92 protein-coding genes (1 of these 92 only partly in view) are annotated in these 94,167 nt (G+C 64.4%); 51 read left to right on the forward strand and 41 right to left on the reverse strand.

Features of this window, described 5'->3' with window-relative positions; all coding sequences use genetic code 11:
* Positions 1-1,967 carry the 3' portion of a cation-translocating P-type ATPase gene (locus tag NOM55_RS05870; protein ID WP_255907850.1) on the forward strand. It extends 298 nt beyond the left edge of the window, so only the last 1,967 of its 2,265 coding nucleotides appear in the window; its start codon lies off the left edge, out of view; the stop codon is at positions 1,965-1,967.
* Complete coding sequence (locus NOM55_RS05875) at positions 1,964-2,425, forward strand: isoprenylcysteine carboxylmethyltransferase family protein (protein ID WP_255907851.1); 462 nt, start codon at positions 1,964-1,966, stop codon at positions 2,423-2,425. The genes NOM55_RS05870 and NOM55_RS05875 overlap by 4 nt, the downstream gene beginning before the upstream one ends.
* Here NOM55_RS05875 and NOM55_RS05880 read toward each other — a convergent pair.
* Together NOM55_RS05880 and NOM55_RS05885 are read right to left on the reverse strand one after the other, a co-directional pair.
* Positions 2,409-2,984: a putative metalloprotease CJM1_0395 family protein gene (locus NOM55_RS05880; protein ID WP_255907852.1), complete on the reverse strand. Its 576-nt coding sequence runs from the start codon at positions 2,982-2,984 to the stop codon at positions 2,409-2,411. The genes NOM55_RS05875 and NOM55_RS05880 overlap by 17 nt on opposite strands.
* A gap of 114 nt (positions 2,985-3,098) precedes the next feature.
* The gene (locus NOM55_RS05885) at positions 3,099-4,871 is read right to left on the reverse strand and encodes an ABC transporter ATP-binding protein (protein ID WP_255907853.1); all 1,773 of its coding nucleotides are present in this window, start codon (positions 4,869-4,871) and stop codon (positions 3,099-3,101) included.
* A gap of 79 nt (positions 4,872-4,950) precedes the next feature.
* On the opposite strand from NOM55_RS05885, the gene NOM55_RS05890 reads away from it, so the two are divergent.
* The 3 genes from NOM55_RS05890 (at position 4,951) to NOM55_RS05900 (ending at position 6,782) form a co-directional block, all read left to right on the forward strand.
* Complete coding sequence (locus NOM55_RS05890; RefSeq protein ID WP_189354752.1) at positions 4,951-5,433, forward strand: acyl-CoA thioesterase; 483 nt, start codon at positions 4,951-4,953, stop codon at positions 5,431-5,433.
* On the forward strand, positions 5,430-5,876 hold the full coding sequence (locus tag NOM55_RS05895) for a GNAT family N-acetyltransferase (protein WP_255907854.1): 447 nt from the start codon (positions 5,430-5,432) through the stop codon (positions 5,874-5,876). The genes NOM55_RS05890 and NOM55_RS05895 overlap by 4 nt, the downstream gene beginning before the upstream one ends.
* An 81-nt stretch (positions 5,877-5,957) precedes the next feature.
* A complete protein-coding gene (locus tag NOM55_RS05900; protein ID WP_255907855.1) occupies positions 5,958-6,782 on the forward strand; it encodes a ScpA family protein in 825 nt (274 codons plus the stop codon).
* Positions 6,783-6,850: 68 nt separating this feature from the next.
* Here NOM55_RS05900 and NOM55_RS05905 read toward each other — a convergent pair whose 3' ends face one another.
* Complete coding sequence (locus NOM55_RS05905) at positions 6,851-7,753, reverse strand: hypothetical protein (protein ID WP_255907856.1); 903 nt, start codon at positions 7,751-7,753, stop codon at positions 6,851-6,853.
* 436 nt (positions 7,754-8,189) lie between these two features.
* Between NOM55_RS05905 and NOM55_RS05910 the strand changes: the two genes are divergently transcribed.
* The 4 genes from NOM55_RS05910 (at position 8,190) to greB (ending at position 11,265) form a co-directional block, all read left to right on the forward strand.
* Positions 8,190-8,510 (forward strand): YnfA family protein, encoded by a 321-nt coding sequence (locus tag NOM55_RS05910; RefSeq protein WP_255907857.1) that lies wholly within the window; start codon positions 8,190-8,192, stop codon positions 8,508-8,510.
* A 77-nt stretch (positions 8,511-8,587) separates the two neighbouring features.
* Positions 8,588-9,211, forward strand: a complete 624-nt coding sequence (gene scpB, locus NOM55_RS05915; RefSeq protein ID WP_120810590.1) for an SMC-Scp complex subunit ScpB — start codon at positions 8,588-8,590, stop codon at positions 9,209-9,211.
* A 197-nt stretch (positions 9,212-9,408) separates the two neighbouring features.
* Complete coding sequence (locus NOM55_RS05920; protein ID WP_370687865.1) at positions 9,409-10,641, forward strand: pseudouridine synthase; 1,233 nt, start codon at positions 9,409-9,411, stop codon at positions 10,639-10,641.
* Positions 10,642-10,707: 66 nt separating this feature from the next.
* Positions 10,708-11,265, forward strand: coding sequence for a transcription elongation factor GreB (greB, locus tag NOM55_RS05925; protein ID WP_255907858.1), 558 nt, complete (start codon positions 10,708-10,710; stop codon positions 11,263-11,265).
* Positions 11,266-11,311: 46 nt separating this feature from the next.
* Here greB and NOM55_RS05930 read toward each other — a convergent pair whose 3' ends face one another.
* Entirely contained in the window at positions 11,312-11,728 is a 417-nt protein-coding gene (locus NOM55_RS05930; protein ID WP_255907859.1) for a MarR family winged helix-turn-helix transcriptional regulator, read from the reverse strand.
* 118 nt (positions 11,729-11,846) lie between these two features.
* Between NOM55_RS05930 and NOM55_RS05935 the strand changes: the two genes are divergently transcribed.
* On the forward strand, positions 11,847-12,998 hold the full coding sequence (locus tag NOM55_RS05935; RefSeq protein ID WP_255907860.1) for a PLP-dependent aminotransferase family protein: 1,152 nt from the start codon (positions 11,847-11,849) through the stop codon (positions 12,996-12,998).
* 87 nt (positions 12,999-13,085) lie between these two features.
* Here NOM55_RS05935 and cysB read toward each other — a convergent pair whose 3' ends face one another.
* On the reverse strand, positions 13,086-14,024 hold the full coding sequence (gene cysB, locus NOM55_RS05940) for an HTH-type transcriptional regulator CysB (protein WP_047967321.1): 939 nt from the start codon (positions 14,022-14,024) through the stop codon (positions 13,086-13,088).
* A 114-nt stretch (positions 14,025-14,138) separates the two neighbouring features.
* Between cysB and NOM55_RS05945 the strand changes: the two genes are divergently transcribed.
* The 9 genes from NOM55_RS05945 to htpG all read left to right on the forward strand — a co-directional run bounded on the left by NOM55_RS05945 (position 14,139) and on the right by htpG (position 25,306).
* Positions 14,139-14,846 carry a phosphoadenylyl-sulfate reductase gene (locus NOM55_RS05945; RefSeq protein ID WP_255907861.1) on the forward strand — a complete coding sequence of 236 codons (708 nt, stop codon included), beginning with the start codon at positions 14,139-14,141 and terminating at the stop codon, positions 14,844-14,846.
* Positions 14,847-14,896: 50 nt separating this feature from the next.
* Positions 14,897-16,555, forward strand: coding sequence for a nitrite/sulfite reductase (locus NOM55_RS05950; RefSeq protein ID WP_255907862.1), 1,659 nt, complete (start codon positions 14,897-14,899; stop codon positions 16,553-16,555).
* Positions 16,539-17,030 (forward strand): DUF934 domain-containing protein, encoded by a 492-nt coding sequence (locus tag NOM55_RS05955; protein ID WP_255907863.1) that lies wholly within the window; start codon positions 16,539-16,541, stop codon positions 17,028-17,030. Before NOM55_RS05950 ends, NOM55_RS05955 begins: the two co-directional genes overlap by 17 nt.
* 237 nt (positions 17,031-17,267) lie before the next feature.
* Complete coding sequence (locus NOM55_RS05960; RefSeq protein ID WP_255907864.1) at positions 17,268-17,906, forward strand: OmpA family protein; 639 nt, start codon at positions 17,268-17,270, stop codon at positions 17,904-17,906.
* 122 nt (positions 17,907-18,028) lie between these two features.
* A complete protein-coding gene (locus tag NOM55_RS05965) occupies positions 18,029-18,964 on the forward strand; it encodes a bifunctional riboflavin kinase/FAD synthetase (protein WP_047967326.1) in 936 nt (311 codons plus the stop codon).
* Positions 18,961-21,741: an isoleucine--tRNA ligase gene (gene ileS / locus NOM55_RS05970; RefSeq protein WP_255907865.1), complete on the forward strand. Its 2,781-nt coding sequence runs from the start codon at positions 18,961-18,963 to the stop codon at positions 21,739-21,741. The genes NOM55_RS05965 and ileS overlap by 4 nt, the downstream gene beginning before the upstream one ends.
* On the forward strand, positions 21,710-22,249 hold the full coding sequence (lspA, locus tag NOM55_RS05975; protein ID WP_082133727.1) for a signal peptidase II: 540 nt from the start codon (positions 21,710-21,712) through the stop codon (positions 22,247-22,249). Before ileS ends, lspA begins: the two co-directional genes overlap by 32 nt.
* Before the next feature lie 55 nt (positions 22,250-22,304).
* Positions 22,305-23,255 (forward strand): 4-hydroxy-3-methylbut-2-enyl diphosphate reductase, encoded by a 951-nt coding sequence (gene ispH, locus NOM55_RS05980; RefSeq protein WP_255907866.1) that lies wholly within the window; start codon positions 22,305-22,307, stop codon positions 23,253-23,255.
* A 146-nt stretch (positions 23,256-23,401) separates the two neighbouring features.
* Positions 23,402-25,306: a molecular chaperone HtpG gene (gene htpG / locus NOM55_RS05985; protein WP_255907867.1), complete on the forward strand. Its 1,905-nt coding sequence runs from the start codon at positions 23,402-23,404 to the stop codon at positions 25,304-25,306.
* 136 nt (positions 25,307-25,442) lie between these two features.
* Here the strand turns inward: htpG and NOM55_RS05990 are convergent, their stop codons facing one another.
* The 9 genes from NOM55_RS05990 to aceB all read right to left on the reverse strand — a co-directional run bounded on the left by NOM55_RS05990 (position 25,443) and on the right by aceB (position 32,832).
* Complete coding sequence (locus tag NOM55_RS05990; RefSeq protein WP_047967330.1) at positions 25,443-25,625, reverse strand: hypothetical protein; 183 nt, start codon at positions 25,623-25,625, stop codon at positions 25,443-25,445.
* Between the two features lie 25 nt (positions 25,626-25,650).
* On the reverse strand, positions 25,651-25,908 hold the full coding sequence (gene infA / locus NOM55_RS05995; RefSeq protein ID WP_047967331.1) for a translation initiation factor IF-1: 258 nt from the start codon (positions 25,906-25,908) through the stop codon (positions 25,651-25,653).
* A gap of 321 nt (positions 25,909-26,229) precedes the next feature.
* Positions 26,230-26,421, reverse strand: a complete 192-nt coding sequence (locus tag NOM55_RS06000) for a hypothetical protein (protein ID WP_047967332.1) — start codon at positions 26,419-26,421, stop codon at positions 26,230-26,232.
* A gap of 237 nt (positions 26,422-26,658) precedes the next feature.
* Positions 26,659-27,267, reverse strand: a complete 609-nt coding sequence (locus NOM55_RS06005) for a glutathione S-transferase (protein WP_255907868.1) — start codon at positions 27,265-27,267, stop codon at positions 26,659-26,661.
* Between the two features lie 105 nt (positions 27,268-27,372).
* Positions 27,373-28,080, reverse strand: a complete 708-nt coding sequence (locus NOM55_RS06010) for an SIMPL domain-containing protein (RefSeq protein ID WP_047967334.1) — start codon at positions 28,078-28,080, stop codon at positions 27,373-27,375.
* A gap of 166 nt (positions 28,081-28,246) precedes the next feature.
* A complete protein-coding gene (locus tag NOM55_RS06015; protein WP_047967335.1) occupies positions 28,247-29,041 on the reverse strand; it encodes an ABC transporter ATP-binding protein in 795 nt (264 codons plus the stop codon).
* Positions 29,041-29,940, reverse strand: coding sequence for an ABC transporter permease (locus tag NOM55_RS06020; protein WP_255907869.1), 900 nt, complete (start codon positions 29,938-29,940; stop codon positions 29,041-29,043). The genes NOM55_RS06015 and NOM55_RS06020 overlap by 1 nt, the downstream gene beginning before the upstream one ends.
* A 108-nt stretch (positions 29,941-30,048) precedes the next feature.
* On the reverse strand, positions 30,049-31,017 hold the full coding sequence (locus NOM55_RS06025; protein ID WP_255907870.1) for an ABC transporter substrate-binding protein: 969 nt from the start codon (positions 31,015-31,017) through the stop codon (positions 30,049-30,051).
* A gap of 219 nt (positions 31,018-31,236) precedes the next feature.
* Positions 31,237-32,832, reverse strand: a complete 1,596-nt coding sequence (aceB, locus tag NOM55_RS06030; RefSeq protein ID WP_255907871.1) for a malate synthase A — start codon at positions 32,830-32,832, stop codon at positions 31,237-31,239.
* 176 nt (positions 32,833-33,008) lie between these two features.
* Between aceB and NOM55_RS06035 the strand changes: the two genes are divergently transcribed.
* Positions 33,009-33,887 carry a LysR family transcriptional regulator gene (locus NOM55_RS06035; RefSeq protein WP_255907921.1) on the forward strand — a complete coding sequence of 293 codons (879 nt, stop codon included), beginning with the start codon at positions 33,009-33,011 and terminating at the stop codon, positions 33,885-33,887.
* 132 nt (positions 33,888-34,019) lie between these two features.
* Here the strand turns inward: NOM55_RS06035 and NOM55_RS06040 are convergent, their stop codons facing one another.
* The 5 genes from NOM55_RS06040 to NOM55_RS06060 form a co-directional block, all read right to left on the reverse strand.
* On the reverse strand, positions 34,020-35,813 hold the full coding sequence (locus NOM55_RS06040; RefSeq protein ID WP_255907872.1) for a GGDEF domain-containing protein: 1,794 nt from the start codon (positions 35,811-35,813) through the stop codon (positions 34,020-34,022).
* A 75-nt stretch (positions 35,814-35,888) separates the two neighbouring features.
* Positions 35,889-36,182, reverse strand: a complete 294-nt coding sequence (ftsB, locus tag NOM55_RS06045) for a cell division protein FtsB (RefSeq protein WP_047967340.1) — start codon at positions 36,180-36,182, stop codon at positions 35,889-35,891.
* A 3-nt stretch (positions 36,183-36,185) separates the two neighbouring features.
* Entirely contained in the window at positions 36,186-37,469 is a 1,284-nt protein-coding gene (eno, locus tag NOM55_RS06050) for a phosphopyruvate hydratase (RefSeq protein WP_255907873.1), read from the reverse strand.
* Positions 37,470-37,555: 86 nt separating this feature from the next.
* A complete protein-coding gene (gene kdsA / locus NOM55_RS06055; RefSeq protein WP_047967342.1) occupies positions 37,556-38,407 on the reverse strand; it encodes a 3-deoxy-8-phosphooctulonate synthase in 852 nt (283 codons plus the stop codon).
* 62 nt (positions 38,408-38,469) lie between these two features.
* The gene (locus NOM55_RS06060) at positions 38,470-40,110 is read right to left on the reverse strand and encodes a CTP synthase (RefSeq protein ID WP_120810606.1); all 1,641 of its coding nucleotides are present in this window, start codon (positions 40,108-40,110) and stop codon (positions 38,470-38,472) included.
* A 347-nt stretch (positions 40,111-40,457) separates the two neighbouring features.
* Here NOM55_RS06060 and rpmB point away from each other — a divergent pair, with 347 nt between their 5' ends.
* On the forward strand, positions 40,458-40,691 hold the full coding sequence (rpmB, locus tag NOM55_RS06065) for a 50S ribosomal protein L28 (RefSeq protein ID WP_026107616.1): 234 nt from the start codon (positions 40,458-40,460) through the stop codon (positions 40,689-40,691).
* A gap of 36 nt (positions 40,692-40,727) precedes the next feature.
* On the forward strand, positions 40,728-40,883 hold the full coding sequence (gene rpmG, locus NOM55_RS06070; RefSeq protein ID WP_047967345.1) for a 50S ribosomal protein L33: 156 nt from the start codon (positions 40,728-40,730) through the stop codon (positions 40,881-40,883).
* 120 nt (positions 40,884-41,003) lie between these two features.
* Here rpmG and NOM55_RS06075 read toward each other — a convergent pair whose 3' ends face one another.
* Both NOM55_RS06075 and NOM55_RS06080 read right to left on the reverse strand, forming a co-directional pair.
* On the reverse strand, positions 41,004-42,224 hold the full coding sequence (locus NOM55_RS06075) for an FAD-dependent monooxygenase (RefSeq protein WP_255907875.1): 1,221 nt from the start codon (positions 42,222-42,224) through the stop codon (positions 41,004-41,006).
* Positions 42,225-42,296: 72 nt separating this feature from the next.
* The gene (locus NOM55_RS06080) at positions 42,297-43,214 is read right to left on the reverse strand and encodes a LysR family transcriptional regulator (protein WP_047967347.1); all 918 of its coding nucleotides are present in this window, start codon (positions 43,212-43,214) and stop codon (positions 42,297-42,299) included.
* 184 nt (positions 43,215-43,398) lie between these two features.
* Between NOM55_RS06080 and NOM55_RS06085 the strand changes: the two genes are divergently transcribed.
* The 3 genes from NOM55_RS06085 (at position 43,399) to NOM55_RS06095 (ending at position 46,201) form a co-directional block, all read left to right on the forward strand.
* Complete coding sequence (locus NOM55_RS06085; protein ID WP_255907876.1) at positions 43,399-44,277, forward strand: DMT family transporter; 879 nt, start codon at positions 43,399-43,401, stop codon at positions 44,275-44,277.
* A gap of 62 nt (positions 44,278-44,339) precedes the next feature.
* Positions 44,340-45,245, forward strand: a complete 906-nt coding sequence (locus tag NOM55_RS06090; RefSeq protein WP_255907877.1) for a hypothetical protein — start codon at positions 44,340-44,342, stop codon at positions 45,243-45,245.
* Between the two features lie 158 nt (positions 45,246-45,403).
* Positions 45,404-46,201, forward strand: coding sequence for a CHAD domain-containing protein (locus NOM55_RS06095; protein ID WP_255907879.1), 798 nt, complete (start codon positions 45,404-45,406; stop codon positions 46,199-46,201).
* 253 nt (positions 46,202-46,454) lie between these two features.
* Here the strand turns inward: NOM55_RS06095 and NOM55_RS06100 are convergent, their stop codons facing one another.
* Positions 46,455-47,090 (reverse strand): ATP-dependent Clp protease proteolytic subunit, encoded by a 636-nt coding sequence (locus tag NOM55_RS06100; RefSeq protein WP_047967350.1) that lies wholly within the window; start codon positions 47,088-47,090, stop codon positions 46,455-46,457.
* Positions 47,091-47,370: 280 nt separating this feature from the next.
* Here NOM55_RS06100 and NOM55_RS06105 point away from each other — a divergent pair, with 280 nt between their 5' ends.
* Positions 47,371-48,117 (forward strand): ABC transporter substrate-binding protein, encoded by a 747-nt coding sequence (locus NOM55_RS06105; protein WP_255907880.1) that lies wholly within the window; start codon positions 47,371-47,373, stop codon positions 48,115-48,117.
* 65 nt (positions 48,118-48,182) lie between these two features.
* Here NOM55_RS06105 and NOM55_RS06110 read toward each other — a convergent pair whose 3' ends face one another.
* The 4 genes from NOM55_RS06110 to mfd all read right to left on the reverse strand — a co-directional run bounded on the left by NOM55_RS06110 (position 48,183) and on the right by mfd (position 58,518).
* Complete coding sequence (locus NOM55_RS06110; RefSeq protein ID WP_255907881.1) at positions 48,183-48,959, reverse strand: EAL domain-containing protein; 777 nt, start codon at positions 48,957-48,959, stop codon at positions 48,183-48,185.
* Positions 48,960-49,275: 316 nt separating this feature from the next.
* The gene (locus NOM55_RS06115; RefSeq protein WP_047967382.1) at positions 49,276-49,872 is read right to left on the reverse strand and encodes a YSC84-related protein; all 597 of its coding nucleotides are present in this window, start codon (positions 49,870-49,872) and stop codon (positions 49,276-49,278) included.
* A 706-nt stretch (positions 49,873-50,578) separates the two neighbouring features.
* On the reverse strand, positions 50,579-55,006 hold the full coding sequence (locus NOM55_RS06120; protein WP_255907883.1) for a COR domain-containing protein: 4,428 nt from the start codon (positions 55,004-55,006) through the stop codon (positions 50,579-50,581).
* Between the two features lie 110 nt (positions 55,007-55,116).
* Positions 55,117-58,518, reverse strand: a complete 3,402-nt coding sequence (gene mfd / locus NOM55_RS06125) for a transcription-repair coupling factor (protein ID WP_255907884.1) — start codon at positions 58,516-58,518, stop codon at positions 55,117-55,119.
* Between the two features lie 191 nt (positions 58,519-58,709).
* Here mfd and NOM55_RS06130 point away from each other — a divergent pair, with 191 nt between their 5' ends.
* The 10 genes from NOM55_RS06130 (at position 58,710) to NOM55_RS06175 (ending at position 66,996) form a co-directional block, all read left to right on the forward strand.
* On the forward strand, positions 58,710-61,937 hold the full coding sequence (locus NOM55_RS06130) for an EAL domain-containing protein (RefSeq protein WP_255907885.1): 3,228 nt from the start codon (positions 58,710-58,712) through the stop codon (positions 61,935-61,937).
* Between the two features lie 216 nt (positions 61,938-62,153).
* The gene (rlmB, locus tag NOM55_RS06135; protein WP_047967355.1) at positions 62,154-62,900 is read left to right on the forward strand and encodes a 23S rRNA (guanosine(2251)-2'-O)-methyltransferase RlmB; all 747 of its coding nucleotides are present in this window, start codon (positions 62,154-62,156) and stop codon (positions 62,898-62,900) included.
* A 166-nt stretch (positions 62,901-63,066) separates the two neighbouring features.
* Positions 63,067-64,560, forward strand: a complete 1,494-nt coding sequence (locus tag NOM55_RS06140) for a multicopper oxidase family protein (RefSeq protein WP_255907886.1) — start codon at positions 63,067-63,069, stop codon at positions 64,558-64,560.
* 3 nt (positions 64,561-64,563) lie between these two features.
* The gene (locus NOM55_RS06145) at positions 64,564-64,866 is read left to right on the forward strand and encodes a metal-sensitive transcriptional regulator (protein WP_047967357.1); all 303 of its coding nucleotides are present in this window, start codon (positions 64,564-64,566) and stop codon (positions 64,864-64,866) included.
* 24 nt (positions 64,867-64,890) lie between these two features.
* Positions 64,891-65,097 carry a heavy-metal-associated domain-containing protein gene (locus NOM55_RS06150; protein ID WP_255907887.1) on the forward strand — a complete coding sequence of 69 codons (207 nt, stop codon included), beginning with the start codon at positions 64,891-64,893 and terminating at the stop codon, positions 65,095-65,097.
* A 148-nt stretch (positions 65,098-65,245) separates the two neighbouring features.
* Positions 65,246-65,623, forward strand: coding sequence for a 30S ribosomal protein S6 (gene rpsF / locus NOM55_RS06155; RefSeq protein ID WP_047967359.1), 378 nt, complete (start codon positions 65,246-65,248; stop codon positions 65,621-65,623).
* An 18-nt stretch (positions 65,624-65,641) separates the two neighbouring features.
* A complete protein-coding gene (gene priB / locus NOM55_RS06160; protein WP_082133736.1) occupies positions 65,642-65,941 on the forward strand; it encodes a primosomal replication protein N in 300 nt (99 codons plus the stop codon).
* Between the two features lie 4 nt (positions 65,942-65,945).
* Positions 65,946-66,173, forward strand: coding sequence for a 30S ribosomal protein S18 (rpsR, locus tag NOM55_RS06165; protein ID WP_047967360.1), 228 nt, complete (start codon positions 65,946-65,948; stop codon positions 66,171-66,173).
* A 21-nt stretch (positions 66,174-66,194) separates the two neighbouring features.
* Positions 66,195-66,644: a 50S ribosomal protein L9 gene (gene rplI / locus NOM55_RS06170; protein ID WP_047967361.1), complete on the forward strand. Its 450-nt coding sequence runs from the start codon at positions 66,195-66,197 to the stop codon at positions 66,642-66,644.
* On the forward strand, positions 66,628-66,996 hold the full coding sequence (locus NOM55_RS06175; protein ID WP_255907888.1) for a hypothetical protein: 369 nt from the start codon (positions 66,628-66,630) through the stop codon (positions 66,994-66,996). Before rplI ends, NOM55_RS06175 begins: the two co-directional genes overlap by 17 nt.
* Before the next feature lie 90 nt (positions 66,997-67,086).
* On the opposite strand, the gene NOM55_RS06180 is transcribed toward NOM55_RS06175, so the two are convergent.
* From NOM55_RS06180 to NOM55_RS06190, 3 genes are all read right to left on the reverse strand, one after another.
* The gene (locus NOM55_RS06180; RefSeq protein WP_255907889.1) at positions 67,087-67,479 is read right to left on the reverse strand and encodes a hypothetical protein; all 393 of its coding nucleotides are present in this window, start codon (positions 67,477-67,479) and stop codon (positions 67,087-67,089) included.
* Positions 67,480-67,481: 2 nt separating this feature from the next.
* On the reverse strand, positions 67,482-68,540 hold the full coding sequence (locus tag NOM55_RS06185) for a GNAT family N-acetyltransferase (RefSeq protein ID WP_255907890.1): 1,059 nt from the start codon (positions 68,538-68,540) through the stop codon (positions 67,482-67,484).
* Positions 68,541-68,677: 137 nt separating this feature from the next.
* A complete protein-coding gene (locus tag NOM55_RS06190; RefSeq protein WP_255907891.1) occupies positions 68,678-71,509 on the reverse strand; it encodes an FAD-binding and (Fe-S)-binding domain-containing protein in 2,832 nt (943 codons plus the stop codon).
* Positions 71,510-71,650: 141 nt separating this feature from the next.
* Between NOM55_RS06190 and NOM55_RS06195 the strand changes: the two genes are divergently transcribed.
* On the forward strand, positions 71,651-72,205 hold the full coding sequence (locus NOM55_RS06195) for a hydrolase (protein ID WP_047967364.1): 555 nt from the start codon (positions 71,651-71,653) through the stop codon (positions 72,203-72,205).
* Positions 72,206-72,751: 546 nt separating this feature from the next.
* Here NOM55_RS06195 and NOM55_RS06200 read toward each other — a convergent pair.
* From NOM55_RS06200 to NOM55_RS06235, 8 genes are all read right to left on the reverse strand, one after another.
* The gene (locus NOM55_RS06200) at positions 72,752-73,186 is read right to left on the reverse strand and encodes a hypothetical protein (RefSeq protein WP_255907892.1); all 435 of its coding nucleotides are present in this window, start codon (positions 73,184-73,186) and stop codon (positions 72,752-72,754) included.
* A complete protein-coding gene (locus NOM55_RS06205; protein ID WP_305118851.1) occupies positions 73,183-74,127 on the reverse strand; it encodes a Nudix family hydrolase in 945 nt (314 codons plus the stop codon). The genes NOM55_RS06200 and NOM55_RS06205 overlap by 4 nt, the downstream gene beginning before the upstream one ends.
* A gap of 93 nt (positions 74,128-74,220) precedes the next feature.
* Positions 74,221-75,081, reverse strand: coding sequence for a flagellar motor stator protein MotA (motA, locus tag NOM55_RS06210; RefSeq protein WP_255907893.1), 861 nt, complete (start codon positions 75,079-75,081; stop codon positions 74,221-74,223).
* Positions 75,082-75,307: 226 nt separating this feature from the next.
* The gene (locus NOM55_RS06215; RefSeq protein ID WP_255907894.1) at positions 75,308-76,177 is read right to left on the reverse strand and encodes an ATP-binding protein; all 870 of its coding nucleotides are present in this window, start codon (positions 76,175-76,177) and stop codon (positions 75,308-75,310) included.
* Between the two features lie 14 nt (positions 76,178-76,191).
* The gene (locus tag NOM55_RS06220) at positions 76,192-76,719 is read right to left on the reverse strand and encodes a GNAT family N-acetyltransferase (protein ID WP_255907895.1); all 528 of its coding nucleotides are present in this window, start codon (positions 76,717-76,719) and stop codon (positions 76,192-76,194) included.
* Positions 76,720-76,736: 17 nt separating this feature from the next.
* Entirely contained in the window at positions 76,737-77,405 is a 669-nt protein-coding gene (locus NOM55_RS06225) for an HAD family phosphatase (protein ID WP_047967370.1), read from the reverse strand.
* A 6-nt stretch (positions 77,406-77,411) separates the two neighbouring features.
* Positions 77,412-78,089, reverse strand: a complete 678-nt coding sequence (gene hda / locus NOM55_RS06230) for a DnaA regulatory inactivator Hda (RefSeq protein ID WP_082133732.1) — start codon at positions 78,087-78,089, stop codon at positions 77,412-77,414.
* 21 nt (positions 78,090-78,110) lie between these two features.
* Positions 78,111-79,190 carry an AI-2E family transporter gene (locus tag NOM55_RS06235; RefSeq protein ID WP_370687866.1) on the reverse strand — a complete coding sequence of 360 codons (1,080 nt, stop codon included), beginning with the start codon at positions 79,188-79,190 and terminating at the stop codon, positions 78,111-78,113.
* 87 nt (positions 79,191-79,277) lie between these two features.
* On the opposite strand from NOM55_RS06235, the gene purM reads away from it, so the two are divergent.
* The 8 genes from purM to NOM55_RS06275 all read left to right on the forward strand — a co-directional run bounded on the left by purM (position 79,278) and on the right by NOM55_RS06275 (position 86,745).
* Positions 79,278-80,315, forward strand: coding sequence for a phosphoribosylformylglycinamidine cyclo-ligase (gene purM / locus NOM55_RS06240; protein ID WP_255907898.1), 1,038 nt, complete (start codon positions 79,278-79,280; stop codon positions 80,313-80,315).
* A gap of 159 nt (positions 80,316-80,474) precedes the next feature.
* Positions 80,475-81,110 carry a phosphoribosylglycinamide formyltransferase gene (gene purN, locus NOM55_RS06245; RefSeq protein ID WP_047967373.1) on the forward strand — a complete coding sequence of 212 codons (636 nt, stop codon included), beginning with the start codon at positions 80,475-80,477 and terminating at the stop codon, positions 81,108-81,110.
* 38 nt (positions 81,111-81,148) lie between these two features.
* Positions 81,149-82,231, forward strand: coding sequence for a DUF3108 domain-containing protein (locus NOM55_RS06250; protein ID WP_255907900.1), 1,083 nt, complete (start codon positions 81,149-81,151; stop codon positions 82,229-82,231).
* A complete protein-coding gene (locus NOM55_RS06255) occupies positions 82,227-83,522 on the forward strand; it encodes an RsmB/NOP family class I SAM-dependent RNA methyltransferase (protein WP_370687867.1) in 1,296 nt (431 codons plus the stop codon). The genes NOM55_RS06250 and NOM55_RS06255 overlap by 5 nt, the downstream gene beginning before the upstream one ends.
* A 54-nt stretch (positions 83,523-83,576) precedes the next feature.
* Positions 83,577-83,894, forward strand: a complete 318-nt coding sequence (gene grxD / locus NOM55_RS06260; protein ID WP_255907902.1) for a Grx4 family monothiol glutaredoxin — start codon at positions 83,577-83,579, stop codon at positions 83,892-83,894.
* A 225-nt stretch (positions 83,895-84,119) separates the two neighbouring features.
* Positions 84,120-84,752 (forward strand): uracil phosphoribosyltransferase, encoded by a 633-nt coding sequence (gene upp / locus NOM55_RS06265; protein WP_189372712.1) that lies wholly within the window; start codon positions 84,120-84,122, stop codon positions 84,750-84,752.
* A gap of 48 nt (positions 84,753-84,800) precedes the next feature.
* A complete protein-coding gene (locus NOM55_RS06270) occupies positions 84,801-85,448 on the forward strand; it encodes a hypothetical protein (RefSeq protein WP_255907903.1) in 648 nt (215 codons plus the stop codon).
* 52 nt (positions 85,449-85,500) lie between these two features.
* Positions 85,501-86,745, forward strand: coding sequence for a uracil-xanthine permease family protein (locus NOM55_RS06275; protein WP_255907904.1), 1,245 nt, complete (start codon positions 85,501-85,503; stop codon positions 86,743-86,745).
* 139 nt (positions 86,746-86,884) lie between these two features.
* On the opposite strand, the gene NOM55_RS06280 is transcribed toward NOM55_RS06275, so the two are convergent.
* Positions 86,885-87,217: a DUF2322 family protein gene (locus NOM55_RS06280; RefSeq protein WP_255907905.1), complete on the reverse strand. Its 333-nt coding sequence runs from the start codon at positions 87,215-87,217 to the stop codon at positions 86,885-86,887.
* A gap of 76 nt (positions 87,218-87,293) precedes the next feature.
* Here NOM55_RS06280 and NOM55_RS06285 point away from each other — a divergent pair, with 76 nt between their 5' ends.
* The 3 genes from NOM55_RS06285 to NOM55_RS06295 are packed head-to-tail and all read left to right on the forward strand — an operon-like array spanning position 87,294 to position 90,263.
* Complete coding sequence (locus NOM55_RS06285) at positions 87,294-88,340, forward strand: efflux RND transporter periplasmic adaptor subunit (RefSeq protein WP_255907906.1); 1,047 nt, start codon at positions 87,294-87,296, stop codon at positions 88,338-88,340.
* Positions 88,337-89,551, forward strand: coding sequence for an FtsX-like permease family protein (locus NOM55_RS06290; protein WP_255907907.1), 1,215 nt, complete (start codon positions 88,337-88,339; stop codon positions 89,549-89,551). Before NOM55_RS06285 ends, NOM55_RS06290 begins: the two co-directional genes overlap by 4 nt.
* Complete coding sequence (locus tag NOM55_RS06295) at positions 89,544-90,263, forward strand: ABC transporter ATP-binding protein (RefSeq protein WP_255907908.1); 720 nt, start codon at positions 89,544-89,546, stop codon at positions 90,261-90,263. Before NOM55_RS06290 ends, NOM55_RS06295 begins: the two co-directional genes overlap by 8 nt.
* On the opposite strand, the gene NOM55_RS06300 is transcribed toward NOM55_RS06295, so the two are convergent.
* The 3 genes from NOM55_RS06300 to NOM55_RS06310 all read right to left on the reverse strand — a co-directional run bounded on the left by NOM55_RS06300 (position 90,232) and on the right by NOM55_RS06310 (position 92,148).
* On the reverse strand, positions 90,232-90,570 hold the full coding sequence (locus tag NOM55_RS06300; RefSeq protein ID WP_047968465.1) for a GrlR family regulatory protein: 339 nt from the start codon (positions 90,568-90,570) through the stop codon (positions 90,232-90,234). The genes NOM55_RS06295 and NOM55_RS06300 overlap by 32 nt on opposite strands.
* Before the next feature lie 175 nt (positions 90,571-90,745).
* A complete protein-coding gene (gene ubiA, locus NOM55_RS06305) occupies positions 90,746-91,618 on the reverse strand; it encodes a 4-hydroxybenzoate octaprenyltransferase (protein ID WP_370687862.1) in 873 nt (290 codons plus the stop codon).
* Entirely contained in the window at positions 91,618-92,148 is a 531-nt protein-coding gene (locus NOM55_RS06310; protein ID WP_255907909.1) for a chorismate lyase, read from the reverse strand. The genes ubiA and NOM55_RS06310 overlap by 1 nt, the downstream gene beginning before the upstream one ends.
* Before the next feature lie 77 nt (positions 92,149-92,225).
* Between NOM55_RS06310 and NOM55_RS06315 the strand changes: the two genes are divergently transcribed.
* From NOM55_RS06315 to NOM55_RS06325, 3 genes are read left to right on the forward strand one after another with little or no spacing between them, the layout of a single operon-like run.
* Entirely contained in the window at positions 92,226-92,585 is a 360-nt protein-coding gene (locus NOM55_RS06315; RefSeq protein WP_255907910.1) for a CidA/LrgA family protein, read from the forward strand.
* Positions 92,582-93,295 carry an LrgB family protein gene (locus tag NOM55_RS06320; protein ID WP_255907911.1) on the forward strand — a complete coding sequence of 238 codons (714 nt, stop codon included), beginning with the start codon at positions 92,582-92,584 and terminating at the stop codon, positions 93,293-93,295. The genes NOM55_RS06315 and NOM55_RS06320 overlap by 4 nt, the downstream gene beginning before the upstream one ends.
* Positions 93,296-93,344: 49 nt before the next feature.
* On the forward strand, positions 93,345-93,806 hold the full coding sequence (locus NOM55_RS06325) for a histidine phosphatase family protein (protein WP_255907912.1): 462 nt from the start codon (positions 93,345-93,347) through the stop codon (positions 93,804-93,806).
* Positions 93,807-94,167: the final 361 nt, after the last annotated feature.

Here is a 94,167-nt window from a genome sequence, read left to right on the forward strand (position 1 = left end):
TGGTGGCACTGTCGGCGATCGGCATGCCCGCCACGCTGCACGCGAGTGCCGCCCCCGCCGCCGTCGCTACGCACGGGCAAGCCGGCTGGCAGCTGTGGCTGGCCGGCGCCCTGGCGGCACTGGCCGAGGCGCTGGCCTTCGCTGGCGCCGGCGATGCCAGCGTGCCGGTGGTGGCCTGCGCCGTGCCGGCCATGCTGCTGGCCGGACGCAGCACCGCGCGCAAGGGCTGGTTCGCGCTGAAGACGGCGACGCTGAACATCTATTTCCTGATGAGCCTGGCGGTGCTCGGCGCGATGCTGCTCGGGCAGTGGCCGGAAGCGGCGATGGTGCTGTTCCTGTTCGCGCTGTCGGAAAAACTGGAGGCACGGGCGCTGGCGCGCGCCGGCGACGCGGTGAAGGCGCTGATGGCGCTGCGCCCGGAAACCGCCTGGCTGCAGCACGGTGACAGCTGGCAGGAGGTGGCGGTGGCAACGGTCAAGGTTGGCCGCATCGTGCGCGTGCGCCCCGGCGAGCGGGTGCCGCTGGACGGCGAGATCAGCGCCGGCCACAGCCAGTTCAACGAGGCGCCGATCACCGGCGAGAGCCTGCCGCTGGACAAGGGACCGGGCGACGCGGTGTTCGCCGGCGCCATCAACGGCGGCGCGCTGGTGCAGCTGCGCGTCACCGCGCCGGCCGACGGCAGCGTGCTGGCGCGCATCATCCGCAGCGTGCGCGAGGCGCAGGCCGGCAAGGCGCCGACGCAGCGCTTCATCGACCGCTTCGCCGCGCGCTACACGCCGCTGGTAGTGGTGCTGGCCGTGCTGCTGGCAGTGGCGCTGCCGATGCTGGGGCTGCTGGGCTGGCAGGCGGCGCTGTACAAGGCACTGGTGCTGCTGGTGATCGCCTGCCCCTGCGCGCTGGTGATCGCCACCCCGGTGACGCTGGTGTCGGCACTGGCCGCCGCCGCGCGCCACGGCATGCTGATCAAGGGCGGCGCCGCGCTGGAAGCCGCCGCGCGCATCCGCACCGTGGCACTGGACAAGACCGGCACCCTCACCAGCGGCACGGTGGCGGTGACGCGCGTCGAGCTGCTGGCCGACGGCCACGACGAGGCGACGGTGCTGGCGCTGGCGGCGGCGCTGGAGCAGCACTCCACCCATCCGCTGGCGCGCGCGGTGTGCCGGCGCGCGGCTGCGGCCAACGTTGCCGCCGCCGCGCTGCACGGCGCGGTGACGGAGCTGCCGGGGCTGGGCATGCTGGGTAGTGCCGGCGGCCGGCAACTGGCGCTGGGCAATCGCCGGCTGGCGCTGGCGCAGGGTGTGGCGGCGGCGCAACTGGACGCGCTGCTGGCGCCGCTGGAAGCGCAGGGCGAGGGCTATCTGCTGTTGCTGGCCGATGGTGCGCTGCTGGGGCTGCTGCACGTCAACGACACGCTGCGGCCGCAGGCAGAACCCACCATTGCCGCCTTGCAGGCGCAGGGGCTGCGCGTGCTGATGCTGTCCGGTGACCAGCCGGCGGTGGTGCGCCGCGTCGCCGCCGCGCTGCGTCTGGACGAGGCGCACGGCGGCCTGTTGCCGGACGACAAGCTGCAAAGGTTGGCCGCAGCGCAGCGCGAGGGCGCGGTGGCGATGGTCGGCGATGGCGTCAACGATGCGCCGGCGCTGGCGCAGGCGGATCTCGGCATCGCGATGGGCGCGGCCGGATCGGATACCGCGCTGGAGACGGCACAGGTGGCGCTGATGGACGACCGCCTCGACAAGCTGCCGCTGCTGTTCGCCCACGCGCGGCGCAGCATGGCGGTGCTGCGCGCCAATATCGTGATCGCGCTGGTGATCAAGCTGCTGTTCTTCGTGCTGGCGCTGGCCGGGGTCGCCACGCTGTGGATGGCGGTGTTCGCCGATGTCGGCGCCAGCCTGCTGGTGATCGGCAACGGCCTGCGCCTGGCGCGGGCACGGCTGGGCGATGAACAGGGAAAGGAGACAACATGATGCGCTGGCTGGAGTGTCGTATCCCGCCGCCGCTGGTCGGGCTTGCGTGTGCCGCGCTGATGGCGGCGCTGACGTGGTGGCGTGGTGGCTGGCCGCCGCCGGCGGCGGAGTCGTGGCCGCTCTGGCTGCTGCTGGCGCTGGCCGTGTTGCTGGAAGGCAGTGCGGTGCTGGCTTTCGTGCGCCAGCACACCACCGTCAATCCGCTAACGCCGCAAAACAGCTCGACGCTGGTGGTCAGCGGTTTCTATCGTGTCAGCCGCAATCCGATGTATCTGGGCATGCTGTGCCTGTTGCTGGCCTGGGCGTGGTGGCTGCAGCAGTGGCCGGCGCTGCTGGGGCCGCTGCTGTTCGTGCTGTGGCTGAACCGTTTCCAGATCGCGCCGGAGGAGCGGGCGCTGGCGGCGCGTTTCGGCGAGGATTATGCCGCCTATTGCCGCCGCGTCAGGCGCTGGTGCTGAGCAGCAGCCCGCTGGGCAGTGGCTCGTCGGCGCGGTAGGCGCGTTGCAGCCGGGCCTGTTGCGCACTGCCAGCGCTGGCGGATTCGCTTGCCCGCAGTTGCTGCTCGGCCTGCTGCGCCATGCGGGCGGCCTGCTGTGCGACGGCGAGATCCTGCGCCGAGGGTTGCGCCGGTGCCAGTGCCGCGTTGCGGATGGTGCGCGCCTTGTCCAGTGTCTGCTGTGGCGTGCGGCCGGGGCTGACCTCGATGCTGACTTCGCCACCGACGGCGTAGCGCTGGCCGTCCGGCCCGGTCTGGTACTGGTAGCTGGCGCCGCCGCGCGCCAGCCCGCCACTGGCGGCCAGATGTGCCTGCTCGTGGCGGCGGACCTCGTCGTCACGCTGTTGCAGCCGGCTGAGTTGCTGCTGTTCGGCACGGCTTAGCGGCTCGCCGGCGCGGTTGCGGCCAACGTTGGCCGCAACGGTCGCCGCCTGGCGCTGGCAGGCCGGGCACGGGCAACCCGCCGCATGGCGGGAGAGGCTGCTTGCCGCGTAAAGGGTGCCGGAGCCGGAGATGTCCATGAGCGCTGCCCGCCAGACGGATACCGGCTTGCAGTATAGAAAATAGCCCGGCGACATGCCGGGCTGTTGTCATGGAAATGGCTGCCGGATCAATGGCTTGCCGTGCGCGGCGGTTTACGCAACCTTGTCGGCGCTGCGCTCGCCGGTCTGCAGCCGCCACAGCGCGGCGTAGCTGCCGTCCTGCGCCAGCAGCGTGTCGTGGGTGCCGGACTCGATCAGGCGGCCGTGCTCCATCACGTGGATGCAGTGCGCGTGGCGCACGGTGGACAGGCGATGCGCGATCACCACCGTGGTGCGGCCGCGCGACACCACGTCCAGCGAGCGCTGGATGGCGGCTTCGGTCTCGTTGTCCACCGCGCTGGTGGCCTCGTCGAGGATCAGGATCTTCGGGTCTTTCAGGATCGCGCGCGCCAGCGCCAGCCGCTGGCGCTGGCCGCCGGACAGCTTCTGGCCGCGTTCGCCAATCGGGGTGTCGTAGCCCAGCGGCAGGCGCGCGATGAACTCGTGCGCCTCGGCGGCGCGCGCGGCGGCAACGATGGCGTCGCGGCCAACTTCGGGCATGCCGTAGGCGATGTTCTGCGCCACGCTGCCGTCTGTCAGGAACACGTCCTGGCTGACATAGCCGATGGCGCGGCGCAGGTCGGTCAGCGCCAGTTGGCGGATGTCCTGGCCGTCGAGGCGGATCTCGCCGTGCTGCGCGTCGTAGAAGCGCAGCAGCAGCTTGACCAGCGTGCTCTTGCCGGAGCCGGTGGCGCCGACAAAGGCCACCGTGCGCCCCGGCGGGATGGTCAGCGAGATGTCGTGCAGCACGGTGAGATCGCCATAGCCGAACGACAGGTGGCTGAAGCTGAGCTGGCCGCTGACGCTGTCGTGCGGCAGCGCACGGCCGTGGTAGTCGATGGACAGCGGCGCCTGCAGGATGTCCAGCACGCGGTCGATGGCGGTCATCGAGCGCTGGTACAGGTCGGCGATGTCGGCGAGGCCGGTCAGCGGCCACAGCAGGCGCTGGGTCAGGAACACCAGCACCGAATAGCTGCCGACGCCGATGGCGCCGGTGAGCGCCAGGTGGCCGCCGTACACCAGCGTCACCACGAAGCCGGACAGGATGGCCATGCGGATCACCGGGATGATGGCCGACGACAGGCGGATGGCGGCGGCGTTGGTGGCGCGGTAGTGCTCGCTGGCATCACGGATGTGCGCCGCCTCGAACGCCTCGGCGGTGAACGCCTTGATGGTGGCGACGCCGAGCAGGTTGTTGTTCAGCCGGCCGCTGATCACCGCCGCCGCCTCGCGCACTGCGGCGTAGCGCGGCGCGATGCGCTTCTGGAACCAGAAGGTGCCGTACAGGATCAGCGGGATCGGCGCCAGCGCGATCACCGCCAGCGTCGGCGCCAGATAGAAGAACACCGCGCTGACCATCACCGTCGAGCACAGCACCTGGATGATGCTGTTGGCGCCGCCGTTGAGGAAGCGTTCCAGCTGGTTGATGTCGTCGTTGAGCACCGACATCAGCTTGCCGGTGCTCTTGTCCTCGAAGTAGGACAGCGGCAGCTTCTGCATGTGCTGGTAGGCGTCCAGCCGCAGGTCGTGCTGCAGGTTCTGCGCCAGATTGCGCCAGCGCAGCTGGTACAGGTATTCGAACAGCGATTCGCCACCCCAGATCAGCACCGTCAGCAAGCCCAGCCACAGCAGCTGCGTGAAGGCATCGGTCACCCCCAGCGCCGCCAGGAAGGACGCGTCGCGGTTGACCACCACGTCCACCGCCACGCCGATCAGCACCTCGGGCAGGATGTCGAAGAACTTGTTGACCACGGAAAAGCAGCTGGCCAGGTAGACGTCACGGCGATATCGCCGCGCGTACTGGAACAATCGGGACAGGGATGACATGATGGCGACAGCACAAACAAGAGGGCGGGCAACGATTGTACGCTGCCGTGCCACAAAAATGCATAAAGGATAGGAAGCAATGCTTGAACACACTGTAAACCAGCGCGAACTCACCATGTCGGTGCTGATGACGCCGGATATGGCCAATTTTTCCGGCAACGTGCACGGCGGCGTGCTGCTGAAACTGCTGGACCAGGTCGCCTACGCCTGTGCCAGCCGCTACGCCGGCTGCTACGTGGTCACGCTGTCGGTCGACCAGGTGCTGTTCAAGCAGCCGATTCACGTCGGCGAGATGGTGACCTTCCTCGCCAGCGTCAACCACGTTGGCCGCACCTCGATGGAGGTCGGCATCAAGGTGATCGCCGAGGACATCCAGAAGCGCAGCGTGCGCCACACCAACAGCTGCTACTTCACCATGGTGGCGTTCGACAACGGCAAGGCGATGCCGGTGCCGGCGCTGTCGCTGGACAGCGATACCCACAAGAAGCGCTTCCGCGAGGCGGAAATCCGCAAGAAGATGCGCATGGAAGCGGAACAGCACATGCAGGCCGCCGCCGAGTGAGCCACGGCGGCGCGCTGCAACCGCTGCTGGCCGGCGAGCAGCAGGCCGCCTACGCGCTGTACCGCGACGCGATGATGGCCGGGCTGCGCCGCATCGCACGCTGGGACGAGGCACTGCAACGGCAGCGCTTCGCCGCCAGCCACCAGGCGGCGTCGCTGTTCTGGTTCCAGGATGGCGGCGCCAACCGCGCGCTGCTCAGCCTGCGCCGCGACGATGCCGGCCTGATCGTCGACCTGCTGGTGGTGCCGCCGGCGCAGCAGCGCAGCGGTTGCGGCCGGCACGCGATGCGACTGGTGCAGGCACTGTGCCGCCCCGGCGAGCAGGTGCGGCTGAGCTGCCTGCGCCGCGACCGCCGCGTGCACGCCTTCTATGCCGCGCTCGGCTACCGCATCGAGCACGCCGGCGCCGATTTCCTCGAGCTGGTGTGGCAGGCGCCGCCCTGAGTCCTTGCGGCCAACCTTGTTCCGCTCGCGCACAGCTGGCCGTACAATGCCCCCCTTGCCGCCCACCCGTTTCCCCCGACCATGACCGAACCGCTTGCCGACTTCCAGCTTTCCGCGCCCGAACTGCCGCCGGCGCTGCCGATCGCGCACGTGTTCGGCCAGCCGGTACTGGAAATCCCGCAGGACCTGTTCATCCCGCCCGACGCGCTGCAGGTGATTCTGGACAGCTTCGAAGGCCCGCTCGACCTGCTGTTGTACCTGATCCGCAAGCAGAACCTCGACGTGCTCAACATCCCGATGGCCGACGTCACCGCGCAGTACATGGGCTATGTCGAGGTGATGAAGGCCGGCCAGTTCGAGCTGGCGGCGGAATACCTGCTGATGGCGGCGCTGCTGATCGAGATCAAGTCGCGGCTGCTGCTGCCGCGGCCGCCGGTGGAAGGCGAGGACGACCCGGACGACCCGCGCGCCGAGCTGGTGCGCCGGCTGCTGGAGTACGAACAGATGAAGCTGGCGGCACTGGCGCTGGACAAGCTGCCGCAGGCCGACCGCGACTTCGCCTGGCTGGCGGTGCTGGTGGAGCAGTCCGCCGAGCAGCGGCTGCCGGAAGTCAGCGCGCTGGACCTGCGCCAGGCGTGGCTGTCCATCCTGTCGCGTGCCAAGCACAACCGCCACCACAAGGTGAAACAGGACGAGCTGTCGGTGCGCGAGCAGATGAGCTGGATCGTGCGCTACCTCGACGGCCGTGATTATGTCGCCTTCGAGGAGCTGTTCGACATCGGCAAGGGCGTCGCCCACCTGGTGGTCAACTTCATCGCCGTGCTGGAGCTGGTGAAGGAGGGCATGGTCAGGGTCAGCCAGGACGCGCCGTACCAGCCTATTTATGTGAGGTTGGCGGTGGTGTAGGGGGGGAGAGAACGCCTGAATTCACCGACCTGCGCGGTTTTTCGCGCAGGTTAGGTGGAGTGGATGCGTTAGCCAGCATGACCAGCAACCAGCCATTTAAGGCGATTCAGATAGCAGAAATGGAGGACAGTTGCGTAAGCAGCTAATGCCTCTCGTTCTTCGCCGTTCGCGAATTCGCTAGCAATTTCTTGCAGTGTTCTTGCGCCTTCAAAAAAACGTGCCTGAATATGAGTTGCCTCATCTGAAACCGATTCCATAGCAAGTTTCACTGCTTGCGATAAAAACTGAAGCTCCTCGACTGCTGTCCCAGATTCTTGGCCCCCTCGTTCGATAAGGAGACTAACTCTTTCGAGAAGAGATGGGGCATCGCTTGCAGTTGGATCGATGTTGGCGACTCCGCGCGCTCCCGGCTCAGAGAAGTTCCAAGCGGAATGGCCACTAAGTGTGGCAACGTCTGGAAAGGTAGAGTTCTCGACTATCTGGGGTTGCACCGTCCACTTGTGGAGGATCGACTCCTTGTGAAAAGCCGGACATGCGTAACAAACGATTGCTCGACTATTTAGCCGCTGTTGAAGCTTCTCAAGAGCGACTTGTTGATGGGGTGTTACCTCGAATCTCCAATATGGGGACTTAAGTCCTTTGGCTTTGAGTACCTTTGGTGCGTAACGACCATACTGTGGGCGTTTGGCTTGAATGAACACATTTAGCCGAAACGACGGGAGCTTCTTCTTTGAGCGGCGGACTGCCCAGATGTAATCCCAGTTATACCGAGACAGGACGACACCATCTAATGGCATGTTGTGGCCGTGAAGCGCGTGGAGATATGCATGAGTGGTAAAGAGTGCATGATCTATACCAATATGCTTTTCAAAGACTTGGCCAGGCTCCCACAGCAGACTAGACGTTGATAATTGATTGAATAGAGGTCCGCGATATTCGGCCTCTTCGAATTCACAGGTTTTAAGAGCCATTCAAAGAGTCCTCGTATGGTGATGGCTAACGTGAAATGTACACACAAGTGTGTGTATAGCGTGTTGGACTGTGCCCAAGTCGAGCTTGTTATTAAAATTTACTTGTAATATCAAGTGGTTTCTGAGTTTCATTTCTGAAAAGAGCACAGCAACACGAGATGCTCGATTGTGATAAATTAGTTTTAATGTCAAATAATTTTTAAATCATAATATAAAATCTCATTGGGGCAAGTTAAATTGCTTTGCTGGTTTGTTTGGCATCAATCCTTGCGGCCAACGCTTTTAGCGTTCGAGCAATCCCGACATGCCACCCATACTCTGTGGCATCATGCCAGCCCACCGCAAGCGACGTTCACCGGCAAACAAGGTTGGCCGCAAGCCCCAGCGCCATGCCGGCCATCCTCACAATCAACACGACATCAGTAAAGGAACCCCCATGCACACCTTCGGCCTGTTCGTGCTGACGGCGCTGGCCGAGATCGTCGGCTGCTATCTGCCGTGGCTGTGGCTGAAGAAAGGCGCTTCGCCGTGGCTGCTGCTGCCGGCGGCGGCGAGTCTCGCGCTGTTCGCCTGGCTGCTCACCCTGCATCCGGATGCGTCGGGGCGTATCTACGCCGCCTACGGCGGGGTGTATGTGTCGGTGGCACTGGTGTGGCTGTGGGCGGTGGACGGCGTGCGGCCAACCTTGTGGGATGTGGCCGGGGTCGGGCTGTGTCTGGCCGGCATGGCGGTGATCATGCTGGCGCCGCGCTCGTGAATAAATGCGCGGTTTGGCAAAAAATCGTGTAAAATCCGCACCTTCCGTTCTGTTGTGCCCGTTGTTCCGGGGCTGTCATGTCGACCATTACCGACCTTAATTACCTCAAGATCGTGCTGGAAACCGCGCTGTTGACGGCGCAGGAGCCGCTCACCGTCGGCCAGCTGAAAAAGCTGTTCACCGAAGACGTGAAGGCGGCGCTGATCAATGACATCCTCGACGAGATCCGGCAGAACTGGAAGGGCAGGGGCGTGGAGCTGGTCAAGCTCGCCTCCGGCTGGCGCTTTCGGGCGCGCGCCGAGTTCACCCCCTACCTTGCGCGACTGACGCCGGAAAAACCGCCGCGTTATTCGCGTGCCGTGATGGAAACACTGGCCATCATTGCCTATAAACAGCCGGTCACCCGCGGGGATATCGAATCCATCCGCGGCGTGTCGGTGTCGACCAGTGTGATGCAGACCCTGCTGGAGCGGGGCTGGATCGAAGTGATCGGGCATAAAGACGTGCCCGGCCGTCCTGGCTTGTACGCCAGCACCCACAAGTTTCTCGATGATCTGGGTTTCAACACCCTGCGTGACCTGCCGCCGCTGGCGGAGCTGGGCACGCTGGTGTTGCCGGAGCAGCTTGCGGCCAACGTGGATGAGGACGGTGAAGTGCCCCTCGCTGATGAGGCGCCCCAAAATACTGAACAGGAATCATGATGTCTAAAGGACAACGCAATCACGCGCGCCAACCCGTCGCCCGCGTCCGTGGCCAGGAATCCGGCCAATCCCGCAACCCGTCCAGCGATCGCCCGGCCTTCGGCGGCAAACCGCTGCAGCCCAAGGCCCCGGCCAGCTTCAACCCTCGCAGTACGCCTGCTGCGGCACCAAGCGGCAAGCCGCTGCCGAAAACCGTGATGAAAACCCGTCGTGACGGTAGCACTTACCCGGCTGATGCCCGCAACGTGGCACCGGCCGCGCAGAGCCGCCGTGACACAACCGCATCCAATCCCGATGGTCGCCGCGCACCGGCTACCAGCCGTCGTGACGGCAAGCCGCTGGATCCGGATACCCGTCCGGCCACCCGCCGCGATGGCCAGGCTTTCCACCAGGACGATCGTCGCAATGCCGGCCGTGGCGAAGCCGCGTTCAAGCACGAGCGTCAGTTCGGCAACAAGAATTTCGCGGTTCCGGGCGGCGCACCGTCGCCGGATGGCCGTGGCAGCAACGAATTCGGCAAGGCGCGCCGCGAGGCGCCGGCGGTAAAGGTACCGCGCGCCAAGAAACTGGCGCTGCGCGCGCCGAAGCAGGAAATCGCCGAGCGTTCCGCCCGTCTGCGCGAAACCCGCGTCGACTACAGCAATATCGAGCCGGTACGGCTGCAGAAGGCGCTGGCCGCCTCCGGCGTTGGCTCCCGTCGCGAGATGGAAGAGTGGATCGAGGCCGGCTTCATCACCGTCAACGGCAAGAAGGCGGCGCTGGGCGACAAGGTCGGCCCGCAGGACCGCGTGACCGCCAAGGGCAACCCGATCAAGCTGAAGTGGGCCGACCGCCTGCCGCGCGTGATCATGTACCACAAGCAGGAAGGCGAGATCGTGTCGCGTGACGACCCGGGTGGCCGTGTCACCGTGTTCGACCGCCTGCCGCAGGCCAAGTCCAGCCGCTGGGTGGCGATCGGCCGTCTCGACGTCAACACTTCCGGCCTGCTGCTGGTGACCACCAGCGGCGAGCTGGCCAACCGCATGATGCACCCGAGCTTCGAGTTCGACCGTGAGTACGCGGTACGGGTGCTGGGCGAGCTGACCCGCGAGCAGATGAAGGAAATGACCGCCGGCATCGAACTGGAAGACGGCACCGCCCACTTTCAGCGCATCAGCGAGCAGGGTGGTGCCGACGAGGGCGCCAACCGCTGGTACAAGGTGGTGATCCGCGAAGGCCGTAACCGCGAAGTGCGCCGCATGTTCGAGCACTTCGGCATTTCGGTCAGCCGCCTGATCCGCGTCCGTTTCGGCAATATCGGCTTGCCACCGCGCCTCAAGCGCGGTCAGTATTACGAGCTGAACGAAGCCGAAGTGGCTGCGGTGATGAAGTGGGCCGGGCTGACCTCTACCGGTCAGATCAAGGTACGCGGCGGCGACGCGGCCAAGTAAGCCTGTTGTCGACCATCAACGCCTCCTGCTCCGGCCGGGGGCGTTTTTTATTCCGGGATCTCCATCATGAGCAAAGCCTTTACCCGCGAGCAGGACGACGAGCACGACGACGAGCTGCCGGCGGAACAGCGGCTGCCGGCCGCGAGCAAGAACTACATCACGCCGGCCGGCTGGCACCGCCTGCGCGAGGAGCTGAACCAGCTGGTCAAGCACGAGCGTCCGCACATGACGCAGGTGGTGAACTGGGCGGCCAGCAACGGCGACCGCTCGGAGAACGGCGACTACCTGTACGGCAAGCGCCGTCTGCGCGAGATCGACCGCCGCATCCGTTTCCTCACCAAGCGGCTGGAAATCGCCGAGGTGGTCGATCCGGAGCTGCGCGAGGCCACCGACCAGGTGTTCTTCTCTGCCACGGTGCTGATCCAGCGCGGTGACGGCAAAGAGCAGCTGCTGCGCATCGTCGGCGTCGACGAGATTGATCTGGCGCGCGGCCACATCAGCTGGATTTCGCCGATCGCACGCACGCTGATCAAGGCGCGCGAGGGCGACACGGTGTTCTTCCGCGGGCCGGACGGCGAGGAGGAAATCGAGATTCTGGAGGTGCGCTACGAGCGCATAGCCTGAGTATCGGGGAGGGCGCCGTTGCGGCCAACGTTGGCCGCATGGCGTGTCAGTTGCGCGGAATGTCGGACTTGCTGAGCAGGCTCATCGCCTGGTTGACCTTGAGCCAGCCTTCGGTGGCGTCCTGGCCGGCCTCGGCAAACGCCTGCATCAGCAGGCGTGCCTGTTCGCGGTGCAGCGCCTCTTCCAGCTTGCGACCTTCCTCGGTCAGGCGCAGCTCCTTCACCCGCTTGTCGTGGCTGGCGGTGTCGGTGGCGATCAGCCCCATCTCGATCAGCTGCCGCAGCGGGATGTTGATCGCCTGTTTGGTGACATCGAGACAGGCCAGCAGGTCCTTGATCGACAGCGCGGGATACAGTGCCACGAAGAACAGGATGCGGTGATGCACCCGCGCCAGGCCGCGCCGCGCCAGCATTTCGTCCGGCTTGTCGGTAAAGGCCTGGTAGGCATGAAAAAACGCCTTCATGGCGTCGCGCAAAACAAAGGAATCTGGCAAGGAAATCATGGTTGACGTAAAGGTCATTAAGCGTTAAGTTGGTCAAACAATTTGACTAATAAATACCTGTCTTCCAGAGGAGAGTAACATGTTTTCAGAGCGCGTCGAACGCCTGTCCGGTTCACTGATCCGCGAGATCCTGGCTGCGGCACAACGCCCGGAAGTGATCTCGTTTGCCGGCGGCCTGCCGGCCGCGGATTGCCTGCCGGCACTGGATTTCAAGGGCGTACCGCCAGCACTGGCGCAGTACGGCACCAGCGAAGGTGAACCGGAACTGCGCGAGCAGATTACCCGTGAAGCGGCCCGTATCGGCCTGCAGTGCGACCCGTCGCAGGTGCTGGTGCTGTCCGGCTCGCAGCAGGCGCTGGACCTCGCCGCCAAGCTGTTCATCGATCCGGGTACACCGGTGATCACCGAAGGCCCGACCTATCTCGCGGCGCTGCAGGTATTCAAGCTGTTCGGTGCCGACATCACCACCGTGCAGCAAGTGGACGGCCAGCTGCCGGCAGCCACGCTGGCAGCGGCACTGGACAGCAGCAAGGCACGCCTTGCCTACCTGATTCCGACCTTCCAGAACCCGTCCGGCGCCTGTTACAGCGTGGACACGCGCCAGGCGCTGGCCGAGGTTATCGACGCCGCCGGCACCGTGCTGATCGAGGATGACCCGTACCGCGCGCTGTCCTACGACGGCGACGCGCCGGCTCCGCTGGTCACCCACCTGAAGTCGGCGTCGTGGATCTACTGCGGCTCCTTCTCCAAGACACTGGCACCGGGGCTGCGCATCGGTTACCTGATCGCCTCACCGGACCTGATGCCCTACCTGCTGAAGCTGAAGCAGGCGGTCGATCTGCACTCCAACCGTCTGGGGCAGTGGTTCATCAGCGAGTGGCTGAAGAGTGGCAACTACCCGGCACATCTGGCCGGGCTGCAGGCCAAGTACAAGGTTGGCCGCGACGCGATGCAGACCGCGCTGGAAAAGCACTTTGCCGATCTGGCCGACTGGCAGGTGCCGCAGGGTGGCCTGTTCTTCTGGCTGAAGCTGAAAACCACGCGCGACACTCGCGAGCTGCTGAAGGTGGCGCTGGGCGAGCACAACGTGGCGTTCATGCCCGGCGAGCCGTTCTACGCCAACCAGGCCGACGGCATTGGCCGCCTGCGCCTGAACTTCAGCCACGCCACGCCGGATCGCATCGAGGAAGGCGTCGCCCGTCTTGCCAAGCTGATCCGCGACACGCAGTAATCGTTAGCCTCGCCGCCACGGCGGCCAGCAAAAAAGGCACCCGTCCGGGTGCCTTTTTCGTTGCGGCCAACCTTTGTTGCTGGCGGCTTATTCCTCGTCGTCACCGTGATGCAGCGCGGCGTCCACTTCCTTGCGGTGCAGATGCGGTGCGAACAACTCGATGAAGGTGTAGGCGTAGCCGCGCAGGTAGGCGTCCTTGCGCAGCCCGATCTTGGTCACCGAGGCGTCGAACAGGTGGCTGGCGTCGCGCGCCTGCAGCCCGATGTCGCGTTCGGCCTCGAACGCCATGCTGGCGATGATGCCGATGCCGAGGCCGAGCTTGACGTAGGTCTTGATCACGTCGGTGTCGATCGCGGTCAGCACCACGTTCGGTGTCTTGCCGATGCTGGTGAAGGCCTGGTTGATCTTGGAGCGGCCGGCAAAGGCGAAATCGTAGGTGATGATCGGGTGTGCGACGATGTCGTCCAGCGTCAGCGGCCGCTGCAGCGCCAACAGCGGGTGGCCGTCCGGCGCCACGATGCTGCGGTTCCACTCGTAGCAGGGCAGCATCGCCAGTTCCTTGTACAGCGAGATGCCTTCGGTGGCGATGGCGAGGTCGGCCTCGCCGGACACCACCATGTCGCAGATCTGTGTCGGGCTGCCTTGCTTGATCGACAGCCGCACTTTCGGGTAGCGCTGCACGAATTCGGCGATCACCTTGGGCAGCGCGTAGCGGGCCTGGGTGTGGGTGGTGGCGATGGTGAGCGCGCCTTCCGCTTCCTTGGAGAATTCGTCGCCGACACGTTTGAGGTTCTGTGCCTCACGCAGGATGCGTTCCGAGATGCGTAGCACTTCCTTGCCCGGCTCCGACACCGCGACCACGCGCTTGCCGTTGCGGATGAACACCTGGATGCCGAGTTCGTCTTCCAGCAGGCGGATCTGCTTGGAGATGCCCGGCTGCGAGGTGTGCAGCTTTTCTGCCGCTTCGGACACGTTCAGGCCCTGCTTGGCGACTTCGACCAGATAGCGTAACTGCTGGAGTTTCATCGTGCGCTCCTTAAAACCTAAAGTAATTAAATACTAACACAATATTCTTTTCGGCTTTAAAGGCTTTCGCTACCATGGCAGACTTCAGACCGAACGCCCACTGGAGGCCCCACGATGAGCCTTGCCGACAAGCTAGCGCATACCGAAGCCCTGCTCGATACCATCGCCCGCGACCACGCGCCCGTTGCGCTGGCCAACAGCTTTGGTGCGGAAGACATGGTGCTGATGCACCTGATCGCCAGCCGCAACCTGCCGATCGGCATTTTCAGCCTTGATACCGGGCGCCTGCCGGTGGAAACCTACACCCTGATGCAGCAGGTCGGCGAACGCTATCCCGGCCATCCGATCCGTGTTTACTATCCGGATGCGACGGCGCTGGAAGCTTACGTCAACAGTAACGGCATCAACGCTTTTTATAACAGCGTCGAGCTGCGCAAGTCCTGTTGCCATATCCGCAAGATCGAGCCGCTGAAGCGCGCGCTGGGCGGCCTGTCGGCGTGGATTACCGGCCTGCGCCGCGAACAGTCGCCGACACGACAGGATCTTACCGATCGCGAGTTCGACGCCGACAACGGCCTGATGAAGTTCAACCCGCTGATCGAGTGGACCGAAAAAGAAGTGTGGGAATATATCCGCGCCAACGACGTGCCCTACAACAGCCTGCACGACAAGCATGTGCCGTCCATCGGCTGTGCGCCCTGTACCCGGCCGATTTCCGTCGGCGAGGACATCCGTGCCGGTCGCTGGTGGTGGGAAAACCCGGAATCCAAGGAATGTGGCCTGCACGTGAAGGCCAGTCCGCTGAAACGCCCGAATGCCTGACAAGGTTGGCCGCAAGCACTGCGGCCAATACCGCTTGAGGAAACAGAAGCATGTACAAGTACGATGAAGTGGATCACCGCCTGGTGCGCGAGCGCGTCGAGCAGTTCCGCGACCAGACCCGCCGCTACCTGGCCGGCGAGCTGTCGGAAGACGAATTCCGCCCGCTGCGGCTGATGAATGGCCTCTATGTGCAGCGCCACGCACCGATGCTGCGCGTCGCCATTCCCTATGGCCACCTGTCCAGCACCCAGCTGCGCAAGCTGTCCCACATCGCCCGTACCTATGATCGTGGCTATGGCCACCTGACCACGCGCCAGAACATCCAGTTCAACTGGCCGGCGCTGGAGCGGGTGCCCGACATTCTCGCCGAGCTGGCCGAGGTCGAGATGCACGCGATCCAGACTTCCGGCAACTGTGTGCGCAACACCACCACCGACGCCTTTGCCGGTGTTGCCGCCGACGAGTATCTGGATGGCCGCGCCTACTGCGAAATCATCCGCCAGTGGAGCACGCTGCACCCGGAATTCGCCTACCTGCCGCGCAAATTCAAGATCGCCGTGTCCGGCAGCGCCGACGACCGTGCCGCCACCCAGGTGCACGACATTGGCCTGCACGTGGTGAAGAACGACGCCGGTGAAGTCGGCTTCAAAGTCATCGTCGGTGGCGGTCTCGGCCGCACCCCGCTGGTCGGCAAGACCATCCGCGAGTTCCTGCCGACCCGCCACCTGCTGACTTACCTCGATGCCGTGCTGCGTGTCTACAACCGCTTCGGTCGTCGTGACAACAAGTACAAGGCGCGCATCAAGATCCTGGTACAGGCGCTGACGCCGGAAGCCTTCGCCGCCAAGGTGGAAGACGAGTGGGCGCACCTGAAGGACGGTGCGGCGACGCTGCGCGACGAGGACGTGGCGCACTACGCCAGCTTCTTCACCGACCCGGCCTATGAACAGCTGGCCGCCAATCCGGAAGCGTTTACCGTGCCGCTGGTCAGCGATGCTGCGTTCGCCAAGTGGGTGGCGCGCAATACCCGCAGCCACAAGCAGACCGGTTACCGTTCGGTGGTGCTGTCGCTGAAGAAGACTGGCGTGCCGCCGGGTGACATCACGGCCGAACAGATGGACGCCGCCGCCGACTGGGCCGACCGTTTCGGTTTCGGCGAGCTGCGCGTGGCGCATGAACAGAACCTGATCCTGCCGGACGTGAAGGAAAGCGACCTGTACGAGGTGTGGCAGCTGGCACGCCAGCACGGTTTCGCTACCCCGAACGTCGGCCTGCTGACCGACATCATCTGCTGTCCGGGCGGCGACTTCTGCTCGCTGGCCAATGCTCGTTCCATTCCGGTGGCGGAAGCGATCCAGCTGAAGTTCGACAACCTGGACTACCTGTTCGACCTCGGCGACATCGACTGCAACTTCTCCGGCTGCATGAATGCCTGTGGTCATCATCACATCGGCAACATCGGTATTCTTGGCGTTGATAAAAATGGCGAGGAGTGGTACCAGATCACCCTCGGCGGCAGCCAGGGCAACCACACCGCCATCGGCAAGGTGATCGGGCCGTCGTTTGCCCAGGCCGACGTGCCGCTGGCGTTCGAGAAGATCATGAACCTGTATGTGGAGCAACGCCTGGCTGGAGAACGCTTTATCGAGACCGTACGCCGTATCGGGCTGGAGCCATTCAAGGAGCGCGTTTATGCAAAATCTCATTAAGAACGACGCGGTCACGGAAGATGCATGGCGCCTGATCCGCAGCGAGGACGAAAGCTATGACGCGGCGGAGGATGTCATCCTGCCGCTGGCCGCCTGGCTGGCGCCTGACCCTGCGGCCCGCCGCGGCCAAACCGCGGTATGGCTGGCACCGGATGCCGACCTGACCCTGCTGCTGCCAGCGCTGGCGCAGCTGCCTCTGATCGCCATCGATTTCCCGGCGTTTACCGATGGCCGCGGCTATAGCCTTGCCCGATTGCTGCGCGAGCGCTACGGTTATCAGGGAGAGCTGCGTGCCATTGGTGACGTGCAGCGCGATCAGCTGGCGTACCTGGCACGGGTCGGTTTCACCGTGTTCGCGATTCGCGACGACCGTCCGGCCGAGGCGGCACTGGATGGCCTGCGCGATTTCAGCGACCAGTATCAGGCCACCGTACTGCAGCCGGAGCCGTTGTTTAAAAGACGCACTCAGCGCTAAATTGTTGCTTGTTAGCAACTGAAAGTGTGGTGTTTCGATAGAATGGTCCGCTTTTGTGTTGCTTTTTTTGTCGCATTCCATTGAGCTAAAGTTGACATGGTGGTGATCGACTACCTATAGTCACTCCAACTATCTGGCAACGGATGAATTTCGCGTTTGTCTTAAAGCTTGACGTGCTGTGCTTGTCACGAGCAGTTTTGCGAAGCTGGTAGACTTATCCAACAAAGAGGAAATGCTATGAATAAATCGATCAAACTGAGCGCACTGGTTGTTGCCATGATGCTGTCCAGCGGCGCTTTCGCTGCCAAGGCCGGCTACGCGACTGACGGCGCGCTGGACAACGTGGCTCGCAACGCCTACGGCGAATGCTGGAAAGACGGCTACTTCAACAAGGCAACTGACGGCCTGGTTGAGTGCGGCGACAAGGAAGCTCCGAAGCCGGTTGCTGTAGCGCCAGTTGCTCCGGCTCCTGCCGTGGTTTCCCAGATCAAGTCCTTCACCCTGTCGGCTGCCGGCCTGTTCGCCTTCGACAAGACCGTGATCACTTCCGGCAACGCAGCGCTGGACGGCGTGGTTGCGGAACTGAAGGGCGACAAGTACCTGAAGTCGGTTGCCATCGTTGGCCACACTGACTACATGGGCGCCGAAGCCTACAACCAGAAACTGTCCGAGCGTCGTGCCAACGCCGTGAAGGACTACCTGGTTGCCGGCGGCATCCCTGCCGAGAAGATCACCGCTTCCGGCGCTGGCGAATCGCAAGCCAAGCTGACCGAGCAGTGCTCGAAGATCAAGGTTCGCACCCAGCGTATCGCCTGCCTGGAGCCTGATCGTCGCTTCGAAGTGACTGTAGAAACTGCCAAAGAAGTGAAGATGTAAGTCTCGCTTCTTGCCAGAAAGCCCCGGCTCCTGCCGGGGCTTTTGTTTTTTGGCTTTGGGCTGGCGCGGCTCAGGGTGGCTGGTTAAAATCACTGTTTGTTTCTTTTCGAGCACGACTGCCCATGCGAGCGTTTCTGGGCGACCCGCGTCGCCATGATTTGTTGCCCTGTGCGCTGACCATCGGTAATTTCGACGGTGTCCACCTCGGCCATCAGAAGATGCTGGCCCGCTTGCGGCACGAGGCTGCCGCCCGTGGCCTGCCCACCGCGCTGCTGACTTTCGAGCCGCACCCGCGCGAGTTCTTTGCCCGCAGCCAGCCGCCGGCGCGGCTGTCGGTGCTGCGCGACAAGCTGCAATTCCTGGCGGAAGAAGAACGGGTCGACTATGTGTTTGTCTACCGTTTCAACCACGCCTTTTCGCGTATGCCGGCCGAGTTGTTCATGCGCGAGGTGTTGCTGCAGCAATTGCAGACCCGTTATCTGCTGATCGGCGATGATTTCCAGTTCGGTGCCGACCGCAAGGGCAATTTCGAGCTGCTCAGCGCCTGTCCCGATTTCGTCACCGAAGCGATGCCGTCGGTGCTGGTGGCCGGCGAGCGCGCTTCCAGTACCCTGGTGCGCGATACCCTGGCCGCCGGCGACCTGCAACGTGCGGCCACCTTGCTGGGGCGGCCGTACCAGATCAGTGGCAAGGTGATGCACGGCCAGAAGCTGGGTCGCACCATCGGCTTCCCGACCGCCAACGTGCACCTGCCGCATCTGCGACCGGCGCTGCAGGGGGTGTTCGTGGTGGAAGTCGATACGCCGCAGGGGCGTCTCGGCGGTGTGGCCAGCCTCGGCAAGAACCCGACGGTCACTGACAGCCAGCACTACAAGCTGGAAGTGCATTTGTTCGATTTTCACGGTGATCTGTATGGCCAGCGTGTTTCGGTGCACTTTCTGAAAAAATTGCGCGATGAAGCGCGTTATGATGATTTGAACGAGCTGGTGGCGCAGATTGAACGCGACGCCGCCAGCGCCAAGACCTATTTGACCAGTTTGCAACGAGATCAGGCATGAGCATCGACTATCGCAAGACCGTAAACCTGCTGGATACCCCGTTCCCGATGCGGGGTGATCTGGCCAAACGTGAACCCGCTTGGCTCAAGCGCTGGACCGAACAGCAGCGCTACCAGAAACTGCGTAAAGTCGCTGCCGGCCGTCCCAAGTTCATCCTGCACGACGGCCCACCGTACGCCAACGGCGATATCCATATCGGCCATGCCGTCAACAAGGTGCTGAAGGACATCATCGTCCGCTCCAAGACGCTGTCCGGCTTCGACGCGCCGTACGTGCCGGGCTGGGATTGCCACGGCCTGCCGATCGAGCTGATGGTGGAAAAACTGCACGGCAAGGACATTCCTGCCGCCAAGTTCCGCGAACTGTGCCGCGAATACGCGCACGAGCAGATCGCGCGCCAGAAGAAGGACTTCATCCGTCTGGGCGTGCTGGGTGACTGGGACAACCCGTACCTGACCATGGATTTCAAGACCGAGGCCGACATCGTGCGCACCCTCGGCAAGATTTACGAGAACGGCTACCTGTTCAAGGGCGAGAAGCCGGTGCACTGGTGCATCGAGTGCGGCTCGGCGCTGGCCGAGGCGGAAGTTGAGTACGAAGACAAGACCTCGCCGGCGATCGATGTCGGTTTCAAGGTGCTGGAAGGCGACAAGTTGGCCGCAGCCTTCGGCCTGGCGGGCAGTGTCGATGACGCGCAGGCCGTGATCTGGACCACCACGCCGTGGACGCTGCCGGCCAACCAGGCGGTGTCGGTCAATGCCAAGCTGGTGTACCAGCTGCTGGACACCGCCAAGGGCAAGCTGATCCTGGCCAAGGACCTGGCTGAAGTGACCCTCAAACGCTACGGCGTGGACGGCACCATGCTGGCGGAAACCAGCGGCGACAAGCTGGAACTGATCCGTTTGCAGCACCCGTTCTACGACCGTCAGGTGCCGATCATCTGCGGCGAGCACGTCACCACCGACGCCGGTACCGGCCTGGTGCACACCGCACCGGCGCACGGTCTGGAAGACTTCCAGGTCGGCCAGCAGTACGGCATCCCGGTGGACAACCCGGTGGCAGACAACGGCCGCTACAAGTCCACCACCGAGCTGTACGCCGGCCTGTCGGTGTGGGAGGCCAATCCGAAAGTGATCGAGACACTGGTCGAGCAGGGCGCGCTGATCCACCAGGAAAAACTGCTGCACAGCTACCCGCACTGCTGGCGTCACAAGACGCCGATCATCTTCCGCGCCACCGCGCAGTGGTTCATCGGCATGGACAAGTCCGGCAAGGATAGCGAAGTGCTGCGCGAGCGCGCTAAGCACGCGGTGGACAGCACCGAATTCTTCCCGGCCTGGGGTCGTGCCCGTCTGGAAGCGATGATCAGCAACCGCCCGGACTGGTGCGTATCGCGCCAGCGTAACTGGGGCGTGCCGATGACCTTCTTCGTGCACAAGGAAAGTGGCGAGCTGCATCCGGATTCCGCCGCGCTGCTGGAGCAGGTGGCATTGCGCATCGAGCAGCAGGGTATCGAAGGCTGGTTCAGCCTCGATGCCGCCGAACTGCTGGGCGACGATGCGGCCAACTACCGCAAGCTGAGCGACACCCTCGACGTGTGGTTCGACTCCGGTTCCACCCACTTCGCGGTGCTGAAACAGCGTCCGGAGCTGGCGTGGCCGGCCGACCTGTACCTGGAAGGCTCCGACCAGCATCGCGGCTGGTTCCAGTCGTCCTTGCTCACCGGCTGCGCCACCATCGGCCGCGCGCCGTACCAGCAATTGCTGACCCACGGCTTCGTGGTCGACGGCAAGGGCCTGAAGATGTCCAAGTCCAAGGGCAACGTGGTGGCGCCGCAGAAGGTCAACGACAGCCTGGGCGCCGACATCCTGCGCCTGTGGGTGGCGTCCACCGACTACTCCGGCGAGCTGGCGATCTCCGACGAGATCCTCAAGCGCGTCACCGAGAGCTACCGCCGCCTGCGTAATACCTTCCGCTTCCTGCTGGCCAACCTGTCGGACTTCGATCCGATGGAGCACGCGGTACCGTTCGGCAACCTGCTGGAGATCGATCGCTACGCGCTGCTGATGGCCAAGGAAATGCAGGAAAAGGTGACCGGTGAGCTGTATCCGCGCTACGCCTTCCACCACGCGGTGCAGGAAATCGTCAACTACTGCTCCGAGGATCTGGGCGCCTTCTACCTCGACATCCTCAAGGACCGCCTGTACACCACCCAGGCGGGCAGCCACGCGCGCCGCAGTGCGCAGACCGCGCTGTACCACATCACCCGCAGCCTGCTGCTGCTGGTGTCGCCGATCCTGTGCTTCACCGCCGACGAGGCGTGGGAAGTGCTGGTCGGCAGCGACGAGGAATCGCCGCTGTTCCACGTGTGGCACGAATTCCCGCTCACCGGCGAACAGCAGGAAGCGGACCTGGTCGGCAAGTGGCAGGCCATCCGCGCCTTCCGCGCGCAGCTGAACAAGGATATCGAGGCGCTGCGCAGTGCCGAGCAGCTCGGCTCCGCGCTACAGGCCGAGGTCGATGTCGTGGCCGACGAAGTGCTGTTCCCTCTCTTGGCCAGCCTCGGCGACGATCTCAAGTTCGTGCTGATGGTATCGCGCATCAGCGTCAGCGAAGGCACTGCGCTGAGCATCACTGTCACGCCGTCGGCGCATGCCAAGTGTGACCGTTGCTGGCACTACCGCAGCGACGTCGGCAGCCATGCCGGCCACGGCAATGTCTGCGGCCGCTGCGTCGACAACATTGATGGTAAAGGTGAGGCCCGTGTCCACGCCTGATGTCGAACTGCAAACGGCAGGGCCGGCCACGGCCCTGCGTGACAGCCTGAAGTGGTTCCTGTTGGCGCTGCTGATCATCGTGATCGACCAGCTCAGCAAGATCCATTTCAATACCACCTACCAGTTCGGCGAGTACCGCGCGGTGATCCCGGGTTATTTCGGCTTCACCCTGCTGTACAACCCGGGGGCGGCGTTCAGCTTCCTCGCCGACGCCGGCGGCTGGCAGAAGTTCTTCTTCACCGCGCTGGCCTTCGCCGTCTCCGGCTGGCTGGGCTGGCAGATGGTGAAAGGGCGCTTCAGCACGGTGATGAGCCTGGCGGCGTCGTTCATCATCGGTGGCGCACTGGGCAATGTGATCGACCGACTGCTGCACGGCCACGTCATCGATTTCATCCAGGTGCACTACTACAACAGCTGGTACTACCCGGCGTTCAACCTCGCTGACAGCTTCATCTGTGTCGGTGCCGTGCTGATGGTGATCGACAGCTTCCGCCACCCGCAACCATGACGACAACGTTGGCCGCAGCCTTGCGGCCAACCTTTTAGCTACTGAAGGATATCCGATGACGAAGACCATCATGCTGGCCAACCCGCGCGGTTTCTGCGCCGGCGTCGACCGTGCCATCGCCATCGTCGAGCGCGCGCTGGAAATCTACGGCGCCCCGATCTATGTCCGCCACGAGGTGGTGCATAACCGCTTCGTGGTCGACAACCTGCGCGACAAGGGCGCCATCTTCATCGAGGAGCTGCAGGACGTGCCGCCCGGCGCCACCCTGATCTACTCGGCGCACGGCGTGCCGCAATCGGTGCGCCAGGAGGCGGAAGCCCGCGGCCTGACGGTGTATGACGCCACCTGTCCGCTGGTGACCAAGGTGCACGTCGAGGTCAAGCGCATGCACCAGGCCGGCATGAGCATCATCATGATCGGCCACAAGGGCCACCCCGAGGTGGAGGGCACCATGGGCCAGGTCGAGCACGGCATGTACCTGGTGGAAACGGTCGACGATGTCGCCACGCTGCAGCTGCCGGACGAGTCGCGGCTGTCCTATGTCAGCCAGACCACGCTGTCGGTGGACGAGACCCGCGACATCATCAACGCGCTGAAGGCGCGCTTCCCGCAGATCACCAGTCCGAAGAAGGACGACATCTGCTACGCCACGCAGAATCGCCAGGATGCGGTGAAGCTGTTGTCCGACGAGTGCGACATCGTGATCGTGGTCGGTTCGCCGAACAGCTCCAACTCCAACCGCCTGCGCGAAGTGGCGGCCTTGCGCGGCGTGACCGCCTACATGGTCGACAACGCCACCCTGCTGCAGCAGGCGTGGTTCGACGGCAAGCAGCGTGTCGGCGTCACCGCCGGCGCCAGCGCGCCGGAGGTGCTGGTGCAGGCGGTGATCGAGCAGATCCGCCTGTTTGGCGCCACCAGCGTCAGCGAGCTGAACGGGGTGGAAGAGAGCATCGTGTTCGCGCTGCCGCCCGGCCTGCGCGAGAAAAAGGACGGCGCCAGCGCCTGACGCGCGCATCCGCCCACCCGCAACCCGGCCACCGACAGGAGCCGGGTTTTTTCATGGCCGCGACCGGTCGCGCCGGCCGGCTCTTGAAGAATCTGCGCCTGCCGCCATCTTGTCCTCTGTTATCAACTCTTCATTCAGACATAGCCATGAGCGCACAGAAAGAAACCCTGGGTTTTCAGACCGAAGTCAAACAGCTGCTGAAACTGATGATCCATTCCTTGTACTCCAACAAGGAAATCTTCCTGCGTGAGCTGGTGTCCAACGCCAGCGATGCGGCCGACAAGCTGCGTTTCGAGGGGCTGAACAATGCCGCCCTGTTCGAGAATGATCCCGAGCTGAAAATCCGCATCAGCGTCGACAAGGATGCCAAGACCATCACCATCGCCGACAACGGCATCGGCATGAGCCGCGACGAGGTGATCGCCAACATCGGTACCATCGCCAAGTCCGGCACCAAGGCCTTCTTCGAGCAGCTGTCGGGCGACGCCAAGAAGGACGCCAACCTGATCGGCCAGTTCGGTGTTGGCTTCTACTCCGCCTTCATCGTCGCCGACAAGGTGACGCTGACCACCCGTCGCGCCGGCGCTGCCGCCAGCGAAGGCGTGCGCTGGGAGTCGGCCGGTGAAGGCGACTTCACCCTGGAGCAGGTGGAGAAAGCTGGCCGCGGCACCGAGATCGTGCTGCATCTGAAGGATGGTAACGACGATTTCCTCAATGACTGGTCGCTGAAGCGCATCGTGCGCACCTATTCCGACCACATCTCGATCCCGATCGAGATGAAGAAGGGCAACAGCTATGGCGAAAACGGTGAAGTGATCGTCAGCGACGAGTTCGAGACCGTCAACGAAGCCTCCGCGCTGTGGACCCGCAGCAAGAACGACATTACCGAAGAGCAGTATCAGGAATTCTACAAACACGTTGCTCACGACTTCACCGAGCCGCTGGCATGGAGCCATGCCCGCGTCGAGGGCCGCCAGGAGTACACCGAGCTGCTGTACATCCCGTCGCGCGCGCCGTTCGACATGTGGGACCGCGACCGCAAGCAGGGTGTGAAGCTGTACGTGCGCCGCGTGTTCATCATGGAAGACAGCAACAAGCTGATGCCGCAGTACCTGCGCTTCGTGCGTGGCGTGATCGACAGCAACGATCTGCCGCTGAACGTATCGCGCGAGATCCTGCAGGAATCGAAAGACATCGACGCCATCCGCGCCGGCTGCGTGAAGAAGGTACTGGGCCTGCTGGACGACCTCGCCGCCAACGAGCAGGACAAGTACGCCGCGTTCTGGAAGGAATTCGGCCAGGTGCTGAAAGAGGGTGTGGGCGAGGACTTCGGCAACAAGGAGCGCATCGCCAAGCTGCTGCGCTTCGTGTCCACCGCATCGGAAGGCGACGTGCCCACCGTGTCGCTGGCCGACTACGTTGGCCGCATGAAGGAAGGCCAGGACAAGATCTACTTCATCACCGCCGACAGCCTGTCCGCGGCGCGCAACAGCCCGCACCTGGAAGTGTTCAAGAAGAAGGGCGTGGAAGTGCTGCTGCTCACCGACCGTGTCGACGAGTGGGTGACCGGTTCGCTGACCGAGTTCGACGGCAAGCAGCTGCAGTCGGTGGCCAAGGGGGCACTGGATCTGGGCGCGCTGGAAGACGACGCCGACAAGGAAGCGCAGAAGCAGGTGGAAGAAGCCGCCAAGCCGGTAGTAGAGCTGGTGCAGAAGGCGCTGGGCGAGCGCGTGAAAGACGTGCGTGCCACCGCGCGGCTGACCGACAGCCCGGCCTGCCTGGTGGTAGGCGAGCACGAAATGAGCGCGCATCTGGAGCGCATGCTGAAAGCCGCCGGCCAGCCGGTGCCGGAAGGCAGCAAGCCGACACTGGAGATCAATCCGGAACACGTGCTGGTCAAGCGTCTGGCGGCGGAAAGCGACGACAGCCGCCGCGAAGACCTGGCACACGTGTTGTACGATCAGGCATTGCTGGCGGAAGGTGGCAAACTGGAAGACCCGGCCACCTTCGTGAAGCGGATCAACAAGCTGATGCTGGAGTTGTCTGTCTGACCCGGAGCATTGCGGCCAACGTTGGCCGCAGTGGCTTGCCCGTTACAAACCGTCCTGCCCAGTGGCAGGGCGGTTTTTTATTGGGGGGCCATCCGGTAGTGGGTGCTGCGTTGGCAGCGTGTGGCAGTCGGCGCGCTTAGCGAGCCGCGGCGATGTAGGCATCGCCCTGATAGTGTGCACTGGACAATCCCAGTGCCGAGTTGAAAGTCACCATGAAGCGGCGGCCAACCTGGCGGATGGCAATGACTTCGTAGGCAACAGTGTGGTCAAGACGTTGTTCGGTGATGCGATCACCTGGTTGCAATTCCTGGATTTTCATTAAATTCCTTGTTCAATTCTCAATATCAGCGGCGGTAGTGCTGCGGAGCACCTTCCGGACGCGCTGTCGGGTGGCGGAAGTTGATCCGTCCCTTGCTCAAATCATACGGTGACATTTCTACGGTGACGCGGTCGCCCATCAGCACGCGGATGCGGTGCATGCGCATTTTGCCGGAGCCGTAGGCGAGGATTTCCACGCCGTTGTCCAGCAGTACACGAAAGCGCGATTCAGGCAGCATTTCGGTAACGACACCTTGCAGTTCGATCATATCTTCTTTAGACATTGTATTCTTTCGGGTAGCTGGTTCCGTGCCCGGTCATCAGACCATGCACCAAGGCCCGTTCATAAGCAGCATGAACGGGAAAGAAATGTGAAACCGTGTTGGGGAGTGTCGCCTGCGAGGTAGGGCAGGGCAGGCAAAAACAGACGGCAGCAGTACGAAAACTGTGCCAGCAAGACGGAAACAGACAGTACTATACCGCTAAATCCATGATTTGTCAGTTTTTTCGTGCCACAGGACGACAAGCCCCAGTCAGCGATCGCAGGCCAGCTAAAAAGCAGGCGGATGCCGTGCTGGCATCCGGCCGCTTTTGACGGACTGGCTTTAGCTGGATAGCTGCTTCATTGCACTGCGAAAGCGCGCATGCGCGCGTGAAACGGTAGAGAGACTGATATCGAGTTGGCGCGAGGCGGCATAACCGGTCATGCCGTCGATCTCCATCAGGCAGACTGCTTCACGGGACTTTTTCTTCAGGCCGATCATGTCCGCGATGCGTTTCATTTGTTCCAACCGCATGATGATTCTCCTTGCTGGATAACAGGCGACAGCGCATGCCTGATATAAGCTTAGACCGTATTGCCCGAATTACCATGCTGCATGGCACAAGCTGCTTAGAGCCTATTCACGATCTGCTGCGCTTCGGCGATACCGCGTTGAAAACGGCTTCGGAATGCTCATTGACCCCATGTCAACTCCGCTTCCTCAGCCGTTTTCGCCTTGTCTCGCTCTAGCTCGCGAGATCGTGAACAGGCTCTATGCCGGTGGCAGCGTATCGCTGAAGCTGGCGCGCTGCTGCAGGCGCAGCGCCAGGCCGGCCAGATTCGGATGCAGCGTGCGCCAGTCGAGATCGGCAAAGCGGAAGTCGAGGTAACCCAGGCAGCAACCGACGCTGATGTCGGCAATACCGTAGCTGTCGGCGCAGCACCAGTTGCGCTCGCCGAGGTCGTGCGCCAGGGCAGCCAGGCCGCGGATGACCTTGTCGTGCTGGCGGTTGATCCAGTCGGCGCTTTGCAGTGCCGGCGGGCGGCGCTGCTCGATCACGATATTGGCGGCGGCATCGCAGATGCCATCGGCCAGCGCCTCCCAGCGGCGGGCTTCGATCAGCTGGCGGCGTTCCTGTGGAAACAGCCGTGCCACCGGGGAAATGCTGTCCAGATACTCGACGATGACGCGGGAATCAAACAGCGCGCTGCCGTCGTCCAACAGCAATACCGGCACCTTGCCCAGCGGGTTGAACTCGGCGACCCGGCTGCCGGCCTCCCAGGGCAGGTCCAGTTCCAGCGGACAGTCGATCTTTTTCTCGGCCAGCACCACGCGCACCTTGCGGGCAAACGGGCTGGTCAGTGAGGCAATCAGTTTCATGATGGTGTGTGTGCTTGGCGGCTTGTTTCGCGGGAGTGCGATATTGTAAGCGCAGTATCAGCAACGGCGGGATGAGCGTCAATCGCGCCGTTGCCGGGCCGGGCCTTATTGCAGCTCGATACGGCCGCTGACATTGAGCTGGATGGTGCTTTTACCCGGTTGCCATTCCGGCGTGGTCACCTCGGCCACCGCATCGGCCGTCATCGCCTTGGCGCGCATCATCAGCGGCGGCATGTTCGGCTGGCTTTCGCCGATGGTCAGCTCGCGCACCTGCTGTTGCGGCTTGCCCAGTGCCTTGCCGGCGGCGGTGGCCTGGTGCTGCAGCAGGGCAATCGCTTCCGGAATCAGCGTCTGCTCGGTGGCCTTGCGCGTGCTGTCGGCGACGCTGAACTGCACCCCTTCCAGCAGCATGTATTTCTGCAGCTGCGCGATCAGCTCGGCGGCAGCGGTAAAGTCGCGGCTGTGCAGGCGGATGTCGGCGCGGCCCTGCCAGCCATTGATCTTGCCGTTCTTGTCGTAGCTGGGCCAGCTATTGTAGTTGCCGCTGCTGATGGTCACCTTCGGATAGCCGGCGGCATCGGCCTTGGCGCGGTTGAGGGCGCGGTTCAGCTTGTCGGCCAGCTGCGCCGCCTGTGGCTGCCGTTCCTGGATGTACAGCGTCGCGTTCAGCTGGTCATTCGGCAACTCGCGCTGGGCGCTGGCGCTGAGGTTGAGGACGGTGGCGGGCTCGGCCGCCTGGGCCGGTGCCAGCTGGCTCAGCAGCAGGGTGACGCCGAGCAGCAAGGGACGGGAAGAACGCAGGAACAGGGACATGATGGGACCTTTCGCGGTGAAAACAGCGCTGTGACTGTGGCGATGCGTGATGGTTGCAATCGTACCGGCTAATTATGGCCGTTGAATGTAACGCTGTCGCGCGGCGGGCGAGCGGGCATGAAAAAGCACGGCCCGTAGGCCGTGCTGTCGGGTGCGCTTGCCGGTTTCAGCCCAGCAGCAGCGCGTCGTCGTCGATCTGTTCGCCGCGGGTCTTCTCGAACATCGCCAGCAGGTCGCTGACCTGCATCTGCTTGCGCTCGTCACCGCTGACATCCAGCACCACGCGGCCCTGATGCAGCATCACGGTGCGGTGGCCATGATCCAGTGCCTGGCGCATGGAGTGGGTGACCATCATCGCGGTGAGCTTGTTCTCCTGCACGATGCGGTCAGTCAGCTCCAGCACGAAGGCGGCGGTTTTCGGGTCCAGCGCCGCAGTGTGCTCGTCCAGCAGCAGGATGCGCGACGGCTGCAGCGAGGCCATCAGCAGGCTGACCGCCTGGCGCTGGCCGCCGGAGAGCAGGTCGATGCGGTCGGCGAGGCGGTTTTCCAGCCCCAGCTTCAGCATCGCCAGCTTGTCGCGGAACAGCTCGCGCTGCTCGGCGCGGATGGCGCGGCCAAAGCCGCGGCTACGGCCACGGTGCCACGCCAGCGCCATGTTTTCCTCGATGCTGAGGCCTTCGCAGGTACCGGCCATCGGGTCCTGGAATACGCGCGCCACCATGCCGGCGCGTTGCCAGGCCGGCACGCGGGTGACGTCCTGCTCGTCGATGTGCAGGCTGCCGCGGTCGACGAACAGGTCGCCGGAGATGGCATTCAGCAGCGTGGATTTGCCGGCGCCGTTGCTGCCGATCACGGTCACGAACTGGCCGGATTCGATGGTCAGCGACAGGCCGCGCAGCACCGGATTCTCGATCGGGGTGCCGGGGTTGAAGGTCTTGAACAGATTGTCGGCGCGCAGCATCAGTGCTTTCCTCCGGCCTTGCGGGAAAATTTCGCTTTCAGTTTCGGCAATACCAGCGCAAAGCCGACCAGCAGCGCGGTGATCAGGTTCAGGTCCTGTGCTTGCAGGCCGATGAAGTCGGCGTTCAGCGCCACCGCGATCAGCAGGCGGTACAGCAGCGCGCCGATGATGGTGGCCAGCGTGATCACCCACAGCTTGCGCGACGGCAGCAGGGTTTCGCCAATGATCACCGCGGCAAGGCCGACCACGATGGTGCCGACGCCCATCGACACGTCGGCGCCGCCCTGGGTCTGCACGTATAGTGCGCCGGCCAGCGCGATCAGCGCATTTGACAGCGCCATGCCGGACAGCACCATGCGCTCGGTGGCCACGCCCTGGGCGCGGGCCATGCGCGGGTTGGCGCCGGTGGCGCGCATCGCGAGGCCGGTCTGCGAGGCAAAGAACAGGTCCAGCGCGATCTTGGCGGCGACGATGATCACCGCCAGTACCGCCGGCTGCACCAGCCAGCTGTTTTCCAGCGCCTCGCCGATGAACGGGGCGAACACCGTCGGCGAGCCGATCAGCGGCATGTTGGGCGCGCCCATGATGCGCAGGTTGATCGAGTACAGCGCGATCATCACCAGGATGCTGGCCAGCAGCTGCAGGATGTTGAGGCGCACGTGCAGCCAGGCGGTGACCAGGCCGGACACGGCACCGGCCAGCGCGCCGAAGCCGCAAGCCAGCCACGGGTCGTGGCCGCCGGCGATCAGGGTGGCGGCGACGGCGCCGCCCAGCGGGAAGCTGCCGTCGGCGGTGAGGTCGGGGAAATCAAGGATGCGGAAGGAAATCAGCACGCCCAGCGCCACCAGCGCAAAGATCAGACCGATTTCCAGGGCACCCATCAACGCGATAGGGGTCATGGCTTACCTGCAATAACAAGCGCTCCTGTGCGCCAATCGGTAATCGGGCATCGCGGAGCGCGGGGTGAACAAGGTTGGCCGCAACGGTGGCTGCGGCCAACGTTGGCATTACTTGATGATTTCCTTGGCTTCCTTCAGCAGCGCCGGCGACAGGGTGACGCCCTGTTTCTGCGCCGCGCCCTGGTTCAGCGTCAGCGACAGCTTCTCGCCGACCTGCGGCGCGATGGTTGCCGGCTTCTCGCCTTTCAGGATGCGCACCACCAGCTTGCCGGTCTGGCGGCCGATGTCGTAGTAGTTCTGGCCCAGCGCCGCGGTGGCACCACGCTTCACCGAATCGGTATCGGCGGCCACCAGCGGGATCTTGGCCTGCTGCGCCACGCCAACCAGCGACTCGTAGGTCGACACCACGTTGTTGTCGGTGCTGGTGTAGATCACGTCGACCTTGCCGATCAGGCTCTTGGCGGCCGGGGCCACGTCCACGGTGCGTGCCGCAGGGGCTTCCACCAGCGTCATGCCGCGTTTGGCCAGCTCGGCCTTCAGCTCCTTGGCCACGATCACCGAGTTCACTTCACCCGGGCTGTACACCATGCCGACGCGCTTGGCGCCCGGCTTCACCTTGCTGATCAGGTCAACCTGCGACGACAGCTTCAGCATGTCGGACACGCCGGTGACGTTGCCGTTGCCGGCTTTCCAGCTTTTCACCAGCTTGGCGGCGACCGGGTCGGTGACCGCGGTGAACACCACCGGAATGCTGCGGGTGCCGGCGACGGCGGCCTGCGCGCTCGGGGTGGCGATGGCCACGATCACGTCCGGACCGTCACCGATGAACTTGCGGGCGATCTGCGCGGCGGTGGCCGGGTTGCCCTGTGCGCTCTGGTACTGGTACTTGATCTGCTTGCCGGCCTCGAAGCCGGCCGCCTTCAGTTCGTCTTCCACGCCCTTGCGCGCGGCATCCAGCGCCGGGTGATCCACAATGGCGGTGACGGCGACGGATTTCATGTCGGCGGCAGTGGCGAACGGGCTGAGGCTGGCGGCCAGCAGCGCGGCCAGGACGGTGCGGCGAGGGAAGTTCATCATGGCGATACCTTTGTTCCGGATGGTATTGTTGACTTGGTAATGCAGCTTTCGCGCAATGATATTGCAAAACCCCGCGCATTTCAGTTTGTGCAAAGCAATAATATTTCAAATATTGTATCCATGAGAAGCAATCTGCCATCACTTGGTGCATTGCGAAATGAAAAGGCCCCATAACGGGGCCTGGGCGCTGTTTGCTATCAAAATGGGCAGGGCGGTGGCTCAGTCCAGATATTCGTTGCCGGGCAGGGTCAGGAAGTCGATGAACTCGTCGCTGCTGATCAGCAGGTCGAACAGCTGCGCTGCGTCCTCGAACTGGCGGCGCCAGCGGCTACCGTACTCGGCGCGCAGCTTGTTGATCTCGTCGGCGGCCAGGTCGCGGAACAGGCCCAGCGTCACCTTGCGGCCGTCGTCCAGCACGCCTTTCGGGCTGCGTATCCACTGCCAGATCTGCGAACGGGCGATCTCGGCGGTGGCGGCCTCTTCCAGCAGGTTGTGGATCGGCACGCAGCCGTTGCCGCTGAACCAGGCGCCGAGATACTGGATGCCGACATTGATGTTGTTGCGCAGGCCGTGCTCGGTGATCGGCGTTTCCGGCTGGAAGTTGAGCAGGTCGGCGGCGGTGATCAGCACGTCGTCGCGCTGGCGCTGCCACTGGTGGATGGCACTGCCCAGCACGCTGCGGAAGGCCTCGTGTGCCAGCGGCACCAGCGCGGGGTGGGCGACCCAGCCGCCGTCGTAGCCGTCGCGCGCGTCGCGTTCCTTTTCGGCGCGGATTTCGGCCAGCGCCAGCTCGTTGCTGCTGGGGTCGTGCTTGATCGGGATCAGCGCCGACATGCCGCCAATGGCCGGCGCGCCGCGCTGGTGGCAGGTCTTGATCAGCTGCAGGGTATAGGAGCGCATGAAGGGCACGCGCATGGTGATGCGCTCGCGGTCGGCAAGACAGAACTCGCGGTTGTGGCGGAAGTGCTTGATGCAGCTGAAGATGTAGTCCCAGCGCCCGGCATTGAGACCGGCGCTGTGCTCTCGCAGTTCGTACAGGATTTCGTCCATCTCGAAGGCGGCGAGGATATTCTCGATCATCGCGGTGGCCTTGATGCTGCCGCGCGGCAGCTGCAGCAGCTGCTGTGCCGCGACAAAGATGTCGTTCCACAGCCGTGCCTCGAGGTGCGATTCCAGCTTCGGCAGGTAGTAGTACGGCGCGCGGCCAACCTTGTGCAGGTCGGCGGCACTATGAAAGTACGACAGCGCGAAATCGAACAGGCCGCCGTTGACCATCTGGCCGTCGACCAGCAGGTGTTTTTCCGGCAGGTGCCAGCCGCGCGGGCGCACCATCAGCGTGGCGATGTCGTCATTGAGGCGGTAGTGGCGGCCGTCGTGGCCGTGGTAAGCCAGCGTCCTGCGCCAGGCGTCGCGCAGGTTGATCTGCCCCTGCAGCTGGTTGTCCCAGCTCGGGCATTGCGCATCCTCGAAATCGACCATGAACACGCTGGCGCCGGAGTTCAGCGCATTGATCATCACCTTGCGCTCTGCGGGGCCGGTAATTTCGACGCGGCGGTCGTGCAGATCGGCCGGTAGCGGCGCGATCTGCCACGCGCCTTGGCGGATGGCGGCGGTTTCCGGCAGGAAGTCGGGCAGCGCGCCGGCATCGAGGCTGGCCTGGCGCTGCTGGCGGCGCAGCATCAGCTCGCGGCGTTGCGGCTCGAAGCGGCGGTGCAATGCGGCGACAAAGGCCAGCGCCTCGGGGGTAAGGATGCTGGCAAACGCGCTGGTGACCGGGGCGTTGATGTCCACGCCTTGCGGCAGTGCCTGCGTCATGGCTGTTCTCTCCTGTGCTTGTCGGGTGGTGACGGCAAGTTTCTGTTTTTATTTGCGATCTTGCTTAGCAACTGCTTGCTCTGCGGTGCAGTTTAGCATGTGGCAGTGTGGGAAAATCCGGTAATATCGCGAAACATATTTTACTTTTTGTGAGGTAATGCCCGGTGCTGAAGCAGATGGAAACCTTTGTCGCGGTGGTCAATCTGGGCAGCCTGTCGGCGGCGGCGCGACAGGAGGGGGTGGTGGCGGCGATGATCGGGCGGCGGCTGGATGCGCTGGAAGAGCGGCTGGGGGTCAAGCTGCTGGTGCGCACCACGCGCAGCGTGACGCTGACGCAGGAGGGCACTGCCTTTTTCGAGGATTGCCAGCGCATCCTGGCCGAGCTGGCCGAGGCCGAGGCGGCGGTGGCCTCCGGCAGCGGTCGTGCCCGTGGCCACCTGCGGCTGTCGGCGCCGGCCGGTTTTGGCCGCCGCCACGTCGCCCCGCACATCGCCTCCTTCCAGCAGGCGCATCCCGATCTGCGCGTCACGCTGGACCTGTCCGACCGGCTGGTGGATCTGGCGCGCGACCGCATCGACTGCGCCATCCGCATTTCCGATCTCGCCGATTCCTCGCTGGTGGCGGTGCGGCTGGCGGAAAACCGCCGCGTGGTGGTGGCGGCGCCGGCCTATCTGGCGCGGCACGGCATCCCGCGCACGCTGGAAGACCTGGCCGGCCACAACTGCCTGTCGCTGGGCGAGAGCCAGAGCCGCGGCTGGAGCTTCAAGGTCGACGGCGAGCTGCTCAACCTGCGCGTGCGCGGCGTGCTGGAGTGCAATGACGGGGCGGTGCTGCACGACTGGGCGCTGGCCGGGTTGGGGCTGGCGTGGCGTTCGCTATGGGAGGTGAAGGATGACCTGTCCGATGGCCGGCTGGTGACGGTGCTGGAGCGCTTTTCGTCGCCGGATTATCCGGTGTACGCGGTGGTACCGCAGCGGCGCTTCCTGCCCGGACGGGTACGGCTGTTCATCGACCACCTGAAGGCCTGCTACAGCAGCCCCGGCTACTGGGACTAGCTGGGCGGGCTTGCGGCCAACCTTGGGGCAGCTTGTTTGCGATTGTGGGGCGTATTCGATGGTAGCGCCTGGGCGCGACGGGGAGTGGACAGGCAGGCGGCAGGCGCTGGCGCGGCCGCCCGCCGGGCAGGGCTAGGGGGTTTCCGCCGACAGGGTGCGGTTCTTGCCGGCCAGCTTGGCGCGGTACATGGCGCTGTCGGCACGTTCGATCACGTCGGTATCGCACTCGCCGAGGTGCCACAGCGCGACACCGGCGCTGAAGGTCACCACCAGCCGGTCCTGGTTGGCGAGGTAGAAGTTCTTGGTCAGCTCGCGCTGCAGGCGCTGAACCAGCTCGACCGCCTCGTTGATGCCGGTATCCGGCAGCAGCACCACGAACTCCTCGCCGCCGAAGCGGGCGACGATGTCCGAGCTGCGCATCGAGCGGTGCATCAGCTCCACCAGATACTTCAGCACATCGTCACCGGTCAGGTGGCCGTAACGGTCGTTCAGCTGCTTGAAGTTGTCGACGTCGATCAGCGCCACCGACAGCGGCTGGCCGCTGCGCTTGGCGCGACTGATCTCGCGCTCGAAGTGTTCTTCCAGACCGCGACGGTTGTAGGCGCCGGTGAGCTGGTCTTCCTTGATCTTGGCGCTGGCCGCTTCCAGCGCGTGTTCCAGCTCGCTGATGCGCTGCTGCGCGCTGTGCACCTCGTTGCGGGCCGCCAGCAGTTCGCCGTGCGATTCGCTGAGATTGGTCTGCATGTTGGCGGTATCGCTCAGCAGCAGTTGCAGGATGTCGTTCAGCTGGTTGACGTCCTGGGTGCCGCGGATGCTCTCGCTGTGGCTGTGCAGGCGTTGCTGGAAGTCGCCGGTGCTGCTGCTCATCAATGACAGCTTGTCGAGGAAGGTGTCCAGCAGCGCGCGCAGCGAGCTGGTGGCCTCGTCCAGCGAGTGTTTCAGCGTGCCCTGCTTGTGGATCACTTCCTTGAGGCTGGCTTCCAGCTGGTAGATGTGCTGGATCGAGATGTTCGGCTGCGCCAGGATCTGTTGCAGGCCGCTGATCTGGCCGACCAGATAGCTGTCGGACTGGTTCAGCTCGGCGACATTCTGCAGCATCAGCTGCATCAGGTTGGACAGGCCGGTGACCAGCCGTTCGTCGTCCTGCGACTGCAGCTCGAGGCGGATCAGGAAGCTGCGCAGCTGCGGGAAGAAATTGTCGACATCGTGGCTGTTGTGGATGCTGCCCAGCGCGTTGCGGGTGTCGCTGAAGTGCTGCGACAGTTCCGGATAGTGTACCAGTCGCGGCTCGATGCCGAACTTGAGGGTGTAGTCGAAGACATCCTTCCACACCTGGCAGCGGTCGCCGTCGTCCGTCTCGGCGGCTGCGGCTGCCGGACCTGGTACCGGCGCGCTGCTGGCGAGCGTGGTGTCGGCGTCCGCTTGCGCGGCCTGGCCGGCTGCCGGCTGCAGCCAGCTTTTCACCAAGTTGTGCAGCTTTTCGTTGAGTTCGTCCGGGGTGTTGCCGAAGGACAGCAGCACCCGTTCCAGTGCCGACTGCTTGTAGTTCTGGCTCAGGGCCGGATTGCGGATTTCCCAGGCTTTCATCAGGTCCTGGATCAGGCTGCCCCAGTTTTGCGCCAGCTGGCGGTTGCGGCCGTTGAGTTCGGCCAGTTCCAGCGTCAGCTGTGGCACCAGCTCCCATTTTTCATCGTCGATGGCACGGCGCAGCTTGGCGATGGCAATCTTGCTGCTGGCTTCTTCCGCCGGCAGGCTCTCGTAGGCGCGCAGCAGCAGGTCGGCCAGCTTGTTGCTGCGGGCCTCGGCGGGCACACCCATGATTTCGCTGTAAACGCGTTCGAAATTGTCCGGTGTCGGGAGGAGTTTGCGCAGCGTCAGCTGTTTCAGCGTCTCGCGCGCGGTGTCGATTGGATTGTGCGTCGTCATGGACCAGACCCTGGAGCTTTTATGAGCAGCCATTATGTTTTTTTGAGCCTGCAGTGAAGGTCAGAACCGGTGCGGTTATGGAGTCTCCGAGGCGGTGCTATTGTCCAGCAGCTGGAAAAACACCTCGTTGTTCCGGATCATACCAAGTTCATTACGCGCACGCTCTTCGATTGCGGCAGAACCTTGCTTCAGGTCACGCACTTCGGCGTCGAGTGCGGCGTTGCGGCCAACCAGGACTGCGTTGGCCGCACGTTGTTCCTCGACCTGGGAGTCGAGTTGCCAGACCCTGAGCCAGCTGCCCTTGCCTAGCCAGAGTGGCCATTGCAGGGCAGCGATCAGGACAATCAGCGTCAGGGTCAGCCAGCGCATTGCTTATTTCAGGTGGTAGAAGGCAGCACGGCCCGGGTACCAGGCGGCATCACCCAGCTCTTCTTCGATACGCAGCAGCTGGTTATACTTGGCCATGCGGTCGGAGCGCGACAGCGAGCCGGTCTTGATCTGCATGCAGTTGGTAGCCACGGCCAGGTCGGCGATGGTGCTGTCTTCGGTTTCGCCGGAGCGGTGGCTCATCACGCTGGTGTAGCGCGAGCGCTTGGCCAGGTCAACGGCTTTCAGCGTTTCCGACAGGGTACCGATCTGGTTCACCTTCACGAGCAGCGAGTTGGCGAGGCCGCCTTCGATGCCTTTGGCCAGGATCGCCGGGTTGGTCACGAACAGGTCGTCGCCGACCAGCTGCACGCGGTCGCCCAGACGCTCGGTCAGGATCTTCCAGCCGTCCCAGTCGTGCTCGCTCATGCCGTCCTCGATCGAGATGATCGGGTACTTGTTGGCCAGCGTTTCCAGGTAGTCGGTGAACTGCTCGGAGGACAGCGACAGGCCTTCGGCGGTCAGGTGGTACTTGCCGTCCTTGTAGAACTCGGAGGAGGCGCAGTCCAGTGCCAGCATCACGTCCTGGCCGGCAACATAACCGGCGGCATCGATGGCTTCCAGAATCAGCGTGATCGCTTCTTCGTGGCTGGTCAGGTTGGGGGCGAAGCCGCCTTCGTCGCCGACGGTGGTGGCGTAGCCTTTGCTGTCGCACAGTTTCTTCAGCGCGTGGAAGATCTCGGCGCCGCAGCGCAGTGCTTCGCGGAAGGTGGCTGCGCCGACCGGCAGGATCATGAATTCCTGGATGTCGAGGGTGTTGTTGGCGTGGGCACCACCGTTGATCACGTTCATCATCGGTACTGGCAGCGCCATCGGGCCGGCACCGCCGAGGTAGCGGTACAGCGGCAGGCCGGCGTCTTCGGCGGCGGCGCGAGCCACGGCCATCGATACCGCCAGCATGGCGTTGGCGCCAAGGCGGGATTTGGTTTCGGTACCGTCCAGCTCGATCAGGGTCTTGTCGATGAAGGCCTGGTCGGAAGCGTCGAGGCCGATGATGGCTTCGCAGATTTCGGTGTTGATGTTTTCAACGGCTTTCAGTACGCCCTTGCCGAGGTAGCGGCCTTTGTCGCCATCGCGCAGTTCCAGTGCTTCCTTCTCGCCGGTGGAGGCGCCGGACGGTACGGCTGCGCGGCCCATCACGCCGGAGTCCAGCAAGACGTCGGCTTCAACTGTCGGGTTGCCACGGGAATCGAGGATTTCGCGGGCAATCACGTCGATGATCGAACTCATGAATGTTTCCTTCAAGGGGTCTAGGTTAGTCAAACCGGAATACGGTGCGGCCAACCTTGCAACAGGTTGGCCGTGAAATCAACCTGTTACAGCGTTTGTTCGGCAAACGGCTGGCCCTTGACCAGCGCATCGATCTGCTTGAGCGTGTGCAGCAGCTCTTTCATGCGCGGCAGCGGCCAGGCGTTGGGGCCGTCGGACATGGCTTTGGCCGGGTCCGGATGGGTCTCCATGAACAGGCCGGCGATGCCGGTGGCCACTGCGGCGCGCGCCAGTACCGGCACGAATTCGCGCTGGCCGCCGGAGCTGGTGCCCTGGCCGCCGGGCAGCTGCACCGAGTGGGTGGCGTCGTACACCACCGGGCAACCGGTTTCGCGCATGATCGCCAGCGAGCGCATGTCGGAGACCAGATTGTTGTAGCCGAAGGAGGCGCCGCGTTCGCAGGCCATGAAGCTGTCCGGGTCGAGACCGGCTTCCAGCGCGGCTTCGCGCGCCTTGTCGATCACGTGTTTCATGTCGCCCGGCGCCATGAACTGGCCCTTCTTGATGTTCACCGGCTTGCCGCACACGGCAACGGCGCGGATGAAGTCGGTCTGGCGCGCAAGGAAGGCCGGGGTCTGCAGCACGTCGACGACGGCGGCGACGTGCGGTACTTGTTCTTCGGTGTGCACGTCGGTCAGCACCGGCACGCCGATCTGGCGGCGAACTTCGGCCAGGATGCGCAGGCCTTGTTCCATGCCGAAGCCGCGGAACGACTTGCCGGAGGAGCGGTTGGCCTTGTCGAAACTGGATTTGTAGATGAAGTTGATGCCCAGTTCGCTGGTGATTTCCTTCAGCTGACCGGCGGTATCCAGCGCCATCTGTTCGCTCTCGATCACGCAGGGACCGGCGATCAGGAACAGCGGGTGGTCAAGACCGACTTCGAATCCGGCGAGTTTCATGGTGTGTGTCCTTCAGCTGGAAACAGGGTTGGCCGCAGTGCTGCGGCCAACCCTGGATGGCATCAAGCCTTGGCTGTATCAGCCTGGTAGGCGAGCGCCGCTTTGACGTAGGCGATGAACAGCGGGTGGCCGTCACGCGGGGTGGAAGTGAATTCCGGATGGAACTGGCAGGCGAAGAACCAGCGGTGGTTGCCCAGCTCGATGGTTTCCACCAGCTTTTCGTGGCCGGCGGACAGGCCGCTGATGGTCAGACCGGCTTCCTGCAGGCGACCAACGTAGTGGTTGTTGACTTCGTAGCGGTGACGGTGACGCTCGGTGATCTCGGTGTTGCCGTACACGCGTGCCGCCAGCGAACCGGCGGCCAGCTCGCACTGCTGGCTGCCCAGGCGCATGGTGCCGCCGAGGTTGGAGTTCTCGTCGCGGGTTTCGATCTTGCCGTCGTGGTTGACCCACTCGTCGATCAGTGCCACCACCGGGTAGTCGGTTTCGAGGTCGAATTCGGTGGAATTGGCGCCAGCCATGCCGGCCACGTCACGGGCGTACTCGATCAGCGCGATCTGCATCCCCAGGCAGATACCGAGGTAAGGGATGTTGTTTTCGCGGGCGAATTTCACCGCCTTGATCTTGCCTTCCACGCCGCGCTTGCCGAAGCCGCCCGGGACCAGGATCGCGTCCATGTCCTTCAGCGATTCGGCGCCGTCACGTTCGATCTCTTCCGAGTCGACGTAGATGATGTTGACGTTGGTGCGGGTGTGCACGCCGGCGTGTTTCAGCGCTTCGGTCAGCGACTTGTACGATTCGGTCAGGTCGACATACTTGCCGACCATGGCGATGTTGACCGCGTGCTGCGGGTGCTCGATGGCGTCGATGATGCCGTTCCACACCGACAGGTCCGCTTTCGGCAGCTCCAGCTGCAGCTGTTCGCAGATGATGTCGTCGATACCCTGCGCGTGCAGCATGCCCGGTACCTTGTAGATCGAGTCGGCGTCGTAGCAGCCGATTACCGCGTTCTCTTCCACGTTGCAGAACAGCGCGATCTTGCGCTTTTCGTCTTCCGGCAGTTCGCGGTCCATGCGGCACAGCAGTATGTCCGGCTGGATGCCGATTTCGCGCATCTCCTTCACCGAGTGCTGCGTCGGCTTGGTCTTGATCTCGCCGGCGGTGGCGATATAAGGCACGTAGGAGAGGTGCACGAACAGGGTGTTCTTGCGGCCGTGGTTGGAACGCATCTGGCGGATCGCTTCCAGGAACGGCAGCGATTCGATGTCGCCGACAGTGCCGCCGATTTCCACGATGGCCACGTCCACGTCACCGGCGCCTTCGCGTACTTTCAGCTTGATCTCGTCGGTAATGTGCGGAATCACCTGCACGGTGCCACCGAGATAGTCACCACGGCGTTCCTTGGTGATCACCGATTCGTAGATCTGGCCGGTGGTGAAGTTGTTGCTTTTCTTCATCTTGGCTTTGATGAAGCGCTCGTAGTGACCCAGATCCAGGTCGGTTTCCGCGCCGTCTTCGGTTACGAAGACTTCGCCGTGCTGGAACGGGCTCATGGTGCCCGGATCGACGTTGATGTAAGGGTCGAGCTTCAGCATGGTGACTTTAAGCCCGCGAGACTCAAGGATAGCGGCGATGGACGCAGCGGCGATGCCCTTGCCGAGGGAGGACACCACACCGCCGGTTACGAAGATGTACTTGGTCATGGGAATGCAACTCTGTTGGAATCTGTGATTTTAACCGAAAGTCGCACTTTTTTGAATGGGCAATGCGCGACTGTTTGCCGTTTGCCCGCAATTACTTGCCGGCGCCGCGCCGGGCGGGCGGCGCGGGTTTTCGTGATGCAAGCCACAGTTGCCCGCCGTCGCCGCGCTTCATGACAATTAAAGCGTGCGTGTGCCGTAGCCTTGTTGTATTATTGCGGATTCTTTTGGCCGCTCAAGCATGGCGGGTGATACTGTCGGGTTCCATAACCGGCAGGGCACCGTCTTGTCGAATGGCTTCTTAATATGGTATAAGTTTACCTTTTACCGGCTTTTGGGAGTGATGAACCATGGCGCGTGTTTGCAAAGTCACCGGCAAGCGTCCGATGACCGGGAACAATGTGTCCCACGCCAATAACAAGACTAAGCGTCGTTTTCTGCCTAACCTGCAATATCGCAAGTTCTGGGTAGAGAGCGAAAATCGTTGGGTGCGTCTGCGTATTTCTAACGCAGCACTGCGTACCATCGATAAGGTAGGCATCGACGCCGTTCTGGCCGACCTGCGTGCTCGCGGCGAGCTGTAATTTTTCGACCGACGAAATCGACAATAAGGAATAGCCATGCGCGACAAGATCAAGCTGGAATCGACCGCAGGTACCGGTCATTTCTACACTACCACCAAGAACAAGCGTACGATGCCTGAGAAAATGGAGATCAAAAAGTTTGATCCCGTTGCTCGCAAGCATGTTCTGTACAAGGAAATCAAACTGAAGTAATTCAGTCTGATTGTCTTGTTGAAAAAAGCCCTTTGATTCGTCAAAGGGCTTTTTGTTTGGGTGCTACCACCGTGCGGTGGTGTTGATGCGCTGCGACCAGGGTTGGCCGCAGCGTGTCGCTCATTTTCCGGGCAGGGCGATGCGCAGGCCGCGCGCCAGCGGGGACAGACCCAGTGCGTAGCGCACCACTTCCTGTTTCAGCCTGCCGGGGCGGTTGGCCAGCTTCAGCGCCAGATTGCGCAGCAGGCGCAGCGGCGGGGCGCTGTTGCCAAAACCGTAGCAGAAGGCATCCATCAGCCGCTGCATGGCGTGGTTGGGCAGTATGCGCTGGCGCTGGTAGCGTTGCAGCAGCGCCGGTGCCGCCGGGTCCTGCCCCAGGCGGAAGGCCTCGTGCAGCAGCGCGGACAGTGCCTGCACATCCTGGAAGCCAAGGTTGACGCCCTGGCCGGCTAGCGGATGGATGGTGTGCGCGGCATCGCCGGCCAGCACCACGCGGCCGCGATGGTAGCTTTGCGCGTGGCGGCGGGTGAGGGCGAAGCTGCCGCGGCTGACCAGCTGGCGCAGCACCGGCAGCCGGGCGGGGAATTCACGCTGGAAGGCGGCGATCAGTGCCGCTTCGCTGAGGGTTTCCAGCTCGCGTACCCGTGCCGGCTGGTGATACCACACCAGCGAGGCGTAGTCGCCAGGCAGCGGCAGCAGCGATTGCGGGCCGTTGGCGGTGAATTGCTGCCAGGTGATGTCGCGCTCGCCGCCCTCGATGGCGAAGGTGGCAACAAAGGCGTGCATCGGGTAGTCGTGGCTGTTGATGCCGATGCCGGCCAGCCGACGCGCGGCGGACTGGGCGCCGTCGGCGGCAACCACCAGCCTGGCGGCAAACTGGCGACCGCTGCCCAGCGTCACCAGGCAGTGATCGCCCTGTTCGCTCAGCGATTGCAGCAGGTCGGGGCAGATCAGCTCGATATTGTCATGCTGCGCCAGCGCCTGCTGGCAGGCCAGCTGCACGATGCGGTTCTCGATAATGTGGCCCAGTTCGGCCTCGCCCAGCTCGGCGGCGTCGAACAGCGTGCCTTCCTGCTCGTCGTTTTCCCACACCAGCATGCGCTGGTACGGCGCGCTGCGCATCGCCTCGATATACGGCCAGGCGCCGATGCGCTGCAGCAGTTGCCGCGATGCCGGGCTGATGGCGGACACGCGCAAATCCGGCGCGCTGGCCGGATCGAAGGCGGCGGGCGCCTGTTGTTCCAGCACCACGATGCGGCGGCCGGTGTCGGCCAGCGCCGCGGCCAGTGCCGCCCCGACCATGCCGCCCCCGACGATGAACAGATCAGCTTGTTCGACCATGTTTAGCCTCTTGTACCGAATAAAGTCGGGGCCGACTGTAGCAGTACGCCTTGCGGCCAACCTTGGTCTGGGTCAAATCCCGTCCAGCGCCGCCTGCAGCCGCGGGATGATGAAGGAGATGAAGGCCTGGTGCTTGCGCGGCATCGGCTGGTGGTAGGCAAATACCAGGAATACCGGCCAGCCGGCGGCGCGCCACTGCGGCAGCACCGCGACGATGTCGCCTTTTTCCAGCAGCGGCTTGGCCATGTAGCTGGGCAACAGGCCGATGCCGTGTCCGGCCTGGATGATGCTGGACACCACTGCGTACTGATCCACCACCAGCGACGGGCAGATATTGAGGGTGGCACTGGTATCGTCGCAGGCCAGCCGCCATTCGCTGCCCTGCTTGCCGTAGTAGGCGTTGCTGATCAGGCGGTGCTGGTGCAGCTGCTCGGTGCTGGCCGGCGCCGGGTGCTGCGCCAGATAGGCTGGGCTGGCGTACAGCGCCTCCCACACCAGCCCCACCGGGCGCGCCACCAGCCGGTCGTCGTGGACATTGCGCGTGCGCAGGGTAAAATCCAGCCCCTCGCCGACCGGGTCCTGGATGCGGTTTTCCACTTTCAGCTCGATGCGCAGCGCCGGGTACAGCATCGCCATCTCCGCCAGCAGCGGCCCCAGCAGCTGTTGCGCGAGGCCGGCGGAGCAGCCGATGCGCAGCACGCCTTCCACGCTGTCGCGTGCCTGTTCGATGTCGTGACGCACGCTGTCCAGCAGTTCGCGCAGGCGGGTGGCGTGCGCGGCCAGCCGCTGCCCGCTTTCGGTGAGCGCCACGCGGCGGGTATTGCGCAGCACCAGCACGGTGCCCAGCTCCTGTTCCAGTTCCTTGATCAGCTGGCTGATGCGGCTCTTGGCGCAGTGCAGCGCCTCGGCGGCGGCGGTAAAACTGCCGTGGCGGGCGAGGGCGTCGAAAGCCAGTAGCGCGTCAGGCGAAAGGGTTGGCGTTGTTTTCATTGCAGAACAATCTGTTTAGCATTGTGTGGTGTTCAGTAGTGTAACGCGGGATTAAGCTGTCGTTCACCTCGCTGTCATGGTTTCGCAACCTGCGCGACGGTTGATGCACTCCAGTGTGACCTATGGCCGACCGCCCATGTCGGCCATTTTTTTTGCAGCCACGCCGGCTGCCAGACGGAAAATCATGTTGCCCTATATCGCCTTGACCACGGCCATGCTGCTGTGGGCCAGTTCCTTCATCGCCCTGAAAATCGTGTTCCAGGTGTTTGACCCGCTGTTCGTGCTGTTCTGCCGCATGGTGATCGCCACCGCGCTACTGCTGCCGCTGATGGCGTGGCAGGGTACGCGCTGGCACTACCGCGCCGGTGACTGGAAGTGGATCTTGCTGCTCGGCCTGTGCGAGCCGTGCCTGTATTTCCTGTTCGAGGCGCAGGCGCTGCTGTACACCAGCGCCTCGCAGGCTGGGTTGATCACCGCCACGCTGCCGGTGCTGGCCGCGCTCGGCGCGCTGCTGTTCCTGCGTGAGCGCCTTGGCCGGCGCGCCTGGTGCGGCATCGCCATCTCGCTGCTGGGCGTGGCGTGGCTGACGCTGACCAGCGAATCCTCGGCCGCGGCACCGAATCCGCTGCTGGGCAACACGCTGGAATTCCTGGCCATGGTCTGCGCCACCGGTTACGTGCTGATGGCGAAGAAGCTGTCCAGCCGCTATTCGGCGCTGGCGATTACCGCGATCCAGACGGTGATGGGCTGTGTCTGGTTCGGCATCAGCCTGCTGACACCGTGGGCCAGCTGGCCGCAGGCGTTCCCGGCCGACGCGGTGTTCTGGGTGGTGTACCTCGGTGCCTTCATCACCCTTGGCGCCTACGGCCTGTACACCTGGTCGGTGTCCAAGGTGCCGGTGGCGATGGCGGCGGCCTTCATCAACCTGATCCCGGTGTTCACCCTGCTGTTGGCCGGCCTGTTGCTGGACGAGCGCCTCAACGGCTGGCAATGGCTGGCCTGCCTGCTGGTGCTGGGTGGGGTGATGCTGAGCCAGAGCAAGCGCCCTGCCGCGACGGCTTGAGTTTGCCGACGGGCGATAGTGTATTACCCTTGCGCTTTGGCATTATTCACCGGTGGCTTTTTATGACGTCTTATCTCGCGGCGCTCGCCGCCGCTTGTTGCCTGCTGCTGCCAGCGCTGTCCCAGGCTCAGACCCAGACGCCGGCCATCGCGCATGGCGCGGCCGAAGCGGCCACACCAGCCACACCGGCCGCCACTGTCCACGAAGCGCCACACGAGAAACTGTCGCCGTCGATGCGGCCGCTGTCGCCGCCGGTGCGGGTCAATCATCCGCCGCGGCGCCTGCCGCAACAGGCGGCGCCCTACGCCAGGCCGGCAGCCAGGCATCAGCAGCCGCACGCGCCAGCGCGCCGACAGCCGGCGATGGCGGCGCCGTTGCGTGCCGCCGCCGCGCTGGGCAACCGGCTGTTGCCGCGTGGCCAGCATGGCGACAAGTCGCCGCGGCTGACGGTGCTGGCCTGCGCCGACGGTGCGCCGCGCCACGGCGCGCAGGGTGCGCTGTACCTGGTGCAGAACCCCGGAAACCAGCTGCTGCTGGGCGAGGCGGGCGTCAGCCACGCGGTGCGCCAGCTGCGCACGCCGCTGCTGCTGGTGCTGGCCAGTGCTGACTGCAAGGCGGTCAACACCGCGCGCAGCGATTTTTCGGCGCTGCCGCTGGCCGAGCAGCGCACGCTGCTGAGCATCAATGTCGACAAGGGCGGTACGCCGCTCTCGGCGCAGCTGGACAACTTGGACAACCAGGTCGAGGCGGCGGTGCTGCACTACGGCGGCGAGGTCGAGGCCGGCCGGCTGTCGGTGATCGGTGCCTATTACGATGCCGCCGGCCAGCTGGGCAAACGCGGGCAGCTGGTGGTGACCAGCATCAACGGAGAACGCGACAAGGCCACCATCGCGCGTCTGCTGCGGCAGCGGGCGGTGTTCAATGCCGCCACCGGCATCGGTACGCCACTGGCCAGCAGCAGTCACTGACTCTTCTGCGCTATTACGATTGCGGCCAACCTTGCAGGACAAGGTTGGCCGCAATGCCTTGTGGTGTGCGCCGGCGGTTGCGCCGCCGTGCATCGCGCCTGCCGTGACGGCGCGGCTGTACTACGCTACACAGCAACAGCCTGCCGAAAGCCCGCGCCATGTCTGCCTCTGCCCGCCGCATCCTGAAACGTCGCCTCGCCCGCTATCGTCGCGACATCCTGCTGGCGCGGCAGCAGCTGAGCGCGGCTGACAATGGTGAGGCGCTGCACCAGTTGCGCATCGGCCTGCGCCAGTTGCGCAGCCTGCTGCGCTGCCTCGGTACCTTGCCGGGTGCGGCGCCGCTGCTGCGGCTGTCGGCGCAGCTGCGGCAGCTGGCCGCGGCCGGCAATGACTGGCGCGACCGTGAAGTGCGGCTGGCACTGCTGCAACAGGCGGCCGGCGAAGCCGACAGCAAGACCTTTGCCGCCTGGCGCCGGCGCGAGGTGATGGCGCTGCAGGCCGGGCGGCTGGATTTGCAGCAGCAGGCGATGGTGCTGGACCAGCTGCTGCCGGCCATGCAGCGCGCCTGTACCCCACTGCTGGCGCACCGCAACCGGCGGCTGCGGCGCACGCTGCGGCGGGCGCTGTTGCAGACGCGGCGTCGCTACCGCCGCGCCCGTCGCGACTGGCAGCGGCAGCCGGGCGATGCCTTGCTGGCGCACCGGCTACGGCTGCTGGCCAAGCGGCTGCGTTACCAGATCGAGGCCGGCGGCAAGCTGCTGGGCCAGCGCTGGCGGCGGCGGGCACAACGGGCCCGCGACTGGCAGCAGCAGCTGGGCGACGAACGCGACCGGCAGTTACTGCTGCAAAGCATAGCGCGCGATCGCATTCCGCTGCCGGCGGCGGCGCGGCGCTGGCTGGAGCAGGGCGCCAGCGCCAACCTTGGCGGCCTGCTGCAGGCGGCCAGCGCGTCCTGAGCACGCGGTCTTGCCGGTTGCGGCGGTGAGCTGTCTGCGGCCAAGCTTGCGGCGCATGCGGCGCCGTCAGCGGCGGCAGCAGATGGTGAGGTGGCGCACGGACGACGCCTCGCCTCGCGCGGTCGCCTGCATCGTCGGCCGCCGCTCTCCCGGCGCGGCCAGCCCGGCCCAACGAGGGTCAACCCGATCACGACCGATCGCGCCCAATCCCAGCCGGCGTGTACCATGCCGCCGGCGCGCCGCTACCCTGCAGTCACTCGCTTTTCCTGGTGCGTGGCTTGCGTGGCGCGGTGGTCGGCAGCCCTTGCTGGATGCGGTGCAGACGGCGGCGGATGTCGTCGGTATCGAGCCAGATGTCCTCGCCGCGGAAGATGCGCTCCAGTTCCTCCGCGCTGAGGAAGGGCATGCACACGTGGCGCATCACCTTCTCGAACCACTTGCCGCTGGCCATCACCTGCGCCTGCTGCTCGTTGCCCTTGCCGATCAGCGCCGACGAGTAGTTGTGGAACATCAGCTGGCAGGTGTCGTGCACGATCAGCTCGTCGCCGGCGAGGAAGATCAGCGCGCCCATCGAGTAGGCGCGCGCCTCCAGAATGGTGATCACGTGCGCCGGGCTGGCGGCGATGTTGTTGATGATCTGCAGCCCGGTATCGAAATTGCCGCCCTGGGTGTTGAGGTGCAGAAAAATGATGTCGGATTCGCTGGTGCTGCGCAGCGTGTACAGCAGGTCGGTGTAGTGGATCGGCGCGCCGATCTCGCCGGACAGGTAGAACGAGATCTGGCGGATCACGCCCTGGGTTTCGTAGCGGCGGAACAGCGGCACCTTCTTGCTGTCGTCGTCTTCGTCTTCTTCCAGCGCGGCGCTTGGGATGATGTGTGGCTGGTGCATCGCGGCTCCTTGGGGTGCGGCAGCAGGGACGGCTTTATCTGGATAGTAGCCGGCGGCACGCGCTTTTGTCGGTGAGCTGCGAAGCGTCGGGACAACAGAGGCTACAACACGGATACACGGCGGCGTGGTGCTGCGGCTTACACTGCGGCTGAGCGCGCGCTGCGGCCAACCCTGCTGCGCAGCGGCAATGACTGGCGAATCTGGCGGCAGGTAGTAAGCTGAACCATGTCGGCCGCATTTTATGCGACCATGCTTGACCGGATGGCGGATGAGGGACGGGATGAAACAGACATTGCGGCACGGCTTGTCGCTGCTGCTGGCCATGGCGTCGTGGCCGGTGGCGGCACAGCCGCCGATCACGCTGCACTACTACGAGCGGCCGCCATTCATGGTACGGCAGGATAGCGGAGGGGCCAGCGGTCTGACCGCCGATCGCGCGCGGCGCGCCTTTGCCCGCGCCGGCATCCCGATCCGCTGGGCGCTGACGCCGGCCAAGCGCCAGCTTGCCCTGTTGCGCGCCAATGGCGGCCACGACTGCGCCGTCGGCTGGTTCCGCACCCCGCAGCGGCAGGCTTACGCGCTGTTCAGTCGCGCCATCTACCAGGATCGTGGCGTGGTGCTGATCGCGCGCAGCCAGTGGCTGCCGCCGGCCGGCAGCACGCTGGAACAGCTGCTGGCCAATGACCGCCTGCACCTGCTGTACAAGGACGGGCTGACCTACGGCAGCTACGTGCAGAGCAAGCTTGGCATGGCCAAGGCCGACATCAACTACAGCACCATGGAACAGCCGCAGCTGCTGCGCATGGTGGCGGCCGGCCGTGCCGATGCCATGTTCGCCACCCGCGAAGAGGCGGAAATGCTGCTTACCAGCGGCGAATCCGGCCATGGCGCGCTGCAGCTGCTGGCGTTTCCCGACGTCGGCGCCGGCGACACGCGCCACATCCTGTGCAGCCGTCGCGTCGGCGACGCGCTGATGCGGCGGCTGGATGCCGCCATCGCCAGCGAGATCCGGCTGGCGCTGGGCTAGCCGGCGCCGCTGCCGTTCGCGTGGCGGCCAAGCCGGCCAGGGTTGGCCGCAAGCCGCCGCGATGTTCAGGCAGAGGCAGGGCTGCCGGTCGGCCAGTTGATGGCCGGCAGCTGTTCAAAGCCCGGCTTGGCGAACAGGTAGCCCTGATACAGGTGCACCGCCTGTGTCTGCAGCCAGGCCAGTTCGTCCTCGCTTTCCACGCCCTCGGCGATGATCTCGATGTGCAGCGCCTGGCACACACCGATGATCCCCTTCACGATCGCCTGTCGCACCAGATCAAGGTGAATGTTGCGCACCAGCGCCATGTCCAGCTTGATGATGTCCGGCTGGAATTCCGCCAGCAGATTGAGCCCGGAATAGCCGGCGCCAAAATCGTCGATCGCGGTCTGGAAGCCCTGGCGCTTGTACTCGGCCATGATGCTTTTCAGGTGCGCCTTGTCCACCAGCTGCTCGCTCTCGGTGATCTCGAACAGCAGGCGGTTAGTGGGGAAGTTGAAACGCTGCGCCGCCGCCAGCGTGGTGCGGATGCAGGTCGCGGCCTGATACACCGCATTGGGCAGGAAGTTGATGCTGACAAAACAGGGAATCGCCAGCCGGGCAGCCAGCTCCACCGCTTTCACGCGGCAGGACTGGTCGAACACGTAGCGGTTGTGCTCGTTGACCTGCTGCAGGATGCTGGCCGCGCCGCTACCGTCACGCCCGCGCACCAGAGCCTCATAGGCAAACACGCTGCGATCGCGCATATCGACAATCGGCTGGAACGCCATGGTGAAGTCAAAGCCCAGAGGTGGTGCGTCGTGGCAGGCGTGGCAGGGCTTGATGTCGGGCGGGGCGGTCTGCATGTAGGGGACTCCTGGAGAAGGGCTGGCCCGGCGGGGCCGGCTGGCGGGGAAACGGCCGCGCGGTGGCGGCGCAGGCGTCACATTATGGCACCGTTTCAAACGCCGGTTCCGGATTGCCACAGCCGGGCCACATCGTCGCCGTGATCGCGCCTGTTTCTTGCCGTCGGCACGCGGCTAGCCGCAGCTCCGCAGCAATGCCTGCCGCGCAACACGCAGGCGTGCGGCGGGGCGGGGCAGGCAATGGGCCAAACAATTGCGGCCAACCTTGGCAACAAGGTTGGCCGCAAGCATGGCTGCCGCGTCGAATGGGGCGCGGCTACATGTCCAGCTTGGTGATGCGGGTGCCTTCCAGCGTCAGGTTGGCCATCAGCCCGCTGTTGGTCATCACGAAGCCGACCACCGGCTGCATCGCGGTATTGAGGTCGATCTCGCCGTTGGCGCCGACATTGAGCAGCGCGACGGAGGCATCGGCCCCCACGGTCCAGCCGCTGCCGGTGCGGAATTTGTTGAGCGCATCCTGGGTCATGAACAGGAAGATCACCGCCTTGGATTGCGCGCCGATCTGCCAGCCGAAGGAGCCGCTGACGGTCTGGTAGTAGCCGGCGGGTTTGCCTTCCATGCGCAGTGCGCCCTTGCCGTATTCGGCGCCCACCACCAGCCCGGCGGCGATCACCGACGGGAACACCAGCACGCCCTTGGCCTTGGCCACCAGCTCCTGCGAGCCGCGCGCGTTGCCGTACAGCCGTGTCAGGGTGCTGTCGTAGGCGCTGTCGATCTCGCGTTTTTCGTTGGCGATGCTGGTGGCGTCGCGGTTGGCCTGCGTGGTGGTGAGATGGCCGCCGCCGGTGGTGGTGCAGCCGGCCAGCAGCGACACGGCGACGCCGAGTGCGACGCCCAGTTTGCGAACTTGCATGATGTTCTCCTGTTGACTTGCCATTCGGCTCACGGCTGCGCGCAATGTGGTGCGCATTGTTGCCGTGGGGCGGCCGGCGCTGCGGGAACGGGGCAAGGTCGGTGCCGCTGGCGGATCAGGCCGGGCAACAGGGTGATGATGGCGTGGGGATGAAAGGTAAACGGCTCTCCATGATGGGTGTGGAATGACACCCGCCCGGCCACCCGAGCACGAGCGGCATGACGCGGCATAAGGGAGAAGTGGCTCACGGCTGGCGGCTGGGTGCTGTCGGACGGGTGCATTCCTTCCGTCGTTATAGGCGATGCTGGCAGCTGCTAGCCTTTTGATTAGGCAAACAATTCATTGCGAGTGCGTTGTTTTGCATTTCATGCGGTATCGCTAAAAAACTGCCAGCGGCGGCGATGGCAGCCCGAAGCGATCGATCTGTTCTTCGTGGCTGGTGTTGATCTGCTCGTCGCATTGTGTCGGCGCGGCAGGTTTGCAGGGTGAGCTGGAGAGTGGCTTTCTGCCTGGGGCTGAGTAAGTCGAGCCGGGCAAGCAGACGCTGGAAGGATTGGGCATCCATCATCGCGCTCCTGGGTAGGAATTGCTTCAGCTTAGTTACCAACTCGTAATTGGGACATAGCCAAACATAACTCGTGGCGGTGTTGTTACGGCCTGACTCGTCAGACCGTTGCCAAATCATCGCTATCGGGTGGTCAGGGGGTCAACCTGGCATACCCAACAACAGACGGCAGGCATCACCCCAGTTCAGTTTCTCACTTAGGAGTTTTCCCAGTTCTGCCGCTCGACGTTTGGCCGCGTCGAAATCGCGTAACTGCAATTCGATTTCTCTTTGCCAGTTGTCGACGGCTTTTCCGGCTTGGCCCGGAGATGATGGGGTGTCGACAATGAAATTTGCCCATTGGTGAGGAGTCAGTAACTCTTTCAGCATCATGGCAAAGCCGGTTTCGCTGCTGACCAGAATCGGCGTACCCACGCGCAATGCTTCCAGTGCCACGAGCCCGAAGCCTTCACTTCGTGACGGCATCAGCAGCAGGCTGGCGCGGCGCAAATCCTCGATCACCACCTCGCCGGGCTGGTATTCGCGTACCGACACTGTCAAGACGGAGTGCTGCGCTTGCAGTACCTGCTGCAGCTGTGTTCCGCTCCCGCTGACGGCGCCACGAATCACCAGTTCGGGTTGAAACTGCAGTTTGCTACCATCCAGTTTTGCCAGCGCATGTGCGGCAATATCGATACCTTTCAGTTCACTATCCTCCGCCCGGCACAGCATCAGGCATTGGAAGTTGACGGTGTGGGCGCTGTAGCTTTCCTGTATTCGAAACCCTGGCCGAAAGTCGATCACCCGGCTGCGCTGTGCTACTGGCAGGGCATTCAGCAAGTCGATCGCGTGATCATTCAATTTGGGGCCGACCGCAGCAACCAGACTCGCTCCGCGCATCAGCTCCAGTTCCTGCCTGTCGCGTTGTTCGGCTGTCTGGGCCGCATTGTCTTTCCCCTTGAACCATTCGATTTCGCCGGCGGCCATGTGCAGGAAATGGATGCGTTTTGCCGTCTGGTAAAAGTCTTGCTGCTGGGCGAGAGCGATGCCACCTGTAATGCGGCCGTGACCGATCAGGGTATCGGGGGAGAACCCGGCTGGCAGGGGCAGCGGTCGAAGCATGTTGCTGCGAGCTGAGTCGCTACCAGCAGGCGGCAAGAGCAGGGTGACGTTGTCTTGCCTGGCAGCCTTGATTTCCTGCTCGTCAGCCTGTTCGACCACGCAGCACACCTGTGCTCCCAGTGTTGCCAGCGCGGTACACAGCTCGCGGTTGAAGGTGGACAAGCCCCCATGACGCGAGGTCCACTCGGTGGCAAAAGCCAGAATCTGCCGCGGCTTGGCCGGCGCATCGACAAGTCGGCTATCCGGTGCGCTGATGAGCGGACTGATAGCCGGGTCCGGGTCGATCACGCTGAATGGCTCGGGTCTGTCGTCTTCAGCGGCTGGGTGGCTTTCCGGGCTGCCTCGCAACCATTGCACTTGTGCTTGCTCGCGCAGGCGAATGGATTGCACCGAGTCCAGCAGATGGCGGGCAAGGTTGGCCGCATGTTCGCCCTGTACCTCGATGTCGATGCTGCCGCCATAGTCTTGGGTAGGTAGTGCGGCGCGTCGGGCGGTGATGCGCACAGCACCTTTGGCGGTGCGGTCGTAGTAGCACACGCCATCGTGCCAGTATACGGCGGCACGGCCGGCCAGTTTGCCGATAGCACTGAGCACTGCGTGGATGATGCCATCGTGCAAAAAGCTGTATTGCAGCACGATATGCGCCGCTGTCTCGCCATCGCGCCAGATGGTGTCGATGTCGGGCTGACGGCGGGCCATGCTGGGCAGCAGCTCCGGTGCCAGAAACTGACCGGCACCCAAGGGAAAACAGCTGGCGCACTGCTGCATCATCTGCAGGTATTGCTGCTGGTCGGACTCGGTAAAGTCGCGCCAAGCGGTCATCGCGAGCTGGGTACTGCTGAAGCAGCCGAATTGTTCGCGCAGCATGGCCAGCGGGCCATTGCGCTGCAGCAATGCATACAAGCCTTGCAGCGCCCATTGCTGATCCAGCACCAGCTGGCCGGCAAAAGCCCCCGCCTGCCAGAACAGCTTGCCACTGCGGTGCAGATAGTCGGCCAGCAGGGCAGGCGGTGCCTGGGTGTGATGTTGGCCACACAGGGCGGCAAAGTCGGTGAAGGCCAGCAGTTTGTCACCGGCTTGCTGCCTTTCGCTGATGGCGGTTGCGATACTGGCCCAGTTTTGCGGGATACGCACTTCGGCCAGTCGCCTGGCCAGCAACCTGGTGGCACGTCTGAGCTGGGACTGCAGCATGTCGAGGCCGTCTTCAGTGACAGCACTGCTGGCGCAGTGGTGTAACTGTCGGAAACCATGCCTGCCAGATAACGGCGGAGCTTGCTCCTGTTCCGGCTCGTCACAGCGGGTCTGCACCACGATGATCGGCGCATCCTCGCCGGCGTGCGCGCGAATATAGGCTAGCCAGTAGGCCAGTGGGCGGTTGCGCATCGGCACGCCGTCTTCGTATTGCACGGTGTCATTCTCGAAATCCGGATGCCAGGCCAGCACGTAGATCGCCCGTTCGTCCAGAAACAGGCGATGGGTGTTCAGGTATACGTCCTGACCGCCAAAGTCCCATAGACGCGCGTGGATGGCCGGCAGTCCCTTGCCGGCTTCCAGCAGTGGAAAATCTCCGATCTCGATGCCGTGGGTGCTGGCTATGCTGCTATCAAAGCCTTGCCCCTGCAGGCTGCGCGCCAGCTGGGTCTTGCCGACGCGGCCATTGCCGAGAATGAATACCTTGAGCTCGTCTACCGCGGACTCGCCGCTGGTCAGCAGGTCTTGTTGCCAGCTGACCAAGGCTGGGAGATTATTTTCGCCATCCTCACCTAACAACTCGGCTGGGACTGTCCGGATCTCCTGAGCATCGAAATAATTGCCGAACTCCACCAGTCGTGGCAATTGCCACAGGTCAGCGAGTTCGATGCCCGGCATTTGCAGAGCACGTACTGCCGTGAATTCGCTGGCGGTTTGTGGCAACTTGCTGTCCGGTAGACTTAGACGTTGCAAAACGGGGGCGCTGGCTAATGATGGTAGGTTGTTTAGCAGGGGGAAGTGGGTAATGGTGAGCGTTTGCAAGCTGGGGAGCGCGGCAATCACGCTAGCGTCGTCGATGTGCAGGCACCCCGCCATATTTATTTCAGAAAGCAGCTTGAGACTGGCCAAGGGGGTAAGGTCTTGCAACTGCTCACAGTCAAATAGGCTGACATCTTGCAAACGCGTCAGCGTGGATACGGCGTCGAGTCTTTGCAGGTTTGGCAGGTGCTCCAGATCAAGGCGTTGCAATCGCTGACACTGTTCCAGTCCTTCGAGGGTGCGCAATTGCGGGCAGTGTGAAAGTCCCAGTTCTGTAAGGCTGGGGACGGCGTGGAGTCCACGGACATCACTGAGTTGTTCACAAAAGCGAAGGCTGAGTAGCTGTAGTTCGGGGAGCCCTTGTAGCCAATCCAGGCTGGTCAAATGTATACATTGTGCCAAGTCGAGCGAGTGGAGCGATGGTAGCTGGTCCAGTTGGCGATAGTCGGTCAAGCTGGCAGCCAGCATTGATAGTTGTTGCAAATTGGGCAGGGCTTGCAATGCAGGCCAATTTTCCGGCCACGTGTCCCCGAGCATCGTGATGTCTTGCAAGGACGGGATGGCGGTCAATACTGCCAAATCGACGGCTTGCGCATTGGTAAGGCTAAGCTGTTGCAGCTGCTGAAGTGCTGGCAATTGCGGCCAGAGTGAAGTAGTGGAAGAGTCTTTAGCGTGAATTTTCAGGCTGGTCAGCGTGACAAGCTGTGCCAACGATAATTGCGTGGCATCCATGTCGCACCAGTTGATGTCGAGATGGGTTAACTGTTGCAATCTATCTAGTGCGCCCGCGCCTTCTAGTGCGGAGTGGAACAGTCGCAGTTGCTGCAGGCCCTTCGGTAGCGCCAGTGTCGGCAGCTGCAGGGGCGTTGCCGAACTGCCGAAGCCATGAGGGGCGAGAGTCAGGGCTTTGAGTTGCGGCAAGTTGGCCAACAGGGCTTGGCATGGGGTGAAGGATCTCAGCTGTAGCTCTTGCAAGTCGGGCAGGGGCGGTAGTGGCGTCTGGATACCGTGATGCCGGAAACCGTGTAGCACGAGTTTTTGCAAGCGGGGCAGGTGGCCCAGCCATTGCAAGCCGGTGTTGGTTGTATGATTTTGGACGTCAAGCTGCGCCAAGCTGGTTAGCTTGGCCAGCACCTCTGCATGTTGCGGCTGGCTGAGGATAAGCTGCAGCTCGCGCAGCTGTGTTAATGCTGCCAGTGGCGACAGAATCCCCAGTTGGCCGCAATTGTTCAGATTCAGTGTTTGCAGTTGGCCAAGCTCGCCAAGTACGCGAATGTCCTGCAACCAGTAGTTATCCGACAAGTCGAGCGACTGTAGCTGGGTTAGCTGGCCTAGCGACGGTGGCAGGTCGATCAGCCGTAGACTGGACAGGTCGAGATGAGTCGCGTTTTGCTCGGCGGCTTCGGCGATCAGCCGTTCGGCAAGGGCGTAGGAGGCTTCGTTGGTCAGGTTGCGCATGGCGGCTATCTGCAGAATGTGGTGTGCAGATGGCATTTTGCCACGGCAGTGAGAATGTCATTCGTAATTGCGGTGGTGGCCAACCTCGACAAGGTTGGCCGCAAGTTTTCTCAGCCCAGTTCCTTCAGCAGCTCCTTCACCCGCACGATGCGCATCGCCACGTCCGGGATGCTGCTTTCCACCCGCAGCTTGTCCTGGCCAGCCAGCTTGTAGTTACGCTTGGTCTGGATCAGCTGGATGATCTTCATCGGGTCGATGGGCGGGTTCTTGATGAAGGTCAGCTGCAGCGCCACCTCGCTGGCGTCCAGCTTCTGGATGCCGATCACCTTCGCCGCCAGCCGCAGGCGGTGGCTTTCGATCAGCGTCTTCACGCTTTGCGGCGGCAGGCCGAAGCGGTCGATCAGCTCCTCGTGGATGGTGTCGATCTCGTCGTCGGCATCGCAGGTGGCGAGGCGCTTGTAGATGATCAGCCGCTCGTGCACGCCAGGGCAGTACTCGTCCGGCAGCAGCGCCGGGCTGTGCAGGTTGATCTCGGTGGTCACCCCCAGCGGCGCGTCCAGATCCGGCTCGCGCCCCTTTTTCAGGTCGCGCACCGCCTGCTTCAGCATCTCGGTGAACAGGCTGAAACCGACCTCCTGCATCTCGCCGGACTGGCCCTCGCCCAGCACCTCGCCGGCGCCGCGGATTTCCAGATCGTGCATCGCCAGATAGAAGCCGGCGCCCAGTTCCTCCGAGGCCTGGATCGCTTCCAGCCGTTTTTGCGCGTCGCGGGTCATGCCGTCGCCGGACAGCAGGTAGGCGTAGGCCTGGTGGTGGCTGCGGCCAACCCGGCCGCGCAGCTGGTGCAGCTGGGCGAGGCCGAATTTGTCGGCGCGGTTGATCAGGATGGTGTTGGCGTTGGGGATGTCGATGCCGGTCTCGATGATGGTGGAGCACAGCAGCACGTTGTAACGCACTTGCAGAAAATCACGCATCACCTGTTCCAGCTCGCGCTCGCGCAGCTGGCCGTGGGCGACGGCAATGCGCGCTTCCGGCACCAGCTCGGCCAGTTTTTCACGCATGTTTTCGATGGTGTCGACCTCGTTGTGCAGGAAGAACACCTGCCCGCCGCGCTTGAATTCGCGCAGCATCGCCTCGCGGATGATGCCGTTGCTGATCGGGCTGACGAAGGTTTTCACCGCCAGCCGGCGCGACGGCGCGGTGGTGATGGCGGAGAACTCGCGCAGCCCTTCCAGCGCCATCGACAGCGTGCGCGGGATCGGCGTCGCGGTCAGCGTCAGCACGTCGACGTTGGCGCGCAGCCGTTTCAGCTGCTCCTTCTGCCGCACGCCGAAGCGGTGCTCCTCGTCGATGATCACCAGCCCGAGGTTGTGGAAGCTGACATCCGGCTGCACCAGCTTGTGGGTGCCGATCACGATGTCGATGCTGCCGGCGGCCAGGCCTTCCATCGCCTGCTTCACCTCTTTCGCGCTCTTGAAGCGCGACAGCTCGGCGATGCGCACCGGCCAGTCGGCAAAGCGGTCGGAGAAGTTCTGGAAGTGCTGTTCGGCCAAGAGCGTGGTCGGCACCAGCACCGCCACCTGCTTGCCGCCCATCACCGCGACGAAGGCGGCGCGCAGCGCGACTTCGGTCTTGCCGAAGCCGACGTCGCCACACACCAGCCGGTCCATCGGCCGGCCGCTGGTCATGTCGCCGATCACCGCCTCGATCGCCGCCGCCTGGTCAATGGTTTCCTCGAAGCCGAAGCCGGCGGCGAAGGCATCGTAGTCGTGGTGGCTGAGGGTGAAGGCATGGCCCTCGCGTGCGGCGCGCTGCGCGTACAGGTTGAGTAGCTCGGCGGCGGTGTCGCGCGCCTTCTCGGCGGCCTTTTTCTTGGCCTTCTCCCACGCCGGGTTGCCCAGCCGGTGCAGCTGCACGTCGTCGCTGGCGCGGCCGGCGTAGCGGCTGATCAGCTGCAGCTGCGCCACCGGCACGTACAGGGTGGCGCCTTCGGCGTACTCCAGCTGCATCATCTCGGTCTGGCCGTCGCCGAGGTCGATCGACACCAGCCCCATGTAGCGGCCGATGCCGTGCGCCTCGTGCACCACCGGATCGCCAACCTTGACCTCGGCCAGGTCGCGCAGCATGGCGTCGGAGCTGGCCGCGCTCTTGCGGCGCTTGCCGTGGCTGCGCGCGATGTGCTGGTACAGCTCGGCCTCGGTGACGATGGCGATGGCAGCGTGGTGCAGCTCGAAGCCGTTGAACAGCGGCGTGGCGGCCAGCGCCAGCGGCTGCCGGCCGTCGGCGAAAGCTTGCCAGTTGTCCACTGCTTGCGGCTGGATGCCGTTGTCGCGCAGGAACTGGAACAGCGTCTCGCGCCGGCCGAGGCTCTCGGCGGCGATCAGCACCCGGCCGCCGTAGCGGCGCAGAAACAGGTCGAGCTTGGCCAGCGGGTTGTCGGCGCGGCGCTCGACGCCGAGATCGGGCAGCGGCAGGTAGTCGCCCAGCGGCTCGCCGTCGTTGGCCAGCTCGATGCGCGGGTAGGGCTTCAGCGCACCCATCAGCTCGTCCGGACGCAGGAACAGCTCGCCCGGCGGCAGCACCGGCCGTTCCGGATTGCCGCCGGCCATGTTGTAGCGGCTCTGCGCGTCGCGCCAGAAGCCTTCCGCCTCGGCCAGCACATCGCCGTGCACGATCACGTTGGCCGCAGTGCCGAGGTAGTCGAACAGCGTGGCGCTGTGCTCGAAGAACAGCGGCAGGTAGTACTCGATGCCGGCCGGCCACAGGTTGGCGGAGACATCCTTGTAGATGCGGCTCTTGCTCGGGTCGCCTTCCATCTTCTCGCGGTAGTGCTGGCGGAAGGCGGTGACGCCGGCCTCGTCGGTGGGGTACTCGCGCGCCGGCAGCAGGCGGATCTCCGGCACCGGGTACAGCGTGCGCTGGGTGTCCGGATCGAAGGTCTTCAGGGTGTCGATCTCGTCATCGAACAGGTCGATGCGGTACGGCAGCGCGCTGCCCATCGGGAACAGGTCGATCAGGCCGCCGCGCAGCGAAAACTCGCCGGGGGCGACCACTTGCGATACGTGCTGGTAGCCGCCGGTGACCAGGTCGGCGCGCAGCTTGTCCACGTCCAGCCGCTGCTTCTGCTTCAGCCAGAAGGTGCGCGACAGCAGGAAGCTGACCGGCGACAGGCGGGTGATGACGGTGGACACCGGCGCGATCACCACGTCGCACTCGCCATTGCGGATTTGCCACAGCGTGGCCAGCCGTTCCGATACCAGGTCGCTGTGCGGCGAAAAGTGGTCGTAGGGCAGCGTTTCCCAGTCCGGCAGCAGGGCGATGCGCAGCTCAGGGCGGAAGAACGGCAGCTCGGCCTGCAGCCGCTGCGCGTCCTGCGCGCTGGCGGTGAGGATCAAAACCGGCTGTCCCGGATGCGGCAGCGCAGCAATGAGCGCGCTGTCGGCACTGCCCGCCGGCCGTGTCAGCCGGGTTCTTTGCCCGCTGGCGGGCCACGATCGCAAAGAGGAGGTCATATCGCTATACATTCGCAAAGAGGCGGGTATTATAGCAACGCCACCGGATGAGGGCCGCGCAAGACGGTCAATCAATATCAATAAAGTCCGGGGCATTACCCGCGTACGTTTTCACTCAGGAAACACTGTTTTCCCGGCCCTTTGCCGGGCGGGCAGGCTATACGCCATCAGCTGATAAGGGTAGGGGAGCAGTGGAGAGACAGACTCGGAACGCCTTGCTGGCGTTCGCCGTTTTCGTGGCCGGCATTTATGCGTGGCCCGCGCAGTTGGCCGCGCCCTTGTTGCCGGCGATGTTCCTGTCGCACGGGGCGCTGGCGTGGCGCGCCGGCAGTGCCGGCCTGCGCGCCGGTCTGGTCTGGTGTGCGCTGGGCGCCGCCGCCGCGTTTTGGCTGTTGCCGCCGCTGCCGGCGCTGCTGTGGAGCGCCACGCTGTGCCTGCCGCTGCTGGTGTTGCGCCAGGTGTTGCCACCGCGCCATTTCCGTCTGTATAGCGCCTTCGGCATCGAGCGGCTGATGCTGCGCCTGTGTCTGCCGGCGCTGTTGATCGTGCTGCCGCTGGCATTGGCGTCAATGGCGCCGCCGCTGCAGTGGTTGGGCTGGTTTGCGCTGGCGTGGCTGTCGCTGCTGCTGTTCTGCGGTTTGCTGTTCACGCCGGCGCCGAGCAGCGCGATGCAGTTGCGCACGCTGTGGCTGGGCGCGCTGATGGCCGGCGGCTTTGCGCTGCTGTGGTTGCCGTTTGGCCAGCCGCAACTGCTGTACAGCCTGATCCTGTTGCTGCCGCTGCTGGTGTTCGCCGCGCCGCGCTACGGCAGCGTCGGCCAGAGCGGGCTGCTGGCGCTGGGATTGCTGCTGCTGTCGCTGCCCTTGCGCCTGGGCGTGCCAGGTTGGGCCGTGCTGCACGACACCCAGGCGGCGCTGACCATGGCGCTGTGCGCCGGCCTGCTGTGCGGCGTGGCGGTGATGGGCGATCTCTACCGTCGCCGCGAACGCCTGCTGCGCGACGTGCGCGCGCAGTTCGAATCCCTGCTCAACCAGAGCACCAGCCTGATGACGCTGAAGGACACCAACGGCCGCTACCTGCTGGTGAACCTCAACTTTGCCCGCCTGTTCGGCCTGCCGGCCGAGCACTTCAAGGGCAAGACCTCGCGCGACGTGTTCGACGCCGACGAGGCGGCCCGCATCAACAGTCATGATCAGCAGGTGATGCACAGCCTGGAGTCGCGCCAGTTCGAGCAGCGTATCAGCAGCGGCGGCAAGCACTACCTGATGCTGTCCAGCGTGTTCCCGCTGTTCGACAGCGACGGCCTGCCGGCCGGCGTCGGCAGCATCTCGGTCGACATCAGCCAGCGCGAGGAAGAAGAGCGCCAGCGCCACGAGGCGATGGAGAAATACCGCGCGGTGGTGGAGCAGTCGCTGATCGGCATCTACATCGTGCAGGGCGACACCCTGGTCTACGTCAATCCCAAGCTGTCCGACCTGGTCGGCTACGCGGCGGAGGACTTGCTCGGCCGCTCGATCACCTCGGTGCTGGTGGCCGGCGAGGACGAGCGCATCCGCCAGCAGATCCGCCGCCGCATGCGCGAGAACATCTTGGTGATGCACTACACCACGCGCCTGTTGCACCAGAGCGGCGACATCGTCGATGTCGAGATCCACAGCCGGCTGTTCGACTACCAGGGCAAGAAGGCGATCATCGGCGTGGTGATGGACATTTCCGAGCGCGTGGCGGCCAGTGCCGAGCTGAGGTTGGCCGCAACGGTATTCGACAATGCCACCGAAGGCATCCTGGTCACCGACGGCGACGGCGCGGTGGTGATGGTCAACAAGGCCTTTACCCGCATCACCGGCTTTGCTTCCGACGAGGCCATCGGCCGCACCTCGCGCATGCTGAAAACCGCCAACCGCGAGCGCAACAAGCCCTTGATCGACGCCCTCAACCAGCAGGGCTTCTGGAAGGGCGAGATGTTCGACCGCCGCAAGTGCGGCGAGCCGTACACCGCCGAGCTGTCGATCAGCGCGGTGCGCGACGGTCACGGCGCGTTGTCGCACTACGTCGGCGTATTCTCCGACATCACCGGCCGCAAGCAGGCGGAAGACCGGCTGCAGTTCCTCGCCAGCCACGACCCGCTGACGCGGCTGCCGAACCGCTCGGCGCTGATCGAGGCGCTGGACAGTGCCATCGCCAGCCCGGACGAGGCGCTGCCGACCATGGCGCTGATGTTCATCGACCTCGACCGTTTCAAGCTGATCAACGACTCCTTCGGCCATCAGGCCGGCGACGAGGTGCTGCACGAGATCGCGGCGCGCCTGCTGCAGGCGGCGGAGCGCTTCGGCATGGTGGCGCGCCTCGGTGGCGACGAATTCACCCTGCTGGTACGCGATTTCGACAACCACGAGACGCTGGCGCGGATGGCGGAAGAGGTGCTGCACGCGCTGGCGCGGCCGATGCGGGTGGAAAGCCACGAGGTATTCGTCAGCGGCAGCATCGGCATCAGCGTCTACCCCAACGACGGTGTCGACGCCGTCGCACTGCTGAAGAACGCCGACGCCGCGATGTACCGCGCCAAGGAAGCCGGCAAGAACACCTACCAGTTCTTCGACGCGCAGATGAACGCGCAGACCTTCGAGCGGCTGCTGATGGAAAGCGGCCTGCGCCAAGCGCTGGAGCGCGGCGAGTTCGAGCTGCACTACCAGCCGCAGGTGGCCGGCGACGATCACCAGCTGGTCGGGGTCGAGGCGCTGATCCGCTGGCGCCATCCGCATCTGGGGCTGGTGTCGCCGGCGCGCTTCATCCCGCTGGCGGAGGAAACCGGCCTGATCAAGCCGATCGGCGCCTGGGTGCTGCGCGAGGCCTGTCGCCAGATGATGGCGTGGGATGCGCAGGGGCTGGCCATTCCGCGGCTAGCGGTCAACCTGTCAGCGCGCCAGTTCGAACAGCAGAGCCTGCTGCACGACGTGGCCGAGGTGCTGGCCAACACCGGGCTGGAGCCGGCGCGGCTGGATCTGGAAATCACCGAGAGCATGCTGATGCAGAATCCGCAGGAAGCGGTGCTGCTGCTGGGCGAGCTGAAGGCGCTGGGGGTGAAGCTGTCGATCGACGACTTCGGCACCGGCTACTCTTCGTTGTCTAACCTGAAGCGCTTCCCGCTGGACTATCTGAAGATCGACCGCTCCTTCATCGAGGGCCTGCCCGGCGACGAGGACAGTGCCGCCATCACCGAGGCCATCATCGCCATGGCGCGCAAGCTGCACTACACCGTGATCGCCGAAGGCGTGGAAACCGCCGAGCAGGGCGCCTTCCTGCGCCTCAACGGCTGCGCCATCCTGCAGGGCTACTACTTCAGCAAGCCACTGCCGGCGGCCAACCTTGCCAGCTGGCTGCTCAAGCACCAGCAACGCTGCCAGGCCAGCCTGGCCTGAGAGCCTGTTCAATGTCTGCTGCGACTGATCTCAATGGGGCGATACCGCGTTGAAAACGCCTTCGGCATGCTTGTCTATATCCAGCTCTACGCCGCTTCCTCAGTCGTTTTCGCCTTGTCTTGTTCTGGCTCGCGAGACTTTGCGCAGGTTCTGGGCTGTCATGTGTGGGCGAATAAAGCGCTACAATGCGCGCTTGATTTTTACTGGTGATGCCTCATGAGCAACAAGAAACTCATTCACGGCTTCCATGCCGTCAATGCCCGCCTGTGGCAAAACCCGAAAAGCGTACTGGAAATCTTTCTGGCCGGCGGCCGTCAGGACGTGCGCGCGCAGGCGGTGCTGGAGAAAGCCGCCGCCGAGGGCGTGAAGGCGCACATCGTCGACAAGGAGCGTCTGGACAGCATGACCGGCAAGGCGCGCCATCAGGGCGTGGTGGCGATGATCGACGCCAACCAGAACTTCGTCACCCTCGACGACGTGCTGGAAAACCTGTCCGAGCCGCCGCTGCTCTTGATCCTCGACGGCGTCACCGACCCGCACAACCTCGGCGCCTGCCTGCGCGTGGCCGACGCGATGGGCGCGCACGCGGTGATCGCGCCGAAAGACCGCTCCGCCACGCTGAACGCGACGGTATCGAAAGTAGCCTGCGGTGCCGCCGAGGTGGTGCCGTACATCACCGTCACCAACCTGGCGCGCACGCTGCGCGACCTGAAGGACGCCGGGGTGTGGATCGCCGGCACCGACATGGAAGGCAGCACCGACCTGTATCACTTCGACGGCAGCGGCCCGCTGGCGTGGGTGATGGGCGCCGAGGGCGAGGGCATGCGCCGCCTGACGCGCGAACACTGCGACGTGCTGGTGTCGATCCCGATGTTCGGCACCGTCGAGAGCCTGAACGTGTCGGTATCCGCCGGCATGGTGCTCAGCGAAAGCCGCCGCCAGCGGGTGCTGAAGGCGTCGTAAGCCGCGCGCCGCGCGATAAGGTTGGCCGCAACGCGCAAGCGTTGCGGCCTTTTTATTGCCTTGCATGCTGGCGCTGCCGCGCGCCTGAACTTGTCGCCGCGCGCGCGGTCATTGTCTATATACCTTATGGGGGTATAAGATAATGGCCATTGAACAGGAGCCAGTCATGGAGCGTCGCTTTTTCCTGCAGGCCGGCAGTGTGCTGGCCGGCCTGCCGTTTGTCAGTCGTGGCGCATGGGCCGAAAGTACCGCGCCCGATCACGCCGCCATGGGCCACAGCATGGCGCCAGCCGCCGCCAGGAGCGGCAGCGGCCCGAGCTTGCCGCGCGGCGAGCCGTTGCCGGCCTTGCAGCCGCTGGCTAACCAGGCCGCCGTTGCCGGGCAGTTTTCCGGCCGCCTGCGCGCCGCGCCGGTATCGGTGGCCTTGTGGGGCGACCAGCGCCGCACCGCGTTCTGGGCTTACAACGACAGCGTGCCCGGCCCGTTGCTGGAGCTGTGGGAGGGCGATGAAGTCGAGCTCGCCTTCGACAACCGGCTGCCGCAGCCGACCACCATCCACTGGCACGGCATGCCGGTGCCGCCGGCGCAGGACGGCAATCCGCACGACCCGGTGCCGCCCGGCGGCAGCCGCCGTTACCGTTTCCGCCTGCCGGACGACTGCGCCGGCAGCTACTGGTATCACCCGCATCCGCACGGCCATACCGCGGAACAGGCGTACCGCGGCCTGGCCGGCGCCGTCATCATCCGCAGCAAGCGCGACCCGCTGCGACACTTGCCGGAAAAACACCTGCTGCTGTCCGATCTCAAGCTGGACGACAACGGCCAGATTGCGGCAAACGACATGGCCGACCTGCACGACGGCCGCGAAGGCCAGTTCCTGCTGATCAACGGCGCGTGGCAACCGCAGATCGCGCTGGGCCGCGGCGAGCGCCAGCGCTGGCGCATCTGGAACGCCAGCAGCAGCCGCATCATCAAGCTGGCGCTGCCGGCGCACGAGCTGCAGCTGGTCGGCAGCGACGGCGGCCTGCTGGCCGCGCCGCGCGACATCGACAGCCTGCTGCTGTCGCCGGGCGAACGCGCCGAAGTGGTGGTCACCGGCCGCTTTCACGCCGGCAAGCCGGCCGGCCTCATCAGTCAGCCCTATGTGCGCGGCAAGCGCATGCACGCGGAGCAGACGCAGGACGAGACGCTGGCCAGCGTCGTCGAGCACGGCATGCGGCCAACCCTGGCGCTGCCGGCCACGCTGCGCGACATCGCGCCGCTGGGCACGCCCGGCCACCGCCGCCGCATCGTGCTGTCGGAAAACATGGCTGACGCCAAGGCACCGTTCCTGATCAACGGTCGCAGCTACGACATGAATCGCATCGACGGTACCGGCGAGGTTGGCCGCATCGAGGAGTGGGAAGTGGTGGCCGACGCGCACATGGACCATCCCTTCCACCTGCACGGCACCCAGTTCCAGGTGCTGGCCCGCAGCGTGGACGGCATCTGGGAAGACGAGCCCTTCCTCGCCTGGCGCGACGTGGTCAACGTGCCGGCCGGCGAGATGGTGCGCTTGCGCTTCGTGCAGGCGCTGCCCGGCCTGCGCATGTATCACTGCCACATCCTGGAGCACGAAGACCAGGGCATGATGGCGCAAATCGATTTTTTGCCGAGGTAAACCATGGACGACTCTCAACATGACTGCTGCAGCGACAAGCGCGTGGTGCAGCCGGACAAGGCCGCGCTGCTGAAACGGCTGGCGCGGCTGGAAGGGCAGGTACGCGGCGTGGCCGGCATGATCGACGCCGACCGCTACTGCGTCGACGTGCTGACCCAGATCGCCGCCGCACGCTCGGCGCTGGACGCGGTGGCGCAGCAGCTGCTGGAAAGCCACCTCAAGGGCTGTGTGTCGCGCGCGGTCAGCGCCGGCAACAGCGACGAGGCCATCGCCGAGGTGATGGCCCTGCTCAAGAAAATGCGTTAACACACTTTCCGACTGGAGAACGAAATGGCAAACCTGATCCTGACTGTCGACGGCATGACCTGCGGCGGCTGCGCCAACAGCATCAAGAAGGCACTGGCCGGCGTGCCCGGTGTGGCCGAGGTGGAGGTCGATCTCGCCAGCAAGCGCGTCAGCGTGCAGCACGACGGCAATGCCGACGAAGGCGCGCTGCGCAGCGCCATCGAAAACGCCGGTTTCGACGTGATCGGCTGAGCGCTTTGCCACAGATGGCACGGCAAAAGCGCACAATACGTGCCGCGACATTGCGGCACGGCGCATAAGTCCGTACAATCTTCAGCTTTTAACCCTTGCCCTTCGCTATTACGCATGACGAAGGGTTTTATAGCCACAAGGAGTTCACATGCGGCACTACGAAATCGTGTTCATCGTCCATCCGGATCAGAGCGAACAGGTTGGCGCCATGGTCGAGCGTTACAAGGGCATGGTCCTGAACGCTGGCGGTCAGATTCACCGTCTGGAAGACTGGGGCCGTCGTCAACTGGCTTACCCGATCCAGAAAGTTCACAAAGCTCACTACGTGCTGATGAACGTTGAATGCGCTACCGAGACTCTGGCTGAAATCGAACACGCCTTCAAGTTCAACGACGCCGTTCTGCGTCACCTGACCATCAAGATGAATCACGCTATCACCGAAGCATCCCCGATGATGAAGGACGAAAAGGCGAAGAGCTTGCTGGAAAACCAGGCAGCTGCAGCCGAGGCTGAAGTTTCTGCCTAATTGGCAGGTAACGGATCCTTGCAGAACCGAATTGAACTGACCGCTACGGTCGAACGCGAAGACTCGCTGAGATGCACGCCCGCCGGCTTGCCGGTGCTGGAAATGTGGCTCAGACATCAATCCCGCCAGAGTGCGGCCAACCTGGAACGTGATGTGGTCTGTGAAATACAGGCCGTGTTGCTGGGGGAGGGTGCCAGAAAGATGGCAGGAAAGATGGCAGGAAATGTGGTGCAGTGCACCGGTTTTCTCAGTCAGCGCAGTTTACGTAATCCCCGGTTGGTTCTGCATATCGAACACGTTGAATTTGTAAAAGGTTAATCAAATGGCACGTCAACTCTTCAAGCGCAAGAAGTTCTGCCGCTTCACCGCGGAAGGCATCAAAGTAATCGACTACAAGTCTGTCGATCTGCTGAAGGACTTCATCGCCGAAAACGGCAAAATCATCCCGGCTCGTATCACCGGCACCAAGGCTGGCTACCAGCGTCAACTGACAGAAGCTATCAAGCGCGCGCGCTTCCTGGCTTTCCTGCCATTCACTGACCAGCACTAAGACCGGGAAAGGACCGACAAGATGCAAATCATTCTGCTCGAACAAGTCGCCAACCTGGGTACCCTGGGTGACGTGGTAAACGTGAAGAACGGCTACGCCCGTAACTTCCTGATTCCGCAAGGCAAAGCCAAGCGTGCAACTGAAGCCAACCTGAAAGAATTCGAAGCTCGCCGTGCCGAGCTGGAAGCCAAACAGGCTGAAATTCTGGCAGACGCCAAAGTCCGCGCTGAAAAACTGAACGAAGCTACTGTTACCATCGCGCAAAAAGCCGGTGTTGACGGTCGCCTGTTCGGCTCCGTGACCAACGTTGACATCGCTGAAGCCGTTACCGCTTCCGGCGTTGCCATCAAGCGTTTCGAAGTTCGTCTGCCAAACGGCCAGCTGAAGGCCATCGGCGAGTACGACGTTGAAATCGCCCTGCACCACGACGTTGTGGTTGCGATCAAGGTTGTGGTTGTTCCTGCCGTTTAAGCAAGACAGCACTGCCCGCAACACAGAAAAGCCGCCCTCGGGCGGCTTTTTTCATGGCCGCCTGCCGGCGACGCCGCTTTATGTCGCATTGCACAACGTCAATGTCCTGTTCTCGAACGCCTGTTTGTCCCGCTTGGCGCATAATGCCAACAGATCAATGGAGGGCGCGATGATGGAACTGGTAATTGCTGCAGTATTGTTATTATTTTTTGTTTTTCCGCTGTTTGGTGGCGTGCTGGCCTTTGTCAGCGGCGCGATCCGGCCGCGTTTTCACCACGGCAAGGTGCTGTCCGGCTGGCATCCGCTGAACCCGTACTACAAGCTGTCGCCGTATCACTTCGGCAAACGCTGAGCCGATACCGTTCGCTGCAGAATGGCCCCGCCCGCGCGGGGCTTTTGTTTTGCGGCCAACCTTGGCCGCCGCCACCGCTGGCCGCCCCTGTCAGTCCCGTTCGCCATCTCCCAGCCGGCGCGCTTCCACTTCGAACGGGTTGTCTAGGTACGGCCGCTTGCCGCGCAACCACAGCCACAGGCTGGCAGCGGGGTAGGCCAGCAGAAACAGCACACCCCAGCGCTGGTACTGGCGCACATGCACCTGCTCGTGCGCGCGCAGCCGCGCCAGCAGCTGCCGGTTCTGGCCGATGATCACGTGGCCGAAGGTGATGGCGGCAAACGGCAGGCGCCGCACCTTGTCATCCGGCCACAGCGCGATCTCCAGCGCGCCGTGCTGCCGGCTGGCACGCGCGCCACACAGCAGCAGCGGCAAGGCCAGCAACAGGCCCAGCAGCGAGCAGGGCGCCGCCCACAGGTAGGCGGCGAGGCGACACAGGCGCATGGCTACTTGACTGCCCGCGCCATCAGCAGGCTGTCGTGATAGCCGCCATGGCGCAGGCTGTCGCCGCGCAGCGTGGCTTCGCGGGCAAAGCCGTACTTTTCATACAGCGCAATTGCCGGCGCGTTGTCGCTGAACACCATCAGCTGCAGCCGGCGGTAGGGCAGGTAGTCGCTGACCTGCCCCAGCAGCGCCTGCAGCAGCACACTGCCCACGCCCTGGCCGTGCTGCGCCGGGTGCACGATGATGCCCAGCTCGGCGATGTGGCCCAACCGCGGGTTGTCGCTGGGTTGCCAGATGGCGGCATTACCGACGATGCTGCCATCCGCCGCTTCCGCCACCAGGCTGTACTTGCAGTCGCTCAGGCGATGCCGCCAGGCGTTTTCGTCCGGGTAGGGCAGCTGCAGGGTATTGGCCTGCACGCTATCGTGCGCCATCAGCGCGGCCACGCCGGCTGCGTCGTCCAGCTCGCTGTGGCGCAGGTGGAACAGCTGGCGCGGTCTGTCCTGCCGCGGTGCGGGCCGGGTGGCGGGTTCGGCGGGCCTGGTGCTGGCCGCATGCTCGCCGGGGCGAAAGCGCAAGCGCGCCATCAGCACCGCATCCTGGTACACGCCTTCACGCAGGTTGAAGCCGCGTGCCACGCCCTCGTGCTCGAAACCGTAGCGCTGGTACAGCGCGATGGCGCCGTGGTTGTCGTGCACCGCATCCAGCTCAATGCGCTTGAGATCCAGCCAGTTGTCGGCGTAGTCCAGCAGCGCGCGCATGAGCGCACCGCCCACGCCCTTACCCTGCCAGTCGTCGCGCACCATCAGGAACAGCAGCGCTGTATGGCGGCGCCGTGGTGGGATGACCAGGTGCAGGCCGCCGCAGCCCACCAGTTCGCCATCCGGCGTGCAGGCCACCAGCGCGTGGATGTGGGGTGGAAAGTTGTCCAGTAATTGCTGCACGCTGGCCAGCGACTGGAACGGCTGCTGCAGGGTATTGCGCACCACGCCGGGGCTGGTACGCAGGCGGTGCAGGGCGGCGGCATCGGTCGGGGCGAGGCGGCGGATCTGGTAGTGCATGGGCGGCTTTCGCGATTACCGGGCGCGACAGCGGTTGGCCGCACCCAAGGTAGCCACCATGCCATGAGGATGGGCGTGGTGACAACTGCCCGTGCGGCCAACGTTGTGGCCGGCACGGGCAGGCGGGGCGGTGTCGCCTAGCGTCGCGGCTGCGTCGCACTATCCACCAGCACCATCAGGTGCTGGTAGGGGATGCCGCTGTGGCTGGACAGGCCGATCTCGCAGGTGGCGCTGGTAGAGAAGCCGCCGCCGCAGCCGGCAACCTGTTGTTTCAGCCCGGTCAGCGCACTTTCGTTCAGCTCCGGGTGGCTGAAGCCTTTGTCGCCGGCAAAGCCGCAGCAGGTGATGCCGGCCGGCTCGATCACCGTGCTGGCGCAGCGTCTGGCCAGCGCGTTGAGGGTGGCGGACTGGCCTTTCTTGCGCATCGAGCACACCACGTGCAGCGCCACGGTCTCGTCCTGCGGGCTGAACTGCAGATACTGCGCCGCTTCCTCTTGTACAAACGTGGTCACGTCCACAATGCGCAGGCGCTTGTCCTGCACGCCATCCAGCAGCGCCGCGGTGCACACGCCGTTGTCGATCAGCACCGGCCAGCGGCCGTTGTCGCTGGCGGCCAGCAGCGCGGCCTCCACTTCGTTGATTTTCTTCTGCGCCGCCTCGCTGGCGCCCTTGGACTTGAATGGCGTGCCGCAGCACAGGTTGGCCAGGTTGTCCGGGTACAGCAGCTGGTAGCCGGCCTTGTTCAGCACCGAGGCCACCACTTCGTTCAGCTGCCGCGCGTCCGGCGCCTTGGCGGACGGCACGAAGGTGCGGGTCAGGCACGACGGCAGATACACCACCTTGCGCGCGCTGCCGGCCTGGCCGGCGGCCAGTTGCAGCTTGCCGGCGGCACGCGGGAAGTACGGCGTCCAGCGCGGAATCTTGCGGCCAACCACCTTGCGCAGGCCGCGCATGATAGCGCCGGTGGCGGTGTCTCCAGCCACCGCGTGCAGGGTGTCCAGCGCCTTCAGCCCCAGCCTGGCGCCGCTGGCGGCGGCGGCAAAGTTGTCGGCCAGGGTGTTGGCGGTGGCCCAGCCGATGTCGGTCAGCTGCGCCTCGCGGATCAGGCTGGTCAGGCTGCCGGTGTTGATGCCCACCGGGCAGGCGGTTTCGCACAGGCCACAGGTGGTACAGGTTTCATCGCCGGCGTACTGGTAGGCGGCCTGGATCTCGGCCAGCCGCTCGCTGTCGCCCTGTTTTTCCAGTAGCGCCATCTCGCGGTTGGCGACGATGCGCTGGCGCGGGGTGAGGGTGATGGCGCGGCTGGGGCACATCACCTCGCAGAAGCCGCACTCGATGCACTTGTCGATCAGCGGGCCCACCGCCGGAATCGGCTTCAGGTCGCGCACGTGCAGCAGCTTGTCGTGGGTGATGATTACATCCGGGTTGAGGATGCCCTGCGGGTCGAACAGCGCCTTGATCTCCTGCATCAGGCGATAGGCGGTGGCGCCCCATTCCAGCTCCACGAACGGCGCCATATTGCGGCCGGTGCCGTGCTCGGCCTTCAGCGCGCCTTCGTACTCCACCGCCACCAGCTGGCACACCGCGTCAATAAACGCCTCGTAGCGGGCGATTTCCTCCGCACCGCTGAAGTTGGGGGTGAACACGAAGTGCAGGTTGCCTTCCAGTGCGTGGCCGAAAATGATGGCCTCGTGGTAGCCGAACTGCTGGAACAGCGCCTGCAGCTTCAGCGTGCCCTCGGCCAGATGCTCGATCGGGAAGGCGACGTCCTCGATGATCACCGTGGTCTCGGCCGCGCGCATCGCGCCCACGCTGGGGAACATGCCCTTGCGGATGTTCCAGTACTGGGTGTACTCGGCCACGTCGCTGGTGAAACGGATGCCGGTTTCGGTGGCGATGTGCTGGATAAAGCCGCTGATGGCCGCCACGTTGGCCGCAATCGCGTCCGGGCTGGCGGCGCGGGTTTCCATCAGGATGGCGGCGGCGTCCGGCCCCAGCGTCTTGATGAAGTCCGGCACCCCGGCCTTGTTTTCCACCGATTTCAGGCTGGCGCGGTCCAGCAGCTCGGCCGACGACACCACGTCCTTGTGCTGCGCCAGGATAGCAATCGCGTCGCAGGCGGCCTTGATGCTGTCGTAGAACACCAGCGCCGACGCCTTGTGCGGGTGCTCCACCACGCTGTGGTAGGTCACCTCGGACACGAAGGCCAGCGTGCCTTCGCTGCCCACCAGCAGGTGCGTCAGCATCTCCAGCGGGTCGGCAAAATCCAGCAGCGCGTTCAGGCTGTAGCCGGTGGTGTTCTTCATCTTGTACTTGCGGCGGATCCTGGCCGCCAGCTCGGCATCGGCCAGCACGCGCTGGCGCAGGGCGGCCAACTGTGCCAGCAGGCTGGCGTGGCTGACGCGGAACGCCGCCACGCTGGCGGCGTCGCCGCTGTCCAGCAGTGTGCCGTCGGCCAGCAGCAGGCGTAGCGATTTCAGCGTCTGGTAGCTGTTCTCGGCGGTGCCGCAGCACATGCCGCTGGAGTTGTTGTTGACGATGCCGCCGATCATGGCGGAATTGATGGTGGCCGGATCGGGGCCGATCTTGCGGCCGTAAGGCAGCAGCGCGGCATTGGCCTCGGCGCCGATCACCCCCGGCTGCAGGCGGATGGCGGCGCCGTCATCCAGCACCTGCAAGCCTTTCCAGCCGTGGCTGGCCACCACCAGGATCGAGTCGCTCACCGCCTGGCCGGATAGCGAGGTGCCGGCGGCGCGGAAGGTGACCGGCAGCTGCAGGCTGGCCGCCTCGCGCAGGATGGCGCGCACCTCGGCTTCGTTCTCGCTCTTGATGACGATCTTAGGCGTCAGCCGGTAACAGGAAGCATCGGTGCCGTAGGCCAGCGTCGACAGCGGGTCGCTGAACACCCGGCGCGCGGGCAGCACTTCCAGGATGCGTTGATGGAATTCGCGGTAGGCACCTTGCAGCATGAGACTCTCCGTGTGGCCGCGGCCGGCCTGTTCTGTTCTGGGTCAGCCCCGATGTTGCCACAACACAAACGCTTTCCCATCAGGGGTTTGCCCTTGTTTATGGCAAGCGGTTAAGCTGTTTGCAGCCATGGAGGACAAATCATGCTGATCGACAAGGAACGGGCCACCTTGCTGGTGGTGGACATCCAGGAAAAACTGCTGCCGGCGGTGCTGGATGCCGAGGGGATGCTGGCGCGCTGCCGCTGGCTGATTGCGGCGGCGCACGATGTCGGGCTGCCGGTGGTGTTTTCCGAGCAGTATCCGCAGGGGCTGGGGCATACCGCGCCGTCGTTGCTGGCGGCGGCGCCGGGTGCCGCGGTGGTGAGCAAGCTGCACTTCTCCTGCGTCGCCAGCCAGTGCCTGCCGCCGGAGCTGCTGCAGCGGCCGCAGGTGGTGGTGTGCGGCATGGAGACCCATGTCTGCGTGCTGCAGACGGTGCTGGAGCTGCTGGCACACGGCAAGCAGGTGTTCGTGGTGGCGGATGCGGTGTCCAGCCGCAGCCAGATCGATCGCGACGTCGGCTTGCAGCGCATGCGCGATGCCGGCGCGGTGCTGGTGACGCGCGAGATGGTGCTGTTCGAGGCGCTGCAGGTGTCCGGCACCGAGCTGTTCCGCCAGATGAGCAAGCGCTACCTGGTGGGCGAGCAGCCATCCTGATGGCGCGCTGCCGCCCGGTGTGGTGGCGGCCCCAAAAAGGAAAAGGTTGGCCGCAATCGCTTGCGGCCAACCTTGCCTTGTTGAGATGACGGCTGAGCCGTTCTGGTTCTCCCTCTATCTAACCCTGCACGTCGTCGTGCCGACGCCGTGTGACTATCCGGAAAAGAAGCCCCGAATTGGCGCATTGCACCAATTCGGGTGGCTTTGCTGCACCACTATTGTGCAAAAAAACTTCGTCAACCGAGCGTTTGGTCGATCGGACCACGCGATAAACGAAGAACAACACCTGTCGCTCCGTGGAGCAGGGTAGTACTTAGCAAGGGGTGTGCCAGCTCAAGGATGCTTGCATGCGGCGGTTATCGCTGATGCCGGTCTGGTGCGGCGATGGCCTGTGAAAAACGGCCCTGGCAGGCGCTTTCCTGCCGGGCCGTTTGCCAGGGTGATGCCGCCAAACCTGTCCCGATGGGCTGCCCTGACCCGGCGCCCGCCTCCAGGCGCGGCACGACCGCGGCATCGGAGCTGCGCCAGAGACAGGCTTAATGGCGCCTAGCTGGCGCGGAAGGCGATGCGGTAGATGTGTCCGTCCTGGTGCAGGTCCAGCAGCCAGTCCGCGCTGCCGGTGACGCAGGCCGGCAGCGTGACTTTGGCCTGCCAGTGGCCGCCGCCATCGACGAAGCGGTAGCGGTTGAAGCCCATGTCCATGTCCCGCATCGAGAATTCCGCCGTCGGCGCCCCGCTGCCTTGCTTGCTCAGCGTCAGCGTGAACGGACTGCGCTGGCGTGGGCCGTCGACAAAGCGCAGCACGCTGCCGTCCGGTAACGGGCAGCCCTGTTGCAGCACGCTGCAGCTGACGCTGGTGACGGCCGGTGCCGCCGGCTGGCGCTGCTGCAGATACCAGCTGATCAGCGCGACCTTGAGCGCGGCGAATACCAGCAGTGCCAGCGCGATGAACTGCCATTGCCTGCGGCTGAGTGCCTTCATTGCCACGCCCCCCGCATCAGCGCGATGCCGTGCGCGCCGTGCTGGCGGGCCGTATCCAGATCCGCCGCCTGCAGACCGCCGATGGCGAAGACCGGCAGCGGGATTTCGTCCTGCAGCAGGCGGGCAAAGCCGTCCCAGCCCAGTGCCGCCTGTTGCGGGTGGCTGGCGGTGGGCTGCACGTGGCCGAGCAGCGCGTAGTCGAGGCCGAGTGCCGCGGCATGCGCCAGTTCCGCGCTGCTGTGCGCCGAGGCGCCGACCCAGGCCAGATGCGGCGGGCGCTCGTCCAGTGCGGCCAACCTTTGGCTGCTCAGGTGCAGGCCGTCCACCGGCCAGCCCTTGATCCACGCCGGATCGGTGTTGACCAGCAGCTTGCCGCCTTTGGGGTGGACGATGTCGGCCACTTCGGCGACAAAGTCGGCCAGCTGTTCGCGGCTCTTTTGCGGCTCGCGCACGATGACCCAGCCAGGATTGTCGCGTTGCGCCAGCACTTCCAGCGTGTGGTCGCGACCGCACTCGCCGACGCAGCTGATCTGCAGCACGTCCGGCAGCTGCAGCGAGCGCAGCACCGGGTCGTTGGCCGGCAGCATCGGCGTGACGCTGTGATGGCCCGGTGTCTGCCAGGCAAAGGACTGCCCTTCGTGCGGCTGCGGCGTACCTTGCCACGCCCAGATGCGGAAGAAGCGCAGGTGCACCGAGGCGTGTTCGTAGTGGTGGGTGCGCGTCAGCCACGGCGTGGCGTGACTGACCTCGATGCCCATTTCCTCGCGGAATTCGCGCACCAGCGCGGCCAGCGGCGTTTCGCCGGGTTCGACCTTGCCACCGGGGAATTCCCAGTAGCCGGCGTAGGGCTTGCCGGCCGGCCGGCTGCCGAGCATGAAGCTGCCGTCGGCGTGCATCAGCGCGCCGGCGACAACGGAAATGACAGGTTTGGATTCAGACATGATCGGTATGCCAGACAGGAAGTTGCAATGGGGAACGGCGGCATGCAAAACGCCGCCGCTGACAGGCAGCGGCGGCGCGGCGGGCTAGCCGGATCATTTGGCGCCTTTGACGTGCTGCTCCAGCTCGTTGAACGACGGGCGTTCGGTGGAGTACAGCACCTTGCGGCCGAATTCGATCGCGCTTTGCGGCGCATAGCCTTGCAGGCTGGCCAGCAGCGTGGTCTTGATGCACTGGAATTCCTTGGTGCTGTCCTCGACCTTCTGTTCCAGCAGCGAACCCAGCGGCGACACCACGCCGTAGGCCAGCAGAATGCCGAGGAAGGTACCGACCAGCGCACTGCCGATCATGCCGCCGAGAATGGCCGGCGGCTGGCCGACCGAGCCCATGGTGTTGACCACGCCCAGCACCGCCGCCACGATACCGAAGGCCGGCAGCGCGTCACCGAGCTTGGTCACCGCCCCGGCCGGCATCGCCGCCTCGTGGTGGTGGGTTTCGATCTCGTTGTCCATCAGGTTCTCGATCTCGAAGGCGTTGAGGTTGCCGGACACCATGATGCGCAGGTAGTCGGTGAGGAATTCGATCACGTGGTGGTCGTTGGCGATATTCGGGTACTTGCTGAACAGCGGGCTGTCGTGCGGGTGCTCGACATCGTTTTCGATCGCCATCAGGCCTTCCTTGCGGATCTTGACCATGATCTCGTACAGCAGCGACAGCAGCTCCATGTAGCGTGCCTTGGTGTACTTGGAGCCCTTGAACGCGCCCGGCAGCGCGGCCTTGACCGCTTTCAGCGTCTTGCCCTGGTTGCTGACCACGAAGGCGCCGATGGCGCCGCCCAGAATCGCCAGCATCTCGGTAGGCAGCGCCTTGATGATCACCGTCATGTTCCCGCCGTGAACGATGTAGGCGCCGAAGATACAGCCCAGCGTGATCACATAACCAATGATGACATTCATAAGCAAGACTTCCTGAAATGGGGCGGTGAGGATGGTTGTTCGGCTGCGCACTGGCGCAGGGTATCGGGTGGCGGCAGCGTGCGGGCCCGCCGGCGCCGGATCGCTGACATGATATTGCATCGCGGCAAGCGCCGTGCATTTTTACCGCGCGGCGCCCGAATTGCGTTGCATACGCCGCGCAGTCCGCGCTCAAGACTAGGGGACCGCCCGGCAATCGGCAAGTGGCTCACTCGGCGCGGCGCTCCTTGCTGCTGCGCCCGGCCCAGTCGCAGGCAAACTGGTATGCCACCCGGCCGGAGCGGCTGCCGCGCAGCTGGCTCCACTGCAGCGCGGCGCGTTCGCTGTGCTTGCCGTGCTTGAGGCCGAAGTGCGCCAGCCAGCCGGCCACGGCGGCAAGATAGGCGTCCTGGTCGAACGGGTAGAACGACAGCCACAGCCCGAAACGGTCGGACAGCGACACTTTTTCCTCGGTGGTTTCGCCGGGATGGATCTCGCCGTCCTTGAGCCAGCCTTCGCGGTTCTCGCTGGCCTTTTCCGGCATCAGGTGGCGGCGGTTGGAGGTGGCGTACACCAGAAGGTTGGCCGCACGGCGCGCGAGGCCACCGTCCAGTGCCGATTTCAGCGCCTTGTAGCTGTCTTCGCCTTCCTCGAACGACAGGTCGTCGCAGAACAGGATGAAGCGTTCCGGCCGCGCCGCGACGGCATCGACGATCTGCGCGAGGTCAGGCAGCTGCGCCTTGTCGACCTCGATCACGCGCAGGCCCTGTGTCGCGTACTGGCCCAGCAGCGCCTTGATCAGCGACGATTTGCCGGTGCCGCGCGCGCCGGTGAGCAGCACGTTGTTGGCCGGGCGGCCGGCGAGGAATTGTTCGGTGTTGCGCTGCAGGCGCTGCTTCTGGCGTTCGATATGGATCAGCTCGTCCAGCGCCACGCTGTGCGGCTGGTGGATGGCCTCCAGCCAGGCGCTGGCGCCAAGGCGACGCCAGCGGAACGCCGGCGCGCTCCAGTCGGTGGCCGGTACCGCCGGCGGCAGCAGCGGCTCCAGTCGTGCCAGCATTGCTTCGGCGCGGGCGAGAAAGGCTTCGAGTTGGTCCATAAGGCGCCCTCGATTCAGTCGGTCAGGGTTTTGCGCAGCACTTCGATCTGCAGGTCGGCGCGCAGCGGCGTGCCGGCGTTGGCGTCATGCGGGAAGGGCTGGTACTCACCGGTCTGGCGGTAGCCGCGGCGCAGATAGTAGGCCAGCAGCTCCGGCCGTGCCGACAGCACCGTCATGTGGCAGTAGCTCGCCTGGAAGTGCTGCCGAGCGAACTGTTCGGCGTGGGCCAGCATCTGCTTGCCCAGCCCGCCGGCCTGGGTTGCCGGGTCTACCGCCAGCATGCCGATATAGCAGCCGTCGCCGTCCGCGACCACATTGACGCAGGCACACAGCCGCGCCTGCTGCAGCCCCAGCAGGATGTGGGAGTCGTCTTGCGCCAGCGTGAGCCGCACTTGCGCGGCATCGATCCGCGCGCCGGCGACCAGTTCGCTTTCATGCGTCCAGCCGGCCGCACCGGCGGGCGGGCGGTAGGCACGGTTGACGAGATCGGCGATGGCGTCGGCATCGTCGCTGGTGGCGGTACGGAAAGTGTCGATCGGCATGCTGGCTCCGTAGTGTGTCAGTCTCGCAGGGTGATCACTGGCCAGCCATGGGCTTCGGCGTGCGCCTTCAGGGTGTCGTCGGCATCGACCGCCACCGGGTTGCTGACGATGGACAAGAGCGGCAGGTCGTTGCGCGAGTCGCTGTAGAAGAACACCTTGTCGTAGCTGTCCAGCGTTTCGCCGCGTGCGGCCAACCATTCGTTGAGACGGGTGATCTTGCCGGCCTGGAAGCTGGGGGTGCCGCTCGGCTTGCCGGTGAAGTTGCCGCTGTCGTCTTCTTCCAGCTCCACCGCGATCAGGTGTTCCACGCCCAGTTCGCGGGCGATGGGGCCGGTGATGAAGCGGTTGGTGGCGGTGATGATCATCACCTCGTCACCCTGGGCAAAGTGCGCCGCCAGCAGCGCGCGCGCCTTTTGCGGGATGATCGGCTTAATGTGCTCTTCCATGTAAGCGGCGTGCAGGGTGTCCAGCTCGCTGCGCGAGAAGCGGGTCAGCGGCGCCAGCTGGAAATCGAGGAATTCGTAGATATCCAGCGTGCCGGCCTTGTACTGCTCGTAGAAGTAGTCGTTCTGCCGCGCGTGGTGCTCGGCGTCGAGGATGCCGCGTTTGATCAGGAATTTCGGCCATTCGCTGTCGGAGTCGCCAATGATCAGGGTGTTGTCCAGGTCAAACAGGGCAAGATTCATGGTGTTTCAGCTTTCGGTAGGGGCGGTTTGTAACACGTTCTTGACCAGCGGCACCGTGATCGGGCGGCGCATGGCCAGCGAGTAGCGGTCGAGCATGTCCAGCATGCCGATCAGGCTGGCCAGGTCGCGGCGCCAGTGGGTGAGCAGGTAACGGAACACGTCGTCGCCGATGGCCAGCTGGCGCTCGGCGGCGTGATGGCGCAGCGCCGCCAGCTTGTCGTCGTCGGACAGCGCCTTGACTTCGAACACAAGGCCCCAGCCGAGGCGGGTGCGCAGGTCGTCACGCACTGGCGCCTGCATCGGCGGCTGGTGACCGGCCATCAGCAGGCGGCCTTCGCCGCTTTCCTTCAGCGAGTTGTAGATCGAGAACAGCATGATCTGGTCGTCCGGCGCCAGTTCGTCGACATGGTCGACGGCGATGAAGCTGGCCTCGCGGGCGAAGTCGGGTAGTTGCTCGTGCTTGGCGTCGAGGTAGATCGAGGCGCGGCCGAGCAGCTCGGCGTGGGCGATCCACGCCTGCAGCAGATGGGTTTTGCCGCAGCCGGGTTCGCCCCACAGGTAGACGAAGCGCTCCCCGCCTTCCGCGGTCAGCGCGGCGATGATCTCGCTGTTGCGCTGGGCAAGAAAGTTGTCAAACCCGGGCAGGGGCGTGGGGCTGAGGTCGAGGACGAGCTGATCCAACATGCGGCAAGGTTCTAAATAGAGTCAGGAATCGATTTTACGCTGATAAAAGCCGCTGTTGAAATAACGCTGCACCAGATAACGCGCCAGCACCACGCTGATGGCCGCCAGCGGCAGGGCCAGCAGCACGCCGACGAAGCCCATCAGCTCGCCGAAGGCCATCAGCGCGAAGATCACCGTCACCGGCGACAGGCCGATGCGTTCGCCCACCAGGTAGGGCGTGATCAGGAAGCTCTCCAGTGTCTGGCCGACCACGAACACGCTCCACACCAGCACGAGGCCGCTGAAGCCGTTGTACTGCAGGATGGCGGCCAGTGTCGCCAGCAGCAGGCCGAGAAAGGCGCCGACATAGGGGATGAACACCAGCAGGCCGGCAACGATGCCGATGGCAAGGCCGGATTCCAGCCCCACCAGCGCCAGGCCGCCGCCGTAGATGATGGCCATCAGCAGCATCACCGACAGCTGGCCGCGCAGGAACTGGCCCAGCACTTCGTCCAGCTCGCGGGCGATGCGGCCAACCTCCGGCGCCCAGCGCCGCGGCACCAGCGTGCCGACGCGCGCCACCATCCGGTCCCAGTCGTGCAGGAAATAGAACAGCAGCACCGGCAGCAGGCTGAGGTTGGCCAGCATGCTCAGCAGCAGCGCGCCGCCGTAACCCAGTTGCGGCGCCAGCTTGGCCAGCAACTGGCGCAGGTTGCCGGTATTGCTGCTCAGCGTGTGGCGCCAGCTTTGCGTGTCCAGGCTCAGCTTGGTGCCGAGCAGCTGGTTCAGCCATGGCAGCGCCTGCTGTTGGATGAAATCCACCACCGCCGGCAGCCGTTCCACCAGCGCATGGCCCTGGCTGACCAGCATCGGGATCACGATCAGCAGCAGCGCGAGGATGGCGAAAAATCCGGCAAACATCACGCAAACAAGCGACAAGATGCGCGATAAGCCGTGTTTTTGCAGGTAATCGACGGCCGGGTCGAGGATGTAGGCGAGCACGATGGCGGTGACAAACGGGGTCAGCACCGCGGACAGCCGGTCAAGCAGCCATACCGCGCCGGCGAGGGTAATAGCGACAATCAACCACGGAAGATAGTTTGTGCGGGAGCGTTCCATCAGCTTTTCAGTTAAAATACAGGCGCTTCGGGCCAAGAGCCCGTTTGCCGCAGCAGGAAAACGATCACGTTAGCAGAAAGCGAGTAGACCTTGAATACCACGTCCCTCAGTTACCGCGATGCCGGTGTCGATATTGATGCCGGTGACGCGCTCGTCGAAAACATCAAGCCGTTTGCCAAACGCACCATGCGTCCCGAAGTCCTCGGTGGCCTCGGCGGTTTCGGCGCACTGGTGGAAATCTCCAAGAAATACAAGGAGCCGGTGCTGGTTTCCGGCACGGACGGTGTCGGTACCAAGTTGAAGCTGGCCTTCGACTGGAACCAGCATGATACCGTCGGCATCGACCTGGTGGCCATGAGTGTCAACGACATTCTGGTGCAGGGCGCCGAGCCGCTGTTTTTCTTGGACTACTTTGCCTGCGGCAAGCTGGATGTGCCGCAAGCCACCGATGTGATCAAGGGTATTGCCCAGGGTTGCGAACAAGCGGGCTGCGCACTGATCGGCGGTGAAACCGCCGAAATGCCGGGCATGTACCCGGTGGGCGAATACGACCTCGCCGGCTTTGCCGTCGGCGTGGTGGAAAAGAGCAAGGTCATCACCGGTCGCGACATCAAGCCGGGCGACGTCGTGCTCGGCCTGAAATCCAACGGTGTGCACTCCAACGGCTACAGCCTGGTTCGCAAGATCATCGATCGCGCGCAGCCGGATCTGGACGCGCCGTTCGAAGGCGACAAGACCCTGCGCCAGGCCGTCATCGCGCCGACCCGCATCTACGTCAAGCCGCTCTTGGCTCTGATGGAGAAGCTGACCGTGAAGGGCATGGCGCACATCACCGGTGGCGGCATTACCGAGAATACCCCGCGCGTGCTGCCGGAAAACACCGTGGCCCAGATCGACGCGGGCAGCTGGGAGCTGCCTAAGCTGTTCCAGTGGCTGCAGGCGGAAGGCAATGTCGATGCCCAGGAAATGTATCGCACCTTCAACTGCGGTATCGGCATGGTGGTGATCGTGGACGTGGCCGATGCCGACGCCGCGGCCGCCTTCCTGACCGAGCAGGGTGAAACCGTGTCGCGTATCGGGGTGATCCGTGCGCGTAACGGTGACGAGCATCAGACCCAGGTTGCCTGAGCGCCTGAACTGATGTGACCGGCGCCGCTGGCACTGCTGGCGGCGTTTGTCATTTCTCGGGCGCAGCCCGAGCGAGTACTTATTGAATGTGGTCCTGCCCGTGGTGGTGCCCCTGCGCGGGCGCACCGGCTGCCGGCAAGACCTAGCTGAATTGCTGACATGAAAAACATCGTAATCCTGATCTCCGGCCGCGGCTCCAATATGCAGGCCATCGTCGATGCCGACATCCCCGGCGCCCGCATTGCCGCGGTGATCGCCAACCGTCCCGACGCCGCCGGCCTCGCCTGGGCGGCGGCGCGCGGCATCGCCACCGTCGGTCTGGATCACAAGCAGTTTGCCAGCCGCGAGGCGTTCGACGCGCAGCTGGCGGCCGAGATCGACGCCTTCGCCCCCGATCTGGTGGTGCTGGCCGGTTTCATGCGCATCCTGACGCCGGCGTTCACCGCGCGTTACGAGGGGCGGATGCTGAACATCCATCCGTCGCTGCTGCCGTCCTTCCCCGGCCTGCATACCCACCAGCGCGCCATCGACATGGGCTGCAAGGTGGCCGGCTGCACCGTGCACTTTGTCACCGCCGAGCTGGACCATGGCCCGATCGTGGCGCAGGCGGTGGTGCCGGTGCTGGATGACGATACCGAAACCACGTTGGCCGCACGCGTGCTGCAGCAGGAACACCGGCTGTATCCGGAAGCGGTGCGCCGCTTCGCCGCCGGCGAGCTGCAGATCCGCAACGGCCGCATCGGCGGTGTCGATGCCGCCGCCGCCGGTCTCGCGCTGCAGGTGCCGGTACTCTGAACATGATGTCCGCGCGGCGGCGCTGGCGGTGGCCGTTGTTGTTGGCGCTGCTGGTATCGCTGCTGCTGCACCTGCTGCTGTTCGGCGGTAGCTTGCTGTCTTTCGACGGCGCCGCATCGGACGAGGCGCCGCTGCGCAAGCTGAGCATTACCCTGCAGGCGATGGCGCCGGAGCAAGGCGATGCCTCGGCGCCGGCGGCGGTGGCGCTGGGGATGGTCGCCGCCATGGCGGATGGCGTGGCGGGCGATGCTTCGGCGCCGCCGTCGCAGGCGCCGCGGCCAGCCAAGGACGTCAAGGCCAAGCCGGCGCCAGGTAAGCCCGTCGCCGCACCGCCAGCGCGGTCGCACGCGGCGGCACCGCTGGCTTCGGCCGGTGGGGGTGACAGCGCGGCCGAGGCGTCGGCACCGGCGGCAGTCGCGTCACCGGGCGCGGTGCGCGGCGAACCGCCCGCGCCGAAGCTGGCGCGGTTTCCCGATGCCGCGCGGCTGGAATACGCGCTGCTGAGCAGCGGCCTGCAGCTGGGGCGCGGCGAGATGAACTGGCAGCGTAGCCGCGGCGACTACCGCATCGTCACCACGGTCAAGCCGCTGATCGGCCCGACGCTGCGCTACGAAGTGCACGGCGAGCTTGGCCGCAACGGCCTGCAGCCGCAACGCTTCAGCGCCAGCCGCAACGAGCAGCCGCGCGAATACGCGCAGTTTGACTGGGCCGCCGGCGTGCTTAACTACGGCGACAAGGAAGCGAAACAGGCGCCGCTGCAGCCGGGGGCGCTGGACTGGCTGAGCCTCGCGTTCGAGCTGGGCTTGCGCGGCGAGCAGCCGGGCGCGGCGACGCGGCAGGTAACCACCGGCAAGAAGGTGTACCAGTTTGCGCTGCAGCTGGCCGGTGAAACGGATTTCGAGGCGGGAGGCGGCACGCTGCGTGTGCTGGTGCTACGCGCCCGAAACGACAAGGATTTGTTCGAGTTCTGGCTGGCGCCGGACTTTGCCAATCTGCCCGTCCGCATCATGCTGGCGGATAACGACAAGCGCTTAGAATTGCGCGCGACACTGATTGAATTTAACGGTGCGGTAGTGTGGACACCACCGCCACCCCAAAGGTCTAGTAAACATGAAAATTAACCTGCAGCAATTCAACCAGATCGAACAGGTACTGTTCGCGATGGTGAAGTTCGACCGTCCGGCCGATGCCGTGCTCACCGCCCACTTCCGTGCCAACAGCAAGCTGGGCGCCACCGATCGCCACCTGATCGCGGAAACCGCCTTCGCCTGCCTGCGCCATCTGGAAACGCTGCGCGCGCTATGCGGCCAACGTGCCAACACCCGCAAACTGGCGCTGGCCACGCTGGTGCGCATCGGCGGCGCCAACCTGCGCGAGCTGGACGGCATCATCAAGGAAACCGAGCGTGAATGGCTGTCGTCGCTGAAGGGCGCACCGCTGCCGGAAGAACTGACCGCGCGTGCGGCGCTGCCGCAGTGGGTGCTGGACCTGCTGCCGCCGCTGGCGGAAGAAGAAGTGGTGGCGCTGGGCAAGGGCCTGGCCTCCGCCGCGCCGTTGGATATCCGCGTCAACACCCTCAAGCTGAAGCGTGACGACGCGCTGGTGCAGCTGCAGGATTCCGGCGTCGCCTGCGAGGCGACACCGTACTCGCCGATCGGCATCCGCCTGAAGGGCAAGCCGTCGCTGGCCAAGCACCCGCTGTTTGTCGGCGGTGCCATCGAGGTGCAGGACGAAGGCAGCCAGTTGCTGGGCCTGCTCACCGGTGCCCGTCGTGGCGAAATGGTGGTCGATTTCTGCGCCGGCGCCGGTGGCAAGACCCTGCTGCTGGGCGCGCAGATGGCCTCCACCGGCCGCCTGTACGCGTTCGACGTGTCGGAAAAGCGCCTCGCCAACTTCAAGCCGCGCATGGCGCGCTCTGGCCTGTCCAACGTCAACACCACGCTGATCGCGCACGAGAACGACACCAAGGTGAAGCGTCTGGCCGGCAAGGCCGACCGCGTGCTGGTCGATGCGCCGTGCTCCGGCCTCGGCACCCTGCGCCGCAACCCGGACCTCAAGTACCGCCAGAGTGCGGACAGCGTGGCCGAGCTCAACGCCAAGCAGCAGTCTATCCTCGCCTCCGCCGCGCGGCTGGTGAAGGCCGGCGGCCGGCTGGTGTACGCCACCTGCAGCCTGCTGCCGCAGGAAAACCAGGCCATCGTCGAAGCCTTCCTCGCCGCCCATCCGGCATTCGAGCTGGTGCCGGCCAACCAGGTGCTGGCCGAGCAGAAGATCGCGCTGGATACCGGCGACTATCTGGCGCTGCGTCCGCACCAGCACAATACCGACGGCTTCTTTGCCGCGGTATTGCAGCGCAAGGCCGGGGTGGCGGATGCCGCACTTGAGCCGGAAGCCGAAGCGAGTCTACAATAACCCATTGATTTAGTCGGGTATGAGCCCGGCGCGACCACTTGAAAAAGGAATACCATGTCGATCCAGGACACCATCCGTCAGACCGTGACCGAAAACCCTGTCGTGCTTTTCATGAAGGGCTCGGCGCAGTTCCCGCAGTGCGGCTTTTCCGGCCGTGCGGTACAGATCCTCAAGGCTTGTGGCGTGAATAACTTCGTCACCGTTGACGTGCTGGCCGATCCGGAAATCCGTCAGGGCATCAAGGACTACGCCAGCTGGCCGACCATTCCGCAGCTGTATGTCAACGGCGAGTTCCTCGGCGGCTCCGACATCATGTACGAGATGTACCAGTCCGGCGAACTGCAGGAAGTGCTGAAAGACCTGGCCAACTAAGCCGCGTCTGCTACGTTCCGACAGCCCGTGTGCCTCGCGCCACGGGCTGTTTTGTTTGGATGGGCGGCAGTGAGGCCGCGTGCAGCGGGGCGTTTGAAATGATTGTATAATGTCGCCCCATACCTCACGCCTGCACCGCCTGGTGCAGCCGGTTTTATCGATTACCGAAAGCGGTTTGCCGGAACCTGGTTCCGGGGCCGCTTTTTGCCAAGGTTTGGGATCCCCATGAACATTACCGTCGTCAATCATCCCCTGGTGCAGCACAAGCTCGGTCTGCTGCGCGAGGGCGACATCAGCACCATGAAATTCCGCCTGCTGACCCAGGAGCTGGCGCGCCTGCTGGCTTATGAAGCCACCCGCGATTTCGAACTGGAAACCGTCACCATCAACGGCTGGTGCGGCCCGATGGAAGTGCAGCAGATCAAGGGCAAGAAAGTGACCGTGGTGCCTATCCTGCGTGCCGGCATCGGCATGCTGGACGGCGTGCTGGACCTGGTGCCGTCGGCCAAGATCAGCGTGGTCGGCCTCGCACGTAACGAGGAAACGCTGGAGCCGGTGTCCTACTTCGAGAAGTTCGTCGGCAACCTCGACGAGCGCATCGCCATGATCATCGACCCGATGCTGGCCACCGGCGGCTCGCTGATCGCCACCATCGACCTGCTCAAGCGCAACGGCTGCAAGCAGATCAAGGCGGTGGTGATGGTGGCCGCGCCAGAAGGCGTGAAGGCCGTGAACGACGCCCATCCGGACGTGCAGATCGTGGCCGCGTCGCTGGACAGCCACCTGAACGAGCACGGCTACATCATCCCGGGCCTGGGTGACGCCGGCGACAAGATCTTCGGTACCAAACACGCCTGATGAGCCGTTGCCGCCGGCTTGCGGCCAACCTTGTGCGGGAGGATGTCGATGCAGCACAACGCCTATCAACAGCTGGAACATGATTTCCTGTTGCGCTTCCCGCACGGCTTGCAGGACGAGGCGTGGCTGGCGCTGGGCAAGAAGCACCGCGGCATCGAGCGCGTGCTGCAACTGTGTCGCGATGACCTCGGTGAGCCGCAGCTGCGCGCCGCCATCGACAGCGGCAATACGGCGGCGGTGATCGACTGCTGCCGCCAGGTCGTCAGCCGCTGCACTACGGTCAGCACTTTCGAGCGCATGGCCTTCCGCAACTATCTGGCGTTCAGCGACGTGCACCGCCCGTTCGTGGCGGCGCTGCATGCGCTGCTGTACCGCTTCGACGAGGCCAGCTTCGCCGATTTCGTCGAGGTGTTGCAGCTGTGCCGTCACGACGGCAAGGCCAATGCCGCCAAGTGGCCGCTGGTGAGCTGCTTTCTCGCCTACAGCGACCCGCAACGGCACGTCTGCATCAAGCCGACCACCATCAAGAGGTTGGCCGCACGCCTGGATGTCGACATCGCCTACCAGCCGTTGCCCAATTACGACACCTACCGCCGGGTGCAGGCGATGGTGCAGCAGTTCCGCGCGCACAGCACGCTGGCGGCGGGGCAGAACAACATCATCGCCCAGGCGATCATGTATTGCGCGGCGGCCTGATGTCCCGGCCGCGCGCGGCGCACGATTTCAACAACAATAAGGAAAACACAGCATGTTTCAACAACTGAAGACGGCGGTGTCTGGTGCCCAGATCCTGTTCGTCGCTTTCGGCGCGCTGGTGCTGGTGCCGCTGCTGACCGGCCTCAATCCGGCGATGGCGCTGCTGGGCGCCGGTGTCGGCACGCTGGTGTTCCAGCTGTGCACCGGCCGCCAGGTGCCGATCTTCCTCGGCTCCTCGTTCGCCTTCATCGGCCCCATCATCTACTCGATGCAGACCTGGGGGCAGGGCGCCACCATGTTCGGCCTGTTCTGCGCCGGCTTCATGTACTTCGTGTTCGCCGCCATCGTGCGCTGGCGCGGCATGGCGATGGTCAATCGCCTGCTGCCGCCGGTGGTGATCGGGCCGGTGATCATGATCATCGGCCTGTCGGTGGCCAACGCCGCCTCCAACATGGCGATGGGCCGTGCCGGCGGCAACCAGATCATGCCGTACGAGACCTCGCTGCTGCTGGCGGCGGTGTCGCTGGCCACCACCATCGTGGTGTCGATCTTCGCGCGCGGCATGTTCAAGCTGGTGCCGATTCTGGCCGGCGTCACCGTTGGCTACATCGTGGCCGCCTTCATGGGCATGGTGGATTTCGACAAGCTGGCGGCGGCGCCGTGGTTCGTGGTGCCGACCTTCGGCAGCATGGAGGTGAACTGGGCGGCGGCGCTGTTCATGCTGCCGGTGGCGATCGCCCCGTCGATCGAGCACATCGGTGGCGTAATGGCGATCGGCGGCGTGACCGGCAAGGACTACACCAAGTCCCCGGGCCTGCACCGCACCCTGGCCGGCGACGGCTTGGGCGTGTGTCTGGCCGGTTTCATCGGCGGGCCGCCGGTGACCACCTACGCCGAGGTGACCGGTGCGGTGATGATCACCCGCAACTTCAACCCGGTGGTGATGACGTGGGCGGCGCTGTTCGCCATCGCCATGGCCTTCTTCGGCAAGTTCAACGCGTTGCTGCAGTCCATTCCGATGCCGGTGATGGGCGGCATCATGGTGCTGCTGTTCGGCACCATCGCCTCCATCGGCCTGAAGACGCTGATCGAAGCCAAGGTCGATCTGATGGAGCCGCGCAACCTGGTGATCATCTCGGTGGTGCTGACCTCCGGCATCGGCGGGCTGGCGCTGAAGTTCGGCAGCTTCGAGCTGGTCGGCGTCGGCCTGTGCTCGGTGCTGGCCATCGTGCTGAACCTGATCCTGCCGCAACGCGCCGCCAGCCACGACGGCATCGTCGAAGGCCAGGACGTGTAGATAGCGGTTCGTGTAGCAGCCCGAGGTTGGCCGCAGGCTGCGGCCAACCTCGGCGGATGATGCGCTGCGGGGGAGTGCCGCCGCGCGTCGCCATGAAAAAACCCGCCAGCGATGGCGGGTTTTTTTGCGACCGCGCGGATCAGGCCTCGGCGCTGTCGTCCAGCACGATGCGCACGCGCAGGCCGGGCGCGTCCTGTTCGGCAATCGCCAGCAGGCGGTCGATATTGGGATGCTTGCCGGGGTGGGCGCGGGCATCGTCGGTGTGTTCGGCGTACAGCGCCAGGCCTTCGTGCGCCGCCGCCTTGTCGATGTGGCCGAAGTGTTTAACCAGCGCGTGATAGACGCGCACCGAGCCGGCGGTGCCCGGTTTGTTGTCGAGACGCTGCAGCGGTTCGCCGGCGGCATCCAGCAGCATCAGCGCGGCAATGCCGTCGATGGCGGGCAGGGTGGCGAGGATGTCGGCAAATTTCATGATGAATAAGGCTCCGTGGGCAAGATGTTTCGTAGAATGGAATCAGACCTTTCTCCATTCCCCGAGTTTACCCGACATGACGCGCCGCAAAATCCTGCTGTCCCTGTTTTTGCTGTTACCGCTGCTGGCGGCCGCTTACTGGTGGTGGCGGCCGGCAGAGGTGACGGTGGTGACACTTGCGACGCAGGACGTGGTGCGCACGGTGGTCACCAGCGGTCGCATCGAGGCCAGCCGCCAGAGCCGGCTTGGGGCCACCATCGGCGGGCGGGTGGTGGCGACGCCGGTGGCCAAGGGGCAGGCGGTGACCGCGGGCACGGTGTTGCTGCAGCTGGAGCCGGAAGAGCTGCTGGCGCAATTGCAGCAGACCCGCGCCCAGCTGGAGGATGCCGGCCAGCAGCAGGCCGATGCCGAGCGCCAGTTGCAGCGCCAGCTGGCGCTGTTCCGCCAGGGTTTTGTCAGCCAGGCGGCACTGGATGGCCTGCAGCGCAGCCGCGATCAGGCGCGGTTGCGGGTGGCGCAATTGCAGGCGCAGCTGGCGCAGTATCAGGCGCGACTGGCGCAGGCGCAGATCCGCGCCCCGGCCGACGGCGTGCTGCTGGAGCGCGAGGTGGAGGTCGGCGACCTGCTCACCGCCGGCAGCGCCAAACTCAGCTTTGCCACCGCCGGCCCGAAACACGTGCTGCTGGATGTCGACGAACGCCAGCTGGCGCAACTGGCCAGCGGCCAGCCGGCGCTGATCGCGGCCGACGCCTTTCCGGCGCGGCGGGTGGCCGGCAAGGTTGGCCGCATCGCGGCGCAGGTGGATAACGACCGCGGCACCTTGGAGGTGGAGGTGCTGCTGGGCGAGGACGGCAGCTTTTTGCTGCCGGGGATGACGGTGTCGGCGGAGATCGAGACCGCGCGCTTGCGCCAGGTGCTGCTGCTGCCGGCCGAGGCGGTGAAGCGCGGCCAGGTGGCGCTGGTGCAAGACGGCCGCCTGCAGCTGCGGCCGGTGCAGGCCAGCGTGGTGGTGGAGGGCAAGGTGCAGATCCTGCAGGGGCTGCGCGCCGGCATGGCGGTGGTGACCCCCTTCCCCTTGCTGGCGGCCGGCAGCCGCGTAAGCATCGTGGAGGCGGCGCCATGAACTTCGTGTGGACGGTGGCGTGGCGGCTGCTGCGCGAGGGGCGCTTCCAGACCGCGCTGATCCTGGCCGGGGTCAGTATCGGCGTCGGTGTCATCGTCTACATCACCGCCATCGTCAGCGGCCTGCAGGCCAACATCATCGACCGCACGCTGTCGACCCAGGCGCACGTGGTGCTGCGCCCGGCCGACATCGTCAACCAGGCGCCGTTGACGGTACCGGGCAGCGTCAAGCTGGCCGACATCGCCAAGCGCACGCAGCGCGAGAACACCATCGCCAACTGGAGCGGCATCGTGGCACGGGTGCGCGGCACGCCCAATGTCAGTGCGGTGGCGGCAATGGCCAGCGGCCCCGGGGTCGCGCAGCAGGGCGGCGTGCGCAAGTCTATCGTGCTGATGGGGGTCGAGCTTGACGACTACAGCCAGGTGGTACGGCTGGACAACAAGCTGCAAGCCGGACGCCTGCTGCTGCCGACCGGCACCGCGCTGATCGGTAAGGAGCTGGCGGCGGACTTGGGCTTGCAGCCGGGCGGGCGCCTGCGCTTGCAGACCCCGACCGGCGGCAGCCAGAGCATGACGGTGGGGGCGATTCTCGATTTCGGCCTCAAGGATCTCAACAAGCGCTGGGTGCTGTTGCCGCTGCGCGAGGCGCAGAACCTGCTCGGCTTCCAGCGCGATGTCACCGAAATCTACATCAAGAGCGAGCGCCTGTTCGAGGCGGAAAGCCTTGCGGCCAACCTTGCGCTGAGTACCGGCCTGACCGCGGACAGCTGGCAGTCCAGCAACGGCCAGCTGGTGACGGCGCTGAAAAGCCAGAGTGCCTCCAGCCTGATGATCCGTGTGTTCGTCACCTTTGCCGTGGCGCTGGGCATCGCCAGCGTGCTGGTGGTGACGGTGGTGCAGCGCCAGCGCGAGATCGGCATCCTGCGCGCGATGGGCACGCCGGCGTCGCGTATCCTGGCGGTGTTCCTGCTGCAGGGCGGCCTCGTCGGCCTGTTCGGCTCGTTGTTCGGCTCAGTGCTGGGGGCGGCGATGGCGGAGGGCATCAGCCGGCTGGCGCTGACAGAGGACGGCAGCCCGCTGTTTCCGGTGGTGCTCGACAGCGAGCTGTTCATCACCACCGCGCTGATTGCGACCCTGGTCGGGGTGCTGGCGGCACTGCTGCCGGCGCTGCGCGCGGCCAGGCTGGACCCGGTGGTGGCGATCCGTGGCTGAAATCATGACGCTGGAAGGGGTGAAGAAAAGCTACGGCGGCGGCAAGTCGCCGCTGGTCGAGGTGCTACACGGCATCGACTTGCAGCTGGTGGAAGGCGAGTTCGCCGCGCTGCTGGGGCCGTCCGGCTCCGGCAAGTCGACGCTGCTCAACATCATCGGGCTGCTGGAGACGCCGACTGCCGGCGAGCTGCGCATTGCCGATACCGCCACCGCCAGCCTCGACGACGCGGCGCGCACCGCCTTGCGCAATCGCTATCTGGGGTTCGTGTTCCAGTTCCATCATTTGCTGCCGGCCTTCTCGGCGCTGGAAAACGTGATGATGCCGCTGTTTGCCGGCCAGGGGCGCGTCACGTCGCAGGACCGGCAGCGTGCAGCCATGCTGTTGCAGCGCGTCGGGCTGGCCGAGCATGCCGCCAAGCAGCCGGTACAGCTATCGGGCGGGCAGCAGCAGCGCGTCGCCATCGTGCGGGCGCTGATGAATCGCCCGCGGCTGGTGCTGGCTGACGAGCCGACCGGCAACCTCGATACCCAGACGGCGAACGAGGTGTTTGCGCTGCTGCATGAACTCAATCGCGAGGATGGCACCACCTTCCTGATCGTCACCCACGACCAGCGGCTGGCCGATGGCTGTCCGCGCCAGATCCGGCTGCTGGACGGCCGGCTGCAGCCGGACGGGGTGGTCAGTCCAGCGCCTTCAGCCAGTGGCCGCTGATGGTGGCGAACATGGTCGGCACGTGCGCCACCGGGCCGGACAGGTTGAAGGTGTTGCTGTCGCTCATGAAATGGCCGTTTAGCGACAGCAGGTATTGCATGGCCGGGCCGAACAGCGTGCGTTCGGCTTCCTGGTGGCGCGACACGTTCATCTGCATCGCCACGTGCTGGCCGGAAAGGTGGAATTGCCCCTGATAGCGCGAGGTGGCATCGGTGCCCTGCAGCGAATGGTTGTCGATTACCCACTGGCCATCGCTGTGCTGACCGTCGCTGGTGGATACCGTGACGTGATAGATCCCGTTGATCATGGTGCGTCTCCTTCGAGGGGAAGATCTGCTGTCTGCCGGCAGGCAGCTACCTGTTTCAACTTAGACCACAAATCACGACAGATAAATCTGGATGCGGCCGCCAGCCTGCCGGCGCGACGGCAAAACAAAGCGGGCAGCCACTGGCTGCCCGCTTCGGGTGTATCTGTGCGCCGCTTCAGCGCAGGCAGTAAGCCAGCACCAGCCCGGCAAAGATCACCGCGCCGACGCGGTTGTTGTCGAGAAAGGCCTTGAAGCACAGCGCGCGGTCGCGGTGGCGGATGTCCAGATACTGGCGCCCGATCAGCAGCACCGACAGCAGTAGCGACAGGTAGTACGGCCAGCCGAGGCCGAGGCTGTGGCCGATGCCGGTCATCAGCGCGATGAAGGCGGCGTGGCACAGCATCACCGCGCGCACGTCGTGATCGCCAAAGGTGATCGCCGAGGTCTTGATGCCGATCTTCAGGTCGTCCGGCTTGTCGGTCATCGCGTAGGCGGTGTCGTAACCGATGGTCCACAGCGCCTTGGCCAGGAACAGCAGCCACGCCAGCAGCGGCACGGCGCCGGTCACCGCGGCAAACGCCATCGGGATGCCGAAGCCGAAGGCCAAGCCGAGATAGGCCTGTGGCAGCGGGAAGAAACGCTTGGTGAACGGATAGCTGGCGGCGAGGAACACCGCCGGCAGCGACAGCAGCAGAGTCAGGCTGTTCAGCGGCAGGATCAAGAGCAGGCTGAGCAGGGCCAGCAGCGCGGCCAGCAGCAGCGCCTCCTTGCTGCTCACCGCACCGCGGGCGAACGGGCGCTGTTTGGTGCGCGCCACATGCATGTCGATGTGGCGGTCGGCAAAGTCGTTGATCACGCAGCCGGCGGAGCGCATCAAAAAGGTGCCAAGGGTGAAGATCAGCAGCAGCTGCCAGTCCGGCTGGCCGGCGGAGGCGATCCACAGCGCCCACAGTGTCGGCCACAGCAGCAGCAGGGTGCCGATCGGTTTGTCGATACGCATCAGCTGACCGTAGACCGTCAGCCGCTCCTTGATAAAGTCCATGCTCATCACAGCAACTGCTCCAGTTCCGGCAAGAAAATTTCACAAACCAGCAGGCGCTGCCCATCCAGCTCGAAGCGGCAGCGGCGGGCCAGGTAGCGGCTGCTGCCATGAGGATCGTGCGCCTGTGCCAGTGCAAACAGTGGATGTCCGGCGTGCAGCTCGGCAAAGCTCAGCTCGCCGCGCCGCAGTTGCGGCAGGTCGCCAAACAATGTCAGCCCCAGCGAACGGCTGCCGCGCTCCAGGATCGGCCGCCACACCGGGCATTCAGGCAGGCACACGCTGCGCGCTACCACCACCGGCTTGCCGGCCAGCGTCAGGCAAACGTGTCTGGCATGCAATTGGCTATCTGGGGTAAGCTCGAACAGGGCGGTTTCGTCGGCATGAATCGCGTCGCTGCCTTGCTGCAGCACGCTGACGGCGAAGTCGTGGCCGCTTGCCATCAGGTAGTTGGTGAGCGAACCGCTGACGGTGATGCACTCTGCCAGCAGCGGTGAAGTTGGCGGCAACCGGGCCGACCAGTCAGAAAAAGGCGTCATGCGGCGCATTATGCCAAAACCCGTCCGATCCCGCCGCTGTTGCGTGCGGCCAACCTTGTGACCCCTGTGAGTTGTCGATGATCGAAACCTTCCTGTGGCTGCTGGGCTACCAGTTTGCCGGCGAGTTGCTGGCGCGCAGTCTCGGCTGGCCCATCCCCGGCGCCGTGCTCGGCATGCTGTTCCTGTTCCTGACGCTGTGTGTGCGCAAGGGCATCCCCGACACGCTGCGCCACAACGTGCCGCGGCTGATGACGCACATGTCGCTGCTGTTCATCCCCGCCGGTGCCGGCATCCTCGCTTTCTGGCCGCTGCTGGCCGAGCGACCGCTGGCGATGGCGGCGGTGTTGCTGCTGTCGACACTGGCGACACTGCTGGTCAGTGCACTGACGCTGACCTTGTTGTTGCATCTACAAAAAAGCAGAAAGGTCAGGTCATGACGCCGACACTCTATGAGTGGTTGCGCCAGTCGCCGCTGACCGGCATCTTCCTGACGCTGCTGGCCTACCGCGTCGCGCTGAGTGTCAGCCGCCGCTATCACGGCCATCCGCTGGCCAACACGGTGCTTGTCGGTGCCGGGCTGCTGATCGTCAGCCTGCTGGCACTGGGGCTGAGTTTCGACGAGTATTTCCGCGGCGCCAGCTTTATCCAGTTCCTGCTCGGGCCGGTCACCGTCGCGCTGGCGATTCCGCTGTACAACAATCTGGCGCGCCTCAAGCGCAGCGCCTTCGCCATCCTGAGCAGCATCGTGGTCGGTAGTGTCGCCGGCGTCGCCAGTGCGGTGCTGATTGCCGTTGCCTTCGACATGCCGCCGCAAATCGTGCTCAGCCTGGCGCCGCGCTCGGCCACCACGCCGATCGCGATCGGCGTGGCCGAGGCCATCGGCGGCATCCCCACCCTGGCGGCCGCCTTTGTCATCGTGACCGGCATCATCGGTGCGGTACTGGCCAAGCCGCTGCTGACGCTATTACGCATGAACGATGACGTGGTACTGGGTGTCGCCACCGGCATCGCCGCACACGGCATCGGCACCGCCCGCGTATTCCAGATTTCGGAAACTGCCGGCGCCTTTGCCGGTCTGGCAATGGGGCTGACCGGCTTTGTCACGGCGGTGGTGGCACCATTGTTGGTGCATTTCTTGCTGTCGTAATACACATGGCACAGCATATGGCAGCCAAACAATAAGACTAAGGAATGATATGGATCTCATCTTGTGGCGTCATGCCGAAGCCGAGGAAGGCTCTGACGACATGCAGCGCGCGCTGACCCGCCGTGGTCAGAAGCAGGCGAGCGCGATGGCAACATGGCTGCGCAAGCAGCTGCCCGACGATTTTGCGCTGTTCGCCTCCGAGGCGCTGCGCTCGCAGCAAACCGCGGCACTGTTTGCCAAGAGTTATGAAGTCGTGCCGGCGCTGAACCCGGATGCCTCGGTCGAGCAGGTGCTGAGCGCCATCGACTGGCCGCGCAGCGGCAAAACCATCGTGCTGGTCGGCCATCAGCCTTACATCGGTCGTCTCGCCGCCACGCTGATGAGCGAACAGCCCTTGCTGTGGAGCGTCAAGAAAGGTGCCATCTGGTGGCTCAGCCATCGCGAACGCCACGGCATCGAGCAAATTCGTCTCAAGGCGATGATGACACCGGCGATGCTGGGTATCGATTAATACGAATATTGCGCTTTATTCTCATGCCTGAGGTTGGCCGCAAGCACTGCGGCCAACCTTTTTCATTTTTCTTGGCGGCGGGGTGGCTGTGAAATCAACGGCTTGCCGCTTTTGTGCCAAAAAGTCCGCTGTCGGGTGTTGACGCGGCTGGCGGGCTTCGCTATAGTTCGCCTCCTCAGCTGACGCCGCAAACGAAACGCGACGCAGCACTGCTCTTTAACAAAACGAATAACCGATAGGTGTAAGTGTCTGGCTTAGCCAAATACTTGCACTGTCAAGATTCAAGAAACGATGTTTCTTTGAACTTGCGTGCCAAAAAATTGCTATGAGATTGAACTGAAGAGTTTGATCCTGGCTCAGA

Source organism: Vogesella sp. AC12 (assembly GCF_024437575.1).
Classification (GTDB): Bacteria; Pseudomonadota; Gammaproteobacteria; order Burkholderiales; family Chromobacteriaceae; genus Vogesella; species Vogesella indigofera.

Excerpts from the sequence above, each read along its gene's own strand:
- NOM55_RS06185 (WP_255907890.1), bottom strand. The coding sequence starts at position 68,540 with ATGCACTACCAGATCCGCCGCCTCGCCCCGACCGATGCCGCCGCCCTG.
- NOM55_RS06085 (WP_255907876.1), top strand. The coding sequence starts at position 43,399 with ATGTTGCCCTATATCGCCTTGACCACGGCCATGCTGCTGTGGGCCAGT.
- NOM55_RS06105 (WP_255907880.1), top strand. The coding sequence starts at position 47,371 with ATGAAACAGACATTGCGGCACGGCTTGTCGCTGCTGCTGGCCATGGCG.
- NOM55_RS06140 (WP_255907886.1), top strand. The coding sequence starts at position 63,067 with ATGGAGCGTCGCTTTTTCCTGCAGGCCGGCAGTGTGCTGGCCGGCCTG.
- NOM55_RS06195 (WP_047967364.1), top strand. The coding sequence starts at position 71,651 with ATGCTGATCGACAAGGAACGGGCCACCTTGCTGGTGGTGGACATCCAG.
- rpsR (WP_047967360.1), top strand. The coding sequence starts at position 65,946 with ATGGCACGTCAACTCTTCAAGCGCAAGAAGTTCTGCCGCTTCACCGCG.
- grxD (WP_255907902.1), top strand. The coding sequence starts at position 83,577 with ATGTCGATCCAGGACACCATCCGTCAGACCGTGACCGAAAACCCTGTC.
- NOM55_RS06310 (WP_255907909.1), bottom strand. The coding sequence starts at position 92,148 with ATGACGCCTTTTTCTGACTGGTCGGCCCGGTTGCCGCCAACTTCACCG.
- NOM55_RS06060 (WP_120810606.1), bottom strand. The coding sequence starts at position 40,110 with ATGACCAAGTACATCTTCGTAACCGGCGGTGTGGTGTCCTCCCTCGGC.
- NOM55_RS06315 (WP_255907910.1), top strand. The coding sequence starts at position 92,226 with ATGATCGAAACCTTCCTGTGGCTGCTGGGCTACCAGTTTGCCGGCGAG.
- NOM55_RS06290 (WP_255907907.1), top strand. The coding sequence starts at position 88,337 with ATGAACTTCGTGTGGACGGTGGCGTGGCGGCTGCTGCGCGAGGGGCGC.
- NOM55_RS06035 (WP_255907921.1), top strand. The coding sequence starts at position 33,009 with ATGGAAACCTTTGTCGCGGTGGTCAATCTGGGCAGCCTGTCGGCGGCG.
- NOM55_RS05945 (WP_255907861.1), top strand. The coding sequence starts at position 14,139 with ATGAGCCTTGCCGACAAGCTAGCGCATACCGAAGCCCTGCTCGATACC.
- NOM55_RS06015 (WP_047967335.1), bottom strand. The coding sequence starts at position 29,041 with ATGCTGCGCGCCGACAATCTGTTCAAGACCTTCAACCCCGGCACCCCG.
- NOM55_RS06110 (WP_255907881.1), bottom strand. The coding sequence starts at position 48,959 with ATGCAGACCGCCCCGCCCGACATCAAGCCCTGCCACGCCTGCCACGAC.
- NOM55_RS06025 (WP_255907870.1), bottom strand. The coding sequence starts at position 31,017 with ATGATGAACTTCCCTCGCCGCACCGTCCTGGCCGCGCTGCTGGCCGCC.
- ftsB (WP_047967340.1), bottom strand. The coding sequence starts at position 36,182 with ATGCGCTGGCTGACCCTGACGCTGATTGTCCTGATCGCTGCCCTGCAA.
- NOM55_RS05920 (WP_370687865.1), top strand. The coding sequence starts at position 9,409 with ATGAAAACCCGTCGTGACGGTAGCACTTACCCGGCTGATGCCCGCAAC.
- rpmG (WP_047967345.1), top strand. The coding sequence starts at position 40,728 with ATGCGCGACAAGATCAAGCTGGAATCGACCGCAGGTACCGGTCATTTC.
- rlmB (WP_047967355.1), top strand. The coding sequence starts at position 62,154 with ATGAGCAACAAGAAACTCATTCACGGCTTCCATGCCGTCAATGCCCGC.
- NOM55_RS05905 (WP_255907856.1), bottom strand. The coding sequence starts at position 7,753 with ATGGCTCTTAAAACCTGTGAATTCGAAGAGGCCGAATATCGCGGACCT.
- NOM55_RS06120 (WP_255907883.1), bottom strand. The coding sequence starts at position 55,006 with ATGCGCAACCTGACCAACGAAGCCTCCTACGCCCTTGCCGAACGGCTG.
- NOM55_RS05960 (WP_255907864.1), top strand. The coding sequence starts at position 17,268 with ATGAATAAATCGATCAAACTGAGCGCACTGGTTGTTGCCATGATGCTG.
- NOM55_RS05880 (WP_255907852.1), bottom strand. The coding sequence starts at position 2,984 with ATGGACATCTCCGGCTCCGGCACCCTTTACGCGGCAAGCAGCCTCTCC.
- NOM55_RS06225 (WP_047967370.1), bottom strand. The coding sequence starts at position 77,405 with ATGAATCTTGCCCTGTTTGACCTGGACAACACCCTGATCATTGGCGAC.
- NOM55_RS06270 (WP_255907903.1), top strand. The coding sequence starts at position 84,801 with ATGCAGCACAACGCCTATCAACAGCTGGAACATGATTTCCTGTTGCGC.
- eno (WP_255907873.1), bottom strand. The coding sequence starts at position 37,469 with ATGAGTTCGATCATCGACGTGATTGCCCGCGAAATCCTCGATTCCCGT.
- NOM55_RS06215 (WP_255907894.1), bottom strand. The coding sequence starts at position 76,177 with ATGGACCAACTCGAAGCCTTTCTCGCCCGCGCCGAAGCAATGCTGGCA.
- NOM55_RS06005 (WP_255907868.1), bottom strand. The coding sequence starts at position 27,267 with ATGAAACTGATTGCCTCACTGACCAGCCCGTTTGCCCGCAAGGTGCGC.
- NOM55_RS05990 (WP_047967330.1), bottom strand. The coding sequence starts at position 25,625 with ATGAAAATCCAGGAATTGCAACCAGGTGATCGCATCACCGAACAACGT.
- upp (WP_189372712.1), top strand. The coding sequence starts at position 84,120 with ATGAACATTACCGTCGTCAATCATCCCCTGGTGCAGCACAAGCTCGGT.
- NOM55_RS06180 (WP_255907889.1), bottom strand. The coding sequence starts at position 67,479 with ATGCGCCTGTGTCGCCTCGCCGCCTACCTGTGGGCGGCGCCCTGCTCG.
- ileS (WP_255907865.1), top strand. The coding sequence starts at position 18,961 with ATGAGCATCGACTATCGCAAGACCGTAAACCTGCTGGATACCCCGTTC.
- NOM55_RS05930 (WP_255907859.1), bottom strand. The coding sequence starts at position 11,728 with ATGAAGGCGTTTTTTCATGCCTACCAGGCCTTTACCGACAAGCCGGAC.
- NOM55_RS06095 (WP_255907879.1), top strand. The coding sequence starts at position 45,404 with ATGTCTGCCTCTGCCCGCCGCATCCTGAAACGTCGCCTCGCCCGCTAT.
- NOM55_RS05950 (WP_255907862.1), top strand. The coding sequence starts at position 14,897 with ATGTACAAGTACGATGAAGTGGATCACCGCCTGGTGCGCGAGCGCGTC.
- NOM55_RS06100 (WP_047967350.1), bottom strand. The coding sequence starts at position 47,090 with ATGCACCAGCCACACATCATCCCAAGCGCCGCGCTGGAAGAAGACGAA.
- kdsA (WP_047967342.1), bottom strand. The coding sequence starts at position 38,407 with ATGAAACTCGCCGGATTCGAAGTCGGTCTTGACCACCCGCTGTTCCTG.
- NOM55_RS06320 (WP_255907911.1), top strand. The coding sequence starts at position 92,582 with ATGACGCCGACACTCTATGAGTGGTTGCGCCAGTCGCCGCTGACCGGC.
- scpB (WP_120810590.1), top strand. The coding sequence starts at position 8,588 with ATGTCGACCATTACCGACCTTAATTACCTCAAGATCGTGCTGGAAACC.
- ispH (WP_255907866.1), top strand. The coding sequence starts at position 22,305 with ATGACGAAGACCATCATGCTGGCCAACCCGCGCGGTTTCTGCGCCGGC.
- NOM55_RS05935 (WP_255907860.1), top strand. The coding sequence starts at position 11,847 with ATGTTTTCAGAGCGCGTCGAACGCCTGTCCGGTTCACTGATCCGCGAG.
- NOM55_RS06220 (WP_255907895.1), bottom strand. The coding sequence starts at position 76,719 with ATGCCGATCGACACTTTCCGTACCGCCACCAGCGACGATGCCGACGCC.
- NOM55_RS06325 (WP_255907912.1), top strand. The coding sequence starts at position 93,345 with ATGGATCTCATCTTGTGGCGTCATGCCGAAGCCGAGGAAGGCTCTGAC.
- NOM55_RS06300 (WP_047968465.1), bottom strand. The coding sequence starts at position 90,570 with ATGATCAACGGGATCTATCACGTCACGGTATCCACCAGCGACGGTCAG.
- rplI (WP_047967361.1), top strand. The coding sequence starts at position 66,195 with ATGCAAATCATTCTGCTCGAACAAGTCGCCAACCTGGGTACCCTGGGT.
- rpsF (WP_047967359.1), top strand. The coding sequence starts at position 65,246 with ATGCGGCACTACGAAATCGTGTTCATCGTCCATCCGGATCAGAGCGAA.
- infA (WP_047967331.1), bottom strand. The coding sequence starts at position 25,908 with ATGTCTAAAGAAGATATGATCGAACTGCAAGGTGTCGTTACCGAAATG.
- NOM55_RS05965 (WP_047967326.1), top strand. The coding sequence starts at position 18,029 with ATGCGAGCGTTTCTGGGCGACCCGCGTCGCCATGATTTGTTGCCCTGT.
- ubiA (WP_370687862.1), bottom strand. The coding sequence starts at position 91,618 with ATGAGCATGGACTTTATCAAGGAGCGGCTGACGGTCTACGGTCAGCTG.
- NOM55_RS06145 (WP_047967357.1), top strand. The coding sequence starts at position 64,564 with ATGGACGACTCTCAACATGACTGCTGCAGCGACAAGCGCGTGGTGCAG.
- NOM55_RS05885 (WP_255907853.1), bottom strand. The coding sequence starts at position 4,871 with ATGTCATCCCTGTCCCGATTGTTCCAGTACGCGCGGCGATATCGCCGT.
- aceB (WP_255907871.1), bottom strand. The coding sequence starts at position 32,832 with ATGACGCAGGCACTGCCGCAAGGCGTGGACATCAACGCCCCGGTCACC.
- NOM55_RS06020 (WP_255907869.1), bottom strand. The coding sequence starts at position 29,940 with ATGACCCCTATCGCGTTGATGGGTGCCCTGGAAATCGGTCTGATCTTT.
- NOM55_RS06280 (WP_255907905.1), bottom strand. The coding sequence starts at position 87,217 with ATGAAATTTGCCGACATCCTCGCCACCCTGCCCGCCATCGACGGCATT.
- NOM55_RS05900 (WP_255907855.1), top strand. The coding sequence starts at position 5,958 with ATGACCGAACCGCTTGCCGACTTCCAGCTTTCCGCGCCCGAACTGCCG.
- NOM55_RS06040 (WP_255907872.1), bottom strand. The coding sequence starts at position 35,813 with ATGACGACGCACAATCCAATCGACACCGCGCGCGAGACGCTGAAACAG.
- lspA (WP_082133727.1), top strand. The coding sequence starts at position 21,710 with ATGGTAAAGGTGAGGCCCGTGTCCACGCCTGATGTCGAACTGCAAACG.
- greB (WP_255907858.1), top strand. The coding sequence starts at position 10,708 with ATGAGCAAAGCCTTTACCCGCGAGCAGGACGACGAGCACGACGACGAG.
- NOM55_RS06115 (WP_047967382.1), bottom strand. The coding sequence starts at position 49,872 with ATGCAAGTTCGCAAACTGGGCGTCGCACTCGGCGTCGCCGTGTCGCTG.
- NOM55_RS06075 (WP_255907875.1), bottom strand. The coding sequence starts at position 42,224 with ATGGTCGAACAAGCTGATCTGTTCATCGTCGGGGGCGGCATGGTCGGG.
- NOM55_RS05910 (WP_255907857.1), top strand. The coding sequence starts at position 8,190 with ATGCACACCTTCGGCCTGTTCGTGCTGACGGCGCTGGCCGAGATCGTC.
- NOM55_RS06090 (WP_255907877.1), top strand. The coding sequence starts at position 44,340 with ATGACGTCTTATCTCGCGGCGCTCGCCGCCGCTTGTTGCCTGCTGCTG.
- htpG (WP_255907867.1), top strand. The coding sequence starts at position 23,402 with ATGAGCGCACAGAAAGAAACCCTGGGTTTTCAGACCGAAGTCAAACAG.
- NOM55_RS05875 (WP_255907851.1), top strand. The coding sequence starts at position 1,964 with ATGATGCGCTGGCTGGAGTGTCGTATCCCGCCGCCGCTGGTCGGGCTT.
- NOM55_RS06275 (WP_255907904.1), top strand. The coding sequence starts at position 85,501 with ATGTTTCAACAACTGAAGACGGCGGTGTCTGGTGCCCAGATCCTGTTC.
- rpmB (WP_026107616.1), top strand. The coding sequence starts at position 40,458 with ATGGCGCGTGTTTGCAAAGTCACCGGCAAGCGTCCGATGACCGGGAAC.
- NOM55_RS06080 (WP_047967347.1), bottom strand. The coding sequence starts at position 43,214 with ATGAAAACAACGCCAACCCTTTCGCCTGACGCGCTACTGGCTTTCGAC.
- NOM55_RS05955 (WP_255907863.1), top strand. The coding sequence starts at position 16,539 with ATGCAAAATCTCATTAAGAACGACGCGGTCACGGAAGATGCATGGCGC.
- NOM55_RS06200 (WP_255907892.1), bottom strand. The coding sequence starts at position 73,186 with ATGAAGGCACTCAGCCGCAGGCAATGGCAGTTCATCGCGCTGGCACTG.
- NOM55_RS06150 (WP_255907887.1), top strand. The coding sequence starts at position 64,891 with ATGGCAAACCTGATCCTGACTGTCGACGGCATGACCTGCGGCGGCTGC.
- purN (WP_047967373.1), top strand. The coding sequence starts at position 80,475 with ATGAAAAACATCGTAATCCTGATCTCCGGCCGCGGCTCCAATATGCAG.
- NOM55_RS06000 (WP_047967332.1), bottom strand. The coding sequence starts at position 26,421 with ATGCGGTTGGAACAAATGAAACGCATCGCGGACATGATCGGCCTGAAG.
- cysB (WP_047967321.1), bottom strand. The coding sequence starts at position 14,024 with ATGAAACTCCAGCAGTTACGCTATCTGGTCGAAGTCGCCAAGCAGGGC.
- motA (WP_255907893.1), bottom strand. The coding sequence starts at position 75,081 with ATGAATGTCATCATTGGTTATGTGATCACGCTGGGCTGTATCTTCGGC.
- mfd (WP_255907884.1), bottom strand. The coding sequence starts at position 58,518 with ATGACCTCCTCTTTGCGATCGTGGCCCGCCAGCGGGCAAAGAACCCGG.
- NOM55_RS06285 (WP_255907906.1), top strand. The coding sequence starts at position 87,294 with ATGACGCGCCGCAAAATCCTGCTGTCCCTGTTTTTGCTGTTACCGCTG.
- NOM55_RS06190 (WP_255907891.1), bottom strand. The coding sequence starts at position 71,509 with ATGCTGCAAGGTGCCTACCGCGAATTCCATCAACGCATCCTGGAAGTG.
- NOM55_RS06010 (WP_047967334.1), bottom strand. The coding sequence starts at position 28,080 with ATGTCCCTGTTCCTGCGTTCTTCCCGTCCCTTGCTGCTCGGCGTCACC.
- NOM55_RS06205 (WP_305118851.1), bottom strand. The coding sequence starts at position 74,127 with ATGTCTGAATCCAAACCTGTCATTTCCGTTGTCGCCGGCGCGCTGATG.
- NOM55_RS05890 (WP_189354752.1), top strand. The coding sequence starts at position 4,951 with ATGCTTGAACACACTGTAAACCAGCGCGAACTCACCATGTCGGTGCTG.
- hda (WP_082133732.1), bottom strand. The coding sequence starts at position 78,089 with ATGTTGGATCAGCTCGTCCTCGACCTCAGCCCCACGCCCCTGCCCGGG.